Source organism: Nocardia sp. NPDC056000 (assembly GCF_042269265.1).
Classification (GTDB): domain Bacteria; phylum Actinomycetota; class Actinomycetes; order Mycobacteriales; family Mycobacteriaceae; genus Nocardia.
Window position 1 is genome coordinate 230687 of sequence record NZ_JBHJXS010000015.1, and the last position, 87029, is coordinate 317715.

Here is an 87029-nt window from a genome sequence, read left to right on the forward strand (position 1 = left end):
GTTGTCCTCGCTGGTGTTGCAGTCGTCCGCGCCCTTCACGGTATTGCTCGGCGCGGTGTTCCTGCGAGAACGGTTGCGGCCCATACAATTCGCCGGTATCGCGGTCGCCATGGCCGGGATGGCGGTGATCGGCTGGGATCGATCGCACAGTGCGGCGCTGCTGCCGCTGGTGCTGACGCTGCTGGCCGGATTGGGCTGGGCCTTCGGCAATATCGGGTCCCGCATGGCGGCGGCGCATGCCGCGCCCGAGGGTCCGGTGAATCCGCTGCATCTGACGCTGTGGATGACGGTGATTCCGCCGCTGCCCATGTTCGCGCTGTCCGCGCTCGTGGAGGGACCGACCACGGGCCTGCACGATCTGGCGGCGTCGTTCTCGGCGACCGGCTGGCCCGCCTATGCCGCGCTGGCGTACATCGTGCTGCTGGGCACCATCGCGGGTTCGGGCCTGTGGACGTATCTGATGAGCCGCTATCCGGCGGGCACGGTCGCGCCGCTGTCGCTGCTGGTTCCGGTGGTGGGCATCGCGGCCTCGTGGGCATTCCTGCATGAGCGTCCGACGGCGGTTTCCCTGCTGGGGGCGGCCATTGTCATCGCGGGGGCGTTCACCGCGACCTCGGCGCGACCCGGACAGTCTGCGAAGTCTGCGAAGCGAATAGTCGGCATTCGGGCATCAATGTTCAACACAAGGTACGCAAAACAGGACCCAACGGACCAAACCCCGGTTCCCGCTGCCTAGGATTCCCCCAGGCGTGGGAGGTAGGGAATGACTGGACAGCGTTTGTCCGTCACGCGGCGAACGGTGCTGCGTGGCGCGGTCGCGGCTGGTGCGCTGGCGGGCGCCGCCGCCACCTTGCGACCCACTCCCGCGCACGCCGATCCGAGTCGCAGCGTGGCCGTGCTGGGCGGCGGTGTCGCCGGTCTCACCGCCGCGCACGAATTGGCCGAACGCGGTTTCGACGTCACCGTGTACGAGCGCCGGGCACTCGGTGGCAAAGCCCGCAGCATCCCGGTGCCGAACAGTGGCCGGGACGGCCGCCCGGAACTCATGGGCGAGCACGGTTTCCGCTTCTTCCCCGGCTTCTACCGGCACATTCCCGACACCATGCGGCGAATCCCGTTCGCGGGCAATGCGAACGGGGTCTGGGACAATCTGGTCGCCGCCTCCGAGGCGCGTTTCTCCCGCCGCGACGCCGATGACGTGATCCTGCCGATGGGTAAGGCCGGGCGAATCTGGGCCACCCCCGACGACTTCCGGGAAACCGTCGGTTCGGCCATCGCCACCAGCACCAAGATGTCCGAGTCGGACGCGCTCTACTTCGCCAATCGACTACTGGTGTTCAACACCAGCTGTGATGCCCGCCGCTACGGCCAGTGGGACAAGGTCGCCTGGCGCGAATACGTGGGCGCGGGCCGCCGCTCCACCGAATTCCGCATGCTGCTCTCGCGCACCCTCACCACGCTGCTGGTGGCGGCCAAGGACGATCTGGCCAGCACCCTCACCATCGGCAATATGGGTGAGCAGTTCCTGGGCAATCCCCTGGAGGTCGCCAATGACGGTGCGCTGGACCGGCTGCTGAACGGTTCCACCAATGAGGCGTGGATCAATCCGTGGGTCGCGCGGCTGCGTGAGCTGGGCGTGAAATTCGCGACCGGCGAGGTGCGCGGACTCGAAATCGCGGACGGCAGAATAACTTCCGCGCGCATCGTGGACGGTTCCGGCGCGGCCCGTCAGGTCGAGGCCGACTATTTCATCTCCGCCGTGCCCACCGAGGTCGCCCGCACCCTGTGGACACCCGAAATCCTGTCCCGCCGACCGGAATTGGCGGGCATGAATCAGCTCATGGTGGATTGGATGACCGGCATCCAGTTCTTCCTCAAGACCGAGACCAATATCGCGCGCGGGCATGCAGCCTACGTGGATTCGCCGTGGTCGCTGACCTCCATCTCGCAGAATCAATTCTGGAACCGCACCCCGGTGACGGGTATGGGCGACGGCACCGTCAAGGACTGCCTGTCGGTGGACATCTCGGACTGGAACACCCCCGGCATGCTGTACGGCAAACCCGCCAAGGAATGCACCCACGACGAGATCGCCCGCGAGGTGTGGGCGCAGCTCAAGGCGCACCTCAATGATCAGCGCGAACTCTTGAGCGATGCCGATCTGCACTCCTGGTTCCTGGACACCGGCATCACCTGGGACGCCGGGGCCAAGCGCAACACCAATGCCGATCCGCTGCTCATCAATACCGCGGGCTCCTGGGCGCTGCGCCCGGAATCGCATACCGCCGATATCGAAAACCTGTTCCTGGCAGGCGATTACGTGCGCACCAATGTGGATCTGGCCACCATGGAGGGCGCGTCCGAGGCCGCGCGCACCGCGGTGAACGCGGTACTGGACGTCTCGGGTTCCAATGCCCCGCGCTGCCAGCTGTTCAAGCTGTACCGCGCCACCGAGCTGGAACCGTTCCGGCAGTTGGACATCGCGCGCTACAAGGCCGGTCAGGCGAATCTCTTCGACATTCCCATGTAGCGACATTCCCTACAAATCACTGGCGGCACACCTTGGTTCGCGCGTTCAATCGAAGTCATGAGCGAGATCAAGGATCCGGCTGAACTGCGTGAACTCCTGGGCGCTCCGACGCCCCGGGCCGTCGCCAAGGAGCGGGTCGCGCTGCACGAGCGCGATAAGGAGTGGATCTCCCTGTCTCCCTTCGTGGTACTGGCCACCAGCGACGCGGACGGCAATTGCGATGCCTCGCCCAAGGGCGATCCGGCGGGTTTCGTGCGGGTGCTCGACGACACCACCATCGCCATTCCCGAGCGGCCGGGTAATCGCCGCGCGGACGGCTATCTCAATATTCTGAGCAATCCGCATGTGGGCGTGATCTTCCTGATTCCCGGTCGCGGGGAAACCCTGCGCGTCAACGGCCGCGCGCGCCTGGTGCGCGATGCCCCGTACTTCGACGACATGGTGGTCAAGGGCCATCGCCCGATCCTGGCCGTCGAGGTGGATGTGCAGCAGATCTTCCTGCACTGCGCCAAGGCTTTCCTGCGCAGCGGCCTGTGGAAGCCGGAGCAGTGGCCGGTCGACACCCTGCCCAGCCAGGCTCGCCTGGTGAAGGAATTGCAGCCCGGCACCACCGAAACGCTCGAACAATTGGAGAAGCACTACTCGCACACCTATGAGGAGCTGCTCTACAAGTCCTGAGTGCGGCGCACCTCACGCGCGCCGGGTCGATGCCGCCTGCGCATCGGCCCGGTCGCACCAATAAACTCGCGGCGTGGCAGACATTTCGGTACGCGGACAGCTGGCGCTGCGGGCGGCGACGGCGGCGTCATGGGCGTCGCGGCGCGCCGGGCGCGGCAACGGTTCGATGATCGGCGGCCTGATCGCGCTGAAAATCGATCCGACGATCATGACCCAGCTCGGGCGGGGTCGCCGGACGGTGCTGGTCACCGGCACCAACGGCAAGTCGACCACCACCCGCATGACCACCGCCGCGCTACAGACGATCGGCGCGGTCGCCACCCAGGCGGACGGCGCCAATATGGATGCCGGAATCGTGGCCGCGCTCACCGCGAATCGGGTCGCGCCGCTGGCCGCCATCGAGGTGGATGAACTGCATCTGCCGCATGTGGCCGATGCGCTGGAGCCGGCCGCGGTGGTGCTGCTCAATCTGTCCCGCGATCAGCTGGACCGGGTCGGCGAGATCAATATGATCGAGCGCCGCCTGCGCGCCGGTATGGCACGGCATCCGGATGCGGTGCTGATCGCCAATTGCGATGACGTACTGGTCACCTCGATCGCCTACGACCATCCGAATGTGGTGTGGGTGTCCGCCGGGAGCGGCTGGGCGGTGGACTCGGCCAGCTGCCCGCGCAGCGGTGAGCCCATCGTGTGGGAGGGCGAGCACTGGTACAGCACCGGCGCGGATTTCAAACGCCCGGAGCCGCAGTGGCGGGTGGACGAGCACGGCATCCACGGCCCGGACGGCCTGGAATTGCCGCTGGCGCTTGCCCTTCCGGGGCGCGCCAATCGCGGTAACGCCACCCAGGCGGTGGCCGCCGCCGTGGCGATGGGCGCGGATCCGCTCGCCGCCGCGAACGCCACCGGCACCGTCACCGAGATCGCGGGCCGCTATCGCACCGTCGAGGTGAACGGGCATAACGCGCGGCTGCTGCTGGCCAAGAATCCGGCGGGCTGGCAGGAGGCGCTGTCCATGATCGACTCCGCCGCAACGGGTTTGGTGATCGCGGTGAACGGCCAGGTGCCGGACGGCGAGGATCTGTCCTGGCTCTGGGATGTGCGCTTCGAACATTTCGAGGGCACCCAGGTGGTGGCGGCGGGCGAACGCGCCACCGATCTCGCGGTGCGGCTCACCTACGCGGGCGTCGACCACATCACGGTGGCGGATCCCTTGCGCGCCATCGCATCCTGCCCGCCGGGCAAGGTGGAGGTGCTCGCCAACTACACGGCCTTCCGTGACCTGAACCGCGACCTGGAAGCGAAGGCCCGCGCATGAGCGAATCGACCGTCCGCATCGGCCTGGTGCTGCCCGATGTCATGGGCACCTATGGCGACGGCGGCAATGCCCTGGTGCTGCGCCAGCGCCTGCGCCTGCGCGGCCACGACGCCGAGATCGTCGAGATCAATCTGTCCGATCCGGTGCCGGACTCGCTGGATATCTACACCCTCGGCGGTGCGGAGGATTCGGCCCAGCGCCTGGCCACCCGTCACCTGCAGCGTTATCCCGGGCTCCAGCAGGCCGCGGGCCGTGGTGCGCCGGTGCTCGCCATCTGTGCCGCCATCCAGGTGCTCGGCCACTGGTACGAGACGTCGTCGGGCGAAAAGGTCGACGGCGTTGGGCTTTTCGACGTCACCACCTCGCCCCAGGACAAGCGCGCCATCGGTGAGGTGGCGACGCAGCCGCTGCTGCCCGGCCTCTCCCAGCCCCTGACCGGCTTCGAAAACCACCGGGGCGGAACCAAACTCGGCGGCGACGCCTCCGGCCTGGCCCGCGTCACCAAGGGTGTGGGCAATGGCGTCGGTGACGGTCTCGAGGGCGTGGTCCAGGGCTCGGTGCTGGGCACCTACATGCACGGCCCCGCCCTGGCCCGCAATCCCGAACTCGCCGACTACCTCTTGAAGCAGGCCCTCGGCGTGGACACCCTGGCTCCCCTCGATCTCCCCGAGGTGGACCAGCTCCGTCGCGAACGTCTGCGCGCCTGACCGAACTCCTCCGGCTCACCGGTTTGTGAAACACCACTCCGTCATCGAGGTCGGGGGCCGTACGGCCCCCGCTAGCACGCATTTCCCGCGACACATAGCCGACACGCATGGCGAGTCTTGTGGCTCACCCTGAATGTGTTGAGCGGGGCGCGACCGGCCGGTAGTGTCGCGCGCGGCCTACTTGATGAGGGAGGTGGCCGGTTGCGCAGGCGCGCGGTGTTCAAAGCTGCCGGTATGGCGGCTCTGCTGGCGGGTATGGGATCCGGGGCCGCGATGCGCGGCGCGGGTACCGCCGCGGCGAATCCGATCTGGAACGCGCTCTTCCAGGCGTGGGTCCCGGAAATCTTTGCGCCGCTGCCTGATCCGCCGGAGCACACCGACGCCATTGTGATCGGCTCGGGCTTCGGGGCGGCGGTCACCGCGCTGCGGCTGGCCGAGGCGGGCGTATCCAATACCGTGCTGGAACGCGGTTCGCGCTGGCCGAACGATCCCAATCGGGAGATCTTCACCGGTGACGATCTGCCGGACGGCCGCGGCTTCTGGCATCGCACCAGTTTCACCGGCGTCACCAAGGTGCCGATGACGTTCGCCGATTTCGGCGGCGTGCTCGACGTCACCGAATTCGGCGGCATCGATGTATGGCGCGGTGCGGCGGTCGGCGGTGGCTCGATCGTCTTCACCGGAGCCATGGTCGCGCCGCCGAAGCATCTGTTCGACACCGTGTTCGGCGGTATCGCCGACTACGACGAACTGGACCGGGTCTACTACCCGCGGGTGCGGGACATGCTGCGGCTGAGCCCGATGCCCGCCGATATCTACAACTCGGCCCCGTTCACGCATTCGCGGGTGTGGGATCGGCAGGTGCGGGCGGCGGGTTATCAACCGGTGCCCAATGATTCGATCTTCAACTGGGATGTGCTGCGCGCCGAACTGGCGGGCGCGTCGCGGGCGTCGGCCACGGCCTCGCGCAGCAATCTCGGCAATTCCAATGGCGCGAAGTTCGATCTGAATCAGAACTACCTGCGCTACGCCGAGGCCACCGGGCGCACCGGGATCTTCCCAGGGCATCGGGTGGATTCCATCGGCCAGGACGGCAGCGGCAAGTACGTGGTGTCGGTGACCAAACTGGCCCCGACCGGTCAGATACTCGGTACCCGCACGCTCACCTGCAACCGCCTGTTCCTGGGCGCGGGTTCGGTCGGCACCTCGGAACTGCTGGTGCGCGCGCAGGCCACCGGCACCCTGCCGAATCTGAACGAGCACATCGGCGACGGCTGGGGCACCAATGGTGATGTGGTGCTGGCGCGCAGCGTCAGCGAGCCCACCACCACCGGTGGCGGCGTGCCCAGCGCCAGCCGCATCCTGGACGAGTCCGGTGTGCCGCTGACGCTCGAAAACTGGTATGTCCCAGGCATTCCCGTGGACACCCTGGCCATCGCCTCGCTCGGTATGGTGCTGGATCCGACCCGGGCGCGCTTCGGCTACGACCGGGCCCGCAATACCGTCGGCCTGAATTGGCCGCGCGCCACCCAGGATCACGTGATCGCCGCGTGCCGGACCGTGGATCGCCGCATCGCGAGCCTGTCGAATTCCTCGGTCGACTATTCGCCGATCGGCTACGACGCCAACGCGGCGTTCACCGCGCATCCGCTCGGCGGCGCGGTCTTCGGCCGGGCCACCGATGTGAACGGGCGGGTGCACGGTCATCCGGGTCTGTACGTGATGGACGGCGCGGGCATTCCGGGCAGTACCGCGACGGTGAATCCGTCGCTCACCATCACCGCGCTCGCCGAGCGCAATATCGAGGCGATCATTCGCGCGGGCAGATAGCTGGACGACGGGCTGCGAGGTTGCTCGCGCACGCTGTATATATGCGTCGCGAGCCATGACGCAGCCCGAGTCACGCGTTTCGGACCGATCCGGCCGGGGCAATTACGCTGGCGCCAGACCGTTCAGTGAGGAAGGGGTCGGCGTGAGCGAAATCGGCGCACCGGAGGCGGAGAAATTCCCGCCGAAGCCACCCGCCCTGTGGACGGATCTGTTCATGCTCGCACTGGCCGTCGTGTCGGTGGCGCTGGTGGTCTGGGTGACGTTCTTCCCGGTCTCCGGGCACACCTATCACGCCATTCGGATCGTCGACTACAGCATCTGCGCGATCTTCCTGGCCGAATTCCTGTGGCGCTGGCGGCGGGAGGCGTGGAGCTGGACGTTCCCGTTCATCTACTGGTACGAGGTACTGGGCATGATCCCGGTGACCAGCCCGTTCTTCCGCGGTTTCCGGCTGCTGCGGATCGTGGTGATCGCGGTGCGCGTCGGCCGGGTGGCCGATCGCGCGCTCGGTGAACGCGTCACCGCCGCCGTGGTGAATCGCTCGGTCGGCGTCATCGTCGAGGCGGTGAAGCGCCCGGTCACCATGGCCGTCATCGATGAGGTCGGCGAGGTGCTGCGCACCGGCCACTACGCCCGCAATATCGCGAACGCGCTGGAGGAGAACCGGGGTGAGCTCGATCAGATGATGCTCGAGCTCATCCGCCAGGATCCGCAATTGGGCCGGGTGCGCTATCTCCCGTTCCACGAGGACATCATTCGCGGTATCGCCGATGCCAGTTTCCGCCTGGTGTTCCAGGTGCTCGCCGATCCGCGCACCGATGAGCTGGTGGCGGATGTGCTGCGCGAGAACATCGATCAGATGCGGACGGCGGTGCGATCCGGGGTGCGGGTGCCGGAGTCGGTGAATCACCGTCTCCAGCAATAGTTCTCACCTGCGCGGCGACAACGTCACCCGTGCTGTGCGGCCTCGCCGCCGCCGTGCCGGAGATCGCCGCCGTGCCGGAGCTCGTCGCCGCCGTGCCGGATGCGATCGCGCGGATTCGCGTAACGCACGGTCTCCCAGGCGATCAGCGCCAGCAGCACCGCGCACAGCAGTGCCAGTGAACCGAGCGCGGGCAGGGTGGTGGCGAGCGGGATCAGCGCCAGCAGGGCCACGGCGGCCACCACGCGCGGTATGAGCAGTTTGTGTGTCGCGTAGTACCGGAAACCCACCAACGCCAGCAGATAGGCCACTGCGCCCCCGTAAAGGGCATACAGCGGAATGCCGTAGAGCTTGTCCTCGAGCGAATGCCCTTGCGCCCCGCCCACATAGCCGAGCACCTTCTTCAATCCCAGTGACATGGCCACGATTCCGGCGATCATCGGGAAGTGCCAGTAGGTGTAGCAGCCGCGCGCGATCTGAATGCGCCGCTCACCGGTGGAGTGCTCCAGTTCGTGCTCGACCATCAGCGCCGCCACATCGAAGTACGCCCACCACATGAGCCCCGCGACCGCGAGTCCGAGCAGTGAGCCGAGCGTAATGGCCCAGGAGATCGGCAGTCCGGCCACGCCGACGCCGATCGAGACGATGGATTCGCCGAGCGCGATGATGATGATCAGCCCGTACCGTTCGGCGAAATGCTTGGCGGAGTTGACCACCCAGTCATTGCCGGAGAATCCGGTCCACAGCATTTCCCCGGCGAGCGCGGCCAGCCAGAGCAGGATCTGCCAGTCGCCGTGACTGCGCACACCGAGCAGCAGCAGCACCGCGGCGATGGTGAGTGAGCCGAAGGCCCAGCGAATGACCTGTCCGCGCAGCTTCTCGTCATCGGCGCTGGCCATCCAGAACACCGACAGGTGCACCAGGCGCGCGACGAGATACGCGATGACGAAGACCAGCGGCCCGTACCAGCCGCCCGGAAGATCGTGGAAGGCTTCGGGAATGGTGAGCGCGATGACGAACGCCGCGCCCATGGCCACGAACATGGCCACCCGCGCGATGCCCTCATCGGCCTTGACCACATTGCCGAGCCAGGAGTAGCCGATCCACATCCACCACAGCAGCATGAGGATGACCAGCGCGCGCAGCAGATTGATCGCGGTGGTCTCGTGGGCGGCCAGATCGGTGACCATGGTGAACGCGAACACGATCACCAGGTCGAAGAAGAGTTCCAGCTGGGTGACGGAGGCGTCTCGCGCCACCGGCATTATTCGCTTTCGTTGCGCACCGGGCATGTTGGACATAGTGCCGGGTTCGCGGCCCGAAGGGCAGTGTCAGTGACGCGTGTTCACCATCGGCGTCACGCGGTGCCGAAGCCCGGTTCGAGGCGGCCGCCGTAGTGCAGCGGCTGGGAATAGCTCGTGGGTTCGTACCCGGCCTGTTCCACGTAGGGTGCTTCCTCCACCTCGCCGAGTCCCTCGATGCCGGTGACGGATTCGACGAACGAGATGAAGTTCTCGATGGTGGTCTCGCCCTCGCGGCGGGCGGTGCGCTTGAGGAACATGCCCGGTGCGGGAATCGGCAGGTAGAGCTCGGTGTGGTACCAGACCTCGGTCCCGCCGTCCTCGGTTTCGGCGAGGTCGAACCAGCCCTGGCCGCCCGCGCCGGCGCTGGATTCGGAGACCTTCCAGGCGACCCGGTTCTCACTGCAGGTGTACTCGACGACCTGGCGATCGGGGCGGCCCATGAGGGTGGCCGAGACGTACGCCCGCTTGGGGCGGCCCAATTTGTCGCGGGTGGCGACCCGGACGTCCTGATACGAGGGGGACCAGTCGGGAAGTTGCTCGACCATGAGCAACGCCTCCATCACCTGATCGGGATCGATGTCGATGATGAAGCGGTGATCAGTCTTAGTGCGCATTCCTACCCTCCAGCTTGGGCACCGATTGTGACCAGCGTCGCTCGCCGAGTCAACTGTGTCGCATACCGCCCGGTCTTGTCTGGTTCGCCGGAATCACGAATTTCACTGTCGCGCAATGGAATCGGAACGTACCCGTGGGTAAGTTCCGTTTACCTAATTGGTGACCCAGGTCACAGGATGAACTCGAGTCGATAACACGCGAATCGACGCCGAAACTTTCCGGAACTTTCCCGTTGACACCACTCCAGTCGTAGTACTACATTCCTAATCACTACAAACGAAGTACAACGAACGAGGCGGTAACCATGCGAAATCTTGTCTACTACGTCGGCGCCTCCATCGACGGCATCATCGCGGGTCCGCAGGGTGAGTTCGACTTCCTGCCGGTCGACGAGGTCATGACCGCCTGGATCGGTGCGCGCTACCCCGAGACCATTCCGGCCTTCCTGCGCGAATCGGTGGGCCTGCCGGTCGATGAGCCCAACAAGGAGTTCGACACCATCCTCATGGGTCGCGGCACCTATGAGCCGGGCCTGTCCGTCGGCATCGCCAACCCCTATCCGCACCTGAAGCAGTACGTCATCTCCGGCACGCTGGCGCAGGCCGATTTCCCGGACGTGGAAATCGTGAGCAGCGACCCGGTCGAGTTGGTCCGGCGGTTGAAGAAGGAAGAGGGGAAGGATGTGTGGCTGTGCGGTGGCGGAAAGTTGGCCGGGGAGTTGATCGACGAGATCGATCAGCTCGTCATCAAGACCTATCCGGTCATCGCGGGCGCGGGCGTACGGCTCTTCGACGGCGCATTCCACCCCTCCCGTTTCCGGGTCACCCGCCGCGAGGCATTCGAGAATGACGCCCAGGTCACCTGGCTGGATCGCGTAGCAGCGCGGTGACATGCACCGAGGTTTCGTGCAGCCGCTGGAACACATCGAGCAGGACGCGCATCTGCTCATCGGTGTAGTCGTTCATGACCTTGCCGAACTCGCGCGCCAAAACCTCGTAGTGCGGGGCGATTTCGTCGATGCGCTCGGGGATGGCGGTGACGATGACGCGCCGCCGATCCAGCTCATCGTGTTCGCGGCGCACGTACCCGGCCTTGAGCAGCCGATCGATCATCCGCGTGATCGCCCCCGTGGTGAGCCCGGTTCGCTGGGCCAGCTCACCCGCGGTGGCGGGCCCGTCCAGCCGCAGCAGATTGAGACACCGCAGGTCGGTGACGTGCAGACCGAGTTTGTCGGCGATGGCCCCGTGCACCATGACGGCGTCGGTGGCGGTGCGCTGGGCGGCGAGGGTGAGCGCGGCGGCGAGCTCACGGTGTTTTTTCGTCATCCCTTGACAGCATAGTCTGTCCCGCGCAATATCTTACTGAATCAACTATTTACTCAGTCAGATATCGATTGATTCAGGGGATGTCATGACCGCTCAACTCACCGACGAAACCGCCATCCGTTCGCTCTTCGATCGCTCCAACCGGGCGTGGGAGGCGGGGGACGCGCACGCCTACGCCGCCGTGTTCACCTCCGATGCCGACTATGTGACCTGGTTCGGTCAGCGCATCAGGGGGCGCGAGGCCATCGAGGCGTCGCATGTTCCGGTGTTCGCCAAGTATTTGAAGGGCACGCGCCTGGACGGGGAGATCACCGGCGTGCGTTTCCTCACTCCCGATGTGGCGGTCGTGCACGGCCGCGGCGCGGTGGTGAAGGGCAGGCGGCGGCGCGGTCGCTTCAACACGAAAGTGAATCTCTACGTCGCTGTTCGGTCCGAAGGGGAGTGGGCTTTCGCGGCCTTCCACAACACCAAGTACAGCTGGCTCTTCAATACTCTTTCGGGAAGCCAGGATTCGGCCCGTGACCGTTCGGCGACCGGCTAGCCGGGAGGTAGCACGAAAACCGATGGACCTCGGCCGGTAGTCTTGCAGGTCGGTAGCAGCAGTTTGTCGATCTTGGAGGATTCCCGCAGTGGCTCTCGTCGTCCAGAAGTACGGAGGATCCTCGGTCGCCACCGCCGAGCGCATCCGCAGGGTCGCCGAGCGGATCGTCGAGACGAAGAAGCAGGGCCACGATGTCGTGGTCGTCTGCTCCGCGATGGGTGATACGACCGACGAACTATTGGATCTGGCCCAGCAGGTGGCGCCCGCGCCGCCCGCCCGCGAAATGGATATGTTGCTCACCTCGGGTGAGCGCATCTCCAATGCGCTGGTGGCCATGGCCATTCATTCGCTCGGCGCGGAGGCCCGCTCGTTCACCGGTTCGCAGGCCGGCGTCATCACGACCGGTACGCACGGCAACGCGAAGATCATCGATGTGGCTCCGGGCCGGGTGCAGAACGCGCTCGCCGAGGGCACCATCGTGCTGGTCGCGGGTTTCCAGGGTGTGTCCCAGGACAGTAAGGACGTGACCACGCTCGGTCGCGGTGGTTCCGATACCACCGCGGTCGCGCTGGCCGCCGCGCTCAATGCCGATGTGTGCGAGATCTACACCGATGTGGACGGCGTTTTCAGCGCCGACCCGCGCATCGTCGCCGATGCCCAGAAGCTGGACACCGTCTCCTATGAGGAAATGCTGGAGATGGCCGCCTGCGGCTCGAAGGTTCTGATGCTGCGCTGCGTCGAGTACGCGCGCCGCTACAACGTGCCGGTTCATGTGCGTTCGTCGTACACCGACAAGACCGGCACCCTGATTTCCGGATCGATGGAGGACATCCCGTTGGAGCAGGCAATTCTCACGGGCGTCGCGCACGACCGCAGCGAGGCCAAGGTGACCGTGGTCGGCATTCCGGATAAGCCGGGTTACGCCGCCAAGGTGTTCCGGGCCGTCGCCGATGCCGAGATCAATATCGACATGGTGTTGCAGAACATCTCGAAGGTGGAGACGGGTAAGACCGACATCACCTTCACCCTGCCCAAGCTGGACGGCCCGCGCGCGGTCGAACTGCTCACCAAGGCGCAGGGCGAGATCGGCTTCTCGCAGGTCGTGTACGACGATTTCGTCGGCAAGGTGTCGCTGGTCGGCGCGGGTATGAAGTCGCATCCGGGCGTGACCGCCACCTTCTGCGAATCGCTCGCGGACGCGGGCATCAATATCGATCTCATCTCCACCTCCGAGATCCGAATCTCGGTGCTGGTCAAGGACACCGATCTGGACGAGGCCGTGCAGGTGCTGCACCGCGCCTTCGATCTGGGCGGCGATGAAGTGGCCGTGGTGCACGGCGGAACGGGGCGCTAGTCATGGGCGTACGCGTAGGTGTTGTCGGCGCGACCGGTCAGGTCGGCGCGGTCATGCGAAAGCTGCTGGAGGAGCGCAACTTCCCGGCCGATGAGGTGCGGTTCTTCGCGTCCGCGCGCTCGGCCGGTAAGACGCTGCGGTTCCGCGGGCAGGACATCGTGGTCGAGGACACCGAGACCGCCGATCCGTCCGGTCTGGATATCGCGCTGTTCTCCGCCGGCGCCACCATGTCCCGGGTGCAGGCCCCGCGCTTCGCGGCGGCCGGTGTCACGGTCATCGACAATTCGTCGGCCTGGCGCAAGGATCCCGAAGTGCCGCTGGTGGTTTCCGAGGTGAATCCGGAGGCGACCCGCAACCTGGTCAAGGGCATCATCGCCAATCCGAACTGCACCACCATGGCCGCCATGCCGGTGCTGAAGGTGCTGCACGATCAGGCAGGTCTGCAGCGCCTGATCGTCTCCAGCTATCAGGCGGTGTCGGGCAGTGGCCTGGCGGGCGTCGAGGAACTCGCCACCCAGGTGCGCGCGGTCATCGACGATGCCGAGAAGCTGGTGCACGACGGTTCGGCCGTGGATTTCCCGGCCCCGAACAAGTACGTGGCCCCGATCGCCTTCGATGTGATCCCGCTCGCGGGCGCGCTGGTCGACGACGGTTCGGAGGAGACCGACGAGGATCAGAAGCTGCGCAACGAGTCTCGCAAGATTCTCGGCCTGCCCGATCTGCTGGTCAGCGGCACCTGCGTGCGCGTGCCGGTCTTCACCGGTCACTCGCTGTCGATCAATGCCGAATTCGCCGAACCGATCTCGGTCGAGACCGCGAAGAAGCTGCTCGCCAACGCCCCCGGCGTCCAGCTGGTGGATGTCCCGACCCCGCTGGCCGCCGCCGGTAAGGACGAATCGCTCGTCGGTCGCATCCGCCAGGATCCGGGCGTCCCGGACGGTCGCGGTCTGGCGCTGTTCATCTCCGGTGACAACCTGCGTAAGGGTGCGGCGCTGAACACCATTCAGATCGCCGAAGTTCTGCTCGCGGACCGCTGAGTCCAAAGCCCCGAAATCGGGCCGTTCGATCCATCACGGATTGAACGGTCCGTTTTTCATATTCTGGCCTTCTTCAGTCGGTCCAGAGTTCCGCACAGGGTAGTGGTGGAAGTCGATCTATCGAGGAACCATCGGGGGTGGTTGCCGATGTCCCGATGGTGACTTCAATACTGTGCGGACGCAAGTGCGCCGCGAGGCGTTCGGCAATTGCGCGGGCGGCTCGGTAGTCGAGCACCATGCCACCCGGAAAGCGTAGGCGCACATGGACTTCGCGCGTTTGCGGTGCGGCGGTCATGTGCCACCTCTTGTTGTCGGATTGGTGCGACGGGTCCCAAGTAAACGGTAAACACAGAAAAATTGCGGTGCAATAAGAAAAATACATGTTCCATACTGTGCGCCGTAAGCTCGCCCGGCGTGGAATCCTTGTCCGCAGATCCCATCTGGGAAGGAGAAGGGCATGGTAGGTATCGGCGAAACAAGCGGGCGGTGACGGCCGGGAAAGCCGATCAGGCAGAAGGAGTTTGACCCGGTGGCCGAAAGTACCCTAGGGGCACGGGTAGCGGAGTTGCGCCGGCGGCGGGGACTATCGCAGAAAGAGTTGGGCGCGGCAATCAGGCGCTCGGAAAGCTGGGTGTCGCAAGTCGAACGGGATGTACTGCCGGTCGAAAGACTGTCCGTACTCCAGCGACTGGCCGACGTCCTCGGAGTCGCGGTGCGAGACCTGAGACCCGAGGCGGCCGAACCGATGGCCGCCGATCGTGGCGATGGTCATCGAGCCGGATCCGCCGTTTTCGAACAACTGCGACTGTTGCTCACCGGACATCCAGCGCTGGAGCAACTTCTCGGTGACGAGGCCGATCGCGAGTCGGCCGATGAGTTGCCGGGGCTACAGGAACGAGTAGATCTGGCATGGCAGTTGGCGCACGAGTCCCGGCTCGTCGAGGTCGGTAGCGCACTGCTGGAACTGATTCCGGATCTCGAACACGCGGCGCGGACCACCTCCGCGAAACGGCCGGAGGTGCTGACACTGTTGTCACGCGCCTATCAGGTGGCCGCCACCGCATTCACCCGTCAGGAGGAAGTGGACGCGGCCTGGGTAGCCGCCGATCGGGCGCTCACCGCGGCCGAGGAATCCGGTGACGCGCTCAGCGTCGTGGCCGGAACCTACCGCATGGCACAGGCTTTCCTGCGACTACAGCGGTTGGAACAGGCCGAGCAGGCGGCCCGGGTCTCGGTGGCGGCGCTCGCGCCGCAGGTCGCCGATCCCGAGCTGTTGCGCCCGGAAGTGTTGTCGCTCTACGGATCTCTGCAGCTCATGCTGGCGGTGATCGCGGCGACCGATGGCAATCGGACCGCCGCGCGCACCGGCTTGGCCGCCGCGCGCAACGCCGCGCAGCGACTCGGTGAGGGCCGCAATGATTTCGACACCGAATTCGGTCCGACCAGTGTGGCCGTGCACGCGGTCGCGGTGGCCGTCGAATTGGGTGATGCGGGTGAGGCGCTCGATACCGCGGCGTCGGTGGACGCCTCGGTGCTCTCACCCGAACGGCAGGCGCGTTTCCTGGTCGACGTGGCTCGCGCGCACGCGCAGCGACGCCAGGCGCAGGATGCGCTGGGGGCCTTGCTCAATGCCGAGCGATTGGCTCCCGAGCTGGTGCACCATGATCCGCGCGCGCGGGAGGTGGTGCGCGATCTACTCCAGTTCGCGGGTCGCCGACCGGCCGATGATCTGCGTGAACTGGCGGGCCGAGCCGCTGTGACGCCGTAACGCATCCGTGGGTGTGGGGGCCCACGGATGCCGGAACGGACCTTCAGTGAATGCCGGGGGTGCGTGGGTCCGGACCCACGCATGCCAGCAGCTCACAGCCCGGTGGTGCGTCGCTGAACGGCGGCGCCAGCGGAGTGTTCAAGCAGGACAGCACATTACAGCCCGGATAGGCGTCCGGTCCGAGGCCGAACACGGCGAGCGCGATATCGGCGTCGAAGTATTTGGAGGCGTCGAAGCGCAGCGGCGGTTCCACGAACTGCCCGGGATCGGGTACCGGGCTGTCGTGGAAGGCGGCGAACAGCTCCCGGAAGAATTCGTGCGGAACCTCCATGCCGTACTGCAGGATTCCGCTCGCGCCCTGGTTGGTGTGCACGCCGAACACCCCGGTCCACACCACCATCAGGTCCAGGCTGGGGATGATGAACACGTGCTGTAGACCCAGCCCGGACATGGAATACATGTCGGCGGGCAGGAATTCGGCGTTCTCGGCGCAGTCGGGGCCGATCCAGAACAGGTAGCCGTAGCAGCTGTTGGTGCTCGACGAGGTGGTGGCGCGGTGCAGATAGGCCCGCGAGACGATCTCGCGGTCGTGCCAGCGGCCGTCGTTCGCGGTCAGCATGCCGAGCCGGGACAGATCGTCGGGCGGGATCATCAGGTGCGCGTAGCCGTAGGTGTGCCCGGAGCGGTCCCGGGCCCAGTAGTAGTCGCCGCGCTGTATGCCGATGGGGCCGAACAGTTCCCGTTGCGCGAACTCCTGGAGCGGTTCGCCGATGGCCAGTTCGATCACATAGGAGAGCAGGTCGACATTGCGCTGACTATAGGAGAATTTCGTGCCCGGCGGATTGTCGAATGGCACCGCGAGCGCCTGCACCGCGCTGAACGGGTCGACCGGAATGACGCCGGTGAGCCCTTCGGTGACGAGTCCGATTCGCAGACCGGATGTTTCGGTGAGCAGATTCTCCACGGTGATCGAACGATGTTCGGCATCACCGATGCCGGGCGGGAGATAACGGTCGATGGGCGCGTCGATATCGAGTTTGCCTTGATCCCAGGCGATTCCGGCGAGTAGCGAGACAATGCTCTTGGTGACGCTCCAGACATTCCATGGAATATGTCCGGTTTGAGCGTTTTCCGGCCCCTCGCCGATGAGACAATTATGTCGGAAAACCTGCACATTCAATCGGTTTCGGCTTGCCGCGAAGTTCAACGCGTCTCGCAGCCGCGCGCTGTCCAGACCGGCCTGCTCGGGAGCCGCCCGTTCGAATTCCCGGCCCTGCGGTTGCTCGCACTGTATTTCCGGCTGAGCCATTTCCGCCGGCTGCGCGTGCGCGAAACCGCCGCCGCAGATCACCAGTGCCACCGCTACCGCGCCGGCCCAACCCCCGCGCTTGCGCAACATGGGTTTCAGGTTATCCGGCGGGCACTGTCCCAGACCCCGAAACGCACAGCAAAACGCCGCCAGGCGGGGGGAGTCCTGGCGGCGTCGTTCGCGGCTGTGCCGCGAAGCAGCGTCGACGCCCAACAAGCGCCTCTCGGCGGGTGGTCGCTCGTAGCGACGGAGGGTGCGGCCCGGGGCTGTTACCGACGCCGACAGTGGGGATCAACCGGGCCGCGGCGGGATCTATTCCGGCCCCGGCGGTGTGATCTGCGCTACCCGGCGGCTCGTGCGGGTTCGCGCGGCAAACTATTCGGTGCGCACTGTCACCTGGACCGTTTAGCATTCGCACCGAAGACCGAACTTTTTCCCGGGGGGAAGCCTTGACCGACGATCCGGTGATCACCGAACTGACGAGCGTGCTCGAGCAGAACCCCGAGCTGCTGTCGCTGCGGCTGCGGGTGGTCGAACTGCTCGCCGATCGTGAGCGCTACGCGGACGCGCTCACGCACTGCGCGGTCGCGCTGGGTCAGGATCCCGGGAATGCGACGGCTATGGCTCTGCTGCAACGCTGTTCGGCCGCGCTCGCGGGCGGCGCGAGCCCGGCTCCGGTGGCCGCGGCCCCCGCTGTCGCGTCCGGCGGAACCGCGGCCGCCGAGCCCGCCGCGGCGGAGTCCGAGGCCCCGAAGTCCGCGCGCGGCAACGGTTTCGACTGGGCCGCCGCCGAAGCCGAGGTCGGCGACATCATCAAACCGGCGTTCGTGGACGACGACGGTGAACCGCTGGTCGTCAACGAGGGTGATGTGGGGCTGTTCGAGAAGCCCAAGCTGTCACTGTCCGAGGTGGGCGGTATGCAGAACGTGAAGGAGCAGCTGGAGCTCTCCCTGCTCGGCCCGCTGCGAAATCCCGAGCTGGCCAAGGCATTCGGCACCAGTGCGCGCGGCGGGCTGCTGCTGTACGGTCCGCCCGGCTGCGGCAAGACCTTCATCGCCTCGGCGGTGGCGGGCGAGCTGGGCGCGAATTTCTATCCGATCGAGATCGCCGACATCCTCGATATCCACCTGGGCGCGAGCGAACGCAATCTGCACCAGATCTTCGAGGTGGCGCGCCGCAACGCGCCCTGTGTGCTGTTCATCGACGAGGTCGACGCGCTCGGCTACAAGCGCAGCCAGATGTCCGGCTCGGCGGGCCTGCGCACCGTGGTGAATCAGCTGCTCACCGAAATGGATTCGGCCACAGGCGATAACGAGGGCGTCTACATCCTCGGCGCGACCAACCACCCCTGGGATATCGATGTCGCGCTGCGCCGCCCCGGCCGCTTCGATCGCATGATCCTGGTGACCCTGCCCGATCCGGACGCCCGCGTCTCCATCCTGCGCCACCACCTGAAGGACCGCCCCGTCGAGGGCATCGACCTCAAGGCGATAGCCCTGCGCACCGACGGCTTCTCCGGCGCGGACCTGGCCCACATCGCCACCTCCGCAACCCAATTGGCGATGGCCGACTCCCTGCGCGCCGGAGCCGTCCGCCCCATCCGCATGTCCGATATAGATCAGGCCATGACCCAGATCCGCCCCAGCACCAACGCCTGGTTCGAATCCGCCCGCAACGTAGTCGAATTCGCCAACAACGACGGCGCCTACGACGAACTCGCCACCTACATGAAGCGCATGAAGCTCCGCTGACCCGGTTCGGGATCAGGGGCGGGGAAGAACAATGGATAGTCGTATAGAGCGCGCGCAGGTCCTGATCGACCTGGGGCGACTGGAATCCGCTCGAGAACTTCTGACGGAGGTCCTGGCGGGAGATCCGGAGAACGTTCCGGCGCTGGCCAACATGGTCGAGATCGCGTACAAGCTGCGCGAATACGAGCGGTCGCTGAAGTACGGTGCGGACGCTCTGCGGCTCCGGCCGGAGGCTGTATACCTCTGGAAGACAAGGGCGTTGGCCTACTGGCATCTCGGTCAGGAGGCCGAAAAAGGGTCGCAGACGCAGCGGAAGCGAAACGACGAGGTGATGGTCGCGGTCCGGCGTGCCATCGAACTCGACCCGGACGATCCGGAGACCTTGTCTCTGCTCGCCATGGCCCTGCGGCCCGATGACCTGGACGCGGCACTGCGCGCCGTGGACCGGGCGCTGGAGATCGATCCCGAGTCCGCCAACACCCACGCGATGCGCGGCTCCGTATTACGCATGATGAAAACCCGTGGCGCCGAATTCGTCGAACAGGCCGAGGCCGCCTACCGGGAGGCGCTGCGGCTGGATCCGAACCATTCGGGGGCGATCTTCGAATTGGCGGCCATCATGTTCGCCCGTGGAGATCGTGATCCAGCGATCGAGCTCTTTCGCAAGGCTGCGCTCCTCGACCCCCGCTACCGGGAGCAAGTCCGCGAGTACCTCGATCTGGCGGAGCGAACCGATGCCTTGATGAGGCTTTCACAAGCCTGGGGCAGGGGCGGGGATGTTCCCCCGGGGTCGGCCGAGCCCGGGACGAATCCTGAACCCGATCCGCGGCCCCGATCGGCTACCCCGGAATCTGCTGCGCCCGAAGAACTGCCGGTAGCCGCCCCCGCCTCGATCGACCCCGGGCCGGATTCCGAGGTACCACCCGCGTCGGAACCGCCGCCGATGCGGCCGGTCGGGCAGTGGAATGCCGAGGTGCTGACGGAGCTACGGCGATTCGATCCCGACCGCTGGCGTGAGACCACACCGGAAGGTTTCGACGCGGGCGTGGCGAGGCTCCGCGAGTTGCTGGCCGCGAATCCCCGAAATGCCGCCGCCGCACACGAATTGGCGCTGACCGACTGGTTGTGCGGGCGTCGCAGGGCCGCCCTGGCACGGTTGCGCAAGGTGGCGCAATGGGATTCGGAGCGAGGGGATTCGGAACGGGCCGAGCAGGTGGCGCGGCATATCGCGCTGATCGAGTCCGAGACCGAACGGGCCGAGGCCGCGAGAGTGGAGCGGGAGATCGCGGCCGAGGCCGCCAGGGTGCGAGCGCGGCAGCGCGCGGAGCAGCGAGAGCGGCAGCGCCGCAACCGATCCGGGAACTCAAGAACTCGGGAATTGGCCGCAGCGACAAGTTCGCGTCCGCAACGTCGATGGGGCGGAGCGCTACTACTCTTCCCCGTACTGCTGTTCGTGCGACTGGTGGCGAGCGGCTGTTCGGCCGATTCGAGTGGACATCAGCCACCAACGGTGACGAACACCCGGCAGGTGCCGCCCTACAACCCGGCGACCGATCCGGCGTTCGTTTCGTTCCTGCGCTCCCCACCGCCGGTGGTGCCGCATGGATAGCCGGATCGAGCGGGCCGGGGTGCCGATGAGCGGCCGCTCGGCGGATATGAGCGGTCGTCAATCCCTGACCGTCACTACCACCGTGCCCCCGTGTGACCTCATGCTCGATCCGAGTTTCGCCTCCATCTTGAAGTCCCCGCCGTCGGTCGTGCCGCATGGATAGCCGGATCGAAAGAGCCGCTGTGCTGGCCGATTTGGGGCGGTTGGTGGATGCGCGGGAGCTTTTCGCGGAGGTGCTGGCGGGTGAGCCGGAGAACTGCGCCGTGCTCATCCATATGGCGGTCGTATCGCTTCGTCTCAGCGAGCCGGAGCGCGCGCTGGAGTTCTGCGATGCCGGACTGCGGGTGCAACCGGAGAATGCGGAGCTGTGGAAGCACCGGGCGTTCACGCTCTACTTGCTCACGAAATTTGCCCCGCCCGGCTCCGAATCGCAGCGGAACCACCACGGTGACGCGTCGATCGCGGCGCACCGCTCGGTGGATCTCGAGCCCGAGGGCATCGGCTCCCTGCGCGTCCTTGCCCAGGTGCAGAGCCTGACGGATCCGGCGGCCGCGTTGGCGACGGTGGATCGCGCTCTCGCGATCGATTCCGAACGAGCGAGCATGCACGAGGTGCGGGCCGAGATCCTGAGCCGGTTGCGACACCGCGATGCCTCCTTCGGCGATCAGGCCATAGCGGCCTACCGGGAGGCATTGCGATTGGACCCGGAGGATGCCAGGCCCGCCTTCGAGTTGGCATGCCTCGAATACGAGCGTGACGACCTCGCACCGGCGCTCAGCCACTTCCGGACAGCGGTGCGGCTCGATCCACGTTTCGGCAAAAGGGCCCGGCGGTACGTCCGGCAGATCGAGATGGAGCTGGTGCTGGGGCGGGGTCCGACCGCGGCGTCGACACCGAAGTTCGGGGCCGATGAGCCCGCGCTCGCTGCCGCCGTATCCGCTTCGGCCGTGCCCGTGGATGAGCGCGCCCCGAGCCATGAGCAATCCGCGGGATCGACCGCGACCGCCCCCGGTCCCGCGTCTGTTCCCGCTTCTGCGACCGTTTCCGGTCCTGCGTCCGGCCCCGCGACCACGACCGCTCCCGCGCCGCGGCGGAAGCGGCGGTGGGGGCGAGCGGCATTGCTGCTCTTGCCGATTCTGCTGTTCATCCGACTGGCGGTGAGCGGATGTTCGCCGGACGCGAGTGATCCTCAGCCGGTGCGGACCACCGGGCCGGGGCCGCTGTTCCCGATCACCGATCCGGCTATCAAGTCGGGTCTGCGGTCCTTTCCGTCCGTTGTGCTGGTGCCGCATGGATAGCCGGATCGAGCGGGCTCGGGTGCTGGCGAGTCTGGGGCGGTTGGAGGCGGCTCGGGAGACGCTGGGGGAGGTGCTGGCGGGGGAGCCGGAAGATGTTGTGGCGCTGGCCGATATGGCCAATGTGGTGTTGCGGTTGCGGGATTATTCGCGGGCGGTGGAGTACAGCGCGCTGGCGTTGCGGGGGGATCCGGAGAACACGTTCGCGTGGCGGGTGCGGGCGCTGGGGGAGTTGGGGATGGCTCGGGATGCCGGGCTGGGGGAGGAGGCGGTCGCCGAGCATCGGTTGCGGGCGCAGGTCGCCGCCGAACAGGCGGTGAAGATCGCGCCGGAGAACACCGATAATCTGCGAATCCTGGCTTCCACCAAGCGGGATCGGGATCCGGCGGCGGCCTTGGCGACGCTGGATACCGCGCTGGAGATCGATCCGGACGATGTCAGCGTGCATCTGTTGCGCGGATTCATTTTGCGCCGAAATCTGAAGGGGCACACCGAACAAGCCGCAGCTGAGTTCCGGGAGGCGCTGCGGCTGGATCCGGAGAACGCCGAGGCGCTGTACGAACTCGCCTTGATCGATATCGACGGCGGTGATCGGGAAGCCGGGAAGGAGCAGTTGCGGCGGGTCGCGCTGCTGGATCCGGAGTACGGCTCGGCGGTGCGCGATCATCTGAACTGGCTGGACGAGGACGATCAGCGGATCGCGCTGGCCGCGCAGGCCGAGGAAACGCGACGACTGGCGAACCGTTACGCCAGTGCTCCGCAACCGCAGTTCCTGTATGAGACCAAGGCGCAGGCCCGCGGCAAACGCGTCACCAAGTGGGTGGTCGGGGTGGTGATCTTCCTGATCCTCCGGGCGCTCGTCGCGGGCGTTTCGCCTGATTCGAGCAAGACCACGTACACCCCGCCGCCCGAGCCGGTCGTCCCGTCGTGGGCGCGGTATCCACCGCCGACCCTTCCGTATCGCCCGTTTCCGACCTTCCCGACGGAACTGCTGCGGGATTGGCCATCGAACATCCCGCGGCCGGGCTACCCCTATCAGCAGCCGGTGGCCCCGACCACACCGCCGGCCCCGCGGCTGACGGTTCCGCCGGGCGTGAACCCGTTCCAGTGATTTCGTCTGTGCAGGTAGCGAGGTTATTTCAAGGAAACGGCCAGCTTTTCTTGACTAACTCCAGAAAAGGGAGCAGGGTGAAAAAGAGTTTTCCCCCACCCTGAGGAGGCTTCGATGACCAAGCCGACGACCACCAATACCGGTACCCCGGTGGTGAGCGACGACGAATCGCTCACCGCCGGCACGCAAGGCCCGATCCTGCTGCACGACCACTATCTGATCGAGAAGCTGGCTCAGTTCAACCGCGAGCGGGTGCCCGAGCGCATCGTGCACGCCAAGGGCGCGGGCGCGTTCGGTGAACTGGTGGTGACCGGCGACGTCAGCCGCTTCACCAAGGCGAAGCTGTTCCAGCCCGGTGCGCGCACCGAATCGCTGGTGCGGTTCTCCACCGTCGCGGGTGAGCAGGGCTCCCCGGACACCTGGCGCGATCCGCGCGGTTTCGCGGTGAAGTTCTACACCCCGGACGGCAATTACGACCTGGTCGGCAATAACACCCCGGTCTTCTTCATCAAGGATCCGATCAAGTTCCCGGACTTCATCCGATCGCAGAAACGCCTGCCCGGCAACGGACTTCGCGATCACAATATGCAGTGGGACTTCTGGACCCTGCGCCCGGAGACCGCACACCAGGTGACCTGGCTGATGGGCGATCGCGGTGTGCCCAAGTCGTACCGCCATATGAACGGCTACGGTTCGCACACCTACCAGTGGATCAATGCCGCGGGTGAGCGCTTCTGGGTGAAGTACCACTTCAAGACCGATCAGGGCGTGGAGTCGCTGACCCAGGCCGAGGCGGACACCCGCGCGGGCACCGATCCGGACTTCCACCGCCAGGATCTGTGGGAGGCCATCGAGCGCGGCGAATTCCCCAGCTGGACACTGCATGCGCAGGTGATGCCGGTCGCGGACGCCGAGGGCTACCGCTTCAACCCCTTCGATCTGACCAAGGTGTGGTCGCACAAGGACTACCCGCTGATCGAGATCGGCAAGTGGACCCTGAACCGCAACCCGGGCAATTACTTCGTCGATATCGAGCAGGCTGCCTTCGAACCCTCGAATGTCGTTCCGGGCATCGGCTTCTCACCGGACAAGATGCTGCTGGGCCGCGTCTTCGCCTACGCCGACGCGCACCGCTACCGCATCGGCACCAACTACGCGCAGCTGCCGCCGAACCAGCCCAAGGCGGAGGTGAACTCCTACTCCAAGGAGGGCGCCATGCGCTACAGCTACAACGACGCGAAAACCCCGGTGTACGCACCGAATTCGTACGGCGGCCCGCACGCCGATCCGGACCGGGCCCCCGACGGCGGCCTCTGGGATTTCGAACCGACCATGGTGCACGCGGGCTACATCGAGCATGCCGAGGACGGCGATTTCACCCAGCCGGGCACGCTGGTGCGCGAGGTGCTCGATGACGGTGAGCGAGATCGCCTGGTGTCCAACGTGGTCGGCCACGTGCTGGCCGGAGTTCAGGAGCCGGTGCTGAGCCGCGTCTTCGAGTACTGGAAGAACGTCGACACCGAGATCGGCAAGCGCATCGAAGAGGGTGTGCGAGCGGGGCTGAACAGCTAGCGCTATGCAGGAGACCGGGCCCGCACCACGAAAGGCGCGGGCCCGGTGTCGTTTTCGGCGCGAGAGGTCCGTTCAGCGCAGGAGTGAATCGGTGAGCTCCTCGGCCGTTTCGCGGTCCAGGGGGGCGTGGCCGATGATGAAGCGATACCAGAACAGCCCGTAGAACTGGTCCAGCAGCAGATCCAGGTCCGCGTTCGCGCGCAGTTCCCCGCGTTCGCGTCCGCGCGCGAGCGCCTCGCGCGCGACCTCGCGGCGCTCCAGGGCGAAGGTGCGCAGCGACTCCGCGAGATGCTCGTCCCACGCCGCCTCGCGCACCAGCGTCCGCAGCGCCGGTCCGGTCGGAACCCGTTGTGCCCCAGCGAAAGTGGACTCGATCAGCTGGAGCAGGTCCTCGCGCAGCGATCCGGTGTCCGGGCGCGCGACATCCTGTTCGGACCGGTCGGTGAGCGCGTCCAGCAGTAGCGCCCCCTTGGATGGCCACCAGCGGTAGACGGTCTGCTTCCCGACGCCCGCCGCCTTGGCGATGGCGTCGATATTCACCTTGGCCCCTTCGGATTCCGCGAGCAGCCGCAGTGCGGCATCCAGAATCGCCTGGTGCGCGGCCTCATTGCGGCGTCGCCCGGTATGCGATCGTTCCATGCCTGCCTCCTGTGACCCAACTCACCGCTTTGTCGAGACTAAAAGTCTCGGTAACGGCGTTGTCGAGACTGTGGGTCTCGTAAGAGTAGACGGGGCCACATTCAGAAAGGCATTCGACATGACCACAGCGGATTCGGCCACCACCGTCCAGCGGGTAGTCGTCATGGGCGGCAGCTCCGGCATCGGCGAGGCCACCGCCACCACCTTCGCCGCGCAAGGGGCCGAGGTCGTCATCACCGGCCGCACCCGGGACAAGATCGACGCGGCCGTCGCCCGCATCGGCGGCAAGACCACCGGCTATCGCATGGACGCGACCAGCCCGGCCGATATCGACGCCTTCTTCGCGCAGTCCGGCCCGATCGATCACCTGGTCATCGCGGTCAGCGGCGCGGCGGGCAGCGGACCCTTCGCCGAACTGAACCTCGACGATCTCGAAGCGGGCTTCGCGCAGAAGTTCTGGCCGCAGGTGCGCATCCTGAAAGCCGCACTGCCGCACCTGAATCCGACCGCCTCGGTCACCCTCATCACCGCCGCGTCGGCCCGGGCAGCCTTCGCCGGAACCGTGGGCCTGGCGGCCATCAACGGTGCGCTGCAATCGATGGTCCCGCCGCTGGCCGTCGAGTTGGCTCCCATCCGCGTCAACGCGGTCTCCCCGGGTGTCATCGACACCCCGTGGTGGGATCGCGTCCCGGAGGCGCAGCGCCGCGACCTCTTCCACGGCCTGGCCGCCACCACTCCCGTTGGCCGCGTGGGCAATCCGGCGGAACTGGGCCGCGCGGTACATGCCCTGGCCACCAACGGTTTCATCACCGGTGTGGTCCTGGATGTCACCGGTGGGGCCAATCTCCCGACCGGCCGCTAACGGTCCTTGCGCAGCTCCGGGTCGAGTCCGTCGAGAATGCGGCCGACCTGGATATCGAAAGCGCTACTTCGGATCTGATGCATATCCACATCGGGTGCGAGGGTCTGTTCGTCGAACTTCAGGTAGCGGCGGTGCAGGGTCGGGTACGGCCGCGCCGCCACTTCCGCGGCGGGCATGAGTTTGCGGAACCATTCGACCTCGGTGAGCCCGCTGCGCCGGAAGGTGACCTGCGCGGCGGCCTCGCTCAATGCCATGCCGATGACGAAGGAGAAGATCACCGTCACCGCGGTATCGGCATCATCGGGGGTGAAGCCCGCATCCTCCAGCAGGCTGAGCACGGATTCATTGAGCCGCAACATATTCGGCGCGAGGTAGAGCAGGCCCATTTCGCCGAGCACCGTGGACAGCCAGGGATGGCGCAGCATCATCGCGCGCAGGTCCCGGGTGAAGCTCACCATCGCGGGCCGCCAGCCATCCGGCCCGGCGACCGGCGGGGTGAGTTCACCGAAGACGGCATCGGTGACGAGCTCCATCAGCTCGTCCTTATTCGCCACGTGGGTGTAGAGCGAGGTGGCCCCCGCGCCCAGCCGGGCCCCGAGCTTGCGCATGCTGAGCGCTTCGCTGCCCTCGGAGTCGAGTAGGGCCAGGGCCTCGGACACGATCTGCTCCCGGCTGAGTGCGGGCTGATCGCGGCGTCGGCCGCGCGCGGGCTGGCGGGTCCACACCGACTGAATCTGCTGTTCGTCCTCGCTCATGGCCACTTCTCCTTCGTCTGCCGGTCAGCATATCCGCTGCTAGAACGCTGTTCGAATCCCGGTACGGTGTTCGGCATTGCGAACAGTGTACGGAGACCGTACAGTGTTCGACAACGCCGCACAGTGTGCGGTGAAGGTTCTCGAGGGGATATGAAATGACTGCGAAAGACTTGGCCGCGGCGGTGACTTCGCCTGCGGCACAGCGCAACCCGAAGCGCTGGCTGATCCTGATCGTGCTCTGTCTGAGCTCGCTCGTGCTGGTGATCGACAATATGGTGCTCAATGTCGCGATTCCGCAGCTGTCCCGCGATCTGGGCGCGACCACCCAGGACATCCAGTGGGTGCTGGACTCCTACATCCTGGTGTTCGCGGGCCTGCTGCTCACCTCGGGCAGCCTGTCCGACCGGTTCGGGCGCAGGCTGGTGATGGTGATCGGCCTGGCGCTGTTCGGGGCGGCCTCGCTGCTGGCTGCGTACGCCACCTCGCCGGAGACGCTGATCGCGGGCCGCGTGGTGATGGGTATCGGCGGCGCGCTCATCATGCCGAGCACGCTGTCCATTCTGATCACCGTGTTCGACGAGGAAGAGCGCCCCAAGGCGATCGCCGCGTGGAGTGCGGTGGCCATGGTCGGCATGGTCGGCGGTCCGGTGATGGGCGGGGTCCTGCTGAACCACTTCTGGTGGGGTTCGGTATTCCTGTTGAACGTGCCGATCGCGATCGTCGCGATCATCGCGGCGCTGGCGCTCATGCCGGAATCCAAGGGGCCGTGGACGAAACCGGATTTCTCGGGCATGGTGCTGTCGATCGTCGGCACCACCGCGCTGGTGTGGACCATTATCGAATTCCCGGCCAAGGGTTTCTCCGGGGTGTGGCCGTCGCTGATCGTGGCCGTGATCGGCTTCTCCGCCTTCATCATTCGCGAGCTGAAGGCCGAACACCCGATGGTGCCCATGCAGCTGTTCCGCAATCGGGTCTTCACCGGTTCCAGCTTCTCACTGGTGCTGGTGGTGTTCGCCAATGCCGGTCTGCTGCTCGTGCTCACCCAGTACCTGCAGTTCGTGCTCGGCTACTCGCCGATCAAGACCGCGGTGGCCTTCACGCCGATGGCGTTGGCGGCGTTGGTATGCCAGGCCATCGGCGCGGGGCTGATCGGCAAGCTGGGCGTCCGCACCGTCACCATCGGCGGCCTGCTGGTGCTGGCGGCGGGCACCGGGGTGCTGACCACGCTGACCGTGGATTCCGGTTTCTGGATGCCCGCGGTCGCCATGGCCCTGGTCGGCGGTGGCGCGGGTCTGGCCATGCCCGCCGCCATCGGCGCGCTGATGGGTGCGGTGCCGCCGGAGCAGGCCGGTGTCGGCTCGGCGCTGAACGACACCATTCAGCAGACCGGTGGCGCGCTGGGTGTGGCTGTGCTTGGCGCGATTCTGGCGAAGTCCTACACCAACGGCATGCCGGAATCGGCTCCGGAATTGGTGCGCGAGAACCTGGCCCCGGCTATCGGCAGCGGTGACACCGCGATCATCGCCGCGGCGCGCGAAGCCTTCACCAACGCGATGTCGACCACCTTCACCGCCGGTGCGGTCAGCGTGCTGGCCGCCTGCGTACTCGCGTTCTTCCTGATGCGGGGTGCGAAAGCGGCGAATGCGGAAGGTGTTTCGCCCACCGAGCCGGTGGATGACGAGCTGGTCGACGCCCGCTAGCCGTCGAAACGAGAACTCCGCCCCCGGTGCCAGTCCCGGGGGCGGAGTTCTTTTGTGAAGCAGCCGCCGTCAGGACAGCAACTGCTCGATTCGGGTGGTGCAGAAGCCGGTGATATCCATCTCCGGTGGCAGCTGCACCCGATTCGCCATGCGCAGCAGCGGAACCGACAGCAGCACGGCCGCCAGGATCTCGTTGAACACCAGGTTGCGCACCCGCATCCCGCTGCGCTGCTCGTAGTAGGCGATGGTCTCGTCCCGGCTCGGGGTGCCGGGCAAAGGTTCGTGGCCTTCGAAAGTCGAACTGGCCCAGTCCAGGAACAGCAGCCAGGCCAGATCAACCTCGTGATCGCCGAGATGCGCGATCTCCCAGTCGAGGACGCCGCTGACCCGGAAGTCGCTGTCGTACAGGATATTCGACATGCGGGCATCGCCCCAGTTCAGCACCACGTGTTCGGGCTCGTAGAGGTTGGCCCGCAGGTACGCGATGGCGCGCCGATACGTCTCCGGCCGGCTGCCGCCGGTCGCCCAGGTGAGGGCGGCGTCCAGATAGTTGACCAGCTGCTGTACCGGCTCCGTGCCATGCCGGGACAGTGCCAGGAAGTCCAGTCGCAATGCCCGCCAATCCAATTGGTGAATCGCCGCGATGGTGTCGACACAGCCCCACCACATGCGGGCGCGCTGTTCGGGCGTGGCCTCGAAATAGTTGCCCGCCGCATGATAGGAGGGATAGTCGCTGGGCGCCGCACCCGCGAGCCGGTTCATGACGAAGTACGGGCTGCCGAGATCGGTGTCGCCGCGGTCCAGCCATATCGGCGTCGCCACCGGAATGCCGGTGCCCGCCAAGCGCTGCATGACCAGCACCTGCCGCAGCAGATCGTAGTCCGGGAACAGCGCCATCTCCGGCGGCCGCCGGAAAACCAGTGGCAGCGAACCGCTTTCGTCCCCGACCTCGAAAAGATATGTCTCGGTGGCGAAGCCGCGATCGGTGCGCTTGAAATCGTGGACCGTGGCACTGCCGGACACCGGGAAGTTCCGGTGCACCAGCGGTTCCAGGGCCGCCGCCAGTCGCTCGGCGGGTAGTCGAATGGCGTTCACGCTCAGTACCCTTCGTACCCGTACTTCTCATTGCGGCCCATGAAGACCATTTCGACCAGGCCGTAGCCGACCTTGCCGTCGGTCTCGACCCGGCAGAAGGTCTCGCTCAGCATGCTGACCTGTTTCAGGTCCGCCGTATCGGTGAGATCGGCGACGAAGCTGTCGCTCCATCGTTCGCCCTTCCAGACGCCGGAGGCGTAATCGCGATACAGGTCGTATCCCGCGAGCCCGGGCCAGAAGTCCGAGACCGGGGTGATGGTGAATTCGCGGGTCTTACCGGCCGCGTCCACAATGCTGAACGTGCCGCCGCTGACGATGCGGAAGTCGTCGCGGAAGGTGAGCTCGTGTCCCGCGTCGCGCACCGGCTGTGGTTGCGCGTCGGAGCCGAGCGGTGACAGTACGGTGCCCTCGAAATGCCAGCGGTGTCCCTCCGGCGTCTCGCGCTGTGCGAAATGCACCAGCTCGTCCTCGAATTGGAAGATGCCCATGTAATAGAGGACGCCGTCCGGAATCTCGGAGGGCTGCAGGATGCCGCCGCCCTCGTTGATGGCACCCCCGCCGCCGCCGTGCCGGGTGCCCCAGGAGTGATCGCGGCCGAACCACCAGGTGGCCGGATCGATCTCGATGCGCGCGCCTTCGACCTCGAGCCAGCCCGAGACGCGCCCGTTCTGGTAGTACCGCCGGGCGTCCTCGCGCACCCGTCCGCGCGTGCGGAAGAAGGCGGGCTCCTGCTCGTAAGCCGGGAATTGGGCGTCGAATTCGAGCTGGAGCCGGATGCCGTGCTCATTGTCGGCGAGGGTCGCGCGCACCTTGCACAGCGGTTCGACGATCTCGTAGGTGAACGGCCCGACCTGCCAGGAGCCGAGGCCGTCATAGCGGTCGTCGATCTGCCGGGACAGGCGCACGGTATGCGCCCGGTCGCCGATGGTGATCATGGCGTAGGCATCGATGAGATTGCGGTTGGGGTAGCGCGCCATACCGGTCATGACGCTCACTTCGCCGGTGGTGTCGAAGCCGTACATGACCACGCGTTCGGTCCAGCGCAGATCGCTCTGCTGCACATGGTCGAACGTGGTGGGCAGCTGATGGCAGAGCAGTTCGTCCTGGGGCGTCAACATTGACGGGTGCCTCTCGGTGGTAATTCGAATACGAGGCACAGCGTATTTGAAAGAAGGTCTGGATGTAACCTCAATCGCAGAAATTCTCGTCGACCAGTTGGGAGAACCCCGGTGAGCGCACCGTCGCAGGCCCGCTCCGGCCCCGGCCGCCCCCGCGATCCGCAACTGGACGCGCAATTGCTGACCGCGACGCAGGAACTGCTGGTCAGCGAGGGTTATCAGGCCACCACCATCGCCGCGGTGGCGCGCCGGGCGGGGGTGGTGACCACCTCGATCTACCGTCGCTGGCCGAGTAAACGGGCCCTGGTCGAGGATGCGATCTTCGCGCTCGACGACTTCAACCATCCGGTCCCGAGCGGTGATCTACGCGCGGATCTACTCGCCTGGACGCGACTGTTCCTGTCCGCGTCGGCGCATCCGGCGGCGCGCTCGGCTATTCCGGGACTGCTCTCGGAGTATCACGACGACCACGACAGCTACCGTCGGCTGCTCGATCGCGGTGAACTGCCGACCCGGGAGGCGCTGGGCGAGTTGCTCGCCGGCGCGATGGCGGCGGGGCAGGCCGATCCCGGCTGTGACGCGGACGCGGTGTTCGAACTGCTGCGCGGCGCGACCCTGTTCCGGGCGCTCACGCACGGCACCGACGACGCCGATGTCTTCTGTGCGCAGATCGCCGATGCCCTGGTGGCGGTGGCGGCGACCCCTGCGGGTCAGCGTATGAGGCCGAACCAATAGATCACACAGGCCAACACGAAGACGATCACTGTTTCCATCGTCGGATCCAATCTCCTTGGCGCACTTATCTCCACGATACCGGGTATCAAGATCACCCGGCGGTGGGATTCGAAACGCGGAACCCGCCGATCCTGACACCCCTCGTGGACAGGTTCGGCGGGTTCCCGCGCCCGGCCTGCCGCCCCCTTCGCGGCAGGACATCTGTGGTGGCTGTACCGGTGTCCCGGTGTTGCACACAACAATGCGGGGCCGTGCTTGGCACGGCCTTAAGAAGATCTTGCATTCATGAAAAATGCTGGTGCTGAACAGAATTCAGATTTCTCGACCCACCTTCAGGGTGTACGCGAAGGCGGCCGCCGCGGTCAGCGCCAGCAGCAGATAGCCGAGCGTGTAGTCGTGCCGGGAGCTGTAGACCAGGCCCATGACCAAGGGCGGGAAATAGCCGCCGAGCCCGCCCGCCGCACCGACCACGCCGGTCACGGTGCCGACCCGGGCCGGATCCACCAGCTTGGCGATCAGCGCGAAGACGCCGCCGGTGCCCAGGCCGAGGAAGAACGCCATCAGCACCAGGCTGGTACCGGCCGGAAACTCCTGCGGCGGTTCGAAACTCAGCACCACGGCCATGATCGCGGTGCCCGCGAACGAGATGGCCAGCACCTTGACCGGCCCCAGCTTGTCCGAGAGCGTGCCGCCCAGCGGCCGCGCCAGCACGCCCGCGATGGAGAATCCGGCGGTGCGCAGGCCCGCATCGGACTGCGCGAACTCGTACACATTGCGCAGCACCGTCGGCAGATAGGTGGAGAAGGCCACGAAACCGCCGAACGCCACCGCGTACAGCAGTGAGCCCTGCCAGGTCGCCTTGAGCTTCAACGCTTCTCGGATGCGCGGCAGCGCGGGCTCGGTGGCCGGGCTCCAGTTCGGTGAGTTGCGGCTGAACATCAGCATGATCACGCCCATGATCGCCAGCGCCACGGCCATGATGACGTGGGTGGTGGCGCGGCCGAGGTGATCGACCAGCCGCGGGGTCAGCAGCGCCGAGAGCGCGGTACCGCCCATGCCCGCACCGAACACGCCGGTGGCGAAGCCGCGTCGGGCCGGTTCGAACCAGGCGTTCACGAACGGAACGCCGACCGCGAACGAGGTGCCCGCGATGCCGAGGAAGAAACCCCAGAAGATGAGCGCCCCATAGGAATTCGACCAGCCCACGAAGAGCGTGGGAATGATCGATATGAAGCAGATGACGGCGAACATGAGCCGTCCGCCGAACTTGTCGGCGAGCACGCCGGCCGGTATCCGGCCGAGCGAGCCGACGAGCACCGGTGTGGCCACCAGCATCGAGGTCTGACCGGGGGACAGACCCAAATCGTCTGTGTAACTACCGGATAGCGGTCCAATCAGGTTCCAGGCCCAGAAGGTGAGGCCGAAAGCCAGTGTAGCGAGCGTGAGGTTTCTCGCATTCATACCGTTTGTCTAGCAGAAACGCCGGTCAAAAGGACTAAATTAGGCCAATTCGGCGCGCCTGATCGACCCCGGCCGGGTCCCCCGCACTATGGCTGCTGTCAAGTTGCGGAATGCCTCAGGAGGCGCATGTGAAGTTGTGGCGATCCCGCTGGTTACGGGCGGCTGTGCTGCCCGTGCTGGTGGGTGCGACAGCGGCGGCCGGGCCGGTGGCCCGGGCCGACGTCATCCCCGAATTACCGCTCATCATCGATGTCAGTACGCCCGCGGACGGGCAGTGCGCCGGTCCGCTGCACGGCACCACCGCCGTGTACTTCCCGACCGGGGTGCCCGCGCACACCGATGTGGAATGGCGAATTCTCGGCGGCGGACAACCGATTCGCACCGGCATCATCCCGATGAACAGCGATGTGATGACGATCGGCTTCGATATCGGCCAGGACGAACTACCCGCGGACGGCCGACTACGGGTGGACGCCCGGGCCAGAGTCCCCGGCGGCGCGGCGAGCGGTTACGGCAAGCCCTGGAACCTGCGGGTGGGCCGGGAATGCCGCCCGCTGCACGTGGTCTCGGCCGGTGACGCGGTCACCTGGGGGCAGGGCCTGGATCTGGACCGCACCTTCGCCGGGCTCACCGCCCAGACGCTCGGCGAACAGACCGGGCGGGCCACCCGGCTGCACGACTATTCGGTCTCCGGTGCGGCGCTGGACGCCCCCGGCCTGCACACCGGGGCGGGCGATGCGCAATGCCCCGTGGATCCGAAGACCGCCGACGAATCCGGCGCGAATGAACTACCCGATGTGTTCTGCCAATTGGAGCAGGCGGGGGCCGAGGCCCGCGCGCACGGTTATCCGGTGGACCTGGTGCTGCTGGACGGTTGTATCAACGATCTGGATCCGGTCTTCGGCATTCCGGTCGGCGTCACCCCCGGCACCAAGGATCTGACCGCCGCGATACGGCGGGAATGCGGCGGCATCGGAGCCGAGTCGGCGAACCCCGCCGCGCACGTGCCGTATTTCAGCGGCGCGAAGCTCGGCTACGGCGGCCGGGGTATGCGTGCCGCGATCGAGAAGGCGCACGCGCTGCCGGGCAATCCGAAGGTACTGGTATCCAACTACTTTCACGGTGCGGACGCGCCGGGCGTGCCGGAAGTGTTGCGGGCCCGCTGGTCCGAATTCGTGCGCGTCTCGGCGGAGTCGTTCCGGCAGGCGGCGGCCCAGGCCAATGCCGCCGCGGGTGAGGCGTTCGCGGTCGCGGCCGACGGTCTCGCCAGTCAGGACGGTGATCGCAAACTGTGGATGAATCCGCTCGGCGACGAGGAGATCTCACTGCGCCTGCTGGCCTGCCCGCAACTCACCGAGGTACCGCCGCAGTGCCGCGCGACCGCCATCGCGCACGCGGACCCCGAGGGTGCGCGGGAGTACGCGAGGGCCTTCCTGCTGAACCCCGCCATGCGCGAATGGTTCGGCGGCGGTGGACCTTCGGGTGACGGGTTCACCATCTCCCGGACGGCGGGTCCGGCCGGGACGATGGTGGACTTCGACGCCGAACCGGCGGGCGGGGCGATCCGCCAGTACGACTGGTACTTCGGCGACGGCGCGCACACCGTCACCACGGGTACGGCGGTCTCGCACGCCTACACCGATCCGGGTCCGCATCTGCCGCGTCTGCTGGTGACGGATATGACGGGGCGGCAGAGCGTGTACGAGCTCGGCGAACCGATCGTGATCGAGTAGCCGAGCGGTTATTTCAGTGCGGCGGCCAGTTCGGCGATAGCGGTATCGGAGACCGGATATCCGGGGAAGTAGCAGCACACCCGGGAGATTCGGTCTCCGAACCGATTCCGGATCTCGTCCGCGCATTGTGCGGGCGTTCCGGTCACGGTCAGCGCGTCGACCATCGGATCGTCGATCAGCCCGGCCATCTCCCGCCAGCGGCCCTGTTTGGACAGCAGATTGAGTTCGGGTTGCAGATCCGCCCAGCCCTGCACTTCGAGCACCGGGCGATAGGACGGCGTCGAACCGTAGAAGGCCAGCAGATTGCGCACCGCCTGTCGTGCGACCGCGATCTGCTCCGCCGAATCACCCATGGCGACAATGGCTTCGGCGATGATCTCGAAGGGCCGGTCCGAACCCGCCAGCCCCTTGTCGATCGCCGGTAGCGTGCGCTCGCGGAAGTGCCGCTCGGTGTTGAAGGGCATGACCAGCACCCCGTCCGCCACCCGCGCCGCCATCTCGGTCATGCGCGGGCCGAGCGCGCCGACCAGAACCGGCGGCACGCCATGGGGATTGGGGCCGGGATCGAAATTCGGCGGCATCAGGGTGTGCTGCCAGAATTCGCCGCGATAGCTCAGGCGTTCCCCGGTCTGCCAGGCGCGCAGGATCTCTCGCACCGCGACGACGGTATCGCCCATGCGATCCACCGGGCGGGACCAGATGCTGCCGTAGCGGCGCTCGATATGCGGCCGGATCTGCGAACCCAGGCCGAGCCGGAATCGGCCGCCGGACAACAGGTGCAGGTCATAGGCGGCGTGCGCGAGGTGAATCGGGCTGCGCGGGAACGCGATCGCCACATTGGTCATGAGTCCCAGTCCGCTGTCCGCGGCCAGGGTGAGCGGCAGGAAGACATCGTGCGCGCCCTCGAAGGTGAAGATGCCGTCCACCCCCGCCGCGCGCAATTGCCGTGCGCGCGCGGCGGATTCGGCGACCGGGGCGTTCAGCCAGATATCGAGCGGCAGTGCCATCGCATTCCCATCGGTTCGGTCGCACAAAGAACTCCGCCCCGAGCGCTGAGGTCCTCAGGCCCGGGGCGGAGTGGTCACCGCGCGTTGTGGCCGGTGACCGGCGGTTCCGGAACCGTAAGGGAAGTAACAGTTTTTCCGGAACCGCCGTCCTGCTCGGTGCTCACGCGCCGATGAACTCCGCGGCCTTCTCGCCGATGAGGTAGCTCGGTGCGTTGGTGTTGCCGCCGGTGATGCTCGGCATGATCGAGGCGTCCGCGACGCGCAGACCCTCGATACCGTTCACCTTCAGCGTCGGATCGACCACCGCGCGCTCGTCCACACCCATGCGGCAGGTGCCGACCGGGTGGTAGATGGAGTGCACGCGGTTGGGCAGTTCGGCGCGCAGCGCGGTCTCGTCCTGCAGCGCGGGGCCGGGGGCGAGCTCCTCGGTCCAGTCACCGGCAATGCTCTTGTGCGCCATGATCTCCCGGATCATCCGAATGCCCTCGATGAGGAATTCGGTATCCCGCGGATCGCTCAGGTAGCCCGGATCGATGAGCGGGGAGGCGAACGGATCGTTCGAGGCCAGCTTCAGTTCGCCGCGGCTCTTGGGGTAGATGAGGCTCGGGAAGATGGTGAAGCCGGGACGGCGATCCACCAGGTGCAGCTTGTCCTCATCCTGGTTGGGGATGGGGTAGCTCCACGGCAGGGTGTGGATCTGCATATCCGGGTAGTCGCCCTCGGCGTACTTGGTCTTGACGAAACCGCACGCCTCGAAGACCGTGCGCCCCATCCAGGAGCTGCCCGGGCGGGCCAGTTCCTGCATGATGCCGCTGGCGAAGTGGGTCGGAATACCGCGGTGGATGGCCTTTTTGGAGATGAAGGTCATCGGCACGAACAGGTGATCGTGCAGGTTCTGCCCGACCGGCAGATCCGCGAGCACGTCGATGCCGAGTTCACGCAGGTGCGCGGCGGGGCCGACGCCGGACAGCATGAGCAGCTGCGCCGAGCCGATGACGCCACCGGAGACGATGACCTCCTTGGCGGCCTTGATGATTCGGCGGGTGCCGTTCTTCTCGGCCAGTTCCACGCCGGTGGCGCGGCCCTTCTCGATGACGACCCGGGTCACGTGCACATGGGTGAGCACGGTCAGGTTCGAGTTGGGGCGGTCGGTGATGAAACCGCGCGAAGAGCTGTAGCGCAGACCGTTTTTCACGCTCTGCTGGAAGATCGAGATGCCTTCCTGCGATTCGCCGTTGTAGTCCTCGATGATCGGCGCGCCGAGGGTGTCGGAGGCGGCGACCATGAACTGCTGGGCGATCGGGGTCAGGTCCTGCTGCCGGGTGACCTCGATGGGGCCGCCCGCGCCGCGCACATCGCTCGCGCCGTCCTGCCAGTTCTCCAGGCTCTTGTAGGCGGGGAGCACCTCGTCGTAGCTCCAGCCGGTATTGCCCTCGGCGGCCCAGGAATCGAAGTTGGCCCGGTTGCCGCGCACGTAGAGCATGCCGTTGACGGAGCTGGAGCCGCCGAGCACCTTGCCGCGCGTCATGGGGATCTTGCGATCGTTGGCGTGCTTCTGCGGGATGGAGAACTGCTTCCACGTCACGCGCTTCTTCAGCTGCGGGACGGTGTGCACCATGCTGATCGCGCCGGGCATGGTGACCAGGCGGGTGTTGTCCTTGCGGCCTGCCTCCAACAGGATCACGCTGGCGCCGCGCTCGGCGAGCCGGCCGGCCACGATGGCGCCGGCGCTGCCCGATCCGACGACTACGTAATCGGCCTCGGTTGCGTTGTCCCCGGAGCGCGGAGAAGCGGTCATTCTTCGTTACCTCATCCTTGAGTGTGCCTGCGGTCACTGTAGAACAAGTTCTAGTCTGCGCACAGGGCGGACTTGATGTCCAGCCATGCGGGCGACCTCAGGGGCCGAAAATATGATCATCCGCCGGTAGGTAGAACTTGTTCTAGAGATGCTGCGTATTAGCTGGCCTCGTGGGTTGCTGCCGGGGCGGGTTCGGCCCGTCGAAACCATGGTAGGAGCGGCCCGAGCGTGGTTCAATTCACATGAAACGCGTTTCAGTTTTGCGATCATGGCGGCAATACGCGCGAGGAGGAACAATGATTGTTCCGTCGCTACCGGCAGGTTTCGATTTCACCGATCCGGCGCTGTGGGCTGATCACAGCCCCGCCCAGGAGTTCGCCGCACTGCGGCGCACCGCACCCGTCTGGTGGAATGCCCAGACGCCCGAACAGGCGGCCCCGTTCACCGACGCGGGATTCTGGGCGATCACCCGGTACGAGGATGTCAAGGAGATATCCCGGAGGCCGGACGTCTGGTCCTCGCATGAAAAGGGTTCCATCATCCGGATGCCTGCGGATTCGCTACCGGAACAGTTGGAACTGTCACGAAATGCGTTGCTGATCAATATGGATCCGCCGAAGCACACCAAGATTCGGCGCATCGTCTCGCAGGGCTTCACCCCGCGCGCGGTCGAGGGATTGCGCAAGGCCCTCACCGAGCGCGCCGCGGCGATTGTCGCGGAGGCGAAGGAGACCGGCGGCGGCGATTTCGTGGAGCAGGTGGCCTCCGAACTTCCGTTGCAGGCCATCGCCGAACTGCTCGGGGTGCCGCAGGATGATCGGCACAAGCTGTTCCACTGGTCCAATCAGCTGTTGAACTTCGATGATCCGGAGTTCGCCGGGGCCAATATGCAGGCCAATGCCGAACTGCTCGGATACGCCTACAACCTGGCCGAACAGCGCCGCGCCTGCCCGATGGACGATATCGTCACCCAGTTGGTGACCGCCGATATCGACGGTGAGGCACTGGGTTCGGACGAATTCGGCTTCTTCGTCATCCTGCTGTCGGTGGCGGGCAATGAAACCACCCGCAATGCCATTACGCACGGTATGAAGGCGTTCGTCGACAATCCGGAACAGTGGGAGCTGTACCGGGAAAAGCGGCCGCGCACCGCACCCGATGAAATCGTGCGCTGGGCGACGCCGGTCACCTCATTCCAGCGCACCGCGCTGAGCGATACCGAACTCGGCGGACAGGCCATCCGCGCGGGCGATCGGGTCGGATTGTTCTACAGCTCCGCCAATTTCGACGAGGACGTGTTCGACGATCCGTTCTCGTTCAATGTGCTGCGCGATCCCAATCCGCATGTCGGATTCGGCGGGACCGGTGCGCACTTCTGTGTGGGCGCGAATCTGGCGCGGCTGGAAATCGATCTGATGTTCAATGCGATCGCCGATGTCATGCCGAATATCACCGAGCTCGAACCGCCGCAACGGTTGCGCGCAGGGTGGATCAATGGGATCAAACACTGGCCGGTCAACTACGGGTGAGCGGCTGTTCGCGGCGAACCCGTTCTACTATGCGAATGTGACCTCACTTCGCGAAATTCCCGTACAGACCCTGGACGACAAGCCCACCACCCTCGCCGAGCTGGCCGGCGACAAGGTGGTGCTCTTGGTCAACGTGGCCTCCAAATGCGGTCTGACCCCGCAGTACAACGGCCTGGTGGAACTGCAGAACGCCTTCGGCCACCGCGGTTTCACCGTGATCGGCGCGCCGAGCAACCAGTTCATGGGCCAGGAGCCCGGCACCGCCGAGGAGATCGCCGAATTCTGCTCCACCACCTACGGTGTGGACTTCCCGCTGCTGGAGAAGCTGGAGGTGAACGGCGACGGCGCGCACCCCATCTACCGCGAGCTCACCCAGACCGCCGATGCCGACGGCACCGCCGGTGACGTGCAGTGGAACTTCGAGAAGTTCCTGATCGGCCGCGACGGCTCGGTGCTGGCGCGCATCCGCCCCCGCACCGAGCCCACCGACCCCTCGGTCATCGCGGCGATCGAGAGTGCGGTCTAACGCGTGCGCCTGCGATAACGCACCGCACACGGCTGTTCCAACTGCACGACCATTTTCGAATGGTCGTTGCGGTAGCTGTCCGACGGCTGGGAGAGTTCGAACTCCCAGTCGCGCAGCAGAATCGAGAAGATCGCCTTCAACTGCATGAGCGCGAAGGCCGCGCCGACGCAGCGGTGCCTGCCCGCGCCGAACGGGATCCAGGTCCAGCGATTGACCAGATCCTCCTGATTGGGATCGATATAGCGGGCCGGATCGAAGATATCCGGATTCGGGAAATCCTCCGGAATCCGGTTGGAGACAGCGGGTGTCGCCGCCACCAGATCGCCCGGCGCGATGCGATGCCCGCACACCTCGAACTCGTCCTGCGCCACCCGCATCAGAATGATGAGCGGCGGATGCATGCGCAGCACCTCCTTGAGCACCGCTTCCAGGCGCGGAATCTGCCGCAGCGCATGGAAACTCACGTCCGCGCCATCGGCGTACAGCTCATCCAGTTCGGTCACCACGCTGCCGAGCACTTCGGGATTGCGCAGCAGTTCGATGATCGTCCAGGCGGCGGTGCCGGACGTGGTGTGATGGCCCGCGAACATCATCGAGATGAAGATGCCGGTGATCTCGCTGGCCGAGAACCGGGGCTTGCCCTGTTCGTCCAGCACCGACACCAGGACGTCGAGCATGTCCCGATCCTCTTTGCCCCGAGGCGGATTCGCGAGTCTGCCCGCCATGATGTGCCGCACCAGCTTCACCAGTTGATGCCGGGCCTCATCGCGGCGGCGGAAGCTCTCGATATCCGCGTTCGGGTCCACGTAGCAGTAGGCGTCGGTGCCGCGCTCCAGCTCGTGATAGAGGTGTGCGAACCGGTCGTCGAGCTCCTCGCGGAACTTGGTGCCGATGAGGCAGGCCGAAGACGTGTAGATGGTCAGCTCGGCGAAGAATTCGAGCAGATCGATCTCGCCCTCGTCACCCCAGGACGCCAGCATGCGATCCACTTCGCGGGCGATGGTGGTGGCGTGCCCGCGCATCTGATCACCGCGTAATGCGGTGTTGTGCAACATTTCCTTGCGGCGTTCGGGCGGTGCGTCGAACACCACGCCCTCGCCGAAGATGGGCTTCATGAACGGATAGGCCGCGGCCTGATCCAGATCCTCATCACCCGCCCGGAAGAAGAACTCGTTGGCCTGCGCACCGGACAGCAGGATCACATCCCGGGTGGCGAGCCGGAACGAGCCGATATCACCGCATTCGGCGCGCACGCGCGCCATCAGGGCGATGGGATCGGTTCGGAACTCTTCGAGATGGCCGTGCTCGTGCTCGCCGCCCGAGACCTGCTGGGGCTTGACCAGGGTCATCGGAATACCTCCCGCGCTGGAGTAGACACCTGTCTGGACGGTACTACGGGTGTGCGGGCGCGGCAAGAGATTTCACTGGGGGATAAACGATTTCGAGCGGAAAGCGACCGCGGAAGGTCAGCCGCGCAATGCGTGCAGTGCGGCCTTCTCCAGCCGGTCCGCGATTTCGGCATAGGAGGCGTAACCCATGCCCGCGCGCACCAGTGCGCCCGCGTACAGCAATTCCAGGGTTTCCACCATTTCGAGATCGCCGTCCGCGCCGAGCGCGTCGATCAGCCGCTGCCGAATCTCGCTGCCGATGCGCAAACGCAGATGTGCCACATCCGGATCGGTGCCGAGCAGCGCACTGGTCACCGCGCCCGCCAGCGCGGGCTCATCGGCGACCAGCATGGCGATCTGCCGCAGCACCGCCACCGCCCGCTCGGTGCTGTCCGCATCGGCGAGATCGGGTGCGGGCGTGGCCGCCAGGCGTCGCCAGAACATCTCCGCGACCAGGTGTTCCTTGGAGGAGAAGTAGGTGTAGGCGGTGGCCGTGCCGACCCCGGCGGCCGATGCCACCATGCGCACCGTGAGTCCCGCGAACCCCTCGCGCGAGAGCACCTCCATCGCCGCCCGGGTGAGGCGGTCGACGGTCTCGGCCTGCTTCTCGGTGAGGCGGCGGCGAGTGGCCTCCATGTTTACGACCGGGCGGTCGGAAAGAGAATCAGACACGTGTCCGGATGCTACTATGGCGCTGCTCTCCGGGCAACTCGCCGATACGCAATCCGTATCAATGCGCGCGCCCCAGAAAGGTTTTCGGATGACTCAGGCCGACATTTCCGCCGATACCGCCGCATTGTTCGCACTCGCCGAACAGGCCGTCGGATTCATGCCACCGGAAGAAGGCCGCGCGCTGTACGAAGCCGCCCGCACCTACGCGGGCGACGGCGCGATTCTCGAAATAGGCACCTACTGCGGTAAATCCGCGATCTATCTGGGTGCGGCCGCGCGCGAGACCGGTGCCACCGTCTTCACCGTCGACCATCACGGCGGCTCCGAAGAGCATCAGCCCGGCTGGGAATACCACGACCCCACGCTGATCGATCCGGAGACCGGTGTCTTCGACACCTCGATGATGTTCCGCCGCAACATGATCCGTGCGGGACTGACCGAAACCGTCATCGGCATAATCGGTTCCTCCGCCACCGCCGCCAAATTCTGGCGGACGCCGCTGCGCCTGCTCTTCATCGACGGCGGCCACACCGAGGAAGCGGCCCAGCGCGATTACGACAATTGGACGCACTGGGTGGCGGGCGGCGGCCTGCTCGCCATCCACGATGTCTTCCCGGACCCCGCGGACGGCGGGCAGGCCCCCTACAACATCTATCGCCGGGCCATCGACTCCGGAAAGTTCCGTGAACTCTCCGTCACCGGATCCCTGCGCATCCTCCAGCGCAACGCCGCCTGCAACTAGCCCTCAGTGCGTCGGGCTGGTGGCGCAGGCGCAGTGGCTCGCGGTGATGCGGGTGGGGCGCAGCAGATCCCGGAAGATGTTGTTGGCGGGCGTGGTTCGGGTCAGCGCGTCAGCGGCCAGCAGGGTGGCGGCGGCGGTCCAGGTGGTGCGTTCCTCGGGCCAGCGTTTGCCGTCGGTGAAGACCAGGCCGGTCCAGTAGGAACCGTCAGCCTCGCGCAGGTGCTGCATATTGATGAAGAGCTGGCGGGCTCTGCGGTTGTCGCCCAGCGCATCCAGGGCCAGCACCAGTTCACAGGTTTCCGCGCCGGTGACCCAGGGCTGGTCGGAGACGCAGCGGATGCCGAGGGTCGGGACCACGAAATCCTCCCAGCGCGAGGTGATTCGGTCGTACGCGGTGCGACCCCGGATCGCGCCGCCGAGGATGGGGTAGTACCAGTCCATCGAGTAGCGGCTCTTGTCGAGGAACGCCTCGGGGTGATCACGTAGCGCGTGGCCCAGGCGTAAGGCCGCCACCTCCCAGGAGGGCTGTGGATCGTCGAGCTGATCGGCCAGGGACAGCGCACAGCGGAGGCTGTGGAAAATGCTGGCGCAGCCGGTGAGCAGCGCTTCGCCGGAGGAGCCGCCGGGGCCGAGGGACCAGTGGATCTCACCGAAGTCGCCCTGTTGCAGGGATAGCACGAAATCCACGGCGGCGCGGACCGTCGGCCACATCTCCCGGACGAATTCGAAATCGTCCGTGCTGGTGAGGAAGTGCAGGACGCCGGTGGCGATGTACGCGCAGAAGTTGGTGTCGGCGTCCGCGTTCTCGATGACGCCCGCCCGGAACTGCATGGGCCAGGAGCCGTCCGCGCGCTGGGTTTTCGCGGACCAGCGGTAGGCGTCGCGGGCCTGATCCCACAGGCCCGCCACCGTCAGCGCCATGGCGTTCTCGACGTGGTCCCAGGGGTCGGTGTGGCCGCCGGTGAACCAGGGCAGCGCGCCGTCGGATTCCTGTGCGGCCGCGATGGTTTCGGCGGTGCGCAGGCAGTCCCGGGCGGATAGGACGCCGGGGACCGCGGGTAGCTCAGCGGTGGGCACGGCGGACCGCCGGCTTCGCGAAGTACAGCGCCACGCTCTTGCCGATGAGCGGATCGAGCAGGCGTTCGGCGGTGCGGGTCAGCTGGGGTGCGGACATCATGTCCCACACCAGCATTCGGTGGTAGGCGCTCACCGCGGGATGCTTGTCATTGTTGACGCCCACCGCGCATTTGAGCCACCAGTACGGCGAGTGCAGGGCGTGTGCGTGCGCCCTGTGGATGAATCGCAAACCCCGTGCGGTGACCTTGTCGCGCAGCTCGTCCGCGCGGTAGATGCGCACATGCCCGCCCTCATTGGCGTGGTATTCGTCCGACAGCGCCCAGCAGATGCGTTCGGGCAGCCAGCGCGGCACCGTAACGGCCAGCGCCCCACCGGGTTTGAGGACGCGCGCCAGTTCCGCGATGGCCGCGCCGTCCTGTGGGATGTGTTCGAGGATCTCCGAGGCGATCACCACGTCGAATTCGCCGTCGCCGTAGGGCAGGTCCAGGGCGTCACCGCGCACCGTCTCGGCCTTGGCGTAGTCGGGCGCTTCACCGGCTTCGGCCATGGCACCGAACATGGTGTCCACATCGGCGAGATCGCTGCCGTTCTGATCGAACGCCACGATATCGGCCCCGCGCCGATACGCCTCGAAGGAATGCCGTCCGGCCCCGCACCCCACATCGATGACGCGGGTGCCCGGGCCGATGCCCAGGCGGTCGAAGTCGACGGTCAGCATGAAATGGCCTCCTGATGGCGTGCGATGGCGTTTTCGTAGACGGAAACCGTTTGCGCGGCAACGGCTTCCCAGCTGAAGACGGACAGTGCGCGATTCCGGCCCGCCAGGCTCAGGCGGTGCCGGTGCGCGGGGGAGTCGAGCAGAGCGCCCAGGGTGCGGGTCAGCTCATCCACATTGCCGGGCTCGACCAGCTCCGCGCAGTCGCCGACCACTTCGGGCAGCGCACCGGCGCGGCTGGCCACCAGGGGCGTGCCGCTGGCCATGGCCTCCACGGCGGGCAGTGAGAAACCCTCGTACATCGAGGGGATACAGGCGATTTCGGCAGACGCCAGCAGGCGGGCCAGCTCATCGTCACCGAGTCCGCTGACGACGGTGACGATATCGGCCAGGCCGAGTTCGGCGATCAACTTCTCGGTGGGGCCGTCCGGTTCCAGTTTGGCGACCAGCTGGAGTTCGAGTGTATGCGTGACGCGCAGGCGCGCAATGGCGTTCAGCAGATGCGCGATGCCCTTGAGCGGCTTGTCGGCGCTGGCCACCGCGACGATCCGGCCGGGTGCGCGCGGCTCGTCATGCGGCCGGAAGAGCCCGGTGTCCACGCCCAGCGGCACCGTCCGCACCTGCTCCGGGCGCACACCGAAGTCGCTGACGATATCGGTCGCCGACGAGGACGAGACCGTGATCAACTCCGGTATCCGCCGCGCGACCCGCTGCTGCATACCGAGAAAGCCGTACCACCTGTGCACGAACGGTTTTCGATGCCACGGCGCGGCCGCGAGGTCGACCGCCCGATCCCGGGTGATCGGATGGTGGATGGTTGCCACCAGCGGCAGGTGCCGGGCGATGTCCAGCAGCCCGTAGCCCAGGCACTGATTGTCGTGCACGACGTCGAAGTCGGCTGTCCGGGAACGCAATACGCGGGCCGCGCGGATGCTGAAGGTGCGCGGCTCCGGGAAGCCCGCCGTCCACATGGTGGCGACCTCCAGCAGATCCGTCCGATCCCGGAGCTCCGACGGTCGCGGCGTGCGAAAGGGATCGGAGTCCCGGTAGAGGTCCAGGCTCGGCACCTCGGTGAGCCGCACACGCGGGTCGAGGAGCTCCGGATACGGCTGTCCGGAGAACACCTCGACCTCGTGCCCGAGTTCGGCCAGGCCGCGGCTGAGGTATCGGACGTACACCCCTTGTCCCCCGCAGTGGGTTTTGCTGCGATAGGACAGCAGGGCGATACGCACGGGCACACCTTTCCTTGGGCGCAGCGAAATCTACTGGGGGCGTATGTCTTTCAGGTAACGATCGGTCACCGGGCGGTCATGCGTTACGAATCGGCTCCAGCTTGCCCGCCAGCCGCTCCAGATAGGCCAGCACATCGGCCTCCGGCTTGTCGGGGAGTCCGTACAGCACATCGGTGACCCCGGCCTCGGCCCAGCGCGCGAGCTTGTCGGCGTCGGGCTTGAAGTCCAGTGCCACCACGCGCGGCGCGCCCTCGCGCCCGGCTTCCTTCCAGATCTTCATGAGCAGTGCGGTGGACGCCGAGACATCGGTTTCGGCGGGCGTGGTGATCCAGCCGTCGCCGGTCCGCGCGATCCACTTGAAGGTCTTCTCGGTGCCGCCCGCGCCGATCAGCAGCGGAATATGCGGCTGCACCGGCTTGGGCCAGGCCCAGCTCGGCCCGAAGGAGACGAAATCGCCCGAGTAGCTGGCTTCTTCCTGCGTCCACAGCGCGCGCATGGCCTCGATGTACTCGCGCAGCACGGTGCGCCGCTTATTGCCGGGCACGCCGTGATCGGTGAGTTCATCGGTGTTCCAGCCGAATCCGGCGCCGAGGGTGAGACGGCCGCCGGACAGATGATCCAGGGTGGCCAGGGTCTTGGCGAGCGTGATCGGATCGCTCTCGGTGGGAAGCGCCACTGCCGTGGACAATTCGATGCGCGAGGTCACCGCGGCGGCCGTCGCCAGCGAGACCCACGGATCCAAGGTCCGGGTGTACCTGTCATCGGGCAGTTCGGATGTTCCGGTGAGCGGATGCGCCGCATCGCGTTTCACCGGAATATGGGTGTGCTCCGGCACGAAGAACGAGTCGAACCCGTTGTCCTCGGCCCCCTTGGCGGCAGCGGCGGGCGTGATCCCGCGATCGCTGGTGAAGAGAACAATACCGAATCGCATGTGCGCCTACCTCTCTCAGTTGCCCTTGGCCGCGGCTACACCCGCGCGCCGTCCATAGAAACTTCCGTCACCCAGCGAACAGCCGCTGGCGTAACCGCCCGCGCAGATGCCCGAGGAGACCCGGCCCGCCGCGAAGAGTCCCGCGATGGGTTCGCCGGAGACGTGCAGCACCCGCGAATCCAGATCGGTGCGCAGTCCGCCGAGCGTGAAGCCGCCGGTGTACCCGCGCAGGTCGTACGCGCCGAGCGGGGCGCTGATCGGCTTCACCCACTCGGTCTTCTTGTGCAGGAACGGATCCTCGCCGTTCTCGGCATGCCGGTTGTACAGGTCGATGGTGGATTGCAGGGTGCCCGCGGGCAAACCCATCTCGCCCTCGAGTTCCTCGATGGTCTCGGCCACCCAGGTCGGCGCGATGCGCAGGAAGCTCATCGACGATTTGGTCTCGAACGCCGCCTCCAGCGCCGCCTCGTCGATGATCAGGTACGCCTTGTTGTCCTGATCCTGGAGTACGGCCTGACCCATGCGGCCGGGATAGGTGTCCTCGGTGATGAAGCGCTGACCGTGCCCGTTCACCAGGATGCCGCGCGCGATCACCTGCGGGTCCGCGATCAACGCGACCTCGGTTGCGTCCATATGCGCCAGATCCGCGCCGAGCGCCTGCGCCACCCGGATGCCGATGCCGTCGTGCTCCTCGACGGTCGCGGCCGGGCGGCCCAGGATCTTGGGCGCGTACTGCTCCACCATCTGATGGTTGTAGGCGAAGCTGCCGGTCGCCAGCACCACACCGCGTTCGGCGCGCACGAACAGTTCCTTGCCATACCGCTTGGCGGCGACGCCGACCACACGGCCGGAGTCGTCGACGACCAGGCGTTGCAGCCGGACATCGAATTCCTGTCGCACGCCCAGCTTTTCGGCCTGTTGGGCGAGCGGCTCCATCAACATGTAGCCGCCGCCCTTCTCGCCCAGCTTCTTATCCCGGGTCCAGGCGAGATGCCCGCGCGGTGCGGGGGTGGCGATGGCGTTGAACGGTGCGGAGTTCTCGCCGCCGGAGAACATCAGGCCCTCATCGGCGGGCGGCTCGTAGGCGGGTTCGCCCCAGAACACCTCGTTGAACGGCACGCCATTGGCGACCAGCCAGTCGAAATGCTCGACACTGCCCCGGCAGTAATCATGAATCTTGGCCTTGTCCACACCCGGTCCGAGCGCGGCGGTCAGGAACTTCTCCATCTCCTCCGGGGTGTCCTCGAACCCGAGCTTGCGCTGCAGCGCCGTACCGCCGCCGAGATAGATGAACCCGCCGGACAGGGCGGCCGCGCCGCCCCACCCGCCGGTGCGTTCCAGTACCAGCACATCGGCCCCGGCCCGGGCCGCCTCGATGGACGCGCACACCCCGGCAATGCCGAAGCCGACGACGACCACTTCGGCTTCGAGATCCCAGGAGCTCACCTCACTGGCCCGGAGTGGTCGCACGGTTGCGGTATCGGCCATTGTCTTGGAATTCCTAACTGGTGGAGGGCTATTGCTTCTTGTGTGCTTTGGCGGCCTTGCCCACGACGCCGTCGAGGGTGGTGCCCGCGGGCCAGCCCACGTAGTGGCACAGGAACAGCGCGATCTCGTGCAACTGCTCCTCGTCCAGTTCGTCATTGCGCAGTGCCGCGCCGACCTGGATCTCCGCGATATCGAACAGGCCCTGCGCGGTGACCGCGCCGAGCAGCAGCAGGCGCCGATCGCGAATGGACAGGCCCGGACGCGACCAGATATCGGCGAACAGATGATCGGCGGTGACACCGAAGTGCACGCCCGGACCGTCCTGGAACTCCCAGCCGTACACCTCGCTCATCTTCTTCAGACCGCGTTCTCTGCGTTCGTCGGTCATATCACCACTGCTCCTTTGCGATTGCGCCGCGGCCGACGCCGAGACCGTCACCGAGTCCGCCGAGCGCCTGATCGGCGAGCGGCAGATCGACGCCGAGCCGGCGGCCGAGGTCCAGGGCCAGGGCGAGATCCTTCTCGCCGAGATCACGTACGTGGGTCAGGATCGGGAACCAGAAGTCGTCCGCGGCGACCGGTGCGGTGGTGTTGCGCAACATGATCGCGCCCGGACCGCCGGTATGCGAATCGGAATGCCGCACCACCTTGCCGAGTTCGGTGATGTCGAGTCCCGCTGCCTCCGCCAGCCGCTGCGATTCGGCGGCGGCGGTGAAGGCGATGAAGTGGAGCAGGTTGCGCGCCAGCTTCATTCGGGTGCCCGCGCCGACCTCGCCCGCGTGCACGATGAGCGAGGCGAAACTGGTGAAGGGGGCGCGCACGGTCTTGAAGGCGGTCTCGCTGCCGCCGACCATGATCGCGAGTCCGCCCTTCTGCGCGGCGGGTGCGCCGCCGCTGATCGGGGCATCGACGAATTCCACACCGTGCTCGGCGCATTCGGCCGCGAGCTCGATCGCGGTCTTATCGGAGATGGTCGAATGCACGGCAATCACCGTGCCCGGCTTGGCGGTTCGGAGAATTCCGTCGTCGCCCGTGACGACCGATCGCACCTGGGCGTCGTCGAGCACCACCACCGAGATGACGGCGCATCGCTCGGCCACTTCGGCCGCCGTCGCCGCGGCCGTCGCACCGCCGTCGGTGAAGGGCGTCAGCGCGTCCGCCCGCATATCGCAGACCACCAGTCCGCCCGGCCAATCGAGCAGCCGCTTGGCCATGGGCGCACCCATATTGCCCAGGCCGATGAATCCCACCGCGGTGTCGCTCATGCCCGGAATACCGTTCCGCCATCGACATTGAGCACCTGGCCGGTGACCCACTTGGCATCGTCCGACAGCAGGTACAGGCAGGCCCCGACCAGATCCTCCGGGGTGCCCAGCCGCTTGATGGCCGCGCCCTTGACGATCTCGTCCACGAACTGCTCCGGCACGATGGAGCGGGTGGCCTCGGTATCGATGGGACCGGGCGCGATGGCGTTGATGCGAATGTTCGCGCTGCCCAGCTCATGTGCCAGCTGCTGGGTGAGGCTGTTGATGCCCGCCTTGGCCAGTCCGTAGAAGCCCGAGTACGTCCATGCGGCGGTGGAGGATTGGTTCACGATCGACCCGCCGCCCTGCTTGCGCATCGGCTTCCAGACCGCGCGCGTCATATTCAGCGCGCCATCCAGATTCACGCCCATGAACTTCTTGTAGTAGTCCCACGGCACGGACAGCAACAGATCCAGCTTCATGGTGCCGTAGATGGCTGCGTTGTTGACCAGATGGTCGATGCGGCCGAACTCGCCGAGGGTGAATTCGGCTACGGCGGCAGCTGATTCGGGTTCGGAGACATCCACCTCGCGGAAGATCGCGGTGCCGCCGTCGGCGGTGATCTGCTTGGCGACATCCGTGCCGCGCTCGGTATTCAGGTCGGCCACAATGACTTTCGCGCCCTCGGCGGCGAGTGCTTTGGCGTACTCCTCCCCGATACCCTGCGCGGCTCCGGTGACAATGACGGTTCTATCGGTGAATCGGGCCATGACGTGCTCCTTCAGCAGCCGGTCGCGATAAGTTTGGTCTCGAGGTACTCCTCGAATCCGGCGATGCCCATTTCCCGTCCGATACCGGATTGCTTGTATCCGCCGAAGGGTGCGTCGGCGGAATACCAGATGCCGCCGTTCACGCTCAGGGTGCCGGTGCGCACGCCCCGCACCACGGTGCGGACGCGCTCGGTATCGACGCCCCATACGGTTCCGGACAGGCCGTAGGGGGAATCGTTGGCCAGTCGCACGGCATCGTCATCACCGTCGTGCGCGATGATCACCAGCACCGGGCCGAAGATCTCCTCCTGCGCCACGGTCGCCGAATTGGTCAGGCCCGCAATGAGAGTGGGCTCGATGAAATAGCCGGGGCGATCGGGGCGGTTACCGCCGATGACGGTGCCGCCCTCGCTGCGCGCACTGTCCAGATAGCGTTCGACGGTGGCGCGCTGGCGTTCGGAAATCAGTGGGCCGCAGACGGTTCCGGGCTTGTTCGGATCGCCGGGCCGGATGCCTTTCAGGGCGCGCGTGGCGATTTCGACCGCCTGATCGTAGTGCTCGCGCGGCACCAGCAGCCGGGTGCTGATGGCACAGCCCTGTCCGGCGTGCACGCTCACCCCGAAGGCCGCGTAGCTCACCGCCGCCGACAGATCCGCGTCATCGAGCACGATGAACGCCGATTTGCCGCCCAGCTCCAGGAATACCTTCTTCAAAGACTGTGCGGCAGCGGTCATCACGGCCTTGCCGGTGCGCGTCGATCCGGTGAACGAGATCATGTCCACGCGCGGATCGGTGACCAGCTGCGACCCCAGGCCGTGGTCGTCGGAGGTGACGATATTGATCACCCCGGCCGGAATATCGGTCTCCTCGGCGATGATTCGGCCCACCGCCGCCGCACACCACGGGGTGTCGGGCGCGGGCTTGAGCACCACCGTCGCCCCCGCCGCCAGGGCCGGGCCGAGCTTGGCGAAATTGATCTGGTGCGGGAAGTTCCACGGCGTGATCGCGCCGACCACACCGATGGGTTCGCGCCGCAGCGTGCGGCTGCTCTTGATCCCCATGGGCGAGGCGACGCCGAGATCGGTCTCCCAGGAATAACTTTCGGCCAGATCGGCGAAGTAGCCGAGATCCCCGATCGGTCCCTCCAGCTGCGGTCCGGCGGTGAGCATGCGGGGCGCGCCGACCTCGGCGATGGTGATCTCGCGCAGGTCCTCGATATGCGCGCGCAGCGCATCGCGGAGCTGCCGCAGGCAGTGCGCGCGGAAGGCCGGATCACGCGACCAGCCGGTGTCGTCGAAGGCGGTGCGGGCGGCGGCGATGGCGGCATCCATATCGGCGGCGTCGGCATTGGCCGCCCAGCCGATTTGCTCCCCGGTCGCCGGATCGACATTGCTGAACACACCGGCCCCGCCGGGGACGAGCTTGCCCCCGATCAGCAATTGGGACCCGCCATCTGGAATGAGATTGCTCAGGCTCAACGGTAGCTCCCATGCTGTCCGGACACGTGTACGGACTATAAGTTCGCGCCTCGGAAACGCGCAAGAACAGGTTTCAGTTTGCGAGACTGGTTCCGAGCGCCGATTTTCGATTCCCGTTGTCAGGCCGCCCCCGCGCTAGTACCGTACGGACACATGTCCAGCCAGATGTCCCAGCGGGCTGGACACCGTCCGTCAGAGTCGACGAACGTGTTATCGAATACGAGGTGCAGAGACGATGACCGCAGCCTCCGTCGAGCCGCTGCTGTTCGACCCGTACGACTACCGCATCCATGAGGACCCGTACCCGGTCTATCAGCGGCTGCGGGCCGAAGCGCCGCTCTATCACAATCCGAGCCTGGACTTCTGGGCCCTGTCCCGGCATGCCGATGTGGCGGCCGGATTCCGCGACAATGTGAACCTCTCCAGCGCCAACGGGGTCTCCCTCGATCCGGCCGCCTGGGGGCCGCACGCGCACCACACCATGTCCTTCCTGGCCATGGACGATCCGCGGCATCTGCGCCTGCGCAAACTCGTGTACCAGGGCTTCACCCCGCGCCGGGTCACCGAGATGAGCGATCGCATTCGCGAGATCACCCTGCAACACCTCGAACCCGCGCTGGCGGCAGGCAGTTTCGACTGGATCGACGATGTCGCGGGCAAACTGCCCATGGACGTCATCTCCGAACTGCTCGGGGTACCCGACGCCGATCGCGCCGAATTGCGCAGGCTCGCGGATGTGCTGCTGCATCGCGAGGAGGGCGTGCTGGATGTGCCGGTGCCCGCCATGGAGGCGGCGCTGCACCTGTTCGGCTACTACACCGAGATGGTCGCGCAACGGCGCAAACACCGCACCGAGGATCTGACCTCCGCGCTGCTGGACGCCGAGGCCGACGGGGATCGGCTCACCGATGAGGAGATCATCGGCTTCATGTTCCTCATGGTGGTCGCCGGAAACGAGACCACCACCAAACTGCTCGGCAACGCATTGCACTGGGCCGGAGTGCATTCCGAGCAGTACGCCAAGGTCGCCGCGCATCCGGATCTGGTCGACGACTGGGTCGAGGAGACGCTGCGCTACGACGCGTCCAGTCAGATCCTGGCGCGCACGGCGGCCGTGGACCTCGAGTACTACGGGCAGACGATTCCGCAGGGCTCGAAGGTGCTGCTGCTCATCGGCTCGGCGAATCGCGATACGGCAGCCTTCCACGATCCGGACAGCTATGACATCGACCGCGCCGACAAGGGCGGGCTGATCAGCTTCGGCCGCGGCGTGCACTTCTGCCTGGGCGCGCACCTCGCCCGCCTGGAGGCCGGAATCGTGTTGCGCGAGTTCACCGATCGGGTGCGGTCGTACGAGCTGCTGCCCGGCAGTGAGCGCGTGCATTCGGTGAACGTGCGCGGCTTCGCGAAATTGCCCGTGACAGTGGAGGTTCGGTAATGCCAAGGTTCACACCGCATCCGGCGCGGCGGCCGGTCCTGATCGCCGGGGCGTCCTCCGGCATCGGGGCCGCGACCGCCACGGCCCTCGCGGAGTTGGGATATCCCGTCGCTCTCGGCGCACGGCGGGTGGAGATCTGCGAGGAACTCGCCGAGAAGATTCGCGCCGACGGGGGCGAAGCCTTCGCGCACCGCCTCGATGTCGCCGATACCGCCTCGGTCGACGAATTCGTGACGGCGGCCGAAAACGCGCTCGGGCCAATCGAAATCGTGGTGTCGGGAGCCGGTGACCTGGAATTCTCGTCCGGCTGGGCCATGGATCCCGAGGTTTTCGAATCGCAGGTCCGAGTGCATCTGGTCGGTGCGCAACGGCTCGCGCATCGCCTCATCCCCGGCATGATCGAACGGCAGCGCGGCGATTTCGTGGTCATCGGCTCGGACTGCGCCGACCGGCCGCGACCGGGCGTCGGCGCGTACAACGGCGCGAAGATGGGCGTCGAAGCCCTGGCCCGGCAGTTGCGGATGGAACTCGAGGGCACCGGCGTGCGCTCCTCCATCGTGCGCCCGGGCCAGACCCTCACCGGTATGGGCATGACCGCCGATCCGGCGGTCATCGGGCCCATGCTCGAGGACTGGGTGAAATGGGGATTCGCGCGGCACCCGCACTTCCTGCGCGCCTCCGATATCGCCGCGGCCATCGTCGCCGTCGTGTCCACCCCGCGCGGCGCACACCTGGTGCTGGTCGAAGTACAGCCGGAAGCGCCGCTGAAAGACCCCGAAGCGGCACCGAAAGACCCTGAGCAGCCGAAGGATTCAGGAGAATAGCCATGCGGATCGTCGTCGACATCGACCTGTGCCAGGGGCACGCCGTCTGCCAGGACGAAGCCCCCGGGCTCTTCCGCGTACCCAAGCAGGGCCAGGTCGAGATCCTCAGCGCCGACCCCGGCGACGATCTCGAAGCGGCCCGCACCGCCGTCCGCTACTGCCCCACCCAGGCGCTCGCACTCCGTGACGACAGCACGGCCGATTGAAGGAATCTCATGGCCTGGTCCCGCACCGAACTCGACGACATGATCACCCGCTGGGTGGAGGAGAACCGGCGCTGCGAGGCGCTCGGCGACTGGAAACCCCTGGCCGACTTCTACACCCCCGACGCCACCTACGGCTGGAACTACGGGCCCACCCAGGAATTCATGGCCGTCGGGCGCGATGAGATCCGCGATATCGCCCTCGGACAGGAGATGTTCGGACTCGAGGGCTGGACCTACCCCTATCAGGAATTCGTGGTCGACGAGCGCAGCGGCAGCGTCATCGGCTTCTGGAAGCAGATCAACGAGAAGACCCGCGCCGACGGACGGCCCTACAGCCCGGAGGGCATCGGCGGCAGCTGGTTCCGGTACGCGGGCGACGGGCAATGGTCCTGGCAGCGCGATTTCTTCGACTTCGGCAATGTCACAGCGCTTTTCGTGGAGATGATCTCCGGTGGCATGCTGTCCTCGGGCATGCAGAAGCGGATCGAGCGCTCGGTCTCGGGCGAGCCGCTCAAAGGCTGGTATCCGGTCGGCCAGGGTCCGGCGCCACTGTGGTGAACAGTCGATACAGCTCGCTGAATCGCGGCGAGCTGGCCGTCCTTGTACCCGAACTGCTGCTGTGCGGGCATCTCATCGACCGCTCCGGAATGGCCCACGCCATAGGCGCTTTCGGACGCGAGGGCATGACCGGGGTGGCCATCGACGAATGGCGGCTGGCCTCGCCGATCTACACCCGCCGCATGCGGGACGCCCTCGGCATCACCGGGGACGGGGTGGACGCCATCTTCAAGGGCTTCCAGCTCGATATCGGCGCGCCACCGCAATTCATGGATTTCCGGTACCGGGTGCACGATCACGACCACGGTGAATTCCACCTGGACCACTGCGGGGCGCTCGCCGATGTGGAACCCATGGGGGAGGAGTACGTGGTCGGCATGTGCCACCACATCGAAGACCCCACCTTCGATGCCACGGCGCTGGCCACCAATCCCTATGCGCGCGTGCGGCCGTTGCATCGGCCGCCCCGGGTGCCCGCGGACCGGACGCCGGTCTGCGCGTGGACGGTGACCATCGATCGGTCGCAGCCGCCGTTCGAAGCCCCGGACGACGCCCGGGCTTTGGCTGGAACACACGCTGCGACAGTGGAATTGGCTGACATCGAAATCGATGGTGATGGGCGGCACGACTACGCCGGACCGCTGCTGAACGATCTGCGGTTCACGGACTTCTCCCGATCAGCATTGATCCGGATGGCCGACGAGGTGTGCCTGCAACAGCATCTGCTGACCCTCGGATTCCGCCGGGCGGTCGCCGAACGCTCGGATTCGGCTGTGGCGCTGGATATCACGCGCAAACAGTTCACCGGTATCGCCGGAATCACCGCCGAGCGGCTGCGCATCGCGCTCGGGCTCGGCGATGACGCGGCGGCGCTGGCCAAGGTGCTGCGACTGCATCCGGCCCTGAACCCGGCGGTCTACGTCGACGCCGAGGTGAGCAGCGAGACACACGGCGGGGAGCGGACGGTGGAACTGCGACTCGGCCGCGACTGCGGTGCCGTCGCGGACGGAGCCTGGGCCGCACTCGTCGACGATACGCATCTCGAGGCGCTCAACTCCCTTGCGCGCGGGGTGAATCCGCGCTTCGAGGTGCGGGTGCGCGATAGCACCGATACCGCGCTCACCGTCGAATTCGGGCTGACCGCAACACCCTTCCGGGAGGCGGGCGAGGTCGCCATCACCCGCTTCAGCACCGGAGCCGCCTTCACCTTCACCGACCGGGGCATCCCCCTGCCGCTGACCGTCCTGTAGAAAGCGAACGCCCATGGCCCGCAACTTCGCCGACCTCTACGAACACTCCGCCGACGCGGTACCCGACCGGCTCGCCGTCATCGAGGGCGCACGGCGGCTCACCTTCGCCGAACTCGATGAGCGCGCCAACCGGCTGGCGCATCACTTCGCCGCCGCCGGGGCCGGACCCGGCACCCACATCGGCTTCCATATGCACAACAGCATCGAAACCCTGGAAACGCTGCTGGGCTGCTTCAAGATTCGCGCGGTGCCGGTCAATATCAACTACCGGTATCAGGCCGAGGAACTGCGCTACGTCTACGACAACGCCGACCTGGAAATGGTTGTGCACCATCGCTGCTACGCACCGCTGCTGGAGGCGGTCCGGCCGCAGCTGCCGAAACTGCGGCACAGTCTCGTGGTGGAGGACGATCAGGGCGGCGACGGGCTGCCCACCGCCTCCATGTCCTATGAGGAGGCGCTCGAAAACTCGTCCCCGAAAAGGGATTTCGACGAGCGCAGCGCCGACGACCTGTTCATCATGTACACCGGCGGCACCACCGGACTCCCCAAGGGCGTCATGTGGCGGCAGGAGGACATGTGGCGCGTCCTCGGCGGCGGCATCGACTTCTACACCGGGGAACCGGTCGCCGACGAATATCAGCAATCCCGCGCCGGTGCGGCACTGGAACAGCCGCTGCGCTGGTTCGTACTGCCGCCGCTGATCCACGCCGCCGCCATGATGCCCACCTTCACCGCGCTCTGGTCCGGGAACACCGTGCTGTTCGAACCCCGCTTCGATCCGGCGCGCATCTGGCAGACCGTGGCACGGGAGCAGCCGAATATCCTGGTCATCACCGGTGACGCCATCGCCCGGCCGCTCATCGACGCCTACCGGGCCGCACCCGTGGACGCCGCCTCGGTGTTCTCCATCGGCTCCGGTGCCGCGCAGCTCACCCAGCCCGTGAAAAACGAACTGCTGGAACTGTTTCCGAACACGCTGGTCACCGAATCCATCGGCTCCTCCGAAACCGGCTTCGGCGGAATCGGTTTCGCGCAGAAGGATGATGATCCGGGACGCGGGCCGCGGGTGAACACCGGACGCGGCGCGGTGGTGGTCGACGAGGACGGGCAACCGGCCGCGCCGGGCGGCGAGGGCTGGCTGGCCAAGACCGGCAATGTACCGATCGGCTACTACAAGGATCCGGTCAAGACCGACAAGCTGTTCCGCACGGTGGACGGGCAGCGCATGGTCATCACCGACGATCGGGCGCGCGTCGAGGCCGACGGGGCCATCACGCTCATCGGGCGCGGGAACATGGTCATCAACACCGGCGGTGAGAAGGTCTTCCCCGAAGAGGTGGAAGCCGTGGTCAAGGCGCACGAATCGGTGTACGACGCCGTCGTGATCGGTATCGCGCACGAGCGCTGGGGGCAATTGGTCGGCGCGGTGGTGTCGGCTCCGGCCGGAATCGATTTCCCGGGTCTGGAGGAGCATGTGCGCGCGCATCTCGCCGGATACAAACTGCCCCGGCGCATCTGGGTGGTCGAGACCGTGGCGCGCACACCCAGCGGAAAGCCCGACTATCGCTGGGCCAAAGCGCACGCTGCCGCGGCCGAGCCCGCGCACGAGGTGCGATAACCGGTTATGGAAGCGAATGCCACGTCAGGGTCCGATCAGCGAGATACCTTGGCCGAATCGATGGCGAATATCACAGGAACCTGTTCTAATTCTGACATGGCAGAGGCGCACACCGTGCTCGGTGAACAGGTTCGCATGCCGGTCGAGATCAGACACGCCGACGCCGCGTCCGCACTGTTCTTCGCCGATACCGCGGCGGCGCGCGAACTGCTCGCGCCGGCCGGACTGGAACCGGTCACCGTGCTGGGCAGGGCGATCCTCTCGCTCGCCTTCGTGCGATACGTCGACGGCGATCTCGGGCCGTACCACGAATTCGCCTTCTCGCTCATGGCCCGCCAGCCCGGGCGCAAGGACAGCACCGGGGCCTACATCCACTGGCTGCCGGTCAATCAGAGCTTCACCTGCGAAGCGGGGCAATCGATTTGGGGCTTCCCCAAACTGATGGCCGATATCGACATCATGCCGGTGGGCGGCGGCCACCTGTGCGATGTACGCGTGGACGGCGAATTCGTCGTCAGCATGCGGGTCGCGGGCGGGCTGCCGATGCCCGGCGGCGCGGGCGGGGCGTCCATCGACGCCTACACCCACCGCAATGGGACGCTGCGCCGGACACCGTGGGTGATGAACCCGAGCGCCGTGCGCGGACGGCCCGGCGGCGTCCGCGTCGAACTCGGCAACCATCCGATCTCACAGCAGCTGCGCGCCCTCGGCCTGCCCAGGGGCGCGCTGTTCGGCAGCCGGATCGGTTCGCTCGCAATGACTTTCGCCGACGCCACCACCGTACTGCCGACCCGGGAGGCCCGATGACCCAGACCGCACTCGTCACCGGCGCGGCCAGCGGGATGGGCCGCATCGTCGCGCAGCGGCTCGCCGCGGCGGGCTGGAAGGTCGCGGCCGTCGACCTGAACGCCGACGGGCTGGCCGAAACCGCAAGGCGCTCACCGAATATGGCCACCTACACCTGCGATGTCTCCGATACCGCACAGGTGCACGCGGTGGTGGAGAAGGTGCGCGGCGAACTCGGGCCCATCGACCGGCTGGTGCACGCCGCGGGCATGTGCCACGTGCACGCCTCCGCGCTGAATCATGATGTGGCGCAGATCCGCCGGATGATCGACGTCAACTACATCGGCACAGTCAACCTGTGCCAGGCCGTCATCCCGGCCATGAAACAGACCCGGACCGGCACCGTCGTACTCTTCGCCTCCGTCGCGGGCTGGCTGCCCTCACCCGGGATGGCGGGCTACTCCGCCTCCAAATTCGCGGTGATCGGCTTCATCGACAGCCTCGCCTACGAACTCCAGGACAGCGGCGTGCGGCTGCTCGGACTGTGCCCGCCCATGGTGGAGACCGCTTTCCTGGACAAGGTCCGCGAGGAGAACGAATCGGTGCTCGCCGGAACCGGCGGTATGAGCCCCGAAGGCGTCATCGACGCGCTCGAAAAAGCCTTGGCCAAGCCCAAGAGTCCGCTGTTCGTATTCCCCGGACAGGCGTACCCCTTCTACCTGATGCGGCGATTCCTGCCCGGCGTCATGCGCCGGATAGTGGGCCGCACCGTGAAGCCGACGGATTAACCGTCGCGCGGAAACCGGCTCGTGCTCCGACCGGTGACCGCACTCGGCGCTGGGCGATCGGGGCTCTGCGATCGCCCAGCGCCTCTTCTTCCCTGTGACGAAGCAGCCCCTGCACCGCAATCGGCCGGCGAATAATCGCTGGCCGGAACCCGCCCCCGCGCGGCACGATAGCTCTTCTGCACTGCTCGGAAACCATTCGAGAAGGGGACGGATGAGCTCGCGCGCGCCCGCGATAAAACTGGTTCTGCGATATTACGGCCGGGAAATGGCCCGGCGAAAACTATTGACCACCGGCGGAATGCTGGGCCCTGCCCTGGGCAGCGTCTGCCAGAGTTACATCGCGCCACTACTGGTCGCGATCCTGATCGGCCGGGTCGCAAGCACCGGCGATTCCAGCCTGTCCACGGTCGGGCCGCTGGTCGCGGCCTTCGCCGGGGTGATCGTGCTGTCGGAAGTGCTGTGGCGCATCGGAATCCACTGCCTCAACCGGCTCGACGCCTACGGTATCGAAAGCCTGTACGTGATCGCCATGGACGAACTGCTGGCCAAGGACGCGGCGTTCTTCCACAACAACTTCGCCGGATCGCTCACCAAGCGGGCCCTGAGCTTCGCCACCCGATTCGAGCAGTTCGTCGACACCTTCGCATTCGAAATCTTCTCCGCCGTACTGCCTTTGGGGTTCGCGGCGATCGTGTTGTGGCGCTACGACCCCATGCTGGTGGTGGTGTTGATCGGCATGATCCTGTTCACCGCGCTGGTGATCGCGCCTTTGATCCAACGGCGACAGGCGCTGGTCGACGATCGCGAGGCGTCCATCGCGCTGGTGTCCGGGCATGTGGCCGACAGCCTGGCCAATATGCAGGTGGTGCGGGCCTTCGCGGCCGAACGGCAGGAAGCCGAGGAGCATCGGCGGCGGGTGCTCGATCAGCGGCGAAAGTCCCTGCTGTCCTGGGATTACGCCAACCTGCGCATCGACACCGTGGTGACACCGCTGGTGGTCGTCACCAATGTCGCGGGCCTGCTCATCGTGCTCGGGCTCAGCGGAGGGCACGCCTCGGTCACCGCGATCATGGTGGCGTTCACCTACTACTGGAACGCGACCGGGATCATGTTCCGGTTCAACCAGATCTACCGGCGGCTGGAGAGCACATTCACCGAGGCCGCCCAGTTCACCGAACTGCTGCGCACGCCGCCCACCGTTGTGGACAACCCCGAGCCGGAAGTGCTGCGGCCCAAGGGTTCCGATGTGCGCTTCGACGGCGTGCACTTCACGCACGCGGGGGCCAGGCCGCTGTTCACCGGGCTCGACCTCGACGTGCCCGCCGGATCCAAGCTGGGGCTGGTCGGGCGCTCCGGCGGCGGCAAGACCACGCTCACCCAGTTGCTGCTGCGCCTGATGGATGTCGATGAAGGCGTGATTCGCATTGGCGGACAGGACATCTCGAAGCTGAAGCAGAGCGATCTGCGCAGCCAGCTCGCCTACGTGCCGCAGGATCCGGCCATGTTCCACCGCACACTGCGGGAGAACATCCGCTTCGCCCGGCCCGAGGCCACCGACGAGGAGATCCTGCGCGCCGCGAAAGCCGCGCACGTCACCGAATTCGCCGACGCGCTACCGCAGGGCATGGAAACCCTGCTCGGCGAACGCGGCGTGAAACTCTCGGGTGGACAGCGGCAGCGGGTCGCGCTCGCGCGCGCCATCCTGCGCGACGCACCCATCCTGCTGCTGGACGAAGCCACCAGCGCCCTCGACTCCGAGAGCGAAAAGCTTGTGCAGCAGGCACTCTGGGAGCTGATGGAGGGGCGTACGGCGCTGGTGGTCGCGCACCGTTTGAGCACCGTCGCCGGTATGGACCGGCTCGTGGTGCTCGATCACGGGCGGATCGTCGAGTCCGGCACCCATGAGCAGCTGCTGCGCGCGGAAGGAACGTACGCGCAACTGTGGCGGCATCAATCGGGTGGCTTCCTCGGCGAAGAATTGATCGCCCGGTAAGCGGTGGTTGGGGGCCGCGGCCCCCAACCACCCTACTTGCCTTGGAAGTTGGGCTTACGCTTCTCGGCGAACGCGCGCGGGCCCTCCTTCGCGTCCTCGCTGCGGAAGACCGGCAGGCCGACCTTCGCGTCGATCTTGAAGGCCTCCTCCTCGTGCAGGCCCTCGGTATCGCGGATCACCTTCAGGATCGCCTGAACCGCAAGCGGCCCATTGTTATTGATCAACTCGGCGATCTCCAGGGCCTTGTCCAGCGCGGTCCCGTCCGGCACCACATGCCCGATCAGCCCGTGCTGCAACGCCTCCGCCGCGGTGATGTGCCGGCCGGTCAGCAGCAGCTCCGCCGCCACCGTGTACGGGATCTGGCGCGGCAGTCGCACCGCCGACCCGCCCATCGGGAACAGGCTCCACTTCGCCTCGGAGACACCGAATTTGGCGCTCTCACCGGCGATGCGGATATCGGTGCCCTGCAGGATCTCGGTGCCGCCCGCGATGGCCGGACCCTCGACCGCGGCGATCAGCGGCTTGCTCAGGCGGTAGCCCTTGAGCAGTCCCGGCATCCGGGTCGGGTCGAACGCGGAGCCCTCGCCCATGCCGTCGCTCGGGTTACGCTTGGACATGGCCTTGAGGTCCGCGCCCGCGCAGAACGCGCCACCCGCACCGGTCAGGATGCAGCAGCGGATCTCCGGATCACTGTCCACCCGCTCCCACGCCTCGGTCATGATGCTCAGCATCTCGCCGGTGAGCGCGTTCTTGGCGGTGGGGCGATTCATGGTGACGATCAGCGTGCCGCCACGCTTCTCCACGAGAGCATGAGGCTCGGTATTGCTACTTGTTTCAGTGGTGGCTGTCGTCATCGCCGACCTTTCTTTCCGCAGATTCGGGGACGAAACTACCCCGCGCCGTTGTCTTGAACAATAACGTGTTCTAGTTTGGATCGTGGTGACCGCCGTCACGGGCGGCAAGTTATGGGAGATATGCCATGAGTACGAGTACGCAGAGCAAGCTGCCGCCCCGGGTAACGGAATCCTTGATCAACCGGCTCACCGGCATGGTGACGGCGGGCACCGCGGGCGAGGTCCGCGAACCCTTCGACATGATCGAGGTCTACACCGGTGACGTGGTCGGCAAGCTGCCGCAGTCCTCGCCCGAAGACGTCGAGGCCGCCGTCGCCATCGCACGCGCCGCCCAGGTCGAGTGGGCACGCCGCCCGCTCAAGCAGCGCCTCGAAGTGTTCGAGCGCGCGCACGAGCTGATCCTCACCGAGATCGAGACCATCGCCGACCTCATCCAGATCGGCTGCGGCAAGGCCCGCCGCATGGCCATCGAAGAAGCCTGCGACACCCCGATGGTCATCGCGCACTACCTCAAGACCGCCGAGAAGACCCTGCGCTCCAAGAAGCGCAGCGGACCCATGCCGGTCATCACCAGCTCGACCGAAGAGCACCGCCCCAAGGGCGTCGTCGCGGTCATCGCGCCGTGGAACTTCCCGTTCGCCATCTCCATGTCCGACTCCGCCCCCGCGCTCATGGCGGGCAACGGGCTGATCCTCAAGCCGGACAACAAGACCGCGCTGTGCACGCTGTTCGGCATCGAACTGCTGCACAAGGCGGGACTGCCGCGCGGACTCGTCCAGGTGGTGTGCGGCGGCGGGCCCGATATCGGCCCGGCCATCATCGACAATGTCGACTTCGTCATGTTCACCGGATCCACCAACACCGGGCGCACCATCGGCGCACAGGCGGGCAACAACCTCATCGGCTGTTCGCTCGAACTCGGCGGCAAGAACCCGATGATCGTCCTCGACGACGTCAACCTCGACGAATGCATCCCCAGTGCCACCTTCGCAGTCTTCGGCAACACCGGCCAGGCCTGCATGCACATCGAGCGCATCTACGTACAGGAGCGCGTCTACGACGAGTTCGTGCGCCGATTCGTCACGGCCGCAGAGGAATTGGGTGCGAAAGCCGGAGCCACCTACGACTTCGACCCGGAGATCGGTTCGCTCGTCTCGGTCGAGCACATGCAGCGGGTGTCCGCGCACGTCGAAGAGGCTCGCGAGAAGGGCGCGACCGTGGTGACCGGCGGCAAGCCCCGCCCGGACATCGGGCCCGCGTTCTACGAGCCCACCATCCTCACCGGCGTCACCAAGGATATGGAACTCGCCACCAAGGAAACCTTCGGACCCGTCGTGGCCATCTACAAGTTCGGCAGCGACGAGGAGGCCATCCGCCTGGCCAACGACACCGACTACGGCCTCAACGCCAGCGTCTGGGCGGGCGATTTCGCCCGCGCCGGGCGCATCGCCGAGAAGCTCGAAGCCGGAGCCATCAATATCAACGACGGCTTCGTCACCACCTACGCCGCCAAGGGCACCCCGTCCGGCGGCGTCAAGAGCTCCGGCGTCGGGACCCGGCACGGTGCGGCGGGCATCCTCAAGTACACCGACACCATCAATGTCGGCGTGCAGAAGAAGCAGATCCTCGCCGCCCGCGCGGGCATGCCCTACGAGAAGCAGCTCAAGAGCACCCTCATGACGCTGCGGCTCATGAAGAAGCTGCACCTGGGCTGAAAACGCCTGTAGGACAACGACCCCCGACCCTGATGGGCCGGGGGTCGTTGCGTTATCGTGGTTCAGGGGCGCTGGGCACTGACCGACAGCTGGCCGATGCCGATGACGTGGCTGCTCATCGAGAACGAGGCGACCGCCGGGGGAGTAGCGGCGGGCAGATCCATCTTCGGAACGTCCAAGGCCAGCACCGTGATTCGGTAGTTGTGCGCTTTATCGCCGCTCGGCGGGCAGGGGCCCAGGTACTCGGCCGCGCCCGCATCGTTGGTTCCGGTCACTGCGGTCACGCCGGTGCCGAATTCCGTTGCGGTGGGGGCGATATCCCAGTTGACCCAGTGCCAGAAGCCACTGCCGGTCGGCGCGTCCGGATCGAACATGGTGACCGCGAAGCTCTTCGCGTTCGCCGGAGCACCCGACCATCGCACGCGAGGCGAGTGGTTGGCCGCGGTGCAGCCGAACGCCCCCGCGAAGTTATCCGCCCCGAACGTTCCATCCTTCACGTCCGGACTGCTCACCTCGAACGTCGCGGCCCCCGCCGGAGCCACACTGCGCACCGTGACTCCTGCGGCGGTGGGCGGTGCCGCCGTAGCGGGCTCGCTGTCAGATCCACATGCCGCCACACTCAGCAGACCGGAGGCGACGATGGCGGCGGACGCGATTCGCGCGATGTTGTTCATGACGATCCTCCAAGATCCGTTGTTTCAACTTCTGAGACAAGCATCTTGGATAGTGAGATCACGGAGAAGGCCGTCCGCATCCTGGTATCCCGCGTACCACCCGATCGCCCGTGCTCAACGCCCTGCGCCATGATGGTCCGGTGGACAGAGCGGAATCCGGAGTCGAGTTGGGCTCCTTCCTGCGCGCAATGCGAGAACGACTGACGCCCGAGGCCGCGGGCCTGCCCGGCACCGGCACACGCCGCACCCCCGGCCTGCGCCGCCAAGAGGTCGCCGAACTCGCCGCCGTCAGCATCGACTGGTACATCCGCCTGGAACAGGGTCGTGCCGTAACCCCCGGAGCCGCCGTCCTGGACGCCATCGCCGCGGCTCTGCAACTGAACGACTCCGAACGCTCCCACCTGCACCTGATAGCCCGAGGCTCCCAGCCCCCGCCGCAGCGCGCCCAGGCCCCGCTGAGCGCCTCCATGCGGGCGATCCTCGACGGGATGCCGCTGCTGCCCGCCTACGCCATGGACTTCCGAGGCGATGTCCTCTCCCGAAACGCCGCGGCCGCAGCCCTTTTCGGCGAAGACTTCCTCCCCGGCGTCAATATCGCCCGCCTCATCTTCCTGGACGAACCCACCCGGGCCACCCAGCTCGACTGGCCCAAGGTCGCCCGCGAAACCGTGGGTGACCTCCGCCTCAACCTCGCCCGCAACCCCGAAGACCCCCGCCTGCGCGACCTCATCACCGAATTGCGCACCGCCAGCACCGATTTCGCCACCTGGTGGAACGACCACACCGTCCAGGAACGCCACCACGGCCGCAAACGCTTCCAGCACCCCACCGAAGGCACCCTCACCCTCGATTACGACACCCTGGTGGCCCCCGACACCTCCGCCCACCGCCTCTTCGTCCTCACCCCCGCAAATGCCTTCACAGCGGCCGCATTACGCACCCTCATCACCGCCCGAGCCCACCTCCTCGGCACCCACCCCCTGCACCCCGCCGCAGGCTGACTCGAACAGCCGCGAACCGACCCCGAAACAGCGAAAAGGCCCCGACCGAAGTCAGGGCCTTTCCTGTGTCTCAACCAACACGTCGGGGTGACAGGATTTGAACCTGCGACCTCTTCGTCCCGAACGAAGCGCGCTACCAAGCTGCGCCACACCCCGTGATGTGAACGTGGAGTAGCTTAGCCGATGGGTGGGCCGGATGATAAATCGGGTGGTCAGAGGGGGTAAATGTGGTTGGGGGAGGGGGGTTAGAGGGGGCGGATCGTGGCCAGGATTTTCTTGGCCAGCGTGGCGTCCACGGAGTTGGCCACGCCGGTGTCGGCGGCGATGGTGAAGACGAACGCGCCGTTGTCGCCGGGGAAGGCGAAGGTGTAGATGGAGTAGGTGGAGGCGCAGCCGGACGCCGGGGGCGGGGCGTTGCCCTTCGTCTCCAGATACACGCCCTGGAGTTGGTTATCGGTGTTGCTGAAGGGTTCCGACGCGCCGGGGGTGGAACCCGTGGAGGTCGACCAGCCGATCTTGGCCATGCGGGTGGAGATATCGGCGGCGGCCTTGGCGGGATCGGTTTCCGTTGACTGACTGAGGAATACGTTGGTGCGGACGTAGTTCGGGCAGTAGTCGACGCCGTCCTGCGCCAGGCCCGCGATCGGAACGGAATCACCGCCGCTGTTGAAGCTGGTCTGACCGGTGCGGTCCAGCTTCCATTCCTTCGGAATGTCGTATGCCGCACCGTTTTCCGTGATCGTCACCACCTGGTAGCCGGGGATAACCGGGGCCGGGGTGGACGTCTTCGGGGCGCTGGTGGGCTTGGGGGAGGTGCTCGGCTTGTTGCCCGACGGGGTCGTGGTGAGCGCGCTGATCAACGACGGCGTCGTATTCCCGTGTGCCGAAGGATCATTCGAGCCGCGGTTCACCAGCACCACGGTGACCACCGCGCCGATGATCACCAGCACCAGCGCGCCGATACCGGCGAACAACCAGCCCTTGCCCTTACCGCCGCCGGGAGGTTGCTGACCGTAACCGGGCGGACCGTAGGGCGGCTGCGGCGGTGGCTGCTGATACGGATTCGGGCCGGACTGATACGGCGTTTGCTGATACGGCTGACTCGGCGCGCTCTGATACGGATTCGGGGCGCTCTGATACGGCTGACCGCCCGTGAACGGCGCGGTCGGGGGCGGCTGCTGCTGCCCCCACGGCTGATGCACCGTCGGATCCGACTGGCCCACACCGTAATTCGGTGCGGGCTGCTGCGGCTGCGCCGGATGCGACTGCCACGGCGAATCAGCGGCGGGCGCGCCCTGCCACCAGTCCGGATCCGGACCCTTCGTTGTCGGATCCTCGTTCGGTTCATTACCACTGGCCACGGCTCACCCCTGACTGACGACTACATACCGCGTTGTATATCGCGGAACGGGTCTATCGCGCGACAGCCTCCGAGGTGGTGCGCCCGCGACCCGACTCCGCCACCGGCTGCTTGGGCGGCGCGCCGACCAGAGTCACCAGCGTGGCCTCCGGACGGCAGCAGAACCGGTACGGCGCCCACGGCGACGTGCCCAGCCCGGCCGACACGTGCAGCCGGGTATGCGAACCCCACTGCGACGGACCCTTCACCCGCGAACGGTCGATACCGCAATTGGTCACCAGCGCACCGAAACCCGGAACGCACAGCTGACCGCCATGGGTGTGACCCGCCATGATCAGGTCGTAACCGTCACCGGCGAAACGATCCAGCACCCGCGGCTCCGGCGAATGCGTGAGCCCGATGCTCAAGTCCGCCAACGGATTCGGGGCACCCGCCACGGTGTCGTAGCGATCCCGCTTCAGATGCGGATCATCCACACCGGCGGTGGAGATCTTCACCCCGGCGACCTCGATATCGCGGCGCACATGCGTCAGATCCAGCCAGCCGCGCTCGGTGAACGCCGCGCGCAGATCCTGCCACGGCAGCGGATCACCGAAAACGCGCTTGTGATCCTTCTTGAAGTACTTCAGCGGATTCTTCGGCACCGGCGCGAAATAGTCGTTCGACCCGAACACGAAAATGCCGGGACGACCCAGCAACCCGCCCAGCGCCTGCACCACCGCGGGCACCGACTTCATATGTGAGAGGTTGTCACCGGTGTTCACCACCAGATCCGGCTCCAGCCGATCCAGCTCCCGCAACCACGCCTGTTTCAACTGCTGACCCGGCATCATGTGCAGGTCGGAGATGTGCAGCACCCGGAGCGAGGGTTTACCCGGCGCCAGCACCGGCAGCGTCGCCTCACGCAGCGTGAAGGCGTTGCGCTCGATCAGCGTGGCGTATCCGACTCCGGCGACGGCGGCCCCTGCGGCTCCCAGAGCGGTACGGCGAAGGGCGACGGTCGAGATTACGGGCATTCGCCCAGAATAGGCGACCCGTTGAAAATGCGTCGAGCCTCGCGGGTGATGAACGGTACCGTGGCGGCCATGTCGGAACTCAAATCGAAGCTGCGCGCGGATCTCACCACCGCCATGAAGGCCAAGGACACGCTGCGCCTCAACACCGTGCGCATGCTGCTCGCCGCCGTGCAGACCGCCGAGGTCGCCGGCAAGGAGGCGAAGGAACTCACCGATGCCGAGGTGATCGCCGTCCTGTCCAAGGAGGCGAAGAAGCGCAATGAGTCCGCCGTGGTCTACGAGCAGGCCGGGCGCGGAGAACTCGCCGCCACCGAGCGCGCCGAGGAACAGATCATCGAGGAGTACCTGCCCACCCCGCTCACCGACGCCGAGGTGGCCGATATCGCCGACACCGCCATCGCCGACGTCGCCGAACAACTCGGCGAACGCCCCGGCATGCGCCAGATGGGCCAGGTCATGAAGGTCGCCACCGCCCTCGCCGCCGGGCGCGCCGACGGCACCCGCGTCTCCGCGGCGGTCAAAGCCCGCCTCTGACCGCGCGATACGCGAAAGCATCAGGGCCCCTCCCCGATACCGGCGAGGGGCCCTTGCGTTCCGCTGGAGGCGGGAGTGATCACGATCGTGGGAACGAGTGCGGCCCCTCGCCATTGGCGAGGGGCCGCTTCGGTTCTTCTCCGCGCTAGCGGTTCTTTACCGCGCTAGCGGGGGATCGGGATGGGGATGGGGATCGGGGGGAGTTGCGGGAGGCCCGGCAACTGGATCCCCGGGAGGGATGGTGGGGGAGCGGCGGACGGCAGCGGATGCTGGGTGCCGTCGCTGACGTAGATCGTGATCACCGAGCCGGGGATGGCCGAACCATCCGGCGAGATGCTCATGACCGTGCCCTTGTTCGCACCGGGCGTGGAGGTCACCGATACCTGGAATCCGGCGGCGATCAGATTGCCGGTCGCCTCGGCCTGGTTCTGGCCGATCACATCCGGAATCTGCGAGTTGTTCGAGCCGCGCACGTACTTGTCGTCCAGCGGCGGCAGACTCAGCGGCGGGAACTTGCCGAGCACGTTCTTCATCGCGCCCAGCCAGGTTCGCGCCGGTTCATTACCGCCGTACAGGTTTCCGCTGCCGCAATTGCGCAGCGGGTACGAGCAGATCTCGCCCGGAGTGGGGCTGTCACCGTAGATGTACGCCGAACCCGCGAACGAGCCGCTGAACGCCAGGAAGGCCGAGGAGCGGTGCGTTTCGGTGGTTCCCGTCTTGGCGGACAGCGGGAAGTTCCAGCCGACCGATCCGGCGGCACCGGCACCGGTACCGCTGACCACGTCATGGCTCAGCGCGTTGGCGAGCGTATTGGCCAGACCCGGATCGACCACCTGCTCGCACGCCTGCTGCGTGAGCGGCACCGGCTTACCGCTGCGGTCCAGCACCTCCTTGATGGGGGTGGGCGGGCACCAGCGACCACTGGAGGCCAGTGTCGCGGCCACATTCGACAGCTCCAGCGCGTTCACGCCGACCGGGCCCAGGGTGAAGGAACCGAGGTTCTGATCCTTCACCATGTCCGCCAGGCTCTGATTCCCATGCCCGGAGGTTCCGGGCTGCGCGTACGAGCGCATGCCGAGGCGCACGGCCATATCCACCGTCGGCGTGACGCCGACGGCCTGGATCAGCTTGACGAAGGCGGTATTCGGTGAGGTCGCCAGCGCCTCGGTCACCGACATCGGCGACTTGTACGCGCCCGCGTTCTTCACGCAATACGTCTCGGCCGGGCAGCCCGGCGTGCCACTGTTACCCATGCCCTTGGCCTGGAAGTTCGCGGGGACGTCCAGCTGTGCGCTGATGCCGAGCCCCTTCTCCATCGCCGCGGCCGTGGTGAAGATCTTGAAAATCGAGCCCGCGCCGTCACCGACCAGCGAATACGGCTGCGGCTGCACGGTTTGATGCGCATTGCCGTCCAGTCCGTAGGTGCGGCTCGACGCCATCGCCAGCAGCGGATGCGAATCCTGTCCCGGGGCAACCACATTCATCACCGAGGCGATGTCGTCCAGATTCGGGTCCGCGTTCGCGGTCACCGACGCCTTGGTCGAGTTCTGCACATCCGGATCGAGGGTGGTGCGAATCAGGTAGCCGCCCTTGTCGATCTGATCGCGGCTGATCCCGGCATTGGCCAGGTACTGCAGCGCGTAATCGCAGAAGAACCCGCGATCATTGGCCGCGATGCAGCCGCGCGGCAGCCCCTTGGGCTCGGGCAGCACGCCCAGCGGATCGGTCTTGGCCTTGCGGAACTCGTCGGCCCGGCTGGGGATATTCGCGATGAGCGTGTCCAGCACGGTGTTCCGGCGTTCGAGCACACCCGCGGGGTTGGTGTACGGGTTCAGCTTGGAGCTGGACTGCACCATGCCCGCCAGCATGGCGGACTGCACGATGTTCAGATCCTTGGCGTCCACGCCGAAGTACGTCTGGGCGGCGTCCTGGATGCCGTACGACGAATTGCCGAACGGGACCAGGTTCAGGTATCGGGTGAGGATCTCGTCCTTGGTGAGTTGCTTGTCCAGCGTCATCGCCATGCGGATCTCGCGGATCTTGCGGGCGGGCGTGGTCTCGATGGCGGCGCGGCGTTCGGCGTCGGTCTTGGCGACCACGAGCAGCAGATAGTTCTTCACATACTGCTGGTCGATGGTCGAACCACCCTGCTGCACTTCGCCGCCGCTGGTGTTGGTCAGGAAGGCACGGAAGGTGCCCTGCCAGTCCACGCCACCGTGTTCGGCGAAGCGTTTGTCCTCAACCGACACGAGCGAGAGCTTCATGTCGTTGGAGATCTTGTCGCTGGGGACCTCGAATCGGCGCTGCTCGTACAGCCACGCGAACGGCTGCCCGTTGGCGTCGACCATGGTCGACACCGCCGGGACCGCGCCTTCCACCAGTTCGGCGGAGACGTTGTCTACGGCGTCGGCGGCTCGGTTGGAGATATAGCCGAAGCCGCCGGCGAGTGGGAACAGCAGCCCGGCGAGGAGAACGGCGGCCAGGACGCAGCTGCCGGCCAGTCTCGCGAGCGTTCGTGTGATCGGCACGGCCCCTAGCCTAATTGCCCTTTCCGGTGCTTGGCGCTCGCCCGGGCACGGGGTGTCCATTCGTCTCAAAGATGCCGACTGGCCGGTTTTAGGCAACGAATGCATGGACGGACGTACCAGAAAATCTCAGGACGGTCTTGCGCGAGCGCTACACCACTATCTAGATTGAGAACCCAGTGTGATAGAGCTAACACTCAAAGTGGAATGTGGTGCAGTTCGCAGTGGGGTTGGGTATCTGCGCGCTGCACACGCGATTCTGGAGCGCCGTGACCCGGTGTTCGGACTGCAAAGGGGCACTTAAATGCACATGACTACCCCGATAGCTCGATTGGACGTGGAGCAGGCCGAAGCAAGGATCGCCTGGGTTTCCCAGGCCCGATGCAAGGAAGTGGATCCCGACCAGTTGTTCGTGCGCGGCGCTGCCCAGCGCAAGGCGGCAACCATCTGCCGGCACTGCCCGGTGCTGATGGAATGTGGGGCGGACGCCCTGGACAACCGGGTCGAGTTCGGTGTGTGGGGCGGCATGACCGAACGGCAGCGTCGCGCGCTGCTGAAGCAGCATCCCGAGGTGACCTCCTGGGCGGACTTCTTCCGTGTCCAGCGTACGCAGAAAGTAGCCATGTAATCAGCCGTATTCCCATAGGCAGAACGGACCGAGCCCGCTGATGCGGGCTCGGTCCGTGTCTGGGGTCGGAACGGGCAGAACAGGCAAATCCTCCGTCGTAATTCAGGGGGGTTGCGCAGTCGCGCCAACGCTGGCGCATATGCGTCAGGCGGTTCGGGCGGCTCCCGCCTCGGCCAGCTGATCGCCGACCGCTCGCAACGCCTCGAGATCGGCGACCTCGAACGGCAGGGCCGTCACCGCCGCGATCGGCACCCGCGGGTGCGCGCCCGTGAACCGGTGCAGCAGATGCTGTTCCCGCTTCGCCGTCACCGCCCGCTGCGCGTGAATCCGCAGTACGGCGGCCGCCAGCGCGGCCGGGGTCTCGGATTCGCCGTTCACCGCCGTCGCGGGGGCCAGCTTGTCCGCCGCGACCTGTGCCTGCTCGGCCGAGAGCGAACTCAGTACGGGGTGCGTGCGATTGAGCACCAGCCCCGCCAAAGGCATCTTGTCCGTGGACAAGCGGTCCACGAAGAACGACGCCTCCCGCAGCGCGTCCGGTTCGGCCGCCGCCACCACGATGAAATGCGTGCCCGGCCGGGACAGCATGGCGTAGGTGCGATCCGCGCGATCCTGGAATCCGCCGAACATGGACTCCAGCGATTGCAGGAACACCGAGGCGTCCTTGAGTAGCTGTCCGCCGACGATCGTGGACACGCCACGCAGTGCGAGGCTCATCGCACCGGCGACCAGTTTGCCCACACCACGGCCCGGCGCCATGATCACGCGGATCATCTTGCCGTTCAAAAAATTGCCGAGACGCTTGGGCGCGTCGAGGAAGTCCAGGGCGTTCCGCGAGGGCGGTGTGTCGACCACGATCAGGTCCCACTCGCGTTTGCTCGCCAGCTGCCCGAGCTTCTCCATTGCCATGTACTCGGATGTGCCGCCGAACGAGGACGCCACGGTCTGATAGATCGGATTGGCGAAGATCTGCTCGGCCTTCTCCGGACTGGTGTGCTCGAGCACCATGTCATCGAAGGTGCGGCGCATATTCAGCATCATGGCGTAGAGCTCGCCCTTGACGCCCTCTCCCAATTCGACCTTCTGCGGGGTGTTTCCGAGATCGCTGACGCCCAGTGATTGCGCGAGCCGGCGTGCCGGGTCGATGGTCAGCACGACGACCTTGCGGCCCGCCTCGGCGGCGCGCAGCGCGATGGCCGCGGCGGTGGTGGTCTTGCCGACGCCGCCGGAACCGCAGCACACCACGATGCGCGAGGTCGGATCGGCGAGCATCTTCGAAATGTCCAGGGGGACGGTATTGGCCGGAACGATCATGGTCAGCGGACTCCCTGCGCGCTCAATACTTCGGCCAGCTCGTACAGCCCGCCCAGATCCATACCGTCGGCCAGTGACGGCAGGTACAGCCGCGAGATATCCACCTGCGCCAATTCCTCGGCGCTCTCGTCCTGCGCGTGCAGGCGGGCGGAATGCTCCACGGTCTCGGCGACCAGGCCCTGGAAGTCGGCCTCGGACAGGGTGATTCCGGCTTCGGCGAGTCCGGCGCGCAGCGCGTCGGTATCTAGTTCGCCCGCGGCGGCCTTCTCCCGCAGTGCGCGCGGCAGATAGCCCTGATTGGCCCGATTCACGATGACGGTGCCGATATTCAGGTCATTGGCGGTGAGTTCGGCGACCGCGTCCGCGGTCTCCTGCACCGGCAGCGCCTCCAGCAGCGTGACCAGGTGGATCATGGTCTGCGGCGAATGCAGCAGTTTGGAGACGCCCTCGGCCTGCGAGGCGATCGGACCGCCGCCGGCGATCTCGGCCATGGCCTGGGTGACGTCCAGGAAGCTGGCGATCCGCCCGGTCGGCGGGGCGTCGATGACTATTTCGTCATAGGCCGGTTTACCCGACTTGTCGACGCGCACCGCGCATTCCTTGATCTTGCCGGTCAGGATCACGTCCCGCAGGCCCGGTGCGATGGTGGTGACGAATTCGATCGCACCCACCCGGCGCATGGCCCGGCCCGCGAAACCCAGGTTGTAGAACATGTCCAGGTATTCGAGGAAGGCGTGCTCGACATCCAGCGCGAGGGCCAGCACCTCGCCGCCGCCCTCGGCGGTGGCGATGCGAGTCTCGGTGGGCGGCAACGGCGGCAGATCGAAGAGCTGGGCGATGGACTGTCTGCCCTCGACCTCGACCAGCAGCACGCGGCGGCCCCCCGCCGCGAGCGCGAGCGCCAGTGCGGCCGCGACCGTGGACTTCCCGGTGCCGCCCTTCCCGGATACGTAATGCAGGCGGGCCTTGTCCGCCCGCTCCGGCCAACCTGCTTCGACCCCCGGCTCAACCGAAACGGGCACTGCTATCGGTACTCCCACGCTCGCGAGCCTATAACCCGTTCCTGGTTCATGCCCACAAGTGACACCAACTGTCTGATACACCACTCTGGAATTCTCGATTTCCTGATATCGAATGTGCCAGAGCAGGGTCCGAGGTATGGGACGGCCGGGACCGGGGCTAATCTCACGACCATGAGTGATGTGACCGCGTGGGAGTACGCGACCGTGCCGCTGTTGACGCACGCCACCAAGGCAATCCTCGACCAGTGGGGGTCCGACGGCTGGGAGCTCGTCTCGGTACTGCCCGGGCCGACCGGTGAGCAGCACGTCGCCTACCTGAAGCGACCCAAGAACTGATGACCGCCGCCACCGCGTGGGCGGAAAACCTGGAGAAGCTGGGCGTCACCGTGCCCGCCGTGGCCGCGCCCGTGGCCTCGTACATTCCGGCCATCCGGACCGGGAACCTCGTCTACACCTCCGGCCAGCTGCCGTTCGTGGACGGGCAGCTCACCGTCACCGGCAAGGTCGGCGCGGAGGTCTCCACCGAACAGGCCGCCGAGGCCGCTCAGCTGTGCGCGCTCAATGCGCTTGCGGCCGTGCATGATCTGGTCGGGCTCGACAATGTGGTGCGCATCGTGAAGGTCGTCGGCTTCGTCGCCTCGGCCCCCGGCTACTCCGATCAGCCGGTCGTCATCAACGGTGCGTCGAATTTCCTCGGCGAGGTCTTCGGCGATGCGGGCGTGCACGCGCGCTCGGCCGTCGGCGTCTCCGAACTCCCGAAGAACACCCCCGTGGAAGTGGAACTCATCGCCGAAGTGCGCTGAGCGCTTGCCCGTTCGAGGAGACGTGGGAAGTGTGGTGCGTCCAACCCTGGACCCGCCGCACTCCCTGGGTTAGGACAGAAATATGACCCTCACTCATCCCGCGTATGAACAACTGCGGCAAGTGACTCCGTCCGCCGGTGTGGTGCTGGCCGACAATCCCAGCGGAATGACCTTGCAGGGCACCAACACCTGGCTGCTGCGCGCTCCGGGCAGCACCGACTATGTGCTGGTCGACCCGGGTCCCAAGGATCGCAAGCACACCGAGGCGCTGGTGCGCGAGACCGGCGGCAGGATCGCGCTGACGCTGATCACGCATCATCACGCCGATCACACCGGCGGTATCGACCGCCTGGTGAAGGCCACCGGAACCCCGGTGCGCGCCAAGGACTCCCAATTCCTGCACGGGTCGACCGCGGTGCTCGCCGGCGGAGAGGTCATCGAGGCGGCCGGACTCCGCATCACGGTGCTGGCAACCCCCGGGCATACCGAGGATTCGGTGAGTTTCCTGGTGGACGGCCCGGATGACGGGGATGCCGCGCTGCTCACCGGCGACACCGTATTGGGTACCGGGACCACGGTTCTCGAATCCCGCGACGGTGCGCTCGCCGACTACCTGAACTCGCTGAAGCGGCTGGCCGAGGCGGCCCCGGCGCGAGTGCTGCTGCCCGCGCACGGCCCGGATCATCCGGATGCCCTGCCGGTCATCGATTTTTACATCAAGCATCGCGAGGAGCGCCTGAATCAGGTGCGGGCGGCCCTGGCAGAGCTGGGCCCCAGCGCGAAGGCGCTGCAGATCGTCGCGAAGGTCTACGCCGACGTGGACAAGCGGCTCTGGCCCGCCGCGCACAGTTCGGTGCAGGCCCAGCTCGCGTACATTCGCGCCGAGGGCTGATACGCACGAAGGGACCGGGTCGTCACTTTCGTGGCGACCCGGTCCCTACGAGTCTCTGTTCCCCTGTGTCGCTGTGACTACCGCGCGCGGCGGGCCAGGCGCTCCGAGTCGGAGATGAGCACGCTCTTGCCCTCGAGCCGCAGCCAGCCGCGGTGCGCGAAGTCGGCCAGGGCCTTGTTCACGGTTTCGCGAGAGGCGCCGACCAGCTGGGCGATCTCCTCCTGGGTCAGGTCGTGGGTCACGCGCAGCGCGCCCGCTTCCTGGGTGCCGAAGCGCTGTGCGAGCTGCAGCAGCGCCTTGGCGACACGACCGGGCACATCGGTGAAGATGAGGTCGGCCAGGTTGTTGTTGGTCCGGCGCAGACGACGGGCGAGCACCCGCAGCAACTGCTCGGCGATCTCCGGGCGCTGATCGATCCAGGCCTTGAGGGCGTCCCGATCCATGGTGACCGCGCGGACCTCGGTGACGGTGGTGGCCGTCGAGGTGCGCGGGCCCGGATCGAAGATGGACAGCTCGCCGAACATGTCCGACGGGCCCATGATCGTCAGCAGGTTCTCGCGACCATCGGGGGAACGTCGGCCGATCTTCACCTTGCCGGAGGTGATGATGTAGAGCCGGTCTCCCGGTTCACCCTCGTTGAAGATGACATGACCGCGCGGAAAGTCCACGGGCTGAAGTTGTTTGGCGAGGGCGGCCACCGCGGTGGGCTCGACGCCTTGGAAGATGCCTGCTCTGGCGAGGGCCTCGTCCACGAATGTGCTCCTTATGGGAAATGGCTCTGTTCTGGACCGAAGCATTCGGCCGACAGTGCAGTCTACTTTGCAATACGTCCGGGTAGTGATAGACACCACGCGGCGGGGTCATTCTCCGACACGCGGAGTCCGATTACACGACACGCACCGTCGATCTCGCGACACGCAAAGTTCAACTCTAGCGACACGCCGTCGAGCTCACCCATGAAGATCGGAAAATGCTCTCGACCGGCCGAAAAACGGCAGATCGGTCAAAAGCGGAGCGCGTCGGCTCAGCTGGCCTGCGCCACATCCAGACCCTTGGCCGCGGGCCGGGCGCGCCGCGGACGCGCCGCCGCAGCGGGCAATCCCAGTTTGGTGAGGTCACTGACCTCGGCATTCGTGGCTCGATCCAGGTACTGCTGCACCTCCGGATCGGGCTCGAGCAGCTTGCGAAGCCGGTTCTCGACACGTTCCATCACCAATGCGAACAGCATCAGCGCTATCGGAAACAGCACCACAGCGAGTCCTTGCATAGGGAGGAGTAAACACGGCGAAGGTCTCAGATGGAACACGGCGGGTGCGCAGCCCGGTTGATGGGGCTTACAGGTTACGTAAGGTGGACGCGTGCGTGTCTCGACATCCAGCCAGGTGACTCCCGCCCTCGGCGCAGCTGCGCCCGCCGGCGGGAAAGCGAAGTCGCGCGCCAAGGAAACCCCCACCGGCCTGGTGCGTCGCGCCCGCCGGATGAATCGCACGCTCGCGCTGGCCTTTCCGGACGCACACTGCGAACTCGACTTCACCACGCCCCTCGAATTGGCCGTGGCCACAATCCTTTCCGCGCAGTGCACGGACGTCAGAGTGAACCTGACCACACCCGCGTTGTTCGCCAAGTACCGCAGCGCCCGCGATTACGCCGAGGCGAATCGGGCCGAGCTGGAGGAGTTCATCCGGCCGACCGGCTTCTACCGCAACAAGACCAGCTCGCTGATGGGGTTGGGTCAGGCGCTGGTCGAACGCTATGACGGCGAACTCCCGCATACGCTGAACCAGCTGGTGGAGCTGCCCGGCATCGGCCGCAAGACCGCGAACGTCATCCTCGGCAATGCCTTCGGCGTCCCGGGGATCACCGTCGACACCCACTTCGGCCGCCTGGTCCGGCGCTGGGGGTGGACGGATGAAGAAGATCCGGTGAAGGTCGAGCACATCGTCGGCGCGCTCATCGAACGCAAAGAGTGGACGATGCTCTCGCACCGCGTCATCTTCCACGGCCGTCGCGTCTGCCACGCCCGCAAACCGGCGTGCGGCGCCTGCATCCTCGCCAAGGACTGCCCTTCGTACGGCACCGGCCCCACCGATCCGGCCGTCGCCGCCGCCCTGGTCAAAGGCCCGGAAACCGAGCACCTGCTGGAACTGGTGGGGCTGTGAGCCCTGCGGCTCCACCCGAGCACACCGCACACCCACGGTCGCACGACACCGCGGGCGAACACGGCCATCCGACCTCCGCTTCCGGCCGGGACTCCGGTCGACGCACCGGAATTCGCGGGATCGGACCGGTTCGCGAGGTCGAGCGGGCGGGCCGGAGCCGACGCGGTCGTAGCGGAATTCACCGACGGGTGAGCCTGATCGCCTTGCTCGCGGCTTTTGTGTTGGCTGTGGCGTCGTGCTCCAGCTCCGGTGGGGGTTCGGCCGGTGGTACCGCCGCGCCCGGCGGCAAACCGGTTTCCGCGAGTGAGCGGGCGCGGGCCGCGCTGGTCGACTGTCCTGCTCCGTCGGGGGCTCCGGTTGCCGACGGTCCGCTGCGTGGATTGACGTTGAACTGTCTCTCCAATGGCAGCCCCATGGATTTGACCGCCGCGCTGGCGGGGAAGCCCGCGCTGCTGAATCTGTGGGCGTACTGGTGTGGGCCGTGTGCGGAGGAACTGCCGCTGCTGCAACAGTTCTCGGATCGGGCGTCGGCGTCGATCACGGTGCTGACGGTGCACAGTGATCCGGGTACGGCCAAGGGGCTGGCGCGGTTGACCGGGCTCGGGATTCATCTGCCCGGGGTGGAGGATCCGGATACCAAGGTGCGCACCGCCGTCGGCGCGCCCGCGGTATTGCCGATCTCCGTCCTGTTGCGCGCGGATGGCTCGATCGCCAAACTCGTTGTGCGCCCGTTCAAGAGCGTCGATGACATCGCCGATACCGTCGCGGCTGAGCTCGGGGTGCGGGCGTGAGGTGGCGAAATAGCTTGTGCGGCTTGGTGGTTGCTGGTGTGGTGGTCGATCTTGGAGCGTGGGCATGAGACTCGAGGTGCCTACGGGCTCCATTCCGGAGTGGCTGCGCGGGGTGGCCGACCACGATCCGGCCGATCCGACCGGCATGAATCCGATCCTGAAGCGGCTCGCTTCGGCCGCCATGCGGGCGCGCGAGGCCGCCGTGCTGGTGCTCTTCAGCGGTGACGAGACGGCCGATCCGAACGCATTGGGCGGCTTGCCCGCCGACGCCGATGTGCTGCTCACCCAGCGCGCGGCGACCATGCGCACGCACAGCGGTCAGGTGGCGTTCCCGGGCGGCGGGGTGGAACCCGGCGATGACGGTCCCATCGGCACCGCGCTGCGCGAAGCCCAGGAGGAGACCGGCCTGGATCCGGCGGGCGTCGAGCCGATCGCCGTGCTGCCCAAGATCTTCGTGCCGCCGTCGCGCTTCGATGTGACGCCGGTGGTCGCGTACTGGCGCACCCCGGGCGAGGTCGGCGTGGTCAGCGAGAACGAGGCGACCCGCGTGGTGCGGGTGCCGGTCGCGGACCTCATCGATCCGGCGAACAGATTCGTGGTGCGGCATCCACTCGGCTATATGGGTCCGGCGTTCACCGTCGACGGCATGCTGGTGTGGGGCTTCACCGGGGGAGTACTGGCCGGACTGCTCGCGGTCTCCGGTTGGGAACATGAATGGGACCATCACGATGTGCGTGATCTGCAGGCCTCTTTGGCCGCGGTTGGGATGACGTTATGAGTTCTTCGGCCTGGCTCGACCTCGGCATCTTGATTCTGGCGCTGCTGGCCGCCACCTCCGGGTGGCGGCAGGGTGCGGTCGCGTCCGCGCTGGCTTTCCTAGGCGTGGTCCTGGGTGCGGTCGCGGGCATTCTGATCGCACCGCACATCCTGATCCACCTCAGCGAGGGGCGATCCCGGGTGCTGGTCGGCGTCCTGCTGATCGTGGCCCTGGTGATCGTCGGCGAGGTGGCGGGCATGGTGCTGGGCCGGGCCGCGCGCAGCGGTATGCGCGATCCGTTCACCCGCAGCGTGGACAGCGTGGTCGGCGCGGGCCTGCAGATGGCGGCGGTGCTGGCCACGGCCTGGCTGCTGGCGCTGCCGCTGGCGAATTCGTCGCAGCCGGGAATCGCGGCCGCGGTCAAGAACTCTCAGGTCCTGGTGAATGTGGACCATGTCGCACCGGATTGGCTGCGGCGGGTGCCGAACGAATTCTCCAACCTGCTCAACACTTCCGGGCTGCCGGACGTCATCGGACCGTTCGGGCGCGTCCCGATCGCGGCCGTGGAGCCGCCGGATGCCAGCGTGCTGCAATTGCCGGTGGCGCAATCGCTGCAGTCGAGCGTGTTGCGCATTCGCGGTATCGCGCCGAGTTGCCAACGGCAGCTGGAGGGTTCGGGCTTCGTGGTCGCGCCCGAGCGCGTCATGACGAACGCGCACGTGGTCGCGGGCACCAGCACGGTGAGTGTGGACACCGCGCGCGGGTCGATGGAGGCGCAGGTCGTGCTGTTCGACTCCTCCAAGGACATCGCGGTTCTGGCGGTGCCGGGTCTGAACGCGCCGGTGATCCCGTTGGCCCCCAAGGCCGCCAACTCCGGTGAATCCGCGATCGTGCTGGGCTACCCGGGCGGCGGCCGCTACACGGCCAGCGCCGCCCGTGTCCGCGAGACCCTGGATCTCAAGGGCCCCAACATCTATCGCGACAACAATGTGCAGCGCGAGGTGTACACGGTGCGCGGTCAGGTCCGCGCGGGTAACTCCGGCGGCCCGCTGGTCGACACCGACGGCAATATCCTCGGCGTGGTCTTCGGTGCCGCCGTCACCGACGACGACACCGGCTACGTCCTGACCCTGGACGAGGTGCGCCCGGAAGTGAATGGCGCGGCCGGAGATTCGACCCCGGTCGGCACCGGCAGCTGCGTCCTGAGCTGACACCGCCCGCAGCGCGAATTCGGCCGGGATCCACCCTGGATCCCGGCCGAAATCATGTCGGTATGACGAATGTTGTCAGGCCAGGAGTTTGGCGAGCTCCGTGGTTACAGCCGCCGGATTCTCCTGGTGCGCATAGTGTCCCGCGTCCGGGATGGTGATGACGCGGCGCTGCGGGGAGAATTCCTGGCCGCGGCGAATGGTGCTGGTCAGGATGTAGCGGTCGCGGTCGCCGTGCATGGACAGCACGGGGATGTCGATCGGTTCGCGCATGGTTTCCATGAATCGCGCACCGTCGGGCCGCCATTGGCTGCGGAAGGCCCAGCGCTGGTATTCCAGCGCACAGTGTGCCGCGCCCGGAATCCGGATGGCGGTGCGCATGCGTTCCGCGGTGTCCGCGAATTCCGGTGTGGCGGACCAGTGTTCACCGGCGTGCTGGCGCAGCAGGCGTTCTATCTCGGCCCCGTTGTCGGCGGTGATGAGGTTCTCCGCGTAGCGCGGGATCTGATAGCGCAGGAAGTTCGGCAGCCAGGTGGCGCGCTGTTTGCCGTCGCGCAGGATGGAACTCTTGAGCGCCGCCGGATGCGGTGAGCTCACCAGTCCGATGGCGCGCACCACGCGCGGTTGCAGCACCGCGGTCGCCCAGCACACCAGCCCGCCTTCGGCGTGGCCGACGAGCGTGGCCTCGGTATGCCCGAGCGCGCGAATGAGTCCGGCGATATCACCGGCGAGCGTCCAGCCGTCATAGCCGCGCGGTGGTTTATCGCTGTCGCCGTAGCCGCGCAGATCCATCGCGACCGCGCGATAGCCCAGTTCGGACAGCGCGGTCAGTTGATGCCGCCACGACCACCAGAAGTCACCGAAGCCGTGCAGCAGCACCACCAGCGGCGTTTCCGGATCCGCGAAGACCACGCCGCCCGCGGGCATCGCTTCGACCACGTGGAAGCGAATGCCGTTGGCGTGCACATCCCGATGGGTCCACGGTCCGTCGTAACGGACAGCGGACGGATCGGGGGGCGATATCGACGACACGCCGAAGGAGACTAATCGACGGTCTACAGCCGCGGCTTGCCGAGACCCGCGCCGGCGTCCGCCGAATGCTCACCGGAGCCGCTGAAACCGCTGGGCAGCACCGTCTTCACTTCCTTGAGCGATTCGATGGTCTTCTCCGGCGCGCGCAGTTTGCGCACCTTGAGATAGCCGAACAGCGCCAGCGCCGCCGTCGCCACGATCATCAGCAGGAAGACGATGAGGAACGCCAGCCAGCGGTACACCCATACGTCCAGCAGTTCGGCGAGGAAGAAGAAAAAGAAGAAGGAGCTGAACAGCAGGACGGTCAGCGCCGCGATGAAGAAGACGCTGCCCTGCAGGCCCTTCTTGACCTCGCCGGTCACCTCGGCCTTGGCGAGCGCGACTTCGGCGCGCACCAGGGTCGACATCTGTTCGGTCGCGTCACGCACCAGGCTGCCGATGGTCGCCGATTCGTGCGTATCGACATCGGACAGCGGAATCGAGGTGATGGTGCGGGTGCGGTCCCCGTTTCGCCCGTTACCGCCCTGTGTGAAGCTCAATTGCTCGACCCTTCTCCATGTCCCGGAACTCCCCGGTGTCGCTCACTGTTGTCCTTGCAGTGCCCGCTCGTCACGGCGCGCCTGGTGGGCGCGGCCACGACGCAACAGTAGTGCCGATCCTGCCAGGGAAGCCGCCAAAGACGTCAGCAACACCGCTGCTTTCGCGAGTTCGACCGCGGAGCCGTCGCCGACGTCCGCGAGTGCGAGTTCTGCCACCAAGAGGCTAACGGTGAAGCCGATCGCGCCTAGTACCGACAGGGCGAACATGTCCCGATAATCAAGATCGTCGGGCCGCTGGGCGATACCGAGACGTACCGCGAGCCAAGCGAACCCGAAGATGCCGAGGGTTTTACCGGCCAGCAGGCCCACGATGATGGCGAGCGAGATCCGGTTCGTGAACAGCTCCGAGAACACCTCGGTATCGAGCTTCACGCCCGAGGCGAACAGCGCGAACAGCGGTACGCAGAGCGCCGCGGAGATGGGCTGGAAGAAGTGCTCCAGTTTGGCCGCGGGCACGCAGTGCTCGTCCTCGTCGGGATCGGGCCGCACCCGGGTGAGCAGACCGAGCGCCACGCCCGCGAGGGTCGGGTGAATGCCCGCCTCGTGCAGCGAGTACCAGGCCAGCAGCGCCAGCGGCACGTACAGGAACGGCGTCCCGATGCGCTTCCACTGGCCCAGCGCCCACACCGCGCAGCACAGGATGGCGATCGCCAGCCACAGCATCTTCAGCGTGGTGGTGAACAGCACCGCGATCAGGATGATGGCGATCAGATCGTCCACCACGGCCAGGCTCAGCAGGAACACCCGCGCGCCCGCCGGAATGCGAGAACCGGTGAGCGCCAGCACCGCCAGCGCGAACGCGATATCGGTGGCGACCGGGACCGCCCAGCCGCGATCCATACCCTCCACGCCCCAGCCGATGCCGATGGCGATGAGCGCGGGCATCACCACACCGCCGATGGCCGCCACGATGGGCAGGGTGGCGCGTTTGGGATCGGCCAGTTCGCCGACCACCAGTTCCCGTTTGAGTTCCAGTCCGGCGACGAAGAAGAAGATCGCGAGCAGTCCGTCCTTGGTCCAGTCGGCCAGGGTCAGATTCAGATGCAGCGCGGGAATGTCGAGATGGGTCTCGGTCATGGTCGTGTAGCTCGCGCCCCACGCGGAGTTCACCCACAGCACCGCGGTCGCCGCCGCGATGAGAAGCAGTGCGCCACCGAAGGTTTCGGTCCGGAGATAGCGGGACAATTCGGAGCGCAACTGAACAATCAAAGGGTGCACCTTTCCGGCTGTGCGGTCGACAGAACCTGCGGAGTGCGACTCACCGGAGCTCGGTCGGCGCATACCGCATGCCGACCAGACTTCCCGGCACACCTTACGCAATTCTAACGGTTGATTCCGGACATAAGGACCCGGGTCGTGTCGCGCGACCTGCGCGGAACGCGAATCGGCCCCATGACCAACCGGTCATGGGGCCGATGCCGTTGTGCGCCGGAGCTTTACGCCTTACCGGCGCGAATCGCCTCGAAAACGTTGGGATCCACCAGGGTTGAGGTGTCACCCAGTTCGCGGCCCTCGGCCACATCGCGGAGCAGGCGGCGCATGATCTTGCCCGAGCGGGTCTTGGGCAGCTCGGGAACCACGTGGATCTCGCGCGGGCGGGCGATGGGGGAGATCTCCCGGGAGACCTCGGCCTTGAGCTCGGCCACCAGGTCATCCCCGGTGTTCTGCGCTCCCGCGGTGAGGATCACGAAGGCCACGATGCCCTGGCCGGTGGTCTCGTCGGACGCGCCGACCACCGCCGCCTCGGCGACGCCGGAGTGACCGACCAGCGCCGATTCCACCTCCGCGGTCGAAATGCGGTGGCCCGACACGTTCATGACGTCGTCGACGCGCCCCAGCACCCACAGATCGCCGTCGGCGTCGAGCTTGGCCCCGTCACCGGCGAAGTACCAGCCCTGGTCGCCGTAGCGTGCCCAGTAGGTCTCCCGGTAGCGCTCGTTATCGCCCCAGATGCCGCGCAGCATGGACGGCCACGGCTCATCGAGCACCAGGTACCCGTTGGCCTCGGTCTCGCCCAGTACGACCGGCTTGCCCTCTTCGTCGACGACCTTGGCCGAGATGCCCGGCAGCGGGGTCATGGCCGCGCCCGGCTTGGCCGCGGTGACGCCCGGCAGCGGCGAGATCATGATGGTGCCGGTCTCGGTCTGCCACCAGGTGTCCACGATGGGAGTCTTGTTGGCGCCCACCACATCCCGGTACCAGCGCCACGCCTCGGGATTGATCGGCTCGCCCACCGAACCGAGCACGCGCACGCTCGACAGATCGTGCGCGTCGGGAATCTCCCTGCCCCACTTCATGAATGTGCGCACCAGCGTCGGGGCGGTGTAGTAGATCGACACCCCGTACTTCTCGATGATCTGCCAATGCCGGTGCTCGTCAGGGAAATTCGGGGTGCCCTCGTACAACACCGAGGTCGCGCGATTGGCCAGCGGCCCGTACACGATGTACGAATGTCCGGTCACCCAGCCGATATCGGCGGTGCACCAGTACACGTCCTGGCCGGGCTTGTGATCGAACACGTAGTTGTGCGTGTACGACGCCTGGGTCAGATAGCCGCCGGAGGTGTGCAGGATGCCCTTGGGCTTCCCGGTGGTGCCGGAGGTGTAGAGGATGAACAGCGGATGCTCGGCATCGAACGGCTGCGCCTCGTGCTCGGGCGACGCGTCGGCCACGGTCTCGTGCCACCACACGTCGCGGCCCTCGGTCATGGGCGTGTCGATCCCGGTGCGGTTGACCACCAGCACCTGCTCGACGGTCGAATTACCGTCCGCGAGAGCCTCGTCCACCGCCTCCTTGAGCGGGGCGGGCTTACCGCGCCGCCACTGCCCGTCGGTGGTGATGACCAGCCGCGCCCCGGTGTCGTCGATGCGCTGGCGCAGCGCGCTCGGCGAGAATCCGGCGAAGACCACCGAATGCGGCAGGCCCAGCCGCGCGCAGGCCAGCATGGCGGCGACGGCCTCGGGCAGCATCGGCATGTAGATGGCGACGCGGTCCCCGGCGACGAGGCCGATCGAGGTCAGATAGTTCGCGGCGCGTGACACCTCGGCCAGCAGCTCGGCATAGGTGATGGCGCGGGAATCGCCCGGCTCGCCCTCCCAGTGGATGGCGACCTGATCGCCGTGCCCGTCCAGCACATGCCGGTCGACGCAGTTGTAGGCGACGTTCAGCTTGCCGTCAACGAACCATTTGGCGAAGGGCGCGTCATCCCAGTCCAGGACGCGGGTCCACGGCTGCGCCCAGTGCAGGCGCTGGGCCTGTTCGGCCCAGAACCCCTCACGATCGGCCGCGGCCCGCTCGTACAGCGCGGCGTCGGCGTTGGCGGAGGCGGCGAACTCAGCGCTCGGTGGATAGGCATCCAGGTGATCGGCGGTGCTTTCGGTCATCTCTCTCTTCTTCTCTCGCGCGTGCCGGCCACGGGGTGACCGCGGCCACGTTCGACCCTAACCGAGTGTGATCTGCGTCGTGCCCGGCTGTCGCCTTCGGTCCCACTCTGTGCATTCGCGACATTCCCACCCGGCGTGTGACCGAACCGTGAACCACCCGGACCGGGCATTGTGCAATGTGTCAGGTACGGCCCCCCGCGCGAGTCGCTCATGTTGCCGGATTGCTAACAAGGCGAACAATCCCGTTTCGATCCGCTGACACCCGCTGTCCGGACGGTTACTGTCCGTTTCACCCAAGGCGGATCGTGGTTGAGCGCTGAAGGACCTCCGGCGCGCGTCACCTTCCCCTCGCCATTTCCGGACACCGGGAGAAATGCGTTGAGAATCAAGACGATAACCGCGGTGGCGGCCGCAGCGTTGATGGCCACGAGCTTCGCGCTGACCGGCTGCTCCTCGGACAGCAGCAGCGGTGACGACCTCGTGAGTGTGAACGCGGCCGAACCGCAGAACCCCCTGGTGCCCACCAACACCAACGAGAACATGGGCGGCCGCGTGGTGGACCGGCTGTGGGCCGGGCTCAAGTACTACGACGGCGGCGGCACCCCGCACAACGAGATGGCGCAGTCCATCGAGACCACCGACCGGCAGCATTACAAGATCACCATCAAGCCGGACTGGAAATTCACCGACGGCACCGCCGTCACCGCGAAATCCTTTGTGGACGCCTGGAATTACGGCGCCCTCGGCACCAACGCACAGTTGCAGAACTGGGCCTTCACCCCCATCCTCGGGTACGAGGACGTCTCCGCGACCCCGCCCAAGGCGCAGACCATGTCGGGTCTGAAGGTGGTCGACGACCACACCTTCACCGTCGATCTGAAGCAGCCGTCCATCGACTTCGAACTCGAGCTCGGCTTCGCGCCGTTCTATCCGCTGCCCGACGCGGCGTACAAGGATATGAAGGCGTACGGCGAGAACCCGATCGGCAACGGACCGTACAAATTCGCCAATACCGGTGCCTGGCAACACAATGTGCAGATCGAACTGGTCCCCAACCCTGACTACCCGGGCGGCCGCCCGGCCAAGAACAAGGGCCTGCGGTTCAAGATGTACGCGAATATGGACACCGCGTACGCCGACCTGCTGCAGGGCAATCTCGATGCGCTGGACGTGATTCCGGATACCGCGCTGGCCACCTACGAACAGGATCTCGGCGACCGCGCCATCCACAAGCCGATCGCGTACAGCCAGCACATCGGCAGTCAGCCGAATCTCGCGCACTTCTCCGGCCCCGAGGGCGTGCTGCGCCGCAAGGCCATCTCGATGGCCATCAACCGGGAACAGATCGCCACCAACATCTTCCACGGCACCCGCGTCCCCACCAAGGACTTCACCGCCTTCACCCTGCCCGGCTTCCGCGACGGGCTGCCCGGCTCCGAGGTGCTGAAATTCAACCCGGACGAAGCCAAGAAGCTCTGGGCGCAGGCCGATGCCATCTCACCGTGGTCGGGGACCTATCAGATCGCCTACAACTCCGACGGCGGCCATCAGGCGTGGATCGAGGCCGTGGCCAACAGCGTCAAGAACACCCTCGGCATCGACGCGGTGGGCGCGCCCTACCCGACGTTCAAGAGCATTCGCGACGAGATCCAGGCCAAGACCATCGGCAAGGCGTTCCGGTACGGCTGGCAGGGTGACTACCCGTCCATGTTCGAATTCCTCACCGCGCTGTATCTGAGCACGTCGGAGACCAATAACGCGGGATACAACAGCCCGGAATTCGATGGACTGCTGAACAAGGCCCTGGCCGCGCCGACGCCCGAGGCGGCGTACGACATCATCGCGCAGGCGCAGGCCGTGCTGTTCCGGGATATGGCCGATATCCCCGTCTTCGACTACAACGTCGCGGCGGGCCGCTCGGACAAGGTGAAGAAGGCCGACGTCTCCTGGTCGGGACTGTTCGACTTCGAGAACATCGAAAAGTAAACCGCTGCTAGGGAAATGGGTTGCGGCACGGTGTACATCACCGTTCC

At 66.4% G+C, this 87029-nt stretch carries 81 protein-coding genes and 1 tRNA gene (1 of these 82 cut by a window edge); 45 read left to right on the forward strand and 37 right to left on the reverse strand.

The annotated features are described in order from the left end of the window. From ACFC4D_RS37790 to ACFC4D_RS37820, 7 genes are all read left to right on the forward strand, one after another. Positions 1 to 736, forward strand: the 3' portion of a protein-coding gene (locus ACFC4D_RS37790; protein WP_376070666.1) for an EamA family transporter. 260 nt of this gene lie to the left of the window's left edge; 736 of the gene's 996 nt are visible here — the last part of the coding sequence; its start codon lies off the left edge, out of view; the stop codon is at positions 734 to 736. 27 nt (positions 737 to 763) lie between these two features. After that, a complete protein-coding gene (locus tag ACFC4D_RS37795) occupies positions 764 to 2530 on the forward strand; it encodes an FAD-dependent oxidoreductase (protein ID WP_376070668.1) in 1767 nt (588 codons plus the stop codon). A 57-nt stretch (positions 2531 to 2587) separates the two neighbouring features. Beyond that, a complete protein-coding gene (locus ACFC4D_RS37800; RefSeq protein ID WP_375962082.1) occupies positions 2588 to 3208 on the forward strand; it encodes a pyridoxamine 5'-phosphate oxidase family protein in 621 nt (206 codons plus the stop codon). A gap of 73 nt (positions 3209 to 3281) precedes the next feature. Beyond that, complete coding sequence (locus ACFC4D_RS37805; protein WP_364637392.1) at positions 3282 to 4523, forward strand: MurT ligase domain-containing protein; 1242 nt, start codon at positions 3282 to 3284, stop codon at positions 4521 to 4523. Continuing rightward, positions 4520 to 5230, forward strand: coding sequence for a type 1 glutamine amidotransferase (locus ACFC4D_RS37810; protein ID WP_375962085.1), 711 nt, complete (start codon positions 4520 to 4522; stop codon positions 5228 to 5230). Before ACFC4D_RS37805 ends, ACFC4D_RS37810 begins: the two co-directional genes overlap by 4 nt. Positions 5231 to 5464: 234 nt before the next feature. Continuing rightward, the gene (locus tag ACFC4D_RS37815; RefSeq protein ID WP_376070671.1) at positions 5465 to 7060 is read left to right on the forward strand and encodes a GMC oxidoreductase; all 1596 of its coding nucleotides are present in this window, start codon (positions 5465 to 5467) and stop codon (positions 7058 to 7060) included. Between the two features lie 142 nt (positions 7061 to 7202). Next, positions 7203 to 7985, forward strand: coding sequence for an ion transporter (locus ACFC4D_RS37820; RefSeq protein ID WP_375962090.1), 783 nt, complete (start codon positions 7203 to 7205; stop codon positions 7983 to 7985). Between the two features lie 23 nt (positions 7986 to 8008). Here the strand turns inward: ACFC4D_RS37820 and ACFC4D_RS37825 are convergent, their stop codons facing one another. Both ACFC4D_RS37825 and ACFC4D_RS37830 read right to left on the reverse strand, forming a co-directional pair. After that, positions 8009 to 9274 carry a low temperature requirement protein A gene (locus ACFC4D_RS37825; protein WP_376070673.1) on the reverse strand — a complete coding sequence of 422 codons (1266 nt, stop codon included), beginning with the start codon at positions 9272 to 9274 and terminating at the stop codon, positions 8009 to 8011. A 65-nt stretch (positions 9275 to 9339) separates the two neighbouring features. Then, complete coding sequence (locus ACFC4D_RS37830; RefSeq protein WP_375962096.1) at positions 9340 to 9900, reverse strand: SRPBCC family protein; 561 nt, start codon at positions 9898 to 9900, stop codon at positions 9340 to 9342. 305 nt (positions 9901 to 10205) lie between these two features. Between ACFC4D_RS37830 and ACFC4D_RS37835 the strand changes: the two genes are divergently transcribed. Continuing rightward, positions 10206 to 10790 carry a dihydrofolate reductase family protein gene (locus ACFC4D_RS37835; protein WP_376070676.1) on the forward strand — a complete coding sequence of 195 codons (585 nt, stop codon included), beginning with the start codon at positions 10206 to 10208 and terminating at the stop codon, positions 10788 to 10790. On the opposite strand, the gene ACFC4D_RS37840 is transcribed toward ACFC4D_RS37835, so the two are convergent. Then, entirely contained in the window at positions 10759 to 11226 is a 468-nt protein-coding gene (locus ACFC4D_RS37840; protein WP_364637406.1) for a MarR family transcriptional regulator, read from the reverse strand. The two genes, ACFC4D_RS37835 and ACFC4D_RS37840, sit on opposite strands and share 32 nt — an antisense overlap. 85 nt (positions 11227 to 11311) lie before the next feature. Between ACFC4D_RS37840 and ACFC4D_RS37845 the strand changes: the two genes are divergently transcribed. From ACFC4D_RS37845 to ACFC4D_RS37855, 3 genes are all read left to right on the forward strand, one after another. Further along, positions 11312 to 11767, forward strand: a complete 456-nt coding sequence (locus tag ACFC4D_RS37845; RefSeq protein ID WP_376070679.1) for an SgcJ/EcaC family oxidoreductase — start codon at positions 11312 to 11314, stop codon at positions 11765 to 11767. Between the two features lie 88 nt (positions 11768 to 11855). Then, a complete protein-coding gene (locus tag ACFC4D_RS37850) occupies positions 11856 to 13121 on the forward strand; it encodes an aspartate kinase (protein WP_375962106.1) in 1266 nt (421 codons plus the stop codon). Between the two features lie 2 nt (positions 13122 to 13123). Then, a complete protein-coding gene (locus ACFC4D_RS37855; protein ID WP_376070681.1) occupies positions 13124 to 14158 on the forward strand; it encodes an aspartate-semialdehyde dehydrogenase in 1035 nt (344 codons plus the stop codon). A gap of 73 nt (positions 14159 to 14231) precedes the next feature. On the opposite strand, the gene ACFC4D_RS37860 is transcribed toward ACFC4D_RS37855, so the two are convergent. After that, a complete protein-coding gene (locus ACFC4D_RS37860; RefSeq protein WP_364637414.1) occupies positions 14232 to 14453 on the reverse strand; it encodes a hypothetical protein in 222 nt (73 codons plus the stop codon). Between the two features lie 234 nt (positions 14454 to 14687). Between ACFC4D_RS37860 and ACFC4D_RS37865 the strand changes: the two genes are divergently transcribed. Next, positions 14688 to 15926 (forward strand): helix-turn-helix transcriptional regulator, encoded by a 1239-nt coding sequence (locus ACFC4D_RS37865; protein WP_364637416.1) that lies wholly within the window; start codon positions 14688 to 14690, stop codon positions 15924 to 15926. A 43-nt stretch (positions 15927 to 15969) separates the two neighbouring features. Here ACFC4D_RS37865 and ACFC4D_RS37870 read toward each other — a convergent pair whose 3' ends face one another. Beyond that, complete coding sequence (locus ACFC4D_RS37870; protein ID WP_376070684.1) at positions 15970 to 17325, reverse strand: serine hydrolase domain-containing protein; 1356 nt, start codon at positions 17323 to 17325, stop codon at positions 15970 to 15972. A gap of 359 nt (positions 17326 to 17684) precedes the next feature. Between ACFC4D_RS37870 and ACFC4D_RS37875 the strand changes: the two genes are divergently transcribed. From ACFC4D_RS37875 to ACFC4D_RS37895, 5 genes are all read left to right on the forward strand, one after another. Beyond that, entirely contained in the window at positions 17685 to 18986 is a 1302-nt protein-coding gene (locus tag ACFC4D_RS37875; protein ID WP_376070686.1) for an ATP-binding protein, read from the forward strand. A 31-nt stretch (positions 18987 to 19017) separates the two neighbouring features. Next, positions 19018 to 20595, forward strand: coding sequence for a tetratricopeptide repeat protein (locus ACFC4D_RS37880; RefSeq protein WP_376070689.1), 1578 nt, complete (start codon positions 19018 to 19020; stop codon positions 20593 to 20595). Between the two features lie 182 nt (positions 20596 to 20777). Beyond that, on the forward strand, positions 20778 to 21893 hold the full coding sequence (locus ACFC4D_RS37885) for a tetratricopeptide repeat protein (protein WP_376070692.1): 1116 nt from the start codon (positions 20778 to 20780) through the stop codon (positions 21891 to 21893). Next, a complete protein-coding gene (locus ACFC4D_RS37890; RefSeq protein WP_376070694.1) occupies positions 21886 to 23001 on the forward strand; it encodes a tetratricopeptide repeat protein in 1116 nt (371 codons plus the stop codon). Before ACFC4D_RS37885 ends, ACFC4D_RS37890 begins: the two co-directional genes overlap by 8 nt. A 114-nt stretch (positions 23002 to 23115) precedes the next feature. Next, the gene (locus tag ACFC4D_RS37895; RefSeq protein ID WP_375962124.1) at positions 23116 to 24573 is read left to right on the forward strand and encodes a catalase; all 1458 of its coding nucleotides are present in this window, start codon (positions 23116 to 23118) and stop codon (positions 24571 to 24573) included. A gap of 72 nt (positions 24574 to 24645) precedes the next feature. Here ACFC4D_RS37895 and ACFC4D_RS37900 read toward each other — a convergent pair whose 3' ends face one another. Further along, a complete protein-coding gene (locus tag ACFC4D_RS37900; protein WP_376070696.1) occupies positions 24646 to 25212 on the reverse strand; it encodes a TetR/AcrR family transcriptional regulator in 567 nt (188 codons plus the stop codon). 118 nt (positions 25213 to 25330) lie between these two features. Between ACFC4D_RS37900 and ACFC4D_RS37905 the strand changes: the two genes are divergently transcribed. Beyond that, positions 25331 to 26074, forward strand: coding sequence for an SDR family oxidoreductase (locus tag ACFC4D_RS37905; RefSeq protein WP_376070698.1), 744 nt, complete (start codon positions 25331 to 25333; stop codon positions 26072 to 26074). On the opposite strand, the gene ACFC4D_RS37910 is transcribed toward ACFC4D_RS37905, so the two are convergent. Then, positions 26071 to 26829, reverse strand: a complete 759-nt coding sequence (locus ACFC4D_RS37910) for a TetR/AcrR family transcriptional regulator (protein WP_376070701.1) — start codon at positions 26827 to 26829, stop codon at positions 26071 to 26073. The two genes, ACFC4D_RS37905 and ACFC4D_RS37910, sit on opposite strands and share 4 nt — an antisense overlap. A gap of 155 nt (positions 26830 to 26984) precedes the next feature. On the opposite strand from ACFC4D_RS37910, the gene ACFC4D_RS37915 reads away from it, so the two are divergent. After that, positions 26985 to 28529 (forward strand): MFS transporter, encoded by a 1545-nt coding sequence (locus ACFC4D_RS37915; protein ID WP_376070704.1) that lies wholly within the window; start codon positions 26985 to 26987, stop codon positions 28527 to 28529. A gap of 69 nt (positions 28530 to 28598) precedes the next feature. Here the strand turns inward: ACFC4D_RS37915 and ACFC4D_RS37920 are convergent, their stop codons facing one another. Further along, the gene (locus ACFC4D_RS37920) at positions 28599 to 29624 is read right to left on the reverse strand and encodes a phosphotransferase family protein (RefSeq protein WP_376070707.1); all 1026 of its coding nucleotides are present in this window, start codon (positions 29622 to 29624) and stop codon (positions 28599 to 28601) included. A 2-nt stretch (positions 29625 to 29626) separates the two neighbouring features. After that, positions 29627 to 30742, reverse strand: coding sequence for a hypothetical protein (locus ACFC4D_RS37925; RefSeq protein WP_376070710.1), 1116 nt, complete (start codon positions 30740 to 30742; stop codon positions 29627 to 29629). Positions 30743 to 30853: 111 nt separating this feature from the next. Between ACFC4D_RS37925 and ACFC4D_RS37930 the strand changes: the two genes are divergently transcribed. Then, a complete protein-coding gene (locus ACFC4D_RS37930) occupies positions 30854 to 31477 on the forward strand; it encodes a TetR/AcrR family transcriptional regulator (RefSeq protein ID WP_376070713.1) in 624 nt (207 codons plus the stop codon). 312 nt (positions 31478 to 31789) lie between these two features. On the opposite strand, the gene ACFC4D_RS37935 is transcribed toward ACFC4D_RS37930, so the two are convergent. Further along, entirely contained in the window at positions 31790 to 32938 is a 1149-nt protein-coding gene (locus ACFC4D_RS37935) for a nitrate/nitrite transporter (RefSeq protein WP_375962145.1), read from the reverse strand. Positions 32939 to 33066: 128 nt separating this feature from the next. Between ACFC4D_RS37935 and ACFC4D_RS37940 the strand changes: the two genes are divergently transcribed. Continuing rightward, the gene (locus ACFC4D_RS37940; protein ID WP_375962148.1) at positions 33067 to 34671 is read left to right on the forward strand and encodes a PKD domain-containing protein; all 1605 of its coding nucleotides are present in this window, start codon (positions 33067 to 33069) and stop codon (positions 34669 to 34671) included. 8 nt (positions 34672 to 34679) lie between these two features. Here the strand turns inward: ACFC4D_RS37940 and ACFC4D_RS37945 are convergent, their stop codons facing one another. Both ACFC4D_RS37945 and ACFC4D_RS37950 read right to left on the reverse strand, forming a co-directional pair. Further along, the gene (locus tag ACFC4D_RS37945; protein ID WP_376070786.1) at positions 34680 to 35672 is read right to left on the reverse strand and encodes a TIGR03617 family F420-dependent LLM class oxidoreductase; all 993 of its coding nucleotides are present in this window, start codon (positions 35670 to 35672) and stop codon (positions 34680 to 34682) included. A 166-nt stretch (positions 35673 to 35838) separates the two neighbouring features. After that, positions 35839 to 37476, reverse strand: a complete 1638-nt coding sequence (locus ACFC4D_RS37950; RefSeq protein ID WP_375962150.1) for a GMC family oxidoreductase — start codon at positions 37474 to 37476, stop codon at positions 35839 to 35841. A gap of 296 nt (positions 37477 to 37772) precedes the next feature. Between ACFC4D_RS37950 and ACFC4D_RS37955 the strand changes: the two genes are divergently transcribed. Together ACFC4D_RS37955 and ACFC4D_RS37960 are read left to right on the forward strand one after the other, a co-directional pair. Next, on the forward strand, positions 37773 to 39005 hold the full coding sequence (locus tag ACFC4D_RS37955; RefSeq protein ID WP_376070716.1) for a cytochrome P450: 1233 nt from the start codon (positions 37773 to 37775) through the stop codon (positions 39003 to 39005). Positions 39006 to 39042: 37 nt separating this feature from the next. Next, positions 39043 to 39531 (forward strand): glutathione peroxidase, encoded by a 489-nt coding sequence (locus ACFC4D_RS37960; protein ID WP_375962154.1) that lies wholly within the window; start codon positions 39043 to 39045, stop codon positions 39529 to 39531. Here ACFC4D_RS37960 and ACFC4D_RS37965 read toward each other — a convergent pair. Further along, on the reverse strand, positions 39528 to 40880 hold the full coding sequence (locus ACFC4D_RS37965) for a cytochrome P450 (protein ID WP_375962157.1): 1353 nt from the start codon (positions 40878 to 40880) through the stop codon (positions 39528 to 39530). The two genes, ACFC4D_RS37960 and ACFC4D_RS37965, sit on opposite strands and share 4 nt — an antisense overlap. A 117-nt stretch (positions 40881 to 40997) precedes the next feature. Further along, a complete protein-coding gene (locus ACFC4D_RS37970; protein ID WP_364637986.1) occupies positions 40998 to 41555 on the reverse strand; it encodes a helix-turn-helix domain-containing protein in 558 nt (185 codons plus the stop codon). Positions 41556 to 41679: 124 nt separating this feature from the next. On the opposite strand from ACFC4D_RS37970, the gene ACFC4D_RS37975 reads away from it, so the two are divergent. Further along, entirely contained in the window at positions 41680 to 42333 is a 654-nt protein-coding gene (locus ACFC4D_RS37975) for a class I SAM-dependent methyltransferase (RefSeq protein WP_376070719.1), read from the forward strand. 3 nt (positions 42334 to 42336) lie between these two features. On the opposite strand, the gene ACFC4D_RS37980 is transcribed toward ACFC4D_RS37975, so the two are convergent. The 9 genes from ACFC4D_RS37980 to ACFC4D_RS38020 form a co-directional block, all read right to left on the reverse strand. After that, positions 42337 to 43410, reverse strand: a complete 1074-nt coding sequence (locus ACFC4D_RS37980; protein ID WP_375962163.1) for a prenyltransferase — start codon at positions 43408 to 43410, stop codon at positions 42337 to 42339. Beyond that, positions 43397 to 44128 (reverse strand): class I SAM-dependent methyltransferase, encoded by a 732-nt coding sequence (locus ACFC4D_RS37985; RefSeq protein ID WP_375962165.1) that lies wholly within the window; start codon positions 44126 to 44128, stop codon positions 43397 to 43399. Before ACFC4D_RS37985 ends, ACFC4D_RS37980 begins: the two co-directional genes overlap by 14 nt. Continuing rightward, positions 44122 to 45357: a glycosyltransferase family 4 protein gene (locus ACFC4D_RS37990; protein ID WP_375962168.1), complete on the reverse strand. Its 1236-nt coding sequence runs from the start codon at positions 45355 to 45357 to the stop codon at positions 44122 to 44124. Before ACFC4D_RS37990 ends, ACFC4D_RS37985 begins: the two co-directional genes overlap by 7 nt. A 76-nt stretch (positions 45358 to 45433) precedes the next feature. Beyond that, positions 45434 to 46288 carry an LLM class F420-dependent oxidoreductase gene (locus ACFC4D_RS37995; protein WP_375962171.1) on the reverse strand — a complete coding sequence of 285 codons (855 nt, stop codon included), beginning with the start codon at positions 46286 to 46288 and terminating at the stop codon, positions 45434 to 45436. A 15-nt stretch (positions 46289 to 46303) separates the two neighbouring features. Then, positions 46304 to 47776, reverse strand: a complete 1473-nt coding sequence (locus tag ACFC4D_RS38000; RefSeq protein ID WP_376070721.1) for an FAD-dependent oxidoreductase — start codon at positions 47774 to 47776, stop codon at positions 46304 to 46306. Positions 47777 to 47804: 28 nt separating this feature from the next. Beyond that, a complete protein-coding gene (locus tag ACFC4D_RS38005) occupies positions 47805 to 48164 on the reverse strand; it encodes a carboxymuconolactone decarboxylase family protein (RefSeq protein WP_364637471.1) in 360 nt (119 codons plus the stop codon). A gap of 1 nt (position 48165) precedes the next feature. After that, positions 48166 to 49041, reverse strand: a complete 876-nt coding sequence (locus ACFC4D_RS38010) for an NAD(P)-dependent oxidoreductase (RefSeq protein WP_376070723.1) — start codon at positions 49039 to 49041, stop codon at positions 48166 to 48168. After that, the gene (locus tag ACFC4D_RS38015) at positions 49038 to 49790 is read right to left on the reverse strand and encodes an SDR family oxidoreductase (RefSeq protein ID WP_375962177.1); all 753 of its coding nucleotides are present in this window, start codon (positions 49788 to 49790) and stop codon (positions 49038 to 49040) included. Before ACFC4D_RS38015 ends, ACFC4D_RS38010 begins: the two co-directional genes overlap by 4 nt. A gap of 11 nt (positions 49791 to 49801) precedes the next feature. Further along, positions 49802 to 51262 (reverse strand): aldehyde dehydrogenase, encoded by a 1461-nt coding sequence (locus ACFC4D_RS38020; RefSeq protein ID WP_376070789.1) that lies wholly within the window; start codon positions 51260 to 51262, stop codon positions 49802 to 49804. A 241-nt stretch (positions 51263 to 51503) separates the two neighbouring features. Between ACFC4D_RS38020 and ACFC4D_RS38025 the strand changes: the two genes are divergently transcribed. The 9 genes from ACFC4D_RS38025 to ACFC4D_RS38065 all read left to right on the forward strand — a co-directional run bounded on the left by ACFC4D_RS38025 (position 51504) and on the right by ACFC4D_RS38065 (position 60732). Beyond that, complete coding sequence (locus tag ACFC4D_RS38025) at positions 51504 to 52706, forward strand: cytochrome P450 (protein WP_375962180.1); 1203 nt, start codon at positions 51504 to 51506, stop codon at positions 52704 to 52706. After that, positions 52706 to 53530 (forward strand): SDR family oxidoreductase, encoded by an 825-nt coding sequence (locus ACFC4D_RS38030; protein ID WP_376070726.1) that lies wholly within the window; start codon positions 52706 to 52708, stop codon positions 53528 to 53530. The genes ACFC4D_RS38025 and ACFC4D_RS38030 overlap by 1 nt, the downstream gene beginning before the upstream one ends. Positions 53531 to 53532: 2 nt before the next feature. Beyond that, entirely contained in the window at positions 53533 to 53736 is a 204-nt protein-coding gene (locus ACFC4D_RS38035; RefSeq protein WP_364637481.1) for a ferredoxin, read from the forward strand. Positions 53737 to 53745: 9 nt separating this feature from the next. After that, positions 53746 to 54294 carry a nuclear transport factor 2 family protein gene (locus ACFC4D_RS38040; RefSeq protein ID WP_376070729.1) on the forward strand — a complete coding sequence of 183 codons (549 nt, stop codon included), beginning with the start codon at positions 53746 to 53748 and terminating at the stop codon, positions 54292 to 54294. Next, positions 54288 to 55544 (forward strand): hypothetical protein, encoded by a 1257-nt coding sequence (locus ACFC4D_RS38045; protein ID WP_376070732.1) that lies wholly within the window; start codon positions 54288 to 54290, stop codon positions 55542 to 55544. The genes ACFC4D_RS38040 and ACFC4D_RS38045 overlap by 7 nt, the downstream gene beginning before the upstream one ends. Before the next feature lie 13 nt (positions 55545 to 55557). Further along, positions 55558 to 57165, forward strand: coding sequence for an acyl-CoA synthetase (locus tag ACFC4D_RS38050; RefSeq protein ID WP_376070735.1), 1608 nt, complete (start codon positions 55558 to 55560; stop codon positions 57163 to 57165). A 96-nt stretch (positions 57166 to 57261) separates the two neighbouring features. After that, positions 57262 to 57972, forward strand: a complete 711-nt coding sequence (locus ACFC4D_RS38055; RefSeq protein WP_376070737.1) for an acetoacetate decarboxylase family protein — start codon at positions 57262 to 57264, stop codon at positions 57970 to 57972. After that, on the forward strand, positions 57969 to 58739 hold the full coding sequence (locus tag ACFC4D_RS38060; protein WP_364637491.1) for an SDR family oxidoreductase: 771 nt from the start codon (positions 57969 to 57971) through the stop codon (positions 58737 to 58739). Before ACFC4D_RS38055 ends, ACFC4D_RS38060 begins: the two co-directional genes overlap by 4 nt. A 211-nt stretch (positions 58740 to 58950) precedes the next feature. Beyond that, entirely contained in the window at positions 58951 to 60732 is a 1782-nt protein-coding gene (locus ACFC4D_RS38065) for an ABC transporter ATP-binding protein (RefSeq protein WP_376070739.1), read from the forward strand. Between the two features lie 32 nt (positions 60733 to 60764). On the opposite strand, the gene ACFC4D_RS38070 is transcribed toward ACFC4D_RS38065, so the two are convergent. After that, positions 60765 to 61586 (reverse strand): crotonase/enoyl-CoA hydratase family protein, encoded by an 822-nt coding sequence (locus tag ACFC4D_RS38070; protein WP_375962198.1) that lies wholly within the window; start codon positions 61584 to 61586, stop codon positions 60765 to 60767. Between the two features lie 125 nt (positions 61587 to 61711). On the opposite strand from ACFC4D_RS38070, the gene ACFC4D_RS38075 reads away from it, so the two are divergent. Then, positions 61712 to 63301, forward strand: a complete 1590-nt coding sequence (locus ACFC4D_RS38075) for a succinic semialdehyde dehydrogenase (RefSeq protein ID WP_376070742.1) — start codon at positions 61712 to 61714, stop codon at positions 63299 to 63301. Between the two features lie 62 nt (positions 63302 to 63363). Here the strand turns inward: ACFC4D_RS38075 and ACFC4D_RS38080 are convergent, their stop codons facing one another. After that, positions 63364 to 63975: a YbhB/YbcL family Raf kinase inhibitor-like protein gene (locus ACFC4D_RS38080; protein ID WP_376070744.1), complete on the reverse strand. Its 612-nt coding sequence runs from the start codon at positions 63973 to 63975 to the stop codon at positions 63364 to 63366. 140 nt (positions 63976 to 64115) lie between these two features. On the opposite strand from ACFC4D_RS38080, the gene ACFC4D_RS38085 reads away from it, so the two are divergent. Further along, the gene (locus tag ACFC4D_RS38085) at positions 64116 to 64976 is read left to right on the forward strand and encodes a helix-turn-helix transcriptional regulator (protein ID WP_376070746.1); all 861 of its coding nucleotides are present in this window, start codon (positions 64116 to 64118) and stop codon (positions 64974 to 64976) included. 82 nt (positions 64977 to 65058) lie between these two features. On the opposite strand, the gene ACFC4D_RS38090 is transcribed toward ACFC4D_RS38085, so the two are convergent. The 3 genes from ACFC4D_RS38090 to ACFC4D_RS38100 all read right to left on the reverse strand — a co-directional run bounded on the left by ACFC4D_RS38090 (position 65059) and on the right by ACFC4D_RS38100 (position 67352). Then, a tRNA-Pro gene (locus ACFC4D_RS38090) sits at positions 65059 to 65132 on the reverse strand. Positions 65133 to 65221: 89 nt separating this feature from the next. Further along, the gene (locus tag ACFC4D_RS38095; RefSeq protein ID WP_376070749.1) at positions 65222 to 66337 is read right to left on the reverse strand and encodes a hypothetical protein; all 1116 of its coding nucleotides are present in this window, start codon (positions 66335 to 66337) and stop codon (positions 65222 to 65224) included. Between the two features lie 52 nt (positions 66338 to 66389). Continuing rightward, positions 66390 to 67352 (reverse strand): metallophosphoesterase, encoded by a 963-nt coding sequence (locus tag ACFC4D_RS38100; protein ID WP_364637505.1) that lies wholly within the window; start codon positions 67350 to 67352, stop codon positions 66390 to 66392. 69 nt (positions 67353 to 67421) lie between these two features. On the opposite strand from ACFC4D_RS38100, the gene ACFC4D_RS38105 reads away from it, so the two are divergent. After that, positions 67422 to 67886 (forward strand): GatB/YqeY domain-containing protein, encoded by a 465-nt coding sequence (locus tag ACFC4D_RS38105; RefSeq protein ID WP_375962209.1) that lies wholly within the window; start codon positions 67422 to 67424, stop codon positions 67884 to 67886. A 164-nt stretch (positions 67887 to 68050) separates the two neighbouring features. Here the strand turns inward: ACFC4D_RS38105 and ACFC4D_RS38110 are convergent, their stop codons facing one another. Continuing rightward, the gene (locus ACFC4D_RS38110) at positions 68051 to 70414 is read right to left on the reverse strand and encodes a penicillin-binding protein (RefSeq protein ID WP_375962212.1); all 2364 of its coding nucleotides are present in this window, start codon (positions 70412 to 70414) and stop codon (positions 68051 to 68053) included. A gap of 301 nt (positions 70415 to 70715) precedes the next feature. Between ACFC4D_RS38110 and ACFC4D_RS38115 the strand changes: the two genes are divergently transcribed. After that, positions 70716 to 71039, forward strand: a complete 324-nt coding sequence (locus tag ACFC4D_RS38115; RefSeq protein ID WP_067569470.1) for a WhiB family transcriptional regulator — start codon at positions 70716 to 70718, stop codon at positions 71037 to 71039. A gap of 144 nt (positions 71040 to 71183) precedes the next feature. Here ACFC4D_RS38115 and ACFC4D_RS38120 read toward each other — a convergent pair whose 3' ends face one another. Both ACFC4D_RS38120 and ACFC4D_RS38125 read right to left on the reverse strand, forming a co-directional pair. Then, on the reverse strand, positions 71184 to 72350 hold the full coding sequence (locus ACFC4D_RS38120; RefSeq protein WP_375962214.1) for an ArsA family ATPase: 1167 nt from the start codon (positions 72348 to 72350) through the stop codon (positions 71184 to 71186). 2 nt (positions 72351 to 72352) lie between these two features. Further along, the gene (locus ACFC4D_RS38125; protein ID WP_375962217.1) at positions 72353 to 73372 is read right to left on the reverse strand and encodes an ArsA-related P-loop ATPase; all 1020 of its coding nucleotides are present in this window, start codon (positions 73370 to 73372) and stop codon (positions 72353 to 72355) included. Between the two features lie 171 nt (positions 73373 to 73543). Here ACFC4D_RS38125 and ACFC4D_RS38130 point away from each other — a divergent pair, with 171 nt between their 5' ends. The 3 genes from ACFC4D_RS38130 to ACFC4D_RS38140 all read left to right on the forward strand — a co-directional run bounded on the left by ACFC4D_RS38130 (position 73544) and on the right by ACFC4D_RS38140 (position 75067). Further along, positions 73544 to 73708, forward strand: a complete 165-nt coding sequence (locus tag ACFC4D_RS38130; protein ID WP_157535338.1) for a DUF4177 domain-containing protein — start codon at positions 73544 to 73546, stop codon at positions 73706 to 73708. After that, complete coding sequence (locus tag ACFC4D_RS38135; protein WP_364637516.1) at positions 73708 to 74175, forward strand: RidA family protein; 468 nt, start codon at positions 73708 to 73710, stop codon at positions 74173 to 74175. Before ACFC4D_RS38130 ends, ACFC4D_RS38135 begins: the two co-directional genes overlap by 1 nt. Positions 74176 to 74257: 82 nt before the next feature. Then, positions 74258 to 75067: an MBL fold metallo-hydrolase gene (locus ACFC4D_RS38140; protein WP_376070751.1), complete on the forward strand. Its 810-nt coding sequence runs from the start codon at positions 74258 to 74260 to the stop codon at positions 75065 to 75067. Positions 75068 to 75144: 77 nt separating this feature from the next. Here ACFC4D_RS38140 and ACFC4D_RS38145 read toward each other — a convergent pair whose 3' ends face one another. Beyond that, positions 75145 to 75819, reverse strand: a complete 675-nt coding sequence (locus ACFC4D_RS38145; RefSeq protein ID WP_019044571.1) for a Crp/Fnr family transcriptional regulator — start codon at positions 75817 to 75819, stop codon at positions 75145 to 75147. Between the two features lie 272 nt (positions 75820 to 76091). Further along, on the reverse strand, positions 76092 to 76334 hold the full coding sequence (locus tag ACFC4D_RS38150) for a hypothetical protein (RefSeq protein ID WP_153802894.1): 243 nt from the start codon (positions 76332 to 76334) through the stop codon (positions 76092 to 76094). Positions 76335 to 76449: 115 nt separating this feature from the next. Here ACFC4D_RS38150 and nth point away from each other — a divergent pair, with 115 nt between their 5' ends. The 4 genes from nth (at position 76450) to ACFC4D_RS38170 (ending at position 79985) form a co-directional block, all read left to right on the forward strand. Further along, complete coding sequence (nth, locus tag ACFC4D_RS38155) at positions 76450 to 77226, forward strand: endonuclease III (RefSeq protein ID WP_376070791.1); 777 nt, start codon at positions 76450 to 76452, stop codon at positions 77224 to 77226. 188 nt (positions 77227 to 77414) lie between these two features. Beyond that, a complete protein-coding gene (locus ACFC4D_RS38160; protein ID WP_376070754.1) occupies positions 77415 to 78017 on the forward strand; it encodes a TlpA family protein disulfide reductase in 603 nt (200 codons plus the stop codon). 64 nt (positions 78018 to 78081) lie between these two features. Continuing rightward, on the forward strand, positions 78082 to 78795 hold the full coding sequence (locus tag ACFC4D_RS38165; protein WP_375962229.1) for an NUDIX hydrolase: 714 nt from the start codon (positions 78082 to 78084) through the stop codon (positions 78793 to 78795). After that, positions 78792 to 79985 (forward strand): MarP family serine protease, encoded by a 1194-nt coding sequence (locus ACFC4D_RS38170; RefSeq protein WP_375962231.1) that lies wholly within the window; start codon positions 78792 to 78794, stop codon positions 79983 to 79985. Before ACFC4D_RS38165 ends, ACFC4D_RS38170 begins: the two co-directional genes overlap by 4 nt. Before the next feature lie 75 nt (positions 79986 to 80060). Here the strand turns inward: ACFC4D_RS38170 and ACFC4D_RS38175 are convergent, their stop codons facing one another. The 4 genes from ACFC4D_RS38175 to acs form a co-directional block, all read right to left on the reverse strand. Next, positions 80061 to 81005: an alpha/beta fold hydrolase gene (locus tag ACFC4D_RS38175; RefSeq protein ID WP_376070793.1), complete on the reverse strand. Its 945-nt coding sequence runs from the start codon at positions 81003 to 81005 to the stop codon at positions 80061 to 80063. A gap of 32 nt (positions 81006 to 81037) precedes the next feature. Continuing rightward, on the reverse strand, positions 81038 to 81553 hold the full coding sequence (locus tag ACFC4D_RS38180) for a phage holin family protein (RefSeq protein WP_364637524.1): 516 nt from the start codon (positions 81551 to 81553) through the stop codon (positions 81038 to 81040). 42 nt (positions 81554 to 81595) lie between these two features. Then, positions 81596 to 82822, reverse strand: a complete 1227-nt coding sequence (gene nhaA, locus ACFC4D_RS38185; RefSeq protein ID WP_375962234.1) for a Na+/H+ antiporter NhaA — start codon at positions 82820 to 82822, stop codon at positions 81596 to 81598. A 227-nt stretch (positions 82823 to 83049) separates the two neighbouring features. Continuing rightward, positions 83050 to 84996, reverse strand: coding sequence for an acetate--CoA ligase (acs, locus tag ACFC4D_RS38190; protein WP_376070757.1), 1947 nt, complete (start codon positions 84994 to 84996; stop codon positions 83050 to 83052). Between the two features lie 420 nt (positions 84997 to 85416). Here acs and ACFC4D_RS38195 point away from each other — a divergent pair, with 420 nt between their 5' ends. Beyond that, positions 85417 to 86982 carry an ABC transporter substrate-binding protein gene (locus ACFC4D_RS38195; protein WP_376070796.1) on the forward strand — a complete coding sequence of 522 codons (1566 nt, stop codon included), beginning with the start codon at positions 85417 to 85419 and terminating at the stop codon, positions 86980 to 86982. Positions 86983 to 87029 lie beyond the last annotated feature (47 nt).

Bases quoted from the DNA above. Each gene is read 5' to 3' on its own strand.
- ACFC4D_RS37860 (WP_364637414.1), bottom strand. From the start codon at position 14,453: ATGACCGCCGCACCGCAAACGCGCGAAGTCCATGTGCGCCTACGCTTT.
- ACFC4D_RS38135 (WP_364637516.1), top strand. From the start codon at position 73,708: ATGACCGCCGCCACCGCGTGGGCGGAAAACCTGGAGAAGCTGGGCGTC.
- ACFC4D_RS37815 (WP_376070671.1), top strand. From the start codon at position 5,465: ATGGCGGCTCTGCTGGCGGGTATGGGATCCGGGGCCGCGATGCGCGGC.
- ACFC4D_RS37905 (WP_376070698.1), top strand. From the start codon at position 25,331: ATGACCACAGCGGATTCGGCCACCACCGTCCAGCGGGTAGTCGTCATG.
- ACFC4D_RS37910 (WP_376070701.1), bottom strand. From the start codon at position 26,829: ATGAGCGAGGACGAACAGCAGATTCAGTCGGTGTGGACCCGCCAGCCC.
- ACFC4D_RS37965 (WP_375962157.1), bottom strand. From the start codon at position 40,880: ATGACCCTGGTCAAGCCCCAGCAGGTCTCGGGCGGCGAGCACGAGCAC.
- ACFC4D_RS38005 (WP_364637471.1), bottom strand. From the start codon at position 48,164: ATGACCGACGAACGCAGAGAACGCGGTCTGAAGAAGATGAGCGAGGTG.
- ACFC4D_RS37955 (WP_376070716.1), top strand. From the start codon at position 37,773: ATGATTGTTCCGTCGCTACCGGCAGGTTTCGATTTCACCGATCCGGCG.
- ACFC4D_RS37880 (WP_376070689.1), top strand. From the start codon at position 19,018: ATGGATAGTCGTATAGAGCGCGCGCAGGTCCTGATCGACCTGGGGCGA.
- ACFC4D_RS38000 (WP_376070721.1), bottom strand. From the start codon at position 47,776: ATGGCCGATACCGCAACCGTGCGACCACTCCGGGCCAGTGAGGTGAGC.
- ACFC4D_RS38065 (WP_376070739.1), top strand. From the start codon at position 58,951: ATGAGCTCGCGCGCGCCCGCGATAAAACTGGTTCTGCGATATTACGGC.
- ACFC4D_RS38025 (WP_375962180.1), top strand. From the start codon at position 51,504: ATGACCGCAGCCTCCGTCGAGCCGCTGCTGTTCGACCCGTACGACTAC.
- ACFC4D_RS37840 (WP_364637406.1), bottom strand. From the start codon at position 11,226: ATGACGAAAAAACACCGTGAGCTCGCCGCCGCGCTCACCCTCGCCGCC.
- ACFC4D_RS38070 (WP_375962198.1), bottom strand. From the start codon at position 61,586: ATGACGACAGCCACCACTGAAACAAGTAGCAATACCGAGCCTCATGCT.
- ACFC4D_RS38165 (WP_375962229.1), top strand. From the start codon at position 78,082: ATGAGACTCGAGGTGCCTACGGGCTCCATTCCGGAGTGGCTGCGCGGG.
- ACFC4D_RS37895 (WP_375962124.1), top strand. From the start codon at position 23,116: ATGACCAAGCCGACGACCACCAATACCGGTACCCCGGTGGTGAGCGAC.
- ACFC4D_RS37810 (WP_375962085.1), top strand. From the start codon at position 4,520: ATGAGCGAATCGACCGTCCGCATCGGCCTGGTGCTGCCCGATGTCATG.
- ACFC4D_RS37970 (WP_364637986.1), bottom strand. From the start codon at position 41,555: ATGGAGGCCACTCGCCGCCGCCTCACCGAGAAGCAGGCCGAGACCGTC.
- ACFC4D_RS38170 (WP_375962231.1), top strand. From the start codon at position 78,792: ATGAGTTCTTCGGCCTGGCTCGACCTCGGCATCTTGATTCTGGCGCTG.
- ACFC4D_RS37855 (WP_376070681.1), top strand. From the start codon at position 13,124: ATGGGCGTACGCGTAGGTGTTGTCGGCGCGACCGGTCAGGTCGGCGCG.
- ACFC4D_RS38060 (WP_364637491.1), top strand. From the start codon at position 57,969: ATGACCCAGACCGCACTCGTCACCGGCGCGGCCAGCGGGATGGGCCGC.
- ACFC4D_RS38140 (WP_376070751.1), top strand. From the start codon at position 74,258: ATGACCCTCACTCATCCCGCGTATGAACAACTGCGGCAAGTGACTCCG.
- ACFC4D_RS38130 (WP_157535338.1), top strand. From the start codon at position 73,544: ATGAGTGATGTGACCGCGTGGGAGTACGCGACCGTGCCGCTGTTGACG.
- ACFC4D_RS37870 (WP_376070684.1), bottom strand. From the start codon at position 17,325: ATGTTGCGCAAGCGCGGGGGTTGGGCCGGCGCGGTAGCGGTGGCACTG.
- ACFC4D_RS37950 (WP_375962150.1), bottom strand. From the start codon at position 37,476: ATGACCGCTTCTCCGCGCTCCGGGGACAACGCAACCGAGGCCGATTAC.
- ACFC4D_RS37845 (WP_376070679.1), top strand. From the start codon at position 11,312: ATGACCGCTCAACTCACCGACGAAACCGCCATCCGTTCGCTCTTCGAT.
- ACFC4D_RS38015 (WP_375962177.1), bottom strand. From the start codon at position 49,790: ATGGCCCGATTCACCGATAGAACCGTCATTGTCACCGGAGCCGCGCAG.
- acs (WP_376070757.1), bottom strand. From the start codon at position 84,996: ATGACCGAAAGCACCGCCGATCACCTGGATGCCTATCCACCGAGCGCT.
- ACFC4D_RS37995 (WP_375962171.1), bottom strand. From the start codon at position 46,288: ATGCGATTCGGTATTGTTCTCTTCACCAGCGATCGCGGGATCACGCCC.
- ACFC4D_RS37800 (WP_375962082.1), top strand. From the start codon at position 2,588: ATGAGCGAGATCAAGGATCCGGCTGAACTGCGTGAACTCCTGGGCGCT.
- ACFC4D_RS37795 (WP_376070668.1), top strand. From the start codon at position 764: ATGACTGGACAGCGTTTGTCCGTCACGCGGCGAACGGTGCTGCGTGGC.
- ACFC4D_RS37825 (WP_376070673.1), bottom strand. From the start codon at position 9,274: ATGCCCGGTGCGCAACGAAAGCGAATAATGCCGGTGGCGCGAGACGCC.
- ACFC4D_RS38080 (WP_376070744.1), bottom strand. From the start codon at position 63,975: ATGAACAACATCGCGCGAATCGCGTCCGCCGCCATCGTCGCCTCCGGT.
- ACFC4D_RS37915 (WP_376070704.1), top strand. From the start codon at position 26,985: ATGACTGCGAAAGACTTGGCCGCGGCGGTGACTTCGCCTGCGGCACAG.
- ACFC4D_RS38150 (WP_153802894.1), bottom strand. From the start codon at position 76,334: ATGCAAGGACTCGCTGTGGTGCTGTTTCCGATAGCGCTGATGCTGTTC.
- ACFC4D_RS38075 (WP_376070742.1), top strand. From the start codon at position 61,712: ATGAGTACGAGTACGCAGAGCAAGCTGCCGCCCCGGGTAACGGAATCC.
- ACFC4D_RS38050 (WP_376070735.1), top strand. From the start codon at position 55,558: ATGGCCCGCAACTTCGCCGACCTCTACGAACACTCCGCCGACGCGGTA.
- ACFC4D_RS38195 (WP_376070796.1), top strand. From the start codon at position 85,417: ATGGCCACGAGCTTCGCGCTGACCGGCTGCTCCTCGGACAGCAGCAGC.
- ACFC4D_RS38035 (WP_364637481.1), top strand. From the start codon at position 53,533: ATGCGGATCGTCGTCGACATCGACCTGTGCCAGGGGCACGCCGTCTGC.
- ACFC4D_RS38105 (WP_375962209.1), top strand. From the start codon at position 67,422: ATGTCGGAACTCAAATCGAAGCTGCGCGCGGATCTCACCACCGCCATG.
- ACFC4D_RS37835 (WP_376070676.1), top strand. From the start codon at position 10,206: ATGCGAAATCTTGTCTACTACGTCGGCGCCTCCATCGACGGCATCATC.
- ACFC4D_RS38010 (WP_376070723.1), bottom strand. From the start codon at position 49,041: ATGAGCGACACCGCGGTGGGATTCATCGGCCTGGGCAATATGGGTGCG.
- ACFC4D_RS38030 (WP_376070726.1), top strand. From the start codon at position 52,706: ATGCCAAGGTTCACACCGCATCCGGCGCGGCGGCCGGTCCTGATCGCC.
- ACFC4D_RS38100 (WP_364637505.1), bottom strand. From the start codon at position 67,352: ATGCCCGTAATCTCGACCGTCGCCCTTCGCCGTACCGCTCTGGGAGCC.
- ACFC4D_RS37900 (WP_376070696.1), bottom strand. From the start codon at position 25,212: ATGGAACGATCGCATACCGGGCGACGCCGCAATGAGGCCGCGCACCAG.
- ACFC4D_RS37925 (WP_376070710.1), bottom strand. From the start codon at position 30,742: ATGTTGACGCCCCAGGACGAACTGCTCTGCCATCAGCTGCCCACCACG.
- ACFC4D_RS37890 (WP_376070694.1), top strand. From the start codon at position 21,886: ATGGATAGCCGGATCGAGCGGGCTCGGGTGCTGGCGAGTCTGGGGCGG.
- ACFC4D_RS37975 (WP_376070719.1), top strand. From the start codon at position 41,680: ATGACTCAGGCCGACATTTCCGCCGATACCGCCGCATTGTTCGCACTC.
- ACFC4D_RS37830 (WP_375962096.1), bottom strand. From the start codon at position 9,900: ATGCGCACTAAGACTGATCACCGCTTCATCATCGACATCGATCCCGAT.
- ACFC4D_RS38040 (WP_376070729.1), top strand. From the start codon at position 53,746: ATGGCCTGGTCCCGCACCGAACTCGACGACATGATCACCCGCTGGGTG.
- ACFC4D_RS38055 (WP_376070737.1), top strand. From the start codon at position 57,262: ATGGCAGAGGCGCACACCGTGCTCGGTGAACAGGTTCGCATGCCGGTC.
- ACFC4D_RS38115 (WP_067569470.1), top strand. From the start codon at position 70,716: ATGCACATGACTACCCCGATAGCTCGATTGGACGTGGAGCAGGCCGAA.
- ACFC4D_RS38120 (WP_375962214.1), bottom strand. From the start codon at position 72,350: ATGATCGTTCCGGCCAATACCGTCCCCCTGGACATTTCGAAGATGCTC.
- ACFC4D_RS37935 (WP_375962145.1), bottom strand. From the start codon at position 32,938: ATGAATGCGAGAAACCTCACGCTCGCTACACTGGCTTTCGGCCTCACC.
- ACFC4D_RS37985 (WP_375962165.1), bottom strand. From the start codon at position 44,128: ATGCTGACCGTCGACTTCGACCGCCTGGGCATCGGCCCGGGCACCCGC.